Source organism: Rhodoblastus sp. 17X3 (assembly GCF_030056575.1).
Classification (GTDB): Bacteria; Pseudomonadota; Alphaproteobacteria; order Rhizobiales; family Beijerinckiaceae; genus Rhodoblastus.
Genome location: NZ_JASHHX010000006.1, coordinates 1 through 110,208, shown reverse-complemented (window position 1 = coordinate 110,208; position 110,208 = coordinate 1). Strand labels below are relative to the sequence as shown.

Here is a 110,208-nt window from a genome sequence, read left to right as displayed (position 1 = left end):
ACCGCCTGGCCGGCGCGCTTTTCCTCGTGCTGGCGGCGCGGCTGGCGACAAGCTGATTGCGAGACAAGATTGATCGGATGAACGCCCCCCACATTTTCTCCATCCGCGTCTATTTCGAGGACACGGATTTCACCGGCATCGTCTATCACGCCAATTATTTGCGCTTCATCGAGCGCGCCCGCACCGAAATGCTGCGCGATCTGGGCTTCCATCAGGGCGCGATCCATTCCGGCGAGACCGGGGATGCGCTGTTTTTCGTGGTCGCGCGGATGCAAATCGAATTCCTGCGTCCCGCACGCATGGACGACCTTCTGACCGTCGAGACGCGGCCGTCGAAAATCACCGCCGCCGTGATCGAGCTCGAACAGATTGTGCGCCGCGAAGAGGAAATTCTTTTCACCGCCCGCGTGCTCATCGCCGCCCTGGCCGATGGCAAGCCGCGCCGCCTGCCGCGCGAGTTCCGTGAAAAACTTGGAAAAACTTGAGCTGCGCGAGGGTTGCGTCCAATCGTAACCTGCTGTTAACCATGGCGCGGGCTTAACTGGCGAAGCAATGCGCCGGGCCGGTTTTGCCGCGCCGGGCCGCAGAAATGACCGATTTGCACGGCAGATGTTCGCGCGCGCAACAAAGCTTTCGCGCGCCGCAGGGATTTGCGAGGACCACCTTCATGAACGAAATCGCCGCCACGCCGCTCGCCTCAGGGGCCGAGGGCTCTGTCTTCGCCATGTTCTGGAGCGCGTCCATCGTCGTGAAGCTGGTGATGATCGGCTTGCTTTCGGCCTCGGTCTGGTGCTGGGCCATCATCATCAACAAGACCATGCTGATCCGGCGCGCCCGCGCGGCGATCGAGGAATTCGAGACCGTGTTCTGGTCCGGCAATTCGCTCGACGACCTCTATCACTCGCTGGCCGCCCACCCCACCACGGCCACGGCCTCGCTGTTTGTCGCGGCCATGAAGGAATGGAAGCGCTCGTTTCAGAACGCCCACGCTTCTTTCGTTGGCCTGCAATCGCGCATCGAGAAAGTGCTCGACGTCTCCATCGCGCGCGAGGTGGAAAAGCTCGAATCCAACCTTCTGGTGCTCGCCACCGTGGCCTCGGCGGGCCCCTTCGTCGGCCTGTTCGGCACGGTCTGGGGCATCATGACCTCGTTCCGCTCCATCGCGGCGTCGAAGAACACCTCGCTCGCTGTTGTCGCGCCCGGCATCGCCGAGGCTTTGTTCGCCACGGCCATCGGCCTGTTCGCGGCCATTCCGGCGCTGATCGCCTATAACAAGCTCTCGGGCGACGTCGCCAAGACCCAGGCGCGCATGGAAAGCTTCGCCGACGAATTTTCGGCCATCCTCTCGCGCCAGATCGACCAGCACGCCGGCTCGCGCAACAACGCGGCCTGACGGGAGGCGAATATGGGAATGGCGGCCTCATCGGGCGGAAAAGGCGGACGGCGGCGGCGCGGGGTGCCGCGCTATCGCGCCATGGCCGACATCAACATGACGCCCTTCATCGACGTCATGCTGGTGCTGCTCATCATTTTCATGGTCGCGGCGCCGCTGCTCTCCTCGGGCGTGCCGATCGACCTGCCCGCCACCAAGGCCGGCGAGCTGAACATCGACAAGAAGCCGATCGCCGTCGCCATCGACGACCGTGGCGACATCTATCTGATGGACCAGAAGATCGCCGACGCCGATCTCGTCGCCGGCGTCAAGGCGCAGGCAAAGGACGGCGTGGACGAACGCGTCTATGTCCGCGCCTCCAAGGGCGTGACCTATGGGCGCGTCGCTGAAATCATGTCCAACCTCACGGCGGCGGGTTTCAAGAAGGTCGCCCTGGTGACGACCCAGGAGAAGAAATAAGGTCTTGGCCCAAGTGGGACTTTCGCGTTGAGATTCTCGCGCTCCGAACCGGGATTTCTGCTCTCGGCGGCGGTCCATCTTGGGCTGCTGGCGGTTCTGCTCGTCCATTTTTCGCGCGAGCAGAAATTCGACGACGCGCAGGAGGCGATTCCGGTCGAGACGATCTCCGAGAACAAGTTCAGCGAGATCATGAAGGGCGACAAGGCGGCCAAGGAGACGACCAAGCCCCGCGCCGACAAGGTTGCCGACCTCACCGAGACCAAGCCCACCCCGCCGACGCCCGAGGCCAAGCGCGACGCGCCCGCGCCGCCGCCGCCCATGAAGCGCCTGCCCGACCCCGGCGAGGCCGACCAGACCCCGCCGACTCCCCCGACGCCGCCGCAGCGCCCGGCCCCTCCGCCGCCGCCCGCGCCGGCTCCGCCCACGCCCAAGACGCCGCCGCCGCCGCCGGACCCCAAGGAGGAGCCGGAACCGGACGACGCGGAGCCGGTGAAGCCGCCGCCGCGCCCGAAGCCGCCCGAAAAGCCGGTTGAGAAGCCAGCTCCGCAGCCGCCCAAGCCGGTCGAGAAGCCCGTGCCGCAGCCGCCAACCAAGGCTGTCGAGAAGCCTGTCGAAAAGCCTGCGCCGAAGCCGAAGCTCGATGAAGTCGCCAAACTGCTTGCCGAGAGCAAGGACAAGCCCGCGCCCAAGCCGAAATCAGGCGACGACAGCGCGCAGCCGCATCGCTCGCCCGATCTCTCGGAAGTCGCCAAGCTCCTCAACAACCAGGCGCCCGAGGCGAAATTCTCCACCGGCCGCGAGGTGAGCCACACGGCTTCGCTCGGCGCGGCGCGCGGGACCGGGGCGAAAATGTCGCCCTCGCTGTCGGATTCGCTCAACGGCATCTTGCAGGAGCAGTACAAGCAGTGCTGGAATTATCTGCCGCTGACCGGCGGGCAGAAATATATCGCCAGGATTCGCGTCTCCTACCGCCCCGACGGCTCGCTGGCCGCCCAGCCCGTGCTGCTCAACCCGCCGTCCGACCCCGCCCTGCGCGGCCTCGCCGAGAGCGCCCTGCGCGCGGCGCGGCGCTGCAATCCCCTGCGCATTCCCGCCCAGTTCCAGCCCTATTATGAGCAATGGAAGGACTGGGTGGTCGGATTCGACCCCGAAATCTTGAACTAATCCCGTCACGTCACGGAACTAAAAAGCCATAGCGCGAAAGATCAGGACCCCGCCCATGCCCTTCGCACCCAGCCGCCGCGCCGCCGCCGCCCTGTTCGGCGGCCTCGCCCTCGCCCCCCTGTTTGGCCGCGCTTCCTCGGCGGAGCGCTATCTCGACGTGCGCGGCGGCGGCAATTTCACGCCCGTCAATATCGCGATCGTGCCCTTCGCCGGCGACAGCGGCCCGGCGATGACCACCATCATCGTCAATAATTTCAAGCGTTCCGTCTTCATCAATCCGGTGGACGCGGGCGCGGCTGGCGCCGCCATCAATCCGGACGCCGCGCCGGACATGGCGGCCTTCCGCGCGCTCAACGCGCAATATGTCGTCGCGGGGCGCTCCGGACGCGGCCCGGACGGCCGCATGAAGACCGAATTCCGTCTATGGGACGTCGCCGCCGGGACCCAGGCCGCCGGCCAGCAATATGTCACGGACCCCAACAATTCCCGCCGCGTCGCCCATATCGTCTCGGACGCGATCTTCACCAAGGTCACGGGCGAAAAGGGCTTTTTCGACACCCGCGTCGCCTTCGTGGACGAGACCGGCCCGCGCGACAACCGCCGCAAGCGCCTTGCGATCATGGACCAGGACGGCGCCAATCTGCGCTATCTCACGCGCGGCGACGACCTAGTGGTGACGCCGCGCTTCTCGCCCAACGCGCAGGAGCTGACCTATATGTCCTTCGGCGCGGAGGACCCGCGCGTCTTCCTGCTGAACATCGACAATGGGCAGCGCGAGGTGGTCGGCAATTTCCCCGGCATGACTTTCTCGCCGCGCTTCTCGCCCGACGGCCAGCGCGTGGTGATGTCGCTGGAGCAGAATGGCGTCGCCAATCTCTACAGCATGGACCTGCGCTCGCGCACGACCACGCGACTGACCGACTCCTCGGCAATCGACACCTCGCCGTCCTATTCGCCGGACGGCGCGCGCATCTGTTTCGAATCCGACCGCGGCGGCACGCAGCAGGTCTATGTGATGGGCGCGAGCGGCGGCGGCGCGACCCGCATTTCCTTCGGTGAGGGCCGCTATTCGACGCCGGTCTGGTCGCCCAAGGGCGACTATATCGCCTTCACACGGCAGGCTGGCGGCAAATTCGGCATCGGCGTGATGAAGCCGGACGGATCCGGCGAGCGCATCCTGGCCGACGGCTTCCACAATGAGGGTCCGACCTGGGCGCCCAATGGCCTCTATGTGATGTTCTTCCGTGAGGCGGCCGGGGGCTCGAAACTGTTCATGACCGACGTCTTTGGCCGCGCCGAATTCCCCATCCCGACGCCCGGCTCGGCCTCCGACCCGTCATGGAGTCCCTTGCTGGGCTGAGTCCATTGGCGTCAACCTTTGACTTGTCAAAGGTGACGGGCCCGGCGGCTTCAGCCGCCGCCGCGCCGGTGGGCGTGGACGCCAAGGGGCATGTTCACTCCCCTTGGTTTCAAACTTAAAAGTCCCGCAGCGCCCCATTCTGGCCATGAAAGCTTTGTTAACCATGCGGCCAATGGTCACAAAAGCGCCGGATTTTCTAACCTTTCGTCAAGGTTACGAAAACCTTCGCTTAACATTCGGGGGCTAGGACTGAGGGCAAGACCCGCCGAGCCAACCGGCCGCGCGGGAACGCGTTGAAACTGGTCCCCGGGCTTTTGGGGACAAAGCGTAGGGCGCCCGGGCGGCGCAGGCCTTGGCCGCAAGCCCGGTTGTCAGTCAAAGGAGCGCACCGGATGAAAAGTTTCGCCTCGATGGAAGGCCTCAAATATGCCGCCGTTCTCGCCGCGGCCCTGACGCTCGGGGCCTGCGCCAAGAACCCGACCGACATGGCCGCCGTCGATGGCCGCGGCGGAGCGGGCGTCGGCGTCGGCGCCGCCGGTTCGGCGACGCCGGGCTCGCAGCAGGATTTCGTCGTCAATGTCGGCGACCGCGTGTTTTTCGACAGTGATTCCAGCGAATTGAGCGCCACCGCCCAGGCGACGCTCGACAAGCAGGCGACCTGGCTGAACCGCTACGGGACCTATGCCTTCACCGTCGAAGGCCACGCCGACGAGCGCGGCACCCGCGAATATAATTTCGCTCTCGGCGCCCGCCGCGCCGAAGCCGCCAAGAACTACCTCGTCGCGCGCGGCGTCGCCTCCTCGCGCATCAAGACGATCTCCTATGGCAAGGAGCGGCCGGTCGCGGTCTGCGACGACATTTCCTGCTGGTCGCAGAACCGCCGCGCCGTCACCATTCTCAAGGGCGGCCAGAGCTGAGCCGGAGCGACGCGGAAATCTGGAAACTCCGGCGTCCCGCAACGCCGGAGTTTTTTTGCGTCCGTTGCGCGAAAACAACCCGGACGCCACGTTTTCACCTTATCATTACGGCAGGAATGTCAGACTTCGTTTGATTCCCGCCGAGGCTTGGAGAAACCATGGCAATTCTGTCGCCGGGCGTGCTTTCTGTTACCGGATCGTGCTTTAGCGGATTGCGCAAAACCCTTTTCACCGCCGTCGCCGCCACGGCTCTCGTCGCAGGGCCGGGCGCGGCCCGGGCTCAGTTTTTTGATCGTCCCGCCGCCCGCGAGCAACCCGCAGAGAGCGCGCCAGGCGCCGACACGTCGTCGATCCTGCGCATCGACCGTCTGGAAAGCCAGGTCCGGTCGCTGAACGGGCAGGTCGAGCAATTGCAGTTCCAGGTCAAGAGGATGGAAGACCAGCTGCGCAAGTTCCAACTGGATGTCGACGCGCGCTTCCAGGATGGCGCGGGAGGCGGCGCGGCCATCCCCGGCGCCGCAAAGCCGACGACGCCGGCGGCGAGGCCCGCCGCCGCCACGACGCCGCAGCGCCGCTCCGACCTTCCCGACGGCCTCAACGCCGCCGCGCCCGCGCCGTCCGTCGCCGACATTTCCCCGGTGATTGATGCGCAGGAAGCGCCCGCCGCAGTCGCGGCGGCGCCCGTCGCCGAGCCGGTCACGGTTAGCCCGGACGGCCGCAAGCACGACGCCTTCGATCCCTCCGCGCGCCCCGACGCGCCCGGCGCCCCGCTGGCCCTCGGCTCGCCCGAATCCGCCAGCAAGCCGCAGGTCCGCGCCAGCGAGTCCCGCGCCGCCGCCGCGGCGACCGGCCCGCTGGACCTGACCCCGCCAGGCCTTCGCTCCTCAGCGGCGTCCGAGTCGGGCGCCGCGCCCGCCTCGGTCGCAACTCTTGCGCCCAGCGCGCCCGCCCCCAATGGCGCGGCGCTGGCGCCGGGCGCGTCGGCCGATCCGGTCAAGCTGGAATATGAGTCCGCCGCCGAACAGCTCAAATCGCAGCATTACGACGCCGCACAGCGCGCCTTTTCGGCCTTCGTGCAGAAAAATCCGCACAATCGCCTGATCGCGCCGGCGATCTATCACCTCGGCGAGAGCTTTTATTACCAGAATCGCCATCGCGAAGCGGCCGAGCAATTCCTGAAGATCGCAACCGATTTCTCGAAAAGCCCGGTTGCGCCGGACGCCATGGTCAAGCTCGGCGTCTCGCTGAACGCGCTTGGCGCCAAGGAGCAGGCCTGCGCCTTCTTCTCGGAAGTGCCGCGCAAATATCCCAACGCCGCGACCGCCCAGAAACTCGCGGCCGAACGCGAAGCGAAAAAGGCCTCCTGCTGAGCCTCGGCGACGAACTCGACCCCTCCCGGCTGTTCGCCGGTTTCGAAGCCCTGTCCGGCCTGGTTCTGGCGGTCTCCGGCGGGCCGGATTCTCTGGCCCTGATGCATCTCGCCGCGCGCTGGCGCGACGCGGGCGGCTCCTTTCCCCTCCATGTCGCCACCGTCGATCACGGTCTGCGCCCCGATGCCGGCGCGGAGGCCGCGCAGGTCGGGCGATGGGCCAGCGCATTGGGCCTGCCCCATGAAACTCTGGTCTGGCGCGGCGACAAGCCGGCGAGCGGCCTGCAGGAGCGCGCCCGCGAGGCCCGTTACGCCCTGCTTTTCGCTCACGCCCGCGCAATCGGCGCCAAGGCCGTCGTCACGGCGCATCACGCCGACGATCAATGGGAGACCATTCTCATCCGTCTGGCGCGCGGCAGCGGCCTCGCCGGACTCGCGGGCATGGCGCGCGAGCAGGTTTTTCCCCAGGGCCGCCTGCTCCGTCCGTTGCTGGACGCTCCGAAACAGGCGCTGATCGACTTGTGCCGCGCCCGGGGTCAGGATTTTTTCACCGACCCCGCCAACGCCAATCCCGCTTTCGACCGCGCCCGCTGGCGCGCCGCCGCGCCCGCCCTCCATGCGCTTGGCCTGACGCCGGAACGGCTGGGAAAGCTTGCCGAACGGTCGCGCAAGGCGGACCAGGCGCTCGACCACGCGGCGGAAGAATTGTTCCGGCGCACAAAAATGCCGGAAAGTGATGTTTATGATCTCCAGCAGGCCGAGGACGCGCCGCTGGCGGCGCTCGAGCGTTTTCTTGCGCTCGCCATCGAACAGGCGGCCGGCGGGCCGCCGTCGCGGCTGGAGCGGCTGGAGCTTTTCGCGCTGAAACTGCAAGCCGCGTTAAGGAAAGGCTCGGCTTTTCGCGCCACATTGGGCGGATGCGCCGCGAAAGTCGATGAGAGGAAAATTCTGACGTTGCTCCGCGAGGCGCCGCGTCGGCGCGGAACGGCGGCGGCTGAAACACCGTCGCGGCCCGGCGCGTTCGTTGAACTTCCGACTGAATAAGGGCTTGCTTCGCTTCGGGAGGCCTTGCGCTACTTGGCAAGACCAGCCTCTCGGCCTACATATCGAAAAACAGCGACCGGCGCGCGACGCTCGTCCGGAGAGGCTTCGCAGGACAGGATATGAATCCAAATTTCCGCAATTTCGCTTTATGGGTGATCATCGTTCTCCTGGTGGTTGCGCTCGTCGTGCTGTTTCAGAAGCCGAGTGAGCATGCGCCGACCCAGGAAATCAATTTCAGCCAGCTTCTGAGCGAGGCCGATCAGGGCCGCATCCGCGACGTGACGATTTCGGGCGCCGAAATCGCCGGCCATTACACGGACGGCAAGGCTTTCTCGACCTATGCCCCGAGCGACCCCGGCCTCGTGAGCACGCTCTACAAGAAGAACGTGCAGATCACGGCCAAGCCGCCGTCCGACGGCAATAACTGGCTCGTCACCCTGCTGGTCAACGGCCTGCCGCTCATCGCCTTCATCGGCATGTGGATCTTCCTCTCGCGCCAGATGCAGGGCGCGGGCGGCAAGGCCATGGGCTTCGGCAAGAGCAAGGCCAAGCTGCTGACCGAGGCCCACGGCCGCGTCACCTTCGAGGATGTCGCGGGCGTCGACGAAGCCAAGGAAGATCTGCAGGAAATCGTTGAATTTTTGCGCGATCCGCAGAAGTTCCAGCGTCTTGGCGGCCGCATTCCGCGCGGCGTGCTGCTGGTCGGCCCGCCCGGCACCGGCAAGACCCTGCTCGCCCGCGCCATCGCCGGCGAGGCAAATGTGCCCTTCTTCACGATTTCCGGCTCGGATTTCGTAGAAATGTTCGTCGGCGTCGGCGCCAGCCGCGTCCGCGACATGTTCGAGCAGGCCAAGAAGAACGCGCCCTGCATCATCTTCATCGACGAAATCGACGCGGTCGGGCGCCATCGCGGCGCGGGCCTCGGCGGCGGCAATGACGAGCGCGAGCAGACCCTGAACCAGCTGCTGGTCGAGATGGACGGCTTCGAGGCCAATGAGGGCATCATCCTCATCGCCGCGACCAACCGCCCCGACGTGCTCGACCCGGCCCTGCTGCGCCCCGGCCGCTTCGACCGCCAGATCGTGGTGCCGAACCCCGACGTGATCGGCCGCGAAAAGATCCTCAAGGTCCATGCGCGCAAGGTGCCCTTGTCGCCGGACGTCGACCTCAAGGTCATCGCGCGCGGCACGCCGGGCTTTTCCGGCGCCGACCTGATGAATCTCGTCAACGAGGCCGCCCTGCTCGCCGCCCGGCGCGGCAAGCGCGTCGTGACCAAGGACGAGTTCGAGGACGCCAAGGACAAGATCATGATGGGCGCCGAGCGCCGCACCATGGTCATGACCGAACAGGAAAAGCTGCTCACGGCCTATCATGAGGGCGGCCACGCCATTGTTGCGCTGAGCGTTCCGGCGACCGATCCTGTCCACAAGGCCACGATCATCCCGCGCGGCCGTGCGCTGGGCATGGTCATGCAATTGCCCGAGCGCGACAAATTGTCGATGAGCTACGAGCAGATGACCTCGCGTCTCGCCGTGCTGATGGGCGGCCGCGTCTCCGAGGAAATCATCTTCGGCAAGGACAAGGTGACGTCGGGCGCGCAGAGCGACATCGAGCAGGCGACCAAGCTCGCCCGCGCAATGGTGACCCGCTGGGGCTTCTCGGACGAACTCGGCTCGGTCATGTATGGCGAGAACCAGGAAGAGGTCTTCCTCGGCTATTCCATGGGCCGCCAGCAGAATATTTCCGAGGCGACCTCGCAGAAGATCGACAGCGAAGTGCGCCGTCTCGTCGAGGCCGGACAGGCCGAGGCGCGGCGCATCATCACCGAGCGCCGCGAGGATCTCGAAAAGCTCGCCAAGGGCCTGCTGGAATACGAGACCCTCACCGGCGACGAAATCCTCGGCTTGATGCAGGGCGTCGAGCCGATCCGCGAAAACCCGGACGACACGCCGGCCAGCCCGCGCCGCTCGCCCGTGCCCGCCGCCGGGAAGTCGACCTGGACCGGCCAGGACGGCGATCCCGGCCTCGCCCCGGCGCCGCAAGCGTAAACTCAAGCCAAAGGTTAAGGCCCGCGCATTGAAATCTCCCGATTTCGACGCGCGGGCTACCACTTTTGCAGCCCGCTCCCATCCCTGTTAAAGCTAGTCATGTTTTGTGAACGCGCTTAGGCTGAATTCCATTATATACAGCGCGGTATCATGGGATTCCCCCCGCCTTTGACGGAGACTGTTCTGCGATGAGCCGCAAATATTTTGGCACAGACGGCATTCGTGGCCTTGCGAACAAGGTCATCACCCCGGACCTGGCGCTGAGAGTGGGCCAGGCGGCCGGGCTCGTCTTCCAGAACGGGGACTATCGCCACCGCATCGTGATCGGCAAGGACACGCGGCTCTCGGGCTATATGATCGAGAACGCGCTGGTCGCCGGCTTCACCTCGGTCGGCATGGACGTGCTCGTGCTCGGCCCGATGCCGACGCCGGCCGTCGCCATGCTCACCCGCTCCATGCGCGCCGATCTCGGCGTGATGATCTCCGCCTCGCATAATCTCTACGAGGACAACGGCATCAAATTGTTCGGCCCGCAGGGCTACAAGCTGTCGGACGACGTCGAGCGCCAGATCGAGGCGCTGATGGATTCCGACCTCGGCGCGAAACTGGCCAGGCCGTTTGATCTTGGCCGCGCCCGCCGCGTCGACGATGTTCGCGCGCGCTATGTCGAATTCGCCAAGCATACGCTGCCGCGCAACATGTCCTTCGAGGGCATGCGCATCGTCATCGATTGCGCCAATGGCGCCGCCTACAAGGTCGCCCCCGAGGCGCTGTGGGAGCTTGGCGCGGAGGTCTTTTCGCTCGGCGTCGAGCCGGACGGACGCAACATCAATCGCGACGTCGGCTCCACTGCGCCTGAGGCCCTGATGCGGAAGGTGCGCGAATTGCGCGCCGACATCGGCATTGCGCTCGATGGCGACGCCGACCGCGTCCTGATCGTGGACGAGCATGGCCGGCTGGTCGACGGCGACCAACTCATGGCTGTCGTGGCGCAAAGCTGGCACGAGGATGGCCGGCTGTCGCAGCCCGGCATTGTCGCCACCATCATGTCCAATCTCGGACTGGAGCGCTATCTGCAGTCAATCGGACTGTCCCTCGCCCGCACTCCGGTCGGCGACCGCTATGTGCTCGAACATATGCGCGAGCACGGCTACAATATCGGCGGCGAGCAATCCGGCCATTTGATCCTGTCGGATTACTGCACCACCGGCGACGGACTGGTCGCCGCCATGCAGGTGCTGGCGGTGGTCAAGCGGCAGGGCCGGCCGGTCAGCGAAGTCTGCCACACCTTCGACCCGCTGCCGCAAATTCTGAAGAACGTGCGCTTCAAGGGCGGCAGGCCGCTCGAAAAGCAGGAAGTGTCCAAGGCGATCGCGGCGGCCAAGCAGAAGCTCGGCGCCGAAGGCCGCCTGGTGATCCGCCCCTCCGGCACCGAGCCCGTCATCCGGGTCATGGCCGAGGGCGACGACCGCGCCCTGATCGAGCAGGTGGTCGACGACGTCTGCGAGGCGGTCGCGGCGGCGGCCTGAGCGGTCTCCATTTGACTGAGTGATCTGAACAGCGCCATGACGCCAATGTCCTATCCCGTCTTCGGCATTTGCGTTGGCGCCGTTCTGGCCTTCGTCGCTGCGATCGTCATCGCCGAAATGATCGCCAAGGCCGGTTTTCCGCTTCCCTCCGGCGGAAAGCGGATCGGGCGGATCGACGGCCTGCGGGGCTTCATGGCCCTGTCCGTGATGATTTCGCATTTCGTGATCTGGCTCGAGATTACCCGCCTAGGGGGGAGCTGGGCCCCGCCGTCGGCCTATCTCTTCGCGCAGTTGGGCGCCGGAGCCGTCACCCTGTTCTTCATGACGACCGGCCTGCTGTTCTACCCTCGAATTCTCGCTGGCTTTCAAGCAAATTCATGGCCGGCCGTCTTCATTGCGCGCGCATTCCGCCTGATCCCCCTCAGCAGTTTGACTTTTGTCTGCGTGACCGCCGTCGTCATGGTCAAAACGGGCCGTCATCTGGATGCGGACTTCCCCGGCGCGGCGTTGCAATGGATTACCGCCGCAGGCATGCCGCCCCTGCTCGGCTATGCTGACCCGGGCCGGGTGAACGCCTACGTGCTGTGGTCGCTGAAATATGAATGGCAATTCTATCTGGTTGCGCTGCCAGTCTGCGCGCTGCTGGTCGATTTGCTCGCCCGGCGCCTGCCCAGTTGGATGCTGCCTGCTGCAATCATTCTGGTCTCTTCGATCGGCAAGAAATTCGTTCCCGGGGTCAACCTGTGGAAATTTATGCCGCTCTTCGCCACCGGCATGCTGGCCTATGAAGCGCAGAACCGCCCGGTGATCGCCCGCTGGCTGCAATCGCGCGCCGCGACCTGGTGTGCGCTCCTCGCCCTGGTTGTGGCGACCACTCAATTCAAGTCGCCTTACGATCTCGCCTGGCCGCTGTTCGCCATTTTCTTTTTCGCGGTCGCCTGCGGCAATGATTTGGGGGGGCTTCTACGGACCAAGGCCGCGTTGGTGCTCGGCGAATGTTCTTATGGCCTCTATCTGATGCACGGCATCGCGCTTTTCCTGCTTTTCACCCGTGGCGGCGCGCTGACGGACCTGTTCGCCACGCCGTTCCTGCCCCTGCTGATGCCGCTCGTCGCCATCGTCCTCGTCGCTCTGACGTCGGCGACCTATTTGCTGGTCGAACGGCCCGGCATGAACGCCGGGAAAATTCTGGCCGACCGCTGGCGGTCTTTCGCCGGGCGGAAGCTCTCGTTCGCTGCGAAATGAACGCGCGTCAGGCCTGCCGCAGGGCCGCCAGCAGGTCCTGGAAATCCTCCGGCGGCTCGCTCTCGAACAGCAGCTCCTCGCCCGTGACCGGATGCTCGAAGCCGAGCGCGCGGGCGTGCAGCGCCTGACGGCCGAGCGCCGCCAGGGCTTTTTGCGCGGCTTCGCTCAATTGCCTGGCCTTGGTCTTGAAGCCGCCGCCGTAAGTGCTGTCGCCCAGCAGCGGATGGCCGGTATGGGCGAAATGGACGCGGATCTGATGCGTGCGGCCCGTCTCCAGCTGGCAGGCGATGAGGCTCGCAATCGGCTTGTTGTCGCGATCGGCGCCGAATTTTTCGAGCAGCCGCCAATGCGTGACGGCCTCGCGCCCGCGCGCCTCCGGAACCACCGCCATTTTCTCGCGTTGGATGGCATGGCGGCCGAGCGGCGCGTCAATGGTCCCGCTCTGGCGGTCCGGCTCGCCCCAGACGAGGGCGAGATATTCGCGGGTTAGCGACAGGCTGCGGCCATGATCGGCGAAAAGTTTTGAAAGGCCCTGATGAGCGGCGTCGGTCTTGGCGACGACGAGGAGGCCGGAGGTGTCCTTGTCGAGCCGATGCACGATTCCCGGCCTTTTCACCCCGCCAATGCCCGAGAGCGACTCGCCACAATGGGCGATCAGGGCGTTGACAAGGGTTCCCGTCTCATGGCCCGCGCCGGGATGGACGACCAGCCCCGCGGGCTTGTCGAGCACCACCAGAAATTCGTCCTCGAACACGATGTTCAGCGGGATGGCTTCGCCCTGCGGCGCGGCGGGCGCCGGTTCGGGCACCTCGATCTCGACGATCTGGCCCGCGCGCAGTTTCGTCTTGGTCTGCAAGGCCGGCGCTTCGTCGAGCCAAACGAGGCCGCTTTCGATCAGGCCCTGAATGCGTGTGCGCGAAAGGCTTTCAGCCGCGAGTTCGGGCCGGGCGGCGAGATAATGGTCGAGCCTCTGCCCGATGCCGGCCTCGTCCACCACAATCTGGATTTTTGTCGTCATGATGCGCAATAGCATGGCGCGGCGAAGTTTTGTAAAGCAGGACATGAAGAAAACAGCCGCAATCATCGGCGCGGGCCCTGCCGGGCTCAGCGCCGCCGAAGTTCTGGCCGAAGCCGGGATCGACGTCACCCTTTACGAGCGCATGGCCAGCCCTGCCCGCAAATTCCTGATGGCGGGACGCGGCGGCCTCAATCTCACCCATTCCGAGGATTTTTCGCGCGTGTTGACGCGCTATGGCGCGGCGGCGGAGCGCTTGAAACCTTTTCTCGACGCTTTCGGCCCGCAGGACGTGCGCGACTGGTGCGCCGGACTGGGTCAGGAAACCTTTGTCGGCTCCAGCGGCAGGGTTTTTCCGGGCGCGATGAAGGCCTCGCCCTTGTTGCGCGCCTGGCTGCGGCGTCTCGACGCTCTCGGCGTCAAGATCCGGCTGCGCCATGATTTTCGCGGCTTCCAGGAACGCGCGGCTCTGTTCGAGACGCCGGAGGGGCCGCGGCGCGTCGAGACGGACGTCATCGTGCTGGCGCTTGGCGGCGCCTCCTGGCCGCGCCTCGGCGCCGACGGAAGCTGGGTCGCGCCGCTCGCCGAGGCGGGCTTGCCGTCGAGCCCGCTGCATCCGGCCAATTCCGGGCTGCTGATCGGCTGGTCGAAATATTTCGCGGAAAAGTTCGAAGGCCAGCCGCTGAAAAACATTGCTTTGCGCTGCGGCTCAAGGGTTGTACGCGGCGAAGCCATGGTCACCCGGCGCGGGCTTGAGGGCGGGGCTGTCTATGCGCTCTCCGGCGATCTGCGCGATCAATTGGCCCGCGACGGCGAAACGGGGATCAGCATCGATCTGCGCCCCGACGTCCCCACGGAGACGTTGGCGCACAAGCTGGCGTGGCCGCGCGGAAAGCAAAGCCAATCCAATTTTATCCGCAAGGCGGCGGGCCTGAGTCCGCTCGCCATCACGCTCATGCGCGAATGCGGGCCGCTGCCCGAGACGCCCGAAGGCCTCGCGGAGCGGATCAAGGCCCTGCCCCTGCGCGTGACAGGCGTCGCCGGGCTGGAGCGCGCCATTTCCACCGCCGGCGGAGTGATCTGGGACGCGCTGGACGACAAGCTGATGGCGAAAAGTTTTCCCGGACTGTTCGTCGCTGGCGAAATGCTGGACTGGGAGGCGCCGACCGGCGGCTATCTGCTCACCGCCTGTTTCGCCACCGGACGCGCGGCGGGCCGAGCGGCGGCGGCTTTCGCGACTAAAGGCGAGAGCTGAAGTTTCAGCTCTCGCCCGGCGCGGTGGTCTTTTCCAATTGTTCGGCCACCTGCCGGCGCAGCGAGCGGCGCAATTCGGCCGCGCGGTTGCGGCGCGTCTCGATGGGCGTCTCGACAGTCAGCGGCGGCACCCGGGCCGGACGGCCGTCGTCATCCACCGCGACCATGGTGAAATAGCAGGAATTGGTGTGGCGGCGCGTGCCCTTGCGGATGTCCTCCGCCTCGACGCGAATGCCGACCTCCATTGAGGTGCGCCCGGCATGGTTGACGCTGGCGCGGAAAGTCACCAGCTCGCCGACATGGATCGGCTCCTTGAACGTCACCTGATCGACCGACAGCGTGACGGCATAGCGCCCCGAAAAGCGCGAAGCGCAGGAAAAGGCGACGCGGTCGAGCAGGTTGAGCAAGGCGCCGCCATGCACCTTGCCAGAAAAATTGGCCATGTCCGGCGTCATCAGCACTGTCATTTCCAATTGGCGCGGATCGCTCATCGTCTTCCTCGTATCGCCTCGGGCTTTGCCTCGACCTTAGTCGGGAACGACGATTCAGGCATCCGGAAAGAGGCTGGAGCGCGGCGGGAATATCCGGCGGCCTTTCGTCGCGCTTGACCGCGCCAAAACTCAGGCGTATCGCCGGTTCGGGACATCTCGCCCCAATGCGGGACGCCCATCTGGGAGGATGGAATGACAAATAAGCCTGCCGAACTGCCGAAAAGCCCGAATTTTTCGTCCGGACCCTGCGCCAAGCGCCCCGGCTGGTCGCTCGACGCCTTGAAGGACGCGCCGCTCGGCCGCTCGCATCGCGCCAAGATTGGCAAGGCCAAGCTGAAACTCGCGATCGACCTCACCCGCGAGGTTTTGCAGGTTCCCGCCGATTATCGCATCGGCATCGTGCCCGCCTCCGACACCGGCGCCGTGGAAATGGCGATGTGGTCGCTGCTCGGCCCGCGCCCGGTTGACGCGCTGGCCTGGGAAAGTTTTGGCGAGGGCTGGGTCACAGATATCGTCAAGCAGCTGAAATTGAAGGATGCGCGCGTCCTCAAGGCGGCCTATGGCGAAATCCCCGACCTTGGCGCGGTGAATTTCGACCATGACGTGATCTTTACCTGGAACGGCACCACCTCGGGCGTTCGCGTGCCCAATGGCGGCTGGATCCCCGCCGACCGCGCCGGCCTGACCATCGCCGACGCCACCTCCGCCGCCTTCGCCCAGAAGCTCGACTGGCCCAAGCTCGATGTGGTGACCTTCTCCTGGCAGAAGGCGCTTGGCGGCGAGGGCGCACATGGCGTGCTGATCCTTTCTCCGCGCGCGGTGGAGAGGCTCGAAAGCTATTCGCCCGCCTGGCCGCTGCCGAAAATCTTCCGCATGACCAAGGGCGGCAAGCTGATCGAGGGCCTTTTCGAGGGCGAAACCATCAACACCCCGTCCATGCTCTGCGTCGAAGATTATATCGACGCGCTGAACTGGGGAAAAAGCATCGGAGGGCTCGACGCGCTGATCGCCCGCGCCAATGCGAACGCCAAGGTTTTGGCCGATTGGGCCGCAAAGAGCCGCTGGGCGGGTTTCCTCGCCAAGGCCGAGCCGATCCGCTCCAACACCTCCGTCTGCCTGAAGGTGATCGATCCCGCCGTGACGGCCTTGCCCGCCGAGGCCCAGGCGGCCTTCGCCAAGAAGCTCGCCGCGCTCGTCGAGAAGGAAAAGGCGGGCTATGACATCGGCGCCTATCGCGACGCCCCGCCCGGACTGCGCGTCTGGTGCGGCGCGACCGTCGAGGCTTCGGACGTCGCGCTGCTGACGCAATGGCTCGACTGGGCTTACGCGATCGCCAAGGCCGAACTCGCCGCCTGACGCCCGTCATCGAAAGAATCGAGCCGCCCGGACAGCGAAAATCGCGCCGGGCGGAAGGTTCATCGTCTTTTCAAAACATTTCGGGGCGACGGGCGAAAAAACGCCTGCGTCCTTCCTGGGGAGGAAAACATGGCGCCTCGTGTGCTCATTTCGGATGCTTTGTCGCCCGCCGCCATCGCCATTTTCAAGGAGCGCGGCGTCGAGGTCGATTTCCAGCCGGCGCTCGGCAAGGACAAGGACAAGCTCGCCGCAGTCATCGGCGATTATGACGGCCTCGCCATCCGCTCGGCCACCAAGGCCACCGCCAAGATCCTCGAAAACGCCAAAAAGCTGCGGGTGATCGGCCGCGCCGGCATCGGCGTGGACAATGTCGATATTCCCGCCGCCACGGCGCGCGGCGTCATCGTGATGAATACGCCCTTCGGCAATTCCATCACCACCGCCGAGCACGCCATCGCCATGATGTTCGCGCTGGCGCGCGAGATCCCTGCCGCCGACGCCTCGACCCAGGCCGGCAAATGGGAGAAGAACCGCTTCATGGGCGTCGAGATCACCGGCAAGACGCTCGGAATCATCGGATGCGGCAATATTGGCGCGATTGTCGCCGACCGCGCCATGGGCCTGAAAATGCGCGTAATCGCCTTCGATCCTTTCCTGTCGCCGGAACGGGCCGTCAATCTTGGCGTGGAAAAGGTCGATCTGGACGAATTGCTCGCCCGCGCCGATTTCATCACGCTCCACACGCCGATGACCGCCCAGACCAAGAACATCCTCTCGGCGGAAAATCTCGCCAGGACGAAAAAGGGCGTGCGGATCATCAATTGCGCGCGCGGCGGGCTGGTCGACGAGGCGGCGCTGCGCGCGGCGCTGGACTCCGGCCATGTCGCGGGGGCGGCCTTCGATGTCTTCGTGGAAGAGCCCGCCGTTTCAAATCCGCTGTTCGGCCATCCCAATGTCGTCTGCACGCCGCATCTCGGCGCCGCGACCAATGAGGCGCAGGAGAATGTCGCCTTGCAGGTAGCCGAACAGATGTCGGACTATCTGATGCGCGGCGCCATTTCGAACGCCGTCAACTTCCCCTCCATCACCGCCGAAGAAGCGCCGAGGCTCAAACCCTTCATCGCGCTGGCCGAAAAACTCGGCTCATTCGCGGGGCAATTGACCGAGGCGGGCGTGCGCAAGCTCACCATCACCTATGAAGGCCATGTCGGCGAACTCAAGACCAAGGCGCTGACCGCCGCAGCTCTCGCCGGCTTTCTGCGCCCGATGCTGGCGGATGTGAACGTGGTCTCCGCGCCGGTGGTGGCCAAGGAGCGTGGCATCGTCATCGACGAGGTCACGCGGGCGGCGGAAGGCGATTACGACTCGCTGATTTCGCTCAGCGTCGTGACGGAAAGCGGCGCCTTCGCGCTGTCCGGCGCCGTGTTCAACGACGGCAAGCCGCGCATTGTCGAAATCGGCGGCACACGGGCGGAGGCCGAATTCGCGCCGTCGATGATCTATGTCTCCAACGAGGACAAGCCCGGCTTCATCGGGCGTTTCGCCACGCTGCTCGGCGAGGCGGGGGTGAATATCGCCACTTTCGCGCTGGGCCGCGACGCGGAGGGCGGCTCGGCGGTCGCGCTGGTCGGCATTGACGGCGAGGTTCCCGCGCCGGTCTTCGCTCTGACCCGCGCCCTGCCCGGGGTGAAGCGGGTCAAGTCGCTGAAATTCTGAACCTATCCGGCCTATCGTTTCGGACAACTTGACTTCGCAACCGCAAATGTCCAGTTTCCGCCAGCCCCGCCGACCATTCCGGACGGCGGGAGACGCCGGCGCGCGCCCCCAAGGCCGTTACCCCCAAGACCGTAGCCCACAAGAGCCGGACCATGGCCTCCTATCTCGATTTCGAAAAACCCGTCGCCGAACTTGAAGCCAGGGTCGAAGACCTGCGGGCCTTGTCGGAGCGCGAGGATTCGCCCCCGATCGGGGAGGAACTGGCCAAGTTGCAGGCCAAGGCCGCCAAGGCCCTGGCCGATCTCTACGCCAGCCTGACGCCTTGGCAGAAGACCCAGGTCGCGCGGCATCCGCAGCGCCCGCATTGCCTCGACTTCATCCGCGAATTGATCGAGGATTTCACGCCGCTCGCCGGCGATCGCAAATTCGCCGAGGATGAGGCGATGATTGGCGGGCTCGGACGCTTCCGCGGGCAGTCCGTCGCCATTCTCGGCCAGGAGAAGGGCTCCGACACCGAGTCCCGGCTCAAGCATAATTTCGGCATGGTCAAGCCGGAAGGCTATCGCAAGGCCGTGCGCATCATGGAGCTGGCCGGGCGCTTCGGCCTGCCCGTTCTGTCCTTCGTGGACACCGCCGGCGCCTTTCCGGGCGTCGAGGCCGAGGAGCGCGGCCAGGCGGAAGCCATCGCCCGCGCCACCGAGGCCGCCCTGATCCTGCCGACGCCCAATGTCGCCCTGGTGATCGGCGAGGGCGGCTCAGGCGGCGCGCTGGGCATCGCCGCCTGCAACAGCGTGCTGATGATGGAGCACGCCATCTACACGGTCGCCTCGCCGGAGGCCTCGGCCTCGATCCTGTGGCGCGATTCGCAACGCGCGCAGGACGCCGCGACCAACATGAAGATCACCGCCCAAGATTTGCTTAAATTCGGCATTATCGATGGCATTGTCGCCGAACCTGTCGGCGGCGCCCATCGCGATCCTGCCGCCGCCATTCAGGCCGCGGGTGACGCCATGAACAAGGCCTTGAAGCGGTTCAACGGTCTGCCTCCGCAGAACGTGCGCTCGCTTCGCGAGGAAAAGTTTCTGGCGATGGGCCGCAAAGGCTGACGTTTCGCGCTTGATTCGCTTGCGCTTAAAGATTTCTTCACCATGGCGGCGGTTTCCCGCCGCTTGTTAATGGAAGATGAAAGCTTCATGGATTTAATTCCAGCGAAACGGCGCGAAGTCCTTCATGCTTTTTCAAACATGGTTTGGACGCGCCCCGCAGATCGATGGAACATGACCATGAGCGGCCTTTCTTTGTCCGTAGCGGCCCGCGCCCAGCGCAAGGCGCTCGTCGCGGGCGCGGCGATCGGACTCGCGGCGACGCTTTCCGGCTGCAACGAGGCGCATGACAACTCGCGCGCCATGCAGGCTGTGTCCCCGAAAATTCTCGCCGAAATGAACGAAAAGGGCGTGGCGCCGACCGCGCCGATCCTGATCCGCGCCTTCAAGAAGGAATCGGAGCTGGAAGTCTGGAAGATGCGTCCGGACGGAACCTATATCCTGCTCAAGACCTTCCCGATCTGCCGCTGGTCAGGCCAGCTCGGCCCGAAGATCAAGGAAGGCGACCGCCAGTCGCCCGAGGGATTTTATTCGATCACCCCGGCGATGATGAATCCCAATTCGTCCTATTACCTCTCGTTCAACGTCGGCTATCCCAACGCTTATGACCGCGCCCATGGAGCGACCGGCGGTTCGGTGATGGTGCATGGCATCTGTTCCTCGGCCGGCTGCTTCGCCATGACCGACGCCCAGATCGCCGATATTTACGCGCTCTCGCGCGATTCTTTCGCCGGCGGCCAGCGCTCGATCCAGCTGCAGGCCTATCCCTTCCATATGAACGCCCAGAATCTCGCCAAATACCGGCTGGATCCCAACATGGCGTTCTGGAAGGAGCTGAAGAAGGGCAACGACCATTTCGAGGCGAGCAAGCGCGACGTCTCGGTCAATGTCTGCAACAAGCATTATGTCTTCGGCGCTCAGGTGGACCCGAGCCAGCCGATGGACGCCAGCGCGCCCTGCCCGCCGCTGAAATATGATTCCGAGGTTGAGACCAAGGTCGCGGCGATCGAACGAACCGACTCCGCCGCCGTGGCCGAGATCGTCGCGAAGGGCGAGCGCCCCGTCCGCCTGGTCTACAGGGACGGCGCCCAGCATCCGGCATTCGCCAATCGCATCGCCGAGGTGAGCCGGCCGGACGCCCTGGTGCCGCCGCTCGAAATCGCCCTCGACGAGCCGAAGACCCGCGTGACCGCGCCGACCCGCGCCGCCTCGGCGCCGGCGAACGCCTTGCTGCTCGCCGAGGCCCAGGCCAGCCCCAAGTCGAAGTCGGCGCCGGATCTGCGGACGTCCGCGCAGCAGCAATCGTCCCTGCATGCGCCGATCGCCAAGATTTCCACCTTGTTGGGAACGAACTGAGACTTTTCCGGGCGCTCTCGGCGCTTGGCTCCGACTTTTTGGCCCGAGACTTTCAACGCCGGATGGCCCTTGCCGTCCGGCGTTTTTATTTGCGGCCCGCCGTGACTGGCGATCAGTCGTCTTCGGCGACGGGCGCGGCCCAGCCGTTCACGCGGGCCGTCAGCGTCGGCGAAGCCTTGAAGGTGAGGACGCGGCGCGCGTCGATGGTCGCCTCGACGCCATTGCGCGGATTGCGGCCGATGCGCTCGCGCTTGGCGCGGACGTTGAATGCGCCAAAAGAGCGCAGCTTCACGGCTTCGTCGCGCAGCAGCGAACCGACGATCTCCTCCAGGGTCATTTCGAACAGATCGCGCGCCTGAGCCCGCGAAAGCGTTGGGCAGGCGTTATAGACTGCGTCGAGCAGATCGGCCCTTGTGACGGTCTTGCGTCCGAGGCCGGACTCGCTCTCTTCCGCCTGCGCGCGCGGAATCGAAACAGGCGTACCCAAGATTTTCTTGTTGCGCGTTGCGTCCATAAGCCCCTCCGGCCCAGGCGGCGACTATCGCCAGTTCAGCGTGAATTACAAATGAACAATCCGTAGGAGGGTTATGGCGCCCTTGGTTCGCGCGAAAGTGGCTATGGTCATGTCTTGCCTCAGCCGGGGGCTTTCCAGTCGAAAAGAAGCCAAAAAAAGAAGGCCGCCCTGAGGCGGCCTTCCCGTGACTGGATTGCGGAGAGGCGGGATCAGAAATCCATGCCGCCCATGCCGCCGCCCGGGGGCAGCGCCGGGCCGGCGTCCTTCTTCGGGGCTTCGACGATCGTCGCCTCGGTGGTGACGATCAGGCCCGCGATGGAGGCGGCGTCCTGGATGGCGGTGCGCACGACCTTGGTGGGGTCGATGATGCCCGACTTGACCATGTCGACATACTGGCCCGACTGGGCGTCGAAGCCGAAGGCGTAGTCGGAGGACTCGAGCAGCTTGCCGACCACGACCGCGCCATCGGCGCCGGCGTTGTCGACGATCTGGCGAGACGGAGCCTGGATCGCCTTGCGGACGATGTCCACGCCGGTCTTCTGGTCGCCATTGGTGGTGGCCACCGCATCCAGAGCCTTGATCGAGCGCAGCAGGGCGACGCCGCCGCCGGGCGAAACGCCTTCTTCCACCGCAGCGCGGGTGGCGTTCAGGGCGTCTTCGACGCGATCCTTCTTTTCCTTCACTTCGACTTCGGTCGCGCCGCCGACGCGGATGATCGCGACGCCGCCCGCGAGCTTGGCCAGGCGCTCCTGGAGCTTCTCGCGGTCATAGTCCGAGGTGGTTTCCTCGATCTGCGCCTTGATCTGGGCAATGCGGCCCTCGATGTCGGACTTCTCGCCCGAACCGTCGACGATCGTGGTGTGCTCCTTGTCGAGGCGCACCTTCTTGGCGCGGCCCAGCATGGCGAGCGTCACGTTCTCGAGCTTGATGCCGACGTCTTCCGACACGACCGTGCCGGCGGTGAGGATGGCGATATCCTCCAGCATGGCCTTGCGGCGATCGCCGAAGCCCGGCGCCTTGACGGCGGCGATCTTGAGGCCGCCGCGCAGCTTGTTGACGACCAGGGTGGCGAGAGCCTCGCCTTCGACGTCTTCCGCGACGATCAGCAGCGGCTTGCCGGTCTGGACCACGGCCTCGAGGACCGGGAGCAGCGGCTGGAGGGTCGAGAGCTTCTTCTCATGGATGAGGATATAGGGATCCTCGAGCTCGGCGATCATCTTCTCAGCATTGGTGACGAAATAGGGCGAGAGATAGCCGCGATCGAACTGCATGCCTTCGACGATGTCGGTCTCGGTCTCGAGGCTCTTGGCCTCTTCCACCGTGATGACGCCTTCATTGCCGACCTTCTGCATCGCCTTGGCGATTTCCGAGCCGATGAAGTTGTCGCCATTAGCCGAAATCGTGCCGACCTGGGCGATCTCGTCGTTGGAGGTGACCTTCTTGGAGTTCTTCTTGAGATCGGCGACGATGGCCTCGACGGCCAGATCGATGCCGCGCTTCAGATCCATCGGGTTGAGGCCGGCGGCGACCGCCTTGGCGCCTTCGCGCACGATCGAGGCGGCGAGAACCGTCGCGGTGGTGGTGCCGTCGCCGGCGATGTCGTTCTGCTTGGAGGCGACTTCGCGGACGAGCTGGGCGCCGAGGTTCTCGAACTTGTCAGCGAGTTCGATTTCCTTGGCGACGGTGACGCCGTCCTTGGTGATGCGCGGCGCGCCGAAAGACTTTTCGATCACGACGTTGCGGCCCTTGGGGCCGAGAGTGACCTTCACCGCATTGGCGAGGATTTCGACGCCGCGCAGCAGACGGTCGCGCGCGTCGGTGGAGAAACGAACTTCTTTAGCAGCCATGAATCAAGCTCCTACGGGGATGATGAGGGGAAGAAGGATCAGCCGACGATGCCGAGAATGTCGGATTCCTTCATGATCAGGAGGTCCTGACCGTCGATCTTGACTTCGGTGCCCGACCACTTGCCAAACAGCACGCGGTCGCCCGCCTTGACGTCGAGCGGGACGAGCTTGCCGGCTTCATCGCGCGCGCCGGGGCCGACGGCGACGATTTCGCCTTCCTGGGGCTTTTCCTTGGCGGTATCGGGAATGATGATGCCGCCCTTGGTCTTTTCTTCGCTATCGAGACGCTTGACGACGACGCGGTCATGCAGGGGACGGAAGGCCATGGGTATGTCCTGTAGTTGGAGCCGGCGCGGCCCGAACGGCCGTGGGCTGGGAAAAGTGGGCCTGTTAGCACTCACGCCTGACGAGTGCCAACAGGCTGATCGGTAAATAGGGAAGGCCCCCTCGACTGTCAAGGCGCGGACGGCCTGCGGCAGAGCGTTGGTTAAGGGCCGCCACAAGACTTTCTTATCGACAAGCGCCTAGATTGGACGCATGTCATCCGGCGCCCACAACATCGATCCGCGGACAGGACCTTCGGCATGAGCGTCGTTCTGACGTTTCTCGTCAATACGATCTTCAATCTGATCGTCGGCCTGATCGTCGCCAGATTTCTCGGCCCGGCGGAATATGGCAAATTCGCCCTCGCCATCGCCGTCATGGCCTTCGGCCAGATCCTGGCGTTCGAATGGATCCGCCTGTGCGCGGTCCGCTTCTATTCCGAGCGGGCGCGGACCGAGACCCCGAAAATCAGGTCCACGCTCGACGCCGCCTTTCTGGCCGCCGCGCTGCTGTTCGTTCCCTTCGCGCTGGCGCTCGCCTTCCTGGGGCCGGAGTTTTCTTTGCCGCGCAAGCTGGTCGCCCTGGCCTTCGCGGCCTCGATCGCCAATGGCCTGTTCGACTTTCACACCGCCCTGGTGCGCGCCCGCTTCGACGACCGGCTCTATGTGCGGCTGATCGTGAGCAAGAACATATTCGCTCTTGTCATGACCGCCGGCGGCGCCTGGGCCACCGGATCGGCCACCGTGGCGCTCGTCGCCGGCATGGCCAGCCTGATCGGCTCCATGCTGCTCTGGCGCCCGGGCCTGAAGGACCGCGATGCGGCGCTGGCGCAGGCCGAGCCGCAGCTCGCCCGGCATTTCGCCGGCTACGCCGCGCCGATCGTCGCCGCCGTGGTGCTTTATCAGCTGATCCCGCTGGCCAATCGCGACCTCGTCGCGCGCTGGTTCGGATTCGCCGAAACCGGCCGTTTCGCGCTCGCCTATGATCTCGGCCTGCGCGCGGTGCAGGCGGTGGGCTCGGCGCTCGACGTCCTGCTGTTCCAGATCGCGGTTCGCGCGCATGATTCCCATGGCGAGGAAACAGCCAAAGCGCAGGTGGCGCAGAATATCGCCATCGTCTTCGCCATTCTCGCGCCGGCGAGCGTCGGGCTCTGGATCGTCTTGCCTTCGGTCGAGGCCCTGATCGTGCCGCAGGCCTTTCGCGGCCCCTTCGCCCATTTCCTCAGCCTGATGCTGCCGGGCCTGTTCTGTTACGGCATGACCCAATTCGCGATTCACCCGATTTTCCAGATCAAGCAGAAAACCCTGCCGCTGGTGACGGCGGCGCTCGCCGCCTGCATCGCCGATCCCTTATTCATTCTTGCCCTGCCGCGCGGCGACGACGCCTCCAGCCTCGCCATTTCGCAAAGCCTCGCGCTCGCGGTCGGAATGGTCGTGCTGATCGGCTTCGCCCAGGCAAACGCGCCGCAATGGCCGCGGGTCCGCGACCTCGCCCTGACAATTCTTGGCTGCGCCGGCATGGCGGGGATTGGCGTCCCCTTACGCGCGCTGCCCCCCGGCTTCGTGGTCATGCTGGCCCAGATCGCGCTCTGCGGCAGCCTTTACGCCGTGATCGTCGCCATTTTCGACGTCGCCGGTCTGCGCAGCGCATTCGTCAAGAAAATCACTCCGACACTGGAGCGCCTCAGGCGAAAAGGCGGAATATTAAACCTTTTTTTACCATTATGACTTGAATAACCAAAATATCATACAACTCTTTCCGCTACAATTTTAGTAATTATACTTACCTCCCAGATCGAGCATGGGAGAGTCCGGCCGTGATGTCACGTTATTATCTGAGCGCCGCGTGCGGCCTCACCCTTTGTCTTGCGCCCCTCGCCCCGGCCCAAGCCCAAAATCTGGGCGGCGGCTTCATCGAGTTTCTCGCCACCGGCGGCCAGATGGCGCCGCGCGGCCCCCAACAGCAACAGGCGGCCTATACGCGACCCAACGCCTACGCGCCCGCCGGCGTGCTGGTGAACCAGCCCCCCGCCAACGCCATGCAGGCCTCGCTCGCGCCGGCGCAGCCCAGCCGGGAAATCCCGCAGGAGCTGCTGCGCCGCGAAGTCGATTACCCGATGGGGCGCAGGGTCGGCTCGATCGTCATCGACACGCCCGGGCACTACCTCTATCTCGTCACCGCGCCGGGCCGCGCCATGCGCTATGGCATCGGCGTGGGCCGCCCCGGCTTCACCTGGTCCGGCCACAAGTCCATCAGCCGCAAGGCCGAATGGCCGGGCTGGACGCCGCCGCCCGAAATGCTGAAGCGCCGCCCGGATCTGCCGCGCCATATGGAGGGCGGGCCGGGAAACCCGCTCGGCGCCCGCGCGCTTTACCTTGGCTCGTCCGTCTATCGCATCCACGGCACCAATGAGCCCTGGACCATTGGCCAGAACGTGTCCTCCGGCTGCATCCGAATGATGAACGACGACGTCATCGACCTTTACGAGCGCGTTCCGGTCGGCGCGCCGGTGGACGTTCTCTGATAGAGAATGCCGAACAAAAAGAAAACGGCGGGCCAAAAGCCCGCCGTTTTCTTGATCCGTCAGTGAGACGCTCAGGCGTCAATCGTTCAGGCCTGGGCCTGAACCTCGGCGGCCTTCTTGGCGATCTCGCGCTTCAGGCGGAGAGCGTCGACCGACAGTTCGGCGTCGCGGGCCTTGAGCAGGAAAGCGTCGAGACCGCCGCGATGCTCGACCGAGCGCAGGGCGGCGGCGGCGATGCGCAGGCGCACCGAACGCTTCAGCGAATCCGAGATCAACGAGACATTGACCAGATTCGGCAGGAACCGCGTGCGGGTCTTGTGATTGGAATGGCTGACCAGATTGCCGGTCTGAACGGCCTTGCCGGTCAATTCGCAACGGCGGGACATGTGAACTTCCTTTCGATTCCTGAACGCGCCGGCCTTGAGCTGCGCCGGCTTGCGCCGGAAAACCTGGGACTGCGCCGGCATGCGCCGGAAAAAACAAGGCCTTTCGGCCGAAATTCGTGAAACCGCCGTTTCGCTTGCCGCCCCGGTCGGGATTTTGGCCCACCTGATAACAGCCGAACGCCGCAGGAACTCGCATTCCGCGTCAAACGGTTCATGGAGGCGCGTCTATAAGCGAGCCTCCGGAAAAGGTCAAGGGCGCCCGAACGAAACGACGGCGAAAGAGCTGTGTCGCGGCTATTCGCGACCGACCCTGACGCCAAGACTCACAGGTCGGAATCTGTGGGTCGTGGACAGGCGCGACGGCGCCCAATAGCCTGTCGCAAGACGGGCGTCTTCCGACGCCCTATTGGCCTAAGCGAGGGATTCGCCGACAGCGATGAGTCGCCGTCGGCGAGGAAAGGTATGACGCGCCGCTCTGGACGACCGGGGCGCCGCTCGTTAACTTGACCCCGAAGCGAGACCGCCGCGTAGCTTCCAGCAGTCGCCATCCCATCGACCAGGAATGACAGATGAAACGCAAAGGCCTGAAACGCGTCGCCGCCTTCATTCTTTTCTCCGCCGCGCTTACGGGCGCCTCCAGCGCGCTTCTCTCTCAGGGCACATCCGCACAGCGCCGCGACTGCCATGACGACGCCATGCGCCTGTGCGGGCGGCATGTTCCAAACGTCGCGGAGATCACCGCCTGCATGACGCGGCACCGGCCACAGCTGAGCCCTGCCTGCCGCACCCATTTCCGCCGCTGATCCGGGATCCGGCCGTCCGGGCTAGCCGCCGCAATATTTTTCGAGCGCGCGGACGAAAACCGCCTCGCCGGGCGCCGCCCGCTCAAACAAGGTCATGCTGGAACAGAATTTGAGCCGGTCGGGGTCGCCGAAGATTTCCAGCAGCGTGCGACCCTCGACGCGATTGACCAGCTCCGCGCATTCCCGCAGGCGCGGACCAAGCACGGGATGGGCAAGAAAAGCGCGCGCCTCGTCCAGCGAGCCGATGGCGTAGAGCTGCGCCATTACCGACGCGCCGAGGCCGGCGCCCTGCGGAAAGACGTACCACATCCAGTGGCTGCGCTTGCGCCCCGCGCGCAATTCCTCGCGCACGGTCTCGTAAACGCCGTCCTGAGCGGCGACGAAGCGCTGGAGGTCGAAGGGATCGTCCTGGGCCATGGTCAAATGCAAAACCCCGGCGAAGCGCCGGGGTTTCAAACTTTCCGCAACAAAGGCGCGAACATTCAGCCTTTTGGGCGATCAGCCCTGGCGGGCCTTGTAGCGCTTCTGCGTCTTGTTGATGATGTAGACGCGGCCCTTGCGGCGAACCAGCTGGTTGTCGCGATGACGCGTGCGCAGGGACTTGAGGGAATTGCGGACTTTCATGACTAACCCCGGGACAATTGGCCGGGGTTCTCCCTCAGCCGAGAAATTGGAGCCGGTGCTATGCCAAATTTACGCGCATCAATCAACCCCCGCGCGGAATTTTAGCTCAGCCGGCGCCCGGATCGGTCTCCGCGCCCATCGCGCGCTCGGACGGCAAAGCGCCCGCGCCCGGACAGGCGTCGTAATTGGTGAGCTCCGGCCGGGCGTGCGGACCCGCGGGTGGCATTTTCTCCGCCCTGCGTCCGGTTTCGGCCTGATTTTTCGTGGCAAGCTGGTTTTTTTCGCGAAGGAGCGGCATGTTCGCCTCCTGCTGTTCGGCCAAGGGCCAAGGCGCCTTGAATATAGGCGCAGCTCTTTCTTGAGCAGATTGCAATGAAGCAGATTCCCGGCCTCCGCGCAGCGCGGCCTATTGTCGCGCCGCTGGCCCCGACGGCCCGCGCGGGCTAAAAGCCGTCCATGACTATGGCCGCAAGCGATTCGGTCTTCCGCGCGCCGCGCGTCCGGCGTGTGGCGCTGGCGGATTTCCGCTCCTATCCCGCGCTCGATCTGCGCCTCTCGTCCAATGTCGCGGCGCTGGCCGGCGACAATGGCGCGGGCAAGACCAACCTGCTCGAGGCGCTCTCGCTGTTCACGCCGGGGCGCGGCTTGCGCCGCGCCGATCTGGCGGACCTCGCGCGCGAGGGCGGCGGCGGCGGCTTCGCCGTGTCGCTGGAGCTTACTGGCCAAAAGGGCGATCCGCTGGGCGGGCCGCTTCAACTCGGGACCGGCGCCGAAATCGGCGACACGGGACTACAGAAAAAATTCCGCGTCGACCGCGAGCCCGTTTCCTCCTCGCGCGCCTTCGCCGATCACGTCCGCATCGTCTGGCTCACCCCGTCCATGGACGGGCTGTTCACCGGCGCGGCCGGCGACCGCCGCCGCTTCCTCGACCGGCTGGTGCTGGCGGTGGACAGCGAGCACGGCGCGCGGGTCAATGCGCTGGAGCGGGCGCTGCGCAATCGCAACCGCCTGCTGGAGGAGCGGCGCGGCGAGAAAATCTGGCTCGACGCCGCCGAGCGCGAGATCGCCGAACTCGCAATCGCCGTCGCCGCCGCGCGGCGCGAGACGGTGGAGCGCCTCGCCGCCCTGATCGCCGCCGGACGCGACGACGATTCGCCTTTTCCCTGGGCCGAGATCGCGCTGGAAGGCGAAATCGACCGGCTGGTCGGCGAGCGACCGGCGCTCGAGGCTGAGGACTGTTTCCGCGCCCTGCTGCGCGACAATCGCGCACGCGACGCTGCCGCGGGCCGCACGCTGGCCGGCCCGCAGGCGAGCGACCTCGTGGTGCGCCATGGCCCCAAGCAATGCGAGGCCCGCCGCGCCTCCACCGGCGAGCAGAAGGCCCTGCTGGTGGGGCTGGTGCTGGCTCATGCGCGCCTGGTGGCGGCGATGAGCGGCATCGCCCCCCTCGTGCTGCTGGATGAAATCGCCGCCCATTTCGATCCCTTGCGCCGCCGCGCCTTGTTCGACGCCCTGACGGCGCTGGGCGGCCAGATCTGGATGACCGGCGCGGACCTGAGCCTGTTCGAGGACCTGTGCGGCCGCGCCGATATTTTTGCGGTGTCCGGCAGCCAGGTCGCGCCCGTTTCGCAAGTCGCGCCGGTTTCGCAGGACGAGAGCGGCGCATGACCGAACTTCCGTCCGCCCGCCGCCTGCTCAAATCCGTGTTTGGCTTCGACGATTTCCGGCCCGGACAGGCCGAAATCGTCGAAGCCGTGCTGTCGGGCGATCCCGTGCTCGCGGTCATGCCGACCGGCAGCGGCAAGAGCCTGTGCTATCAGCTTCCGGCGTTGCTGGGAGAGGGGCTGACCCTCGTCATCTCGCCGCTGATCGCCCTGATGCGCGATCAGGTCGGCCAGATGCGGGAGCTGGGCCTCGCCGCCGCCAGCCTCAATTCCCAGACCGGCGAGGACGAGGCGCGCGACATCTGGACGCAAATCCGCTCCGGCGAACTGCGATTGCTGTTCCTGTCGCCGGAACGGCTCGCCATGGATGGGTTGGTCGAGGCGCTTTCACGGGCGAATGTCCGGCGCGTGGCGGTGGACGAGGCGCATTGCATTTGCGCCTGGGGCCATGATTTCCGGCCCGAATATCGGATGATCCGCGAGGGGGTGGAAAAGCTCGGCCAGCCGCAGGTGATCGCCTTTACCGCCACCGCCGATCAGGCCATGCGGGCGGAAATCACCGAGCGCCTGTTCGACACGACGCCGCAGATTTTCGTCCATTCCTTCGACCGGCCCAATATTTCGCTCTCCTTCGCGGCCAAGGACCAGCCGCGCAAGCAATTGCAGAATTTTCTGGCGTCGCGGCGCGGGCAGAGCGGCATCGTCTATTGCGCCTCGCGCGCGGGGACGGAAAAGCTCGCCGAATTTTTCGCCACTCAGGGTTTCGAGACGGTCGCCTATCACGCCGGCCTCGACCAGACGCGGCGCAACGCCAATCAGGACCGCTTCTTGCGCGAGGATGGGGTTGTCGCCTTCGCCACCGTCGCTTTCGGCATGGGCGTGAACAAGCCCGACGTGCGCTTCGTCGCTCACGCCGACATGCCGTCTTCCATTGAAGCCTATTATCAGGAAATCGGCCGCGCCGGGCGCGACGGCCTGCCCGCCGACGCCTATGCGCTTTACGGGCTCGACGACATGGCCCTGCGGCGCCGCCAGATCGACGAGAAGCCCCTGCCGGACGAAAGGCGGAGGTTCGAGCATCAAAGGTTCAACGCCCTCGCCGCTCTGTGCGAGGCCGCCTCCTGCCGCCGCCAGACCTTGCTGGCCTATTTCAACGAAGAGGCCCCGCCCTGCGGGCGCTGCGACGTCTGTCTCGGGCAGGTCGCGCTGCGCGACGGAACGGTCGAAGCCCAAAAGGCGCTTTCCGCCGTCTATCGCACCGGCCAGCGCTTCGGCTCGGGCTATTTATGCGACCTGCTGACCGGCGCCGAAAACGAGGCTTTGCGCCGCAACGGCCATGACGCCCTGAAAACTTTTGGCGTCGGCGCCGATGTGTCGAAGCAGCAATGGGCCTCGACCTTTCGCCAGCTTTTCGCCGCCGGAGCGCTCTGCTCGGCCAGCGCCGAACATGGCGGCTTCGCGCTGACTGAAAAGGGCGAGGCGATCCTGCTCGGCCGCGAGACGATGACCCTGCGCGCCGACCCCCCGCGCGAAAAAGCCGCGAAGACTTTTTCGCGCTCGGCGCAGCGCGGACAGGCGGCGGAACATTCGGCGGATTCGACCGAGGCGAAAATCTTCGAGGCCTTGCGGAAATTGCGGCGCGACCTCGCCAAGGAGCAGGGCCTCGCCGCCTATATGATTTTCGCCGACAGGACGCTGCTGGAAATGGCCGAACGCCACCCGGCGCGCCTTGAGGACCTGCGCGCCATCCACGGCGTCGGCGAGCGCAAGATCGCGCTTTATGGAGAGGTTTTTTTGGACGCCATCGCGCAAGCCGGGGTTTGAGCGCCTCGCCGGCTCTCACCGAGAGCCGGCGGGAAACGAACGCGTGAAACGCGCGTCAGCTCAGACCCTTCAGTGCACGCTCACGGTCGCGAGCTTGTGCTCCCAGGCATTGGCGACGGCGGCGTCCTTGCTGTCGGCCAGCACGATCGGATCGCCATTGGCGCCAAGCAGGGCGAACAGCTGCATGCCGGGCTCCAGGCCCTCGATCTGCGGGAACAAAGCCTGCGCCTCTTCCGACTTCATCGGTCGGACATAAGCGATGGCGCCTTCGCCGAGATGGGCGAACTGGTCGGCGGTCAACGGGCCGAGGCCGGGATTTTCAAAACCATTGTTCATTGTCTTCACCCTTTCCGCGCTCTCCCATGAGACGCGCACAGCGTGCGGACCAAAAGTTCAGCTCCGCACAGTGATCTCAATATTCTTAACGATCCGCTCCGGTTCGGGGCGAACAAGGTCCACCGACAGCAAGCCGTCGGCGAGATCGGCGCCAAGCACCTGCATCCCCTCCGCGAGGAGGAAGCTGCGCTGGAACTGGCGCGCGGCGATGCCGCGATGCAGGAACTGCCGCTCGCGATCGTCCTGCTGGCGTCCCCGGATCACCAACTGCCCCTCTTCCAGAGTGATGGCCAATTGATCCCGGCTGAAGCCCGCCACCGCCAGGGTGATCCTCAGCCGCTCCGGCAGATTGTCCTCGCGCGGCATCCGCTCAATGTTATAGGGGGGGTAGCCGTCCGAAGCGGTTCGAGTCACGCGCTCCAGGGCTTTTTCAATATCGTCGAAGCCCAGCAGGAAGGGCGAATTCATCAAGGTCGGTCGCGACATATCGAAGCCCTTTCAGGCGCCTCGTTGGTGTCGAGGGCCCGAAGCGCCCCCACGGCTCTCGCCGCAGGATCGATATGGCGTCGCGGTTTTTTCTTTTCAAGGGCCTGTCCGCGCGCGGGCAGGCGCCCGTCACAACATGCTGGGCAGCACGCGGTCCGGCGGACGATGGCCGTCCATGAAAGTCTTCACATTGATGATGACCTTCTCGCCCATGTCGATGCGGCCTTCGAGCGTCGCCGAGCCCATGTGCGGCAGCAGCGTCACCTTGCCGGCTTCGGCCAGCTTCAGCAGGCGCGGCGCCACCGCCGGCTCGTGCTCGAACACGTCGAGGCCGGCGCCGGACAGTTCGCCCGCTTCGAGCATGCGGATCAGCGCGTTCTGGTCGATGATCTCGCCGCGCGCCGTGTTCACGATAATCGCGCTGGAATGAAGATTTTTCAGCCGCCGGGCCGACAGCAGGTGAAAGGTCGCCGGGGTCTGCGGACAATTCACCGAAACGATATCCACGCGCGACAGCATCTGGTCGAGCGATTCGTGGAAGGTCGCGCCGAGCTCCTGCTCGATCGCGGGAGCGACCGGGCGGCGGTTGTGATAGTGGATCGAAAGGCCGAAGGCCTTGGCGCGGCGGGCGACGGCCTGGCCGATGCGCCCCATGCCGATAATGCCCAGCCTCTTGCCGGTGATGCGATGGCCAAGCATCCAGGTCGGAGACCAGCCGTTCCAGCCGCCGCCGACCAGCGCGCCCGCGCCCTCGACGATGCGGCGCGACACGGCGACGATCAGGCCCATGGTCATGTCGGCGGTGTCTTCCGTCAGCACGCCCGGCGTGTTGGTGACGGTGATGCCGCGCCGCAGGGCGGAGGTGACGTCGACATTGTCGACGCCATTGCCGAAATTGGCGATCAGCTTCAGCTTTTCGCCGGACTGGGCGATCAGATGAGCGTCGATTCGGTCGGTGATGGTCGGGACCAGAACGTCCGCGGCGCGCATCGCTTCGGCGAGCTCGGCCTGCGTCATAGGCGTGTCGGTTTCGTTGAACCGGGCGTCGAACAATTCTCGCATGCGCGCTTCGACCTGTTCGGGAAGCTTGCGGGTGACGATGACGATCGGCTTGGTTTTGCCCATGGAAACCCCGTACCTCCCTCGGCAGGCCGACTGAATGCGCGCCCGCCGCGCCGGCCTATACCAGTCGTTAACAATGATCGGGCCACAAAGGATTGACCATAATCAAACCCGGCGCCCGACGCTCCTGCTTCCTAGCAGATGCCTTGGCAAAAACAAGGACGGCGATCCGCCAGCGGCCACACCGGCCGGGAGGCGCGGGACAAAGGAATACGGCGACATGGCGAATGGACCGCGCTCGATTTTTTCGCTTCCCATCCCCCGGACGCGCTGCGTCCGCGCGCTCGCGGCCGGTTTTTTGGGCGCATTCCTGATTTTCGGCGGGCAAACGGCCCAGGCGCAGCAGGCGGTCGGCCCCGCGACCGGCCTCCCTGTGCCGCGATATGTGAGCCTAAAGTCCGATCACGTGAACTTGCGCGAGGGCCCTTCCAAGGACCACGCCACCAAATGGATTTACCAGCGCGCCGGCCTGCCCGTTGAAATCACCGCCGAATATGAGACCTGGCGCCGGATTCGCGATTCGGAAGGGGCCGAGGGCTGGGTGCTGCATTCTCTGCTCTCGGGCAAGAGGAGCGCCCTGATCGCGCCGTGGAAAAAGGACGCTCCGCCCTTCCCCTTGCGCGCGGAGCCGCAGGAGAATTCCAACGTCGTCGCCAAACTCGCGCCCGGCGTCATCGCCAGCGTCAAGAAATGCGACGGAAGCTGGTGCCGCCTGAAGGGCGACCGCTATGACGGCTATATGGCCCAGGCCCTGCTCTGGGGCGTCTATCCGGGCGAAAAGGTCGAATAAGGCGCCGATCAGCGCGCGTCGAGCCGGAACTCCAGCCTTTGCGTCACCGAAGCGTCGCCCTCCCAGGCCCGCCAGTTCTTGGCGCGAATCGCGAAGGGCCCGGACCGCTTGATGGCGATTGTCAGGTCGCGCGTTCCGGGAGAGCCGGGCATCGGCTGCGCGGAGGACCCGCCCGCCGGCGTCCGGCGATCGGCGACGACCGCCGCCGCCGCAGGCGGATCGAGCGTGACCGACCATGTGTAGCCGGTAGAGGGATTTTCGATCAGACGCAACTCGATGGTCTCGCCGACGGCGACGAGGCGCGGCGAACTTGCGTCCGCCTCGGTCAGCACGGTCGCGGCGAAGCCCGGCGCTGCGCAAGCGCAGAGGCAGAGCAACGCCGCCAAAAACCTTTTCGCTTGTTTCATCGCGGCCTCGCCCCCGAGAGAACATGCGCGGCGGTCAATAATCCACGCCGATCAGATAAAGCCCCGCGGCGGGCGCGACCTGGCCACAGCGGGCGCGGTCGCAGGCCTCCAGCGCCGCCTGCAAATCCTCGGCCCGCCATTTGCCGGAGCCGACATGCTCAAGAGAGCCGACCATGGAGCGCACCTGCCGGTGCAGAAAGGCGCGGGCGCTGGCGTAAACGTGAATCTCGTCGCCCTGCCGACGAACGTCGAGCCGGTCCAACGTGCGCACGGGGTTTTCCGCCTGGCAATCGGAATCGCGAAAGGTCGAGAAATCATGGCGGCCGAGCAGAAGCTGCGCCGCCTCGTGCATGGTCTGCGAATCGAGCCGGCGCTTGACCAGCCATGCGTTGCCGGAATCGAAGGTCAGCGGCGCGCGGCGATTGACGATGCGATAGAGATAATGCCGGGCCTTGGCCGAGAAACGGGCGTCGAAATCGTCTGACACCGCTTCGGCCAGCAGGATCGCCACCTTTTCCGGCCGCATCTGCGCGTTCAACGCCTCGCGCAGCTTGTCCGGCCGCCATTCGCGCGAGAGATCGACATGGCCGACCTGGGCCGTCGCGTGGACGCCCGCATCGGTGCGCCCCGCGCCGCGCAGGCCGCCGGGAGCCGGATCGAGCCGGGCCAGCGCGCGCTCGATCACTTCCTGAACCGACAGCCCGTTCGCCTGCCGTTGCCAACCGACATAATCGGTCCCGTCATATTCGATGACGAGCTTATATCTGGGCATCTAGTTCGGCGTTCTGCGGTTTCGCCAAAATCGCCCCGGGCGCGAGCCGGGCGCCGCGCAGAAATTCCTCGCCCGAAACCGGGCCGCGCCCGGCCCGCTGGACTTCGACCAGCCGCAGCGCGCCCTCGCCGCAGGCGACGCGCGCCGTCTCGTCGAGAATTTCACCCGGCTTTCCCGCGCCTTCCATGAGGGCGGAACGCAGGATCTTCACGCGCTCAAGACCCTTGCCGAAATCCATTTCGAAAAAGGCGCCGGGGAAGGGCGAAAGCCCGCGAATGACATTGTGCAGCACCGAAGACGGCTGCGCGAAATCGACGCGGGCCTCGGCCTTGTCGATCTTCTTGGCGTAAACCACGCCGTCTTCGGATTGCGGCTGGAATTGCAGGCCGCCGCGTTCGAGCGCGGCGAGCGCGCGCCCGATCAGATCGGCGCCAAGCACCGACAGCCTGTCATGGGCCTCGCCGGCGGTCATGTCGGGCGTGATCGTCAGTTTTTCGGCCATGGCGATGGGGCCGGTGTCCAGCCCCTCCTCCATTTTCATGACCTCAACGCCGGTCTCCCGGTCGCCGGCCATGATCGCGCGCTGGATCGGCGCGGCGCCACGCCAGCGCGGCAGCAGCGAGCCGTGAAGGTTGAGACAGCCGAACGCCGGAGCGTCGAGCGCCGGTTTGGGCAGGATGAGGCCGTAGGCGACCACCACCGCGACATCGGCCTCGAAGGCGCGGAACTGCTCGACCGTCTCGGGATCGCGGAAGCTTTTCGGCGTCAGGACCTTTAGGCCATAGCGTTCCGCCGCCGCGTGAACCGGCGAGGGTGTCAACTCCAGCCCGCGCCGCCCGGCGGCTTTGGGCGCACGCGTGTAGACGGCCACAACCTCATGGCCGCGCCCAAAGATTTCGGCCAGCGGAGCCAGCGCGAAATCCGGCGTGCCCATGAAAATGACGCGCATGGATCAACCCTGCTTTTCGCGGATTTCCGGGCCGCGAGCCGCGGCAGGCTCGCTGTTGCGCGCGGCCTTGGCGTATTTCTTGATCGCCCGCTCGCGCTTCAGCCGCGACAGATGGTCGATGAACAATTTGCCGTCGAGATGGTCGATCTCGTGCTGGAGGCAGGTCGCGAGCAGGCCCTCGGCCTCGATTTCGCGCCGCTCGTTGTTGCGGTCGAGGAAGCGCAGGCGGATCTTCGCCGGGCGGTTCACTTCCTCATAATAATCCGGCACCGAGAGGCAGCCCTCCTCATAGACGGAGGTTTCTTCGGAACGGGTGAGGATTTCCGGATCGGCGAAGAACTGGGGCGCTGGAGTCTCGTCCTGCTTGGCGAGATCGATGACGAGGACGCGCCTGGCGACGCCGATCTGGATGGCGGCGAGGCCGATGCCCGGCGCGTCATACATCGTCTCCAGCATGTCATCCATCAAGGCGCGCACCGAATCGTCCACGACGCCGACATTTTCGCTGACGGCGCGCAGTTTGGGATCGGGCAGGCACAGGATCGGACGAATAGCCATGGATTTGCGGACTCTCGCAGTTGTCGGCCCATGAGATAAGGGCAGCCGCCGCCAGCGTCAAATGGCCTTTGCAAAGAATCGCGCGATATGTTCTATTTTTGTTCATTGATTCCGGTTTTAGATATGGTCATGACGGATCGCCTGCTGTTCGAGATTTTCTCCTATCCGGTCACGGCCTATGAGCTTGCGGCGTCGCTCGCGTTCTTCGCGTTGTTCGCCCTCGCCTTGGTCGCGCGCGGCGGGCGGCGCGCCCATACCGAAGCGCAAATGGCCGAACTCGTCCGCGCCCATGCCGAAATGGCCGGACGATTGCAGACCTTTGCCGAAATCCTCGGCGGACGGCAGGCGGATTTCGCCCGCGCGGTGGGCGAAAAGCTGGATTCCTCGGCTCATCGCGTCAATGAAAGGCTGGAGACCTCCGCCCGCGCCACATTCGTCAACCTGAGCGCGCTGAACGAGCGGCTGGCCTTGATCGATTCCGCGCAGGCGCGGCTTGCGGGCCTGACCCAGGAAGTCGTCGGCCTCAAGGACATTCTCGCCAACAAGCAGACGCGCGGCGCCTTCGGCCAGGGACGGATGGAGGCGATCATCCGCGACGCCCTGCCCGCCAACGCCTTCGCCTTCCAGCACACGCTCTCCACCGGGGCGCGGCCCGATTGCGCGCTGAAACTGCCGGGCGACGACAAGATTCTCGCGCTCGACGCCAAATTCCCGCTCGAAGCCTTCACCGCCCTGAAGGACGCCGGCGACGACGCGGCGCGAAAATCCGCCCAGGCGCGCGTGCGCGCGGATCTCGGCAAGCATATCAAGGATATATCCGAGCGTTACCTCCTGCCCGGCGAGACGCAGGATGTGGCGATCCTGTTCGTGCCCTCGGAATCGCTGTTCGCCGAATTGCACGAAACTTTCGACGACGTGATCCAGAAGGCGCATCGCGCCCGGGTGCTGATCGTCTCGCCGTCGCTGCTGCTTATGGCCATTCAGGTGCTGCAGGCGCTGGTCCGCGACGCGCTGGTGCGCGATCAGGCCCATGTGATTCAGGCCCAGACTCGCAAGCTGGTCGAGGACGTCGCGCGCCTGCGCCAGCGGGTGCTGAAACTCGACGGCCATTTCCGCCAGACGCAGGAAGACGTCGCTGCGATCCTGACCTCATCGGAAAAAATCGCGAGGACCGGCGAACGCATCGACCGGATCGATTTCGCCAATGACAAACCGGATATCCTGACCGCAGCGCAATGACGCGGCAGGCTCAGCTCGGCTCGTCGCCATCCAGCAGTCCTTGCCGCAACGCCAGACGCACGAGTTCGATGTCGGAATGGACGCCAAGCTTGTCCCTGATTTGATAACGCGTATTGGCCACGGTCTTGGGGCTGACATGGAGCGTTTCGGCGACCTGTTCGGTCGATTTGCCCATCAGTAGCAAGCGCAGGATTTCGAACTCCCGCGAGGTCAGGCGATCGAACGGGCTGGCGCCTCCATTGGCCCATTCCTGCGCCCAGTCCTGCGCAAGCTCGTGGTCGATGTCGGGGCTGAAGGCGATGCGGCCTTGCAGAATGTCGGACACTGCCGCGAGAAGAACCTCCGGCGGGCTGCTCTTGGTGACATAGCCTCGCGCCCCGGCCCGGATCGCCTGCCGCGCGTGGACGGCGCTGAAATGCATTGTGAAGACGAGAATGCGGGCGTCCGGGTCCCATTGCCGGATCCGTTTGATCGCCTCGATCCCGCCGATTCCCGACATGGAAAGATCCATGATCACGAGATCGGGCCGCGCGCTCTTGTAAAGCCGATAGGACTCCGCGCCGTCCGCGGCCTCGGCCACGACGGTCAGGCCGCGCTGCTTCTGCAGCAAGGAGCGATAGCCCTCGCGGACAACCGCATGATCATCCACCAGCATGATCTTGAAGCCTTCCGCGCTCATGGGACGCTCCCGTCGCGCGGGGCCGTTGGGTCCGGCGCTGGCGCCGGTATCGAAACGCGGAGAATCAGTCCGGCCGGTGCGCGCGGCTCGAATTCCAGTTTGCCGTCCAGCGCCGCGACCCTTTCCCTCATGCCGAGAAGCCCCAGCCCCGGACCCGCTGAAAGACTGTCCAGATCGACCCCGCCGTCATCCATCACGCTCATTTCCAGCGCGGTCGCGGCGCCCTCCGTTTTCCGCCAGGCGAGGCGCAGCTCCACGTTCCGGGCTCCGGCATGTTTTGCGGCGTTGGTGACTGCTTCCTGTGCGACGCGATAGAGATTGGCGCACAGGAATGGCGGCAGTTCGTCCAGACCCTCAGTCGCCGCGAAGGCGAATCGCGTGACGCCGCCGCGTCGATTCCAGCCGGCTACGAGACGGTCGAGACTCGCCGTGAGGCCAATTTCGTCAAGCTCGGGCGGGCGCAGCCGCGTCAGCGCGCTCCGCAACGATTCCATCATATGCGCGGTCGTTCTGGCGATGCTCTCGGATTCCGTGATAAACGCCGGACATTCGGCGCGCGCCGTTTGCCCGATCGAGGCGGCGACCGCGCCGATCGCGGCGAGGCATTGGCCGAATTCATCATGCAGGTCGCGGGCGAGGCGACGCCGCTCGTCGTCCTGCACGGCGATAAGCCTTCTGGTCAGCTCGCGCCGCTCCGCCAGCGTCGTCTCCAGCTTCTCCGCCAGCCCATTGAACACTGCCCGAATCGCCGACAATTCCGCGAGATCGAAGCTCGGGAGCCGGGTCGAGAGGTCGCCGGCCGCGAGCCGCTCCAGCCCGGTCTGGATCAGGCGAGTCGGACGCAGCGCGCGCGCGAGCGCGGCGTAAACCAGAAGACAGAGCGCTGACAGGGTCACCGACATCAAGGCCAGAAACCGGCTCGTCTCGCGCCAAACCTCGGCGACGTGGCTCGACGCCTCGAAAGCCGCCCCGGCCGCGCCCATCGGCCGGCCCTCGAATGAAATCGGCTGCAGGATCTCGGCGCCGGGATCGAACAGCCGGCGATATTACCAATCGAAGGGCGCGGGCGCCTCTTGTGACGCCGATCCGCCGCAAAATATTTGCCGAACCTCGTCCGCTTCGTCGCGATAGGAAATGCACAGGCCGGGCGACATCACCGACGCGGCGATCCGCTGCAGATCGGGCAAGGCGTCGCGCGCCGGCTTGACCCAATGCGCTTGCGCCAGCTGCAAGGTCAAATCCTTGGCCACGACTTCGGCGACCGCCCGCAGCCGCGCGCGCGCGGACCGGTCGCTGTCGAAGAGCAGAAAAGCGAAAGCCACGACGAGGCAGAAGGCCGATAGCGCCGCCACGCGCAAGGCCAGCCGCAACTTGAGGTCGAGTTTCGTCAGCAAGGGCATTGGCGGCGCGTGAGAGAAAGCGGCGCCTTTGCGCCGAAGGATCGGCATTAAGCGGCAGAAGCGACGCCTTGGGAAGCGGCCGGGGAAAGATCGGGAAATCTGCCCGGCCCTGCTCGGGGCGATTTGCCGTTTCGCGGGCGGGACGAGCGTGGGAATCTGACCCGGCTTTCGCAATCATCGCCGCAAAGGAAACACCGGATGCGCTCCGCCCCGCTTTTCATCACCGCACTCGCGCTCTGCTTGTCGGCCGTTCCGCTTCGCGCGGCGTCGCTGGAGCCCATCGCGACGGCGATTCTCGATCTCGATTATGTCGACACCTCGGGCGAGAGCAAGGACCAGACGGCGGAGCACGCCCGACGCGTGCGCGATTTCTCGCAGGCGCTGGGTCGCGATCTCGCGGCGAGCGGCAAATTTCGCGTCGTCCCGATCGCCTGCGAAGGCCGGCCCTGTTCCCCGCGCGACGCCATGGACGAGTTGCAGAGCGCGGCGCGCGCGGCGGGCGTCCGGCTCGTGGTGTTCGGCGGCGTCCACAAGATGAGCACTCTGGTGCAATGGGCCAAGATCAAGATCGCCGACATGGCGCGCGACCGCATCATTTTCGATCGCCTGCTCAGCTTTCGCGGCGACAATGACGACGCCTGGCGCAGGGCGGAAAAATTCGTCGCCGCCGACATCGCCGCCCTTTCGCCCGACGCGAAAGGCTCCGGAGCGCAGGCCAAAAAGATCGCCGTTTTCGATTTCGAATTACAGGATTTCAGCGGCGGGGCCGGAATCATCGCCGAAAGCGCGGAAGACGCGGAGCAGCTACGACGCGCGACGCAGGCCGCCCGAAAACTGATCGCCGAATCCGGACGCTATGCGCTGGTGGACGTCGCGAGCGCGGCGGACCAACCCGCGAAAGCGCATGAATTGCGCCAGTGCGACGGCTGCGACGCTCCGATCGCGCTTAAGCTCGGGGCGGACCAATCCCTCGTCGGGATCGTGACCCGCATCACAAGGACCGATTATGCGGTGACCTTTCGCCTGCGCGACGCGCATACGGGCGAACTGATCTCCGTCGGCCAGACCGATCTGCGCATCGGCGCGAATTATTCCTGGGATCGCGGCGCGGCCTGGCTGATCGAAAAGCGGCTGCTGGCGAAGCAAGACCCGTGATCGCGCCCGGATCGCCGTGTCAAAGGTCCGTCCGGCTCCTGAGCGCCGCCGCGAGGGTGCCTTCGTCGAGATAATCCAGTTCGCCGCCGACCGGCACGCCATGGGCGAGGCGGGTGCATTTCACGTGGAAGGGGCTGAGCAGTTCGGTGATGTAATGGGCGGTGGTCTGGCCATCGACGGTGGCGTTGACGGCCAGAATGACTTCCCTGACTCCGCCTCCCGCGACCCGGCCAACCAGCTTGCCGATGTTCAGATCGTCCGGCCCGACGCCATCGAGCGGCGAGAGCGCGCCGCCGAGGACGTGATATTGCGCGCTCAGAACCCCCGCGCGCTCCAGAGCCCAGAGATCGCCCACCGTCTCAACCACCACGATCACGCCCGCGTCGCGGCGCGCGTCGGCGCAGATGCAGCAGGGGTCGGTGGTGTCGACATTGCCGCAGACCGAGCAGGTGACGATTTTTTCCTTGGCCACACGCATGGCTTCCGCCAGCGGGCCTAACAACTCCTCGCGCTTGCGGATCAAATGCAAGGCGGCGCGGCGCGCCGAACGCGGCCCCAGCCCCGGCAGTCGCGCGAGCAATTGAATCAGCCGCTCGATTTCCGGCCCGGCGATGCGCTCAGCCATAAAATAATCCCGAGACGCCCGCGTCCCAAAGTCATCCGCGCCCGAAGGGCGCTAGGAGCGACCGCGACGCCGAGCTGATGCGAGGGGCGCCTTCCGCGCAGAGCGCGGAAGGCAACGATCAGAAAGGCAGCTTCATGCCGGGCGGCAGGCCGAGACCGGCGGTCATGCCCTTCATCTTTTCTTCGAGCAGTCCTTCCGCCTTGCGGCGAGCGTCGGCATGGGCGGCGACGATCAGGTCTTCAAGAATTTCCTTCTCGTCTTCCTTCAGCAGCGACGGATCGATGGCGAGGGTCTGCAACGCGCCCTTGGCGGTCAGCGTGACCTTCACCAGACCGCCGCCCGCCAGCCCTTCGACGGTGATATTGTCGAGTTCGGCCTGCATCTCGGCCATTTTGGCCTGCATGGCGCCGGCCTTTTTCATCAAGCCCATGATGTCCATTCAGAAATCCTCTTCTTCGGATTCGTCGTTATAGGCCACTTCCTCGGCCGGCGCCGCCGCGCCCGCGAAAAGCTCCGGCTCGGCCTCGCCGCCGCGCACCGCGACGACCACCGCGCCGGGAAAAAGATCGAGCGCCGCGCGCACCAGCGGATGCGCCTGCACGCCGATTCGCTTCTCGTCTTCTTTGGCTGCGGCCTGTTCCAGCAGGCTCGGCGCGCCGGGCGCGGAGGACAGGGCCACCATCCAGCGCTGCCCGGTCCAATCCTGCAATTTGCGGGTCAGATTGGCGGCAAGGCCAGGTGATCCGCCCGGCGCCAGCGAAAATTCCAATACGCCGGGCTCGAACCGCACCAGACGCACGTCGCGCTCCAACGCGGTCTTGATCTGAATGTCGCGCTTCTCGGCGGCCAGCGCCAGAAGCTCGGCGAAGGATTTGATCGCCAGCACGGGCGCGCCCGTCGCGGGCGCCGGGGCCGGAGCAAGCGACGCCGTGGGCGCGGCTTGTGCGGCGGCAAGACGCGGCGCGGCGCGCATGGCGGCGCCCGGACCCGGCCCGGACGGCGATGGCGCCCCTCGCGCCCCCCCGGAGGAAGGCCCGCCGGACGAAGACCCGCCAGACGGCGCCGCGCTAAAATTCCTCAACGCCTCTTCGGGCGTGGGCAGGTCGGCGGCATAGGCGAGACGCACGAGAACCATATCGGCGGCGGGCAGCGGACGCGGAGAGTCCTTCACCTCCTCGACGCCCTTGAGCAGGATCTGCCAGGCGCGGGAAAGCACGGCCATGGAGAGGTTCTGCGCGAAATAGCCGCCGCGCTCGCGCTCGACCTGGGTGGCGGACGGGTCCATCACCCCCGGCGCGACCTTGGTCTTGGTCACGAAATGCACAAAGGCGGCGAGATCGATCAGGACCTGGCCCGGATCGGCGCCGGCATCATACTGGTCCTTGAGATTGGCCAGAGCGGCGGCGACGTCGCCCCGCATCAGCGCCTCGAACAGATCGATGACGCGGGCGCGATCAGCGAGGCCGAGCATCAGGCGCAGGTTTTCCACCCCGATCGGCGCGCCCGCGCCATGGGCGATGGCCTGATCGAGCAGCGAAAGCGAATCGCGCACCGAACCCTCCGAGGCGCGGGCGATCAGCGCGAGGGAATCATGGTCGATCTCGACCCTTTCCTTGTCGCAGATATTGGCGAGATGGCGCACGAGAGCCTCGGACTCGACGCGGCGAAGGTCGAAGCGCAGGCAACGCGAGCGCACCGTGACCGGGACTTTTTCGATTTCCGTGGTCGCGAACAGGAATTTGACATGCTCCGGCGGCTCTTCCAGCGTCTTCAACAGGCCGTTGAAGGCCGACTTTGACAGCATGTGCACTTCGTCGATGATATAGACTTTGGTCCGCGCCATCACCGGCTTGTAGCGCGCGCTTTCGACGATCTCGCGTATGTCGTCGATGCTGGTGTGAGAAGCGGCGTCCATTTCGATCACGTCGATATGGCGCGATTCCATGATCGCCTGGCAATGCACGCCCAGTTCGTCCATGTGGATGGTCGGGCGGTCGATGGCGGGCCGCCCGTCGCGCGCCGGCAACTGGTAATTGAAGGCGCGGGCGAGAATGCGCGCCGTGGTAGTCTTGCCGACGCCGCGCACGCCTGTGAGCATATAGGCCTGATGGATGCGGCCGAGATCGAAGGCGTTGGAAAGGGTGCGGACCATCGGCTCCTGGCCGATCAGGTCCTCGAACCGCGAGGGGCGATATTTGCGCGCCAGCACGCGATAGACGTTTGGCGCGCCGGATTGCGGCTGCAGCGCGTCGGGAAACAGGCCCTCGGGCGCGCTTTCGCTGTGATTTGGCGCGGAATCGTCGATCATCGAACCGCCGAATGCAGGCGCCAGCGGTCGTCGGGCGCGCAAATCTGATAAGTGGGAGGCTGGACGAAGACCCGCCCGATCTCGTTAGGGCTGCTTCCTTCCGGACCTGACCCGGTTGGCGAGTGGAACGTCCACCGCCAACCTCCCGGCGCTTATTTGGACCATGACGCGCGTTTGCGCAAGAGGGGGGCGCCTTGTCTCGATGCGGCGAAGGCGCTACCCACGATCAGGAAAGGGAGGCCGGATGAAATTTGCCCTTGATCCCCGCCTCGCCGCCGACAGTTTTCTCGTCGGCGAGCTTGAGTTATGCCGTGTCTTGTTGATGAACGACAGCCGCTTTCCCTGGCTGATCCTCGTTCCGCGCCGCGCCGGCCTGTCCGAAATCCACGATCTTTCGCCACGGGAGCGCGCGCTCCTTATCGAGGAAGCGGCCTTCGCCGGCGCGCGCCTGAAGACGCTGAGCGGGGCGAAAAAGATCAACACCGGCGCTCTCGGCAATATGGTCGCGCAATTGCACATGCATGTGGTGGCGCGTTTCGAGGGCGATTTCGCCTGGCCCGGCCCGGTCTGGGGCGCCGGCAAGGTCGAAGCCTATGCGCCCGAGGCGGCGGAAGAACGCATCGACGCCTTGCGCGCCGCCCTTGAACTGGACCGCCCGGCATGAGCGCCTATGATATCGCGGTCGGCTTTGCTGGCAATCCGCTCGACCGGCTGTCGCTGGGACGGGAGGACCGGCAGCTTTTCGCCGAACTGACCGCCGCGCCGCGCGCCCGCGCCGTGGTGTTCGTGCAAGCAATGCCTGTGTTGCGGCAGGAGGACGAGACGCTCTCCGCGCTGCATTCGCTGGAGGCTGCGCGGTCTTTCGGCCCGGCGCAGGAGGAAGTTCTGCTGGGGCGCGACGAATCGGGGCCGGTCTTCGCGCTGATGCTGCCCGACGACGCCGCCAGCGCCGAGACCCCGCGCGACGATGCAGCCTTTACAGATCAGCGCCGGCTGATCCTGCCCGCGCGCCCCAACCTGCAAATCCGCGACCTGCGCCCTCTGGCCAATAAACAGGCCCTTTCGCGCGGCGAAATCGCCATTCTGGCCCAGGCCAAGGCGATTCTGCATTATCACGCCGCGCATCGCTTCTGCGCGCGCTGCGGCGCGCCGACCCATGCGGCCCAAGGCGGCTGGCGGCGCGATTGCGAGGCCTGCGCCACCCAGCATTTTCCGCGCACCGATCCCGTGGCGATCATGATGGTCGAGCACGACGATTCTTGCCTGCTCGGGCGCCAGACCCGCTTTCCGGAAGGAATGTATTCCTGCCTCGCGGGCTTTGTCGAAGCCGGCGAGTCGCTGGAGGAAGCCGTGCGCCGCGAGGTGATGGAAGAGGCCGGAATTGCGGTCGGCGCGGTGCGTTATGTCGCGTCGCAGCCTTGGCCATTCCCGGCGTCGCTGATGATCGGCTGCCGGGCGCAGGCGCTTTCCCGCGAGATCGTCATCGACCGGGACGAGCTGGAAGATTGCCGCTGGTTCAGCCGCGCCGAAGCCCGCGCCATGATCGAACAGCGCCATGAACGCGGACTATTCGCGCCCAATCCCTTCGCCATCGCCCACACCTTGCTCGAGCACTGGCTGAACGAGGGCTAAACCAGCCGCCCGCGCAAAATTCCGCGCAGGGAATTTCCCAGAAAAAAGCCATCGCTCAGATCGCCGAGGCCCAGCAACGCCTCCCGCGCGCGGCCTTCGGCCAGAAGGCTCTCGCGGAGAACGCCGGGCAGCAGGCCGCTGGCGAGAGGCGGCGTCAGCAAGAGGCCGTCGCGCTCCACGAAAAGATTCGTGCGCGCGCCTTCGCAAATCTCGTTGCGCTCGTTGAGAAAGATCACTTCATCGGCCCCCGAGGCGGCCAGCGCGCCCTCGTAAAGCGCGCGTCGCGTGGTCTTATGCCGCAGCAGAGTGTCGCGTGAATCGAAGCGCGCAGGCGCGACAGCGACGCGCCAGATTTTTTCCGGCGGATCAGCCTGAAAGGGCGCGACCGACGCTTCGATGGCGCCATCGCGGCGCAGCGCCAGCCGAACGCGCAGGGTTTCGGCTCCTGCCCCCGCGCAGGCTCGCGCCAGCGCCGCATCGAAAGCTCCGGGCGCGAAAGCAAAGCCCAAAGCCGCCGCCGACGCGGCCATGCGCGCGCGATGGCCCTCGACGAGCCAATAGCCGCCGTCGCGGGTCCAGCGCAGCGTCTCGATCAGCCCGAAATCGTCTCGCCCGTCAGGAAGCGCGCCTTGAGCAGACATTCGTCATATTCCTCCCGCGCCCGCGAATCCGCCACCACCGCCGAGCCGACCGGGCAGGTCAGGCGCCGATCCCTGCCGAGCGTCAGCGTGCGGATGGCGACATTGAAGCGCATGTCGCCGCCCGGCGCGACATAACCGATCGCGCCGCAATAATTTTCGCGCGGCGCCGTCTCCAGCTCGGCGATGATTTCCATGGCGCGGATCTTTGGCGCGCCGGTGACCGAGCCGCAGGGAAACAGCCCAGCGAAAATTTCCGAGAAGGACAGTCCCGGCCGCAGCCGCGCCTCCACGCCGGAGGTCATCTGGTGCAGCGTCGGGAAGGTCGCGACGGAGAAAAGATCCGTCACCTGAACCGAACCGATCTCTGACAGGCGACTGATATCGCTGCGCAGCAGATCGACGATCATCAGATTTTCCGCGCGGTTCTTTTCGTCGCTGGCCAGGGCTTCGGCCAAGGCGCGGTCCGCCTCGGGCGTCGCGCCGCGCCGTGCGGTGCCTTTCATGGGCCGCGCGAAAATCCTTTCGCCGCGCGTGGAAAAAAAGATTTCGGGCGAGACCGACAGGATCGTCTCTGCCCCCAAAGCCACGATTCCGCCGAGTTCGACGGGCTGGCGCGCCCGCAAAATCCGATAGAGATCGAGCGGCGTTCCGCGCCATGCGCCCGCGAGCGGGAAGGTCAGGTTGATCTGATAGACATCGCCCGCGGCGATATAGTCGCGGCAGGCGGCGAAGCGCTTTTCATATTCGGCGAAGGTCCAGACCGGAGCGAGCGCCTCGATCGCGGCGGCGCCCGCCGGGGCGAGCGACGGCGCCGGGCGCGGCGCATCAAACACGCCAAACAGCAGCAGCGGTTTTCCCGAACAGGAGCGCAGCAGCGGCGCGAGACGCGGCTCCAACGCGTAGCCGCATTCATAGGCGACGGAGCCGGCGACGAAAAATCCCTCGCCCACCGCCCGCTGCAAGGCGGCGAAGGCGCCCGCGACCTCCTCGGCCCGATGCGCAGCAACGATAGCGCGCGGTTCGGCGAACAGCAGGGTTTCGCCGGCTTCGCGGTCTTCGATCAGGCAATAGGGCGGCTCAAGAGGCAAGGCGCGATCCCGGAGACGCGCCAGTCTGGCGGCGCCCCCGCGAGATAATGCAGATGGCGGCGCTTGGCAAAGGCGGCCGCGAAAAAGTCCGCCCGCGCAAGCGGTTGGCGGAGGCCAGAGCGAGCGCCAACATGACGCAAGCGGCTGGCGGAGGCCAGAGCGCACGGCGACATGGACGCGCGCGCCGCTCCGGTGTAGGCAGACTTTTCGGGAGGGCGGCGCATGGCCTTGGTTCTGTTTTCCGGCGGGCAGGATTCCACCACCTGCCTCGCCTGGGCGCTGGAGCGCTACGAGCGCGTCGAGACGCTCGGCTTCGATTACGGCCAGCGCCATCGCATCGAACTCGACCAGCGCGGCGTTTTGCGCGACGCGCTCGCCAAACTCAAGCCGGAATGGGCCAGGAAACTCGGCCCGGACCATGTGCTCGACCTCGCGGCGCTGGGCGCCGTCTCGGACACGGCCCTGACGCGGGCGAAATCCATCGAGATGGGCGCGAAGAACCTGCCCAACACATTTGTGCCCGGCCGCAACCTGATCTTCCTGACCTTCGCCGCCGCGCTGGCCTATCGGCGCGGACTGACCCGCATCGTCGGCGGCATGTGCGAGACCGATTTTTCCGGCTATCCCGATTGCCGCGACGACGCCATCAAGGCCATGCAGGTGGCGCTGAATATCGGGATGGAAAGCCGTTTCGTGCTGGAGACGCCGCTGATGTGGCTCGACAAGGCGCAAAGCTGGGAGCTGGCGCAGGACCTCGGCGGCCCGGCCCTGGTCGAGGCCATCGTCGAGCACAGCCACACCTGTTATCTCGGCGAGCGCGGCGCCCGCCACGATTGGGGTTATGGCTGCGGCGAATGTCCGGCCTGCCGGTTGCGCGCGGATGGTTTTGCGAAATGGCGGGCGGGGCTATAGCGAACGAGCGCCTGAAAGGCGAATAAAGTTGAAGCCAAGATGCAACTTTTTTTGTCCGAACTCGTCAATTGAATGACGATCGCGGAGACATCTCCAACCAGCTCAAGCTGAAGTCTCCCGCAATATTCAGGACAAGGCGATGTTACGCTTAACCACGCCACGATATGTCTCGACATATCCCCCCATGAGCAAGCGCAAGGCTTACGCAATGCTGCTTGCGATCGCGCTATCCGCAACAGATGCAAGCGCCTATGCCGGCGATCACGCCGCGAAAGCGAGGAGGCCGACATCCGGCGAGGGAGTGCCAGCCTGGGTCGTCCAGGAATGCCGCCCTGCGACGGGGGCCGAAATCATGGGCAGATTCGCGGGCGCCGGATACTGGTTCTATCGGGTGACGGGCGATTTCTGTTATTCCGACCTCCGACCGAACGTGCTGTGACGCAAAATTTTACACCTGCGGCACTTAATGCGGCTTCCGGCGCGCCGATCGGAAGAGCGGCGTGAGCTTCTGATTTCTGGCCTAGCTCCCGCTCCCGAACTCCTGGCGGAACGGATGGGCCGGATAGGCGCCCAGAATCCGGACCTCCTCGCTGAAGAACTGCAATTCCTCCAGCGCCAGCGCGAGATTGGGGTCTTCAGGATGCCCCTCGACATCGACCAGGAATTGCGTTGCCGCGAATTCGCCATTGACCATGTAGCTTTCCAGCTTGGTCATGTTGACGCCATTGGTGGCGAAGCCGCCGAGCGCCTTGTAGAGCGCGGAGGGCACGTTGCGCACGCGGAAGATGAAGGTTGTCAGCATCGGCCCTTCGGGGCGCGGGCCGGAGCGCGGCTCGCGCGACAGCACGACGAAACGCGTGGTGTTGTGGTCCTCGTCCTCGACGAAGCGGGCGAGCACGTCGAGGCCGTAGATTTCGGCGGCGAGCAGTGGCGCGAGCGAGGCGCGGCTCTTGTCGCCCCATTCCGCCACCTCGCGCGCCGAACCGGCGGTGTCGCCAGTCGTCACGGCCTTCAGATTATATTTCTTGATGATCTTGCGGCATTGTCCCAGCGCGTGGACATGGCTGTAGACGCTGCGCAAATCCTCGATCTTCGCGCCCTTGACGCCGAGCAGATGAAAATGAATCGGCAGGAAATATTCGCCGACGATATAGAGCCCTGAGCCGGGCAGGAAATGATGGATGTCGGCGACGCGGCCCGCGAGCGAATTCTCGATCGGAATCATGCCGAGATCGGCGCGGCCTTCTCCAATGGCCGAAAGCGCCTCCTCGAAGCTGGCGCAGGGCAAGGTGTCCCAACCGGGATAGACGTCGGAACAGGCGATATGGGAATTCGCGCCCGGCTCGCCCTGATAGGCAATGATCTTGTTCATTTCTGGCTGCTTCCGTCGAGGATCTTGCGCGCGCGCTCCAGATCGGCAGGGGTGTCGACGCCGAGCGGCACGGCGTCGACGATTTCCACATCGATGCGCATGCCCGCCTCCAGCGCGCGCAATTGCTCCAGCTTCTCGCGCTTTTCCAGCGCCGAGGGCGGCAAGGCCACGAAACGCTCCAAGGCCGCGCGGCGATAGGCATAGAGGCCGATGTGGTGGAACAGGTCGCCCTCGCCCCAGGGCGCGGTGGCGCGGGTGAAATAGAGCGCGCGCAGGCGAGATAGCCCGATCGGCGAGCCCACCGCCTTGACCACATTAGAGTCGGTACGCTCCTCGGCGCGGGCGATTCGTGCGGCCAGCGTGGCGATATCGACCGCCGGGTCGGCGAGAGGCGCGAGCGAGGCGCGCACGCTGGCCGGGTCGATGGTCGGCAGGTCGCCCTGCAAGTTGACGATCACGCCATAGCGCTCTTCCGGGTCGTAACTTTGCAGCGCCGCGTAGATGCGGTCCGAGCCCGAGGGCAGGTCCGGATCGGTCACGACGGCCTCGCCGCCAGCGTGGCGTATCGCCGCCGCGATCTCCGGCCCGTCCGCCGCGACCAGCACCGGCCCGATCCCCGCCTCGACCGCTCGTCGGTAAACCTGGACAATCATCGGCGCGCCGCAAAGCTCGGCGAGCGGCTTGTCGGGGAGCCGCGTCGAGGCGAGGCGGGCGGGTATGATGATGAGGACGTTTTCGGACATGAGGACTGAGCTGGGCGACTAGGCTTAATTTATGAGGATTTTCGCCGCTTATACGTGTTGCCAAGCATGAGGCAAAGCGTTTATCAGAGGCCGTCCCAGCGGAGATTGCGGCATGTTTCTTCTCGACTACCGTGTTTACGGGGCGCTTTTCGGCGCCATCCTGTTCGCCCTTTTCCTCGGCCTTTTCAGCAATGCGCTCGTCGTGGCCCAGCCCGCGAACCCGCCGGGCTTCGATCTCCCCAGCGGCGCCGAGCCCGCGAAGAAGGCCGCTCCGGTCGCCGCGGTCCCGCTGCCCAACCTGCTGGCCAAGGCCGACGCCGACAAGGGCAAGGCCCTCACCAAGGTTTGCGCGACCTGCCACAGCTTCGACAAGGGCGCCCCCGCCAAGGTCGGCCCCAACCTTTATGGCGTGGTGGAGCGCGCCAAGGCCAGCGAAGCCGGCTTTGGCTATTCCGACGCGCTGAAGGCCAAGGGCGGCAAATGGACCTTTGAAGATCTCGACGCCTTCATCACCAGCCCGAAGACCTTTGTCGCCGGCACCAAGATGGGCTTTGGCGGCGAGCCTGACGCCGGCAAGCGCGCCGACATCATCGTTTACCTGCGCTCGCTCTCCGACGCCCCGGTTCCGCTGCCGGCCGCGAAGTAAAATCTGCGCTAATATGAATTTCCAAGCCGGGGGCGGGAGCCTCCGGCTTTTTTCTTTGCGCCCGCAGTCGTCCTTTACGCGCATCAAATCGGCGCCTTTACTTGACATTCGCCCCGATCTGGCGGCATTCGCGCGTCCAATGCGCGGTGAGGGCGCGCCAGCGTGACGCAAGCGAGGCCGCCCGGATCTCTTCGTCGCCATTAAGGGGTAGCCGCCATATGCCCACCGGCGTACTCACAAAAGTTGCGCCACGTCCGCCTCGACGCGATGTGAAAAATCACGCACCTTAGCCAAGTGTTGTAATGCGGTTGCCTGGCCATCAGGTTTCGCTTCGGCCAGACTCGAGCACGCGTCGAGAATCCGAGAACTCGGAGACAGCGATGGCGACCTATGATCTGGACCAATGTCGCCTGGACGCGCTGCTCGATCGCACGGTGTCGCGAGCGACAGAAAACGCAATATTGGGAGCGCTGAAAGACGCCGGCCTGCTTCCGCACAAGCCGGACGCCATCGGCGGTGAAGTCCAGTTGCTTGGCGGCGCCTACACAATTCCCACATTCGATCATTTTTTCCTCGACGCCGGCAAGTCGAGTTCGATGACATTGACGTCGCACGGCGGCGTCGTCATCGCATCCGGAGACGGCGCGAATTTCATCCTCGATCAGGGACCCGGCGGCGACACGCTCATTGGCGGCGCCGGCGCTGAAAAGCTTCAGGTCACGCAGGGCGATAACGAGCTCATAGCCGGGAATGGCCTCAATACGTTGATCGGCGGGACCGGCCACGACCGTTTGGTCGGCGGCGGGGCGAGCCTGCTGGAAGCCGGATCCGGAGGCTCGACACTCATCGGCGGCGCGAATTTCGATTATTATTCCGGCGGCGATCCGGACGATCACGGCCATCAGGGGGACCGCAACGATTGGGGACAGGGGAACGAGAGCGGCCTTGGCCACGACCACACATATCAGACCATCCCGATGGACACGTTGATCGGCGGCCCCGGCGACGATCTGTTGAAGGTCCTCCACGGGGATAATGCGATTTATGCCGGCGCCGGCCGCGACACGATCTACGCCGGCGATGGCCACGACACGATCTATGGCTCGACCATGCCGAGCGCGACCGGGGCTATGGACACAATTTATCTTGGGACAGGAAACACTTCGATCCAGGGGGGCGCGGCGGGCGCCGCGACGATATATGCCGGGATGCACGGCAACGACACGATTATCGGAACTGCGGCGGGGCAAGAACTGACGGTCTATTCGGAGCAGTCGTCGCACGCGATCAAATCCACGACCGTCCAGGGCGGCGTAACGACCATCACCTTCAAGGACCATCAGAGCCTGGCGCTCGAGAATTTGACGATCCACTTCTCGAACGGGGACATATTCAAGGCCTAGCTGGCGACCCGTCCCACGCCGGTCACCTGACGGATGCGCTCGCTCCGCTGACGGCCGCGAAATGAACCAATCGTTCAGGCGAAATCCGAAGCCGGGGTTTGTCCCCGGCATTTTGTTTGCGCGAGCCGAGTTCGGCCTTATCTGTGGTCCGGGGGAGCCAGAATGCCGAGGAATATATGAAAGCCCTGCGCCATATTCTCGCCGTCGCTGCGCTGGCCCTGACCGTCGCGCCCGCCGCAGCCGAAACGTCCGCCTACGGTCCGCAGCTGGAAGGCTTCGCCTATCCTTATGCCGTGCAGCGTTTCGATTTCGAGTCGCAGGGCGAGAAATTGTCCATGGCCTATATGGACGTTGCGCCAACGGGGCCGGCCAATGGCCGCACCGCGGTGCTGCTGCATGGCAAGAATTTTTGCGCCGCGAGCTGGGAGCAGACGATAGCGGCGCTTTCAAAGGCCGGCTATCGGGTCGTCGCGCCGGACCAGATCGGCTTTTGCGCCTCGACCAAGCCCGTGCATTACCAATATTCGTTCCAGCAGCTCGCGACCAACACCCATGCGCTGCTGGCGCAGCTCGGCGTCCAGAAGCCGGCCCTGATCGCCCATTCGACGGGCGGCATGCTGGCGACGCGCTATGCGCTGATGTTTCCGGACGAGGTTTCGGGGCTGGTTCTGGTCAATCCCATCGGGCTGGAGGACTGGAAGGCCAGGGGCGTTCCCTATCGCACCGTCGATCAATGGTTTCAGCGCGAGCTGAAGCTCTCGGCCGAAAGCGTCCGGGCCTATGAACAGGCGACCTATTATGGCGGCCGCTGGAAGCCGGACTATGACAAATGGGTCGACATGCTGGCCGGCCTCAACAAGGGTCCGGGCCATGAGATCGTCGCCTGGAATTCGGCCCTGATCTACGACATGATCTTCACCCAGCCGGTCTATTACGAATTCCGCGACCTCAAGGTCCCCACGACGCTCATGATCGGCACGGCGGACACGACCGCGATTGGCGGCGACATCGCCCCGGCGGAAGTCAAAAAGCGCCTCGGCCATTACGACGTCCTGGGCAAGGAAGCCGCCGCCATGATCCCGAACGGGCGGCTGGTCGAATTTCCCGGCCTCGGCCACGCGCCCCAGATGGAGGAGCCTGAGCGCTTCCATGCGGAATTGCTGAAGGCGCTGGCGCCGTAAGATTCCCCGCCCTAGCGGAGGAAATGCGCGAGAGCCGGGGCCGCCAGCACGTTGAGCAGGCCGACCAGCACCATGACGAGGCCGGAAACGGCGCCCTCGACCTGTCCGATCTGATGGGCCTTGGCCGTGCCTGCCCCATGGGCGCCGACGCCGAACAGGGCGCCGCGCGCCAGAGCCGAGCGCAAATTCATGCGCGCCAGCAGGAACTCGCCGATGACCGCGCCGAACACGCCCGTCATGACCACGAAAATCGCCGTCAGATCGGGAATGCCGCCGATTTCGCCGGAGACCTGCATGGCGAAGGGCGTGCTCATCGAACGCGGCGTCAGGCTCAGCTGGAGGGCGCCGCTCAACCCAAGCGCGGCGGCCAGCCCCCAGCTCGTCGCCATGGCGACGAGGCTCCCGACCACCATGCCCGCGAGCAGAACCGGCCAATGGCGACGGATCAGCGCGCGCTGCTCATAGATCGGCACGGCGAAAGCGACCGTCGCGGGCCCGAGCAGCGCCAGCAGCCAGCCGGCGCTGTGGAAGTAATCGCGATAATCTTCCTTGAGGACAAGCGCCGCCACGATCAGCGCCGCCGGCGCGGCGGCCAGCGGGGTGAGCCACCATTTGGGCCATTTGCGGTAGATGCGCTTGGCCAGCAGGTAGCACGCCACCGTGGCGGCGGACCAGAACAGCATATGGACCGCCGGGTCGAGCCGACTAAGTGGCCAGTCGCTCATGTTTCTCGCTCCAACGGAAGATCAGATCGACGGTCAGGGCAGTGGCCGCCATCACCGCAATGGTGCTGAGCAGGATGACCGCCAGAATCTTGAGGCCCAGCAGGCCAAGAAATTCGCGATGGTCCAGCACGCCGAGCACAGCGGGAACGAAGAACAGCAGCATTTCGGCCAGGAACCAGTCCGCGCCGCGCTTCATGCTGAAGAGGCTGACGCCACCTGTCATCAGCAGAATGAGGGCCAGACTCATGCCGATGACGCCGCCCGGAACAGGCAGCTGAAACGCCTTCGCGATTTGCCCGCCAATGAACCACAGCGCGACAATCATCCCGATCTGCGCCAGCCGGCTGTGATGGATGAAATGACGAAAGGTGACGCGGATGCGGCGTGCGGTCATGGCTTTGTCCCTTGCGCGGCGCCTGCCTGCAAGCCCGGCTAAGACATTAGTCTATACCGCATTGCAGCATTCTGAAAATGAATTGATTGAATGAATATCATTCCATATTGGAATGTAGATGGAATTCAAGAATCTCCGCATTTTCGTCGAGGTTGTCCGCCGCCACGGCTTTACCGCCGCCGCCAACGCCCTCGGCAGCACGCAATCCGCCGTCAGCAAATCCATCCGGCAACTGGAGGATGAGGTCGGCTCGACCCTGCTCGACCGCCTCGCCCAGGGCCCGACCCTGACCGCTGTCGGAGAAGTCGTCTATCGTCGCGCGCAAAGGCTGCTGGCCGAGCGCGACGACCTTGGGGCGGAGCTCGACGCGCTGCGGGGGCTCAAGCGCGGAGTCCTGCGGCTCGGCCTGCCGCCGTTGGGCAGCGGCGTGCTGTTCGCGCCACTGTTCGCGAAGTTCCGGCAGCTTTACCCCGGCGTCGAGATCAGGCTGGCGGAACATGGCAGCGACCGGCTCGAAGAAATCCTGCGGCGCGGGGAGATCGATTTCGCCGCCTCCCTGATGCCGATCGAGGAAGATCTCGAATGGCTCGAGTTGCGGCGCGAGCCGCTGATGGCGCTGTTGCCGGCCGGCCATCCGCTGGCGGCGCGCGCCAGCCTGACCATCAAGGACCTTCACGACAGTCCGCTGCTGCTGTTCGAACGCGGCTTCGCGCTGAACAGGGTCATCGTCGCCAGCTGCCGCAGGGCCGGCTTCGAACCGAAGATCGCAGCCCTTTCCAGCCAGATCGACTTCATCGTCGAGCTGGCGGGCGCGGGCCTCGGCGTCGCCTTCCTGCCGCGCCTGCTGGACCAGCGCCGCCCGCCCGGCGGCCCGGTCGGCATCCTCCTCGACGAACCGGAAATGGACTGGCGGCTGGCTCTGGTCTGGCGCGGCGGCGCCTATCTTTCGGACGCCGCCCAGGCCTGGCTGTCCTTGTCGCGAGAGGCGTTCCACTCCGGGGACCGCCTCCCCTGACCCCTCTCGCCGCCCGCGCGCGTCCCCGGGCCGCTTGCCGCTGGCGTCCCGGCGCAAAAACGACATAATGGCCGGCGAATCTCCGCCCTCTTGTCGAGGCTTCCTTGCATCCACTCGCCCAACTTACGCTCACGAGGCGCGCCGCGCTGCTGTCCGCCGCCGCCCTGCCCCTGTTCGGCCTTCCCGTGCGCGCGGGCCAGGACCTTCCGTCGGCGGAAAACAAGGGCTGGCGCAAGACCTATGGACTGTCCTCCTTCGGCGAGCTGAACCTGCCGGAAAACTTCACGCAGTTCCCCTACGCAAAGGCGGGCGCGCCCCGAGGCGGGCAGCTGAGCATGGAGGCGGTAGCGACCTCCTATGACTCCCTCAACGGCCTGATCCTTCAGGGCAATCCCGCCACCGGCCTCTCGCTCGTCAACGACAGCCTGATGGCTGGCAGCCTCGACGAGGACAACGCGCTTTACGGCCTCGTCGCCCGCGCGGTCGAGATTTCGCCCGACAGGCGCCAATATCGCTTCCACCTCCGGCCCGAGGCGCGCTTCCATGACCAGTCGCCGCTGACGGCCAAGGATGTCGCTTTTTCGCTGCTGATCCTGCGGGAAAAAGGCCATCCGCTGATCCGGCAATTGCTGCGCGATCTGGAAAACGCCGTCGCCGAGGCCGACGACGTCGTGCTCGTGAGTCTGCGCGAGGGTTTTGGGCGCGATTCGATCCTGAACATCGCCGGCCAGCCGATCCTCTCCGCGGCCTATTACAAGGCGCATAATTTCGAACGGTCCGGCATGGAGCCGCCGCTCGGCTCCGGCGCCTACAAGATCGGGGCCTTCGAACAGGGCCGCTATATCGCCTATGACCGCGTGCCGGATTATTGGGCCAAGGACTTGGCCGTCAATGTCGGCCAGAACAATTTCGACCGCATCCGCTATGATTATTTCGGCGAGCGCGCGGTCGGCTTCGAGGCTTTCAAATCGGGGACCGTGAACCTGCATGAATCCGCGACCGCCTCGGAATGGGCGACGGGCTATGACTTCCCCGCCATGCGCGACGGCCGCGTCGTCAAGATGGAGATCCCGGACCGGCGCAGCCCCGGCTTCCAGGGCTTTTTCTTCAATCTGCGGCGGCCGGTCTTCAAGGATTCGCGGGTGCGCGAGGCGCTCGGATGCTGCCTCGATTTCGAATGGGACAACCGCAACCTGTTCTATGGCGCCTACAAGCGCACCGTGAGCTATTTCGAAAATACCGACATGATGGCGGTGGGCCTGCCCTCGCCGGAAGAACTCGCCATTCTGGAGCCCTTGCGCGCAAAAGTGCCGGCCGACGTGTTCGGCCCGCCCTTCATTCCGCCCGTCTCCGACGGTTCGGGCCAGGACCGCGCCCTGCTGCAACGCGCCAACAATCTGCTTAAGGAAGCAGGCTGCCGGCGCGAGGGCTCGCAATTGCTGCTGCCCGACGGGACGCCGCTCGCCTTCGAAGTGCTGGAATTTTCCAACGCCTTCGACAAGGTCGTCCAACCCATGTTCAAGAACATGAAGCTTCTCGGCATCGATCCGCGCCTGCGCGCGGTGGATTCCGCCCAGTACAAGCAGCGCATCGACAATTTCGATTTCGACGTGGTCATCGACCGCAAGATGATCGGCGGCGTGCCGGGCGACGAATTGCTCGCCTATTTCGGCTCGCAGTCCGGCAAGACGCCGGGCGGCCTGAATCTGGCGGGCATCGACGATTCCGCCGTGGACATCCTGATCGACAAGGCGCTCAAGGCGCAGTCGCGCGCCGAACTGGTGGTGGTCTGCCGCGTGCTCGACCGCGTGCTGCGCGCGGGTCATTACTGGATTCCGAACTGGTTCTCGCCCAACCGGCGCATCGCCGCCTGGGATGTGTTCGGCCGGCCCGAGGCGGTTCCCAAGCTCGACCTCGGCATTTCATCCCTATGGTGGTGGGACGCCGAAAAAGCCGCGGCGGTGAAGGCCAAGTCATGAAATCCAAATCATGAAACCCAAATCATGAAACCTAAGTCATGATGGCCAGGTCCTGATGGCCTTTTACATCGCTCGCCGCATCTTGCTGATGATCCCGACCCTGTTCGGGATTCTCGCTCTGTCCTTTCTCATCGTGCAATTCGCTCCCGGCGGGCCGGTGGAGCGCGTGCTGGCGCAGATGCAGGGCCAGGATTCCGGCGCCACCTCGCGCTTCGGCGGCGGCAACAGCGCCATCGCCGCCGGGCGGGGCGGCGCGGCGTCGGAATTCTCCGGCAAATATCGCGGCGCGCAGGGCCTAGATCCCAAATTCATCGCCGAGCTGGAAAAGCAGTTCGGCTTCGACAAGCCGCCGCTCGAACGCTTCTGGCTGATGATCCGCAATTATGCGGTGTTCGACTTCGGCCGCTCCTATTTCCGCGACGCGCCGGTGTTGCAACTGATCAACGAAAAGCTGCCGGTCTCCATGTCGCTCGGCCTTTGGATGACCTTCCTCTCCTACATCATCTCGATTCCGCTCGGCATCGCCAAGGCGCAGCGCGAGGGCGAGCCCTTCGACACCTGGACGTCCGCCGTCATCATCATTGGCTACGCCATCCCGAGCTTTCTGTTCGCCATCCTGCTGATCGTGCTGTTTGCGGGCGGCTCGTTCTGGCAGTTCTTCCCGCTGCGCGGCCTGACCTCGGACGGCTTCGCAGACCTCAGCCTGTTCGGGAAGATCAAGGATTATCTCTGGCACATCGTGCTGCCGGTCTCGGCCCTGACGCTCGGCGCCTTCGCCACCACGACCTTTCTGACCAAGAACGCCTTCATCGACGAAATCCGCAAACAATATGTCGTCACGGCGCGGATGAAGGGCCTGACCGAGCGGCGCGTGCTCTATGGCCATGTTTTCCGCAACGCCATGCTGATCGTGATTTCCGGCTTTCCCGGCGCCTTCATCTCGGCCTTTTTCACCGGCTCGCTTCTGATAGAGACGATCTTCTCGCTCGACGGCTTGGGTCTGCTGTCTTTCGAGTCCACCCTCAACCGCGACTATCCGGTGGTGTTCGCCAATCTCTACATTTTCGCCTTGCTGGGTCTCGCCATCAATCTGCTCTCCGACCTGACCTATGCATGGATCGATCCGCGCATCGATTTCGAGACGCGGGAGACGTGATGTTTTCGCTCACGCCGCTCAGCCGCCGCCGCCTCGAAGTCTTCAAGCGCAACAGGCGCGGCTTCTTCGCATTCTGGATCTTCATCATCGCTTTCGTCGCCTCGCTCGGCGCCGAATTCATCGCCAATGACAAGCCGATCCTCGTCTCCTACAACGGCGAACTGCTGTTCCCGGCGCTGTTCGATTATCCGGAAGACAAATTCGGCGGCTTCCTCGCCGAGACCGATTACCGCGACCCGGTTATCTTCAAGGAAATCGAGGCCCATGGCTGGATGCTGTGGCCGCCGATCCGCTATTCCTACAACACACATAACCTCGCTTTGCCCACGCCCGCGCCGTCGCCGCCAACCTGGTCGCTGACCAATGAGCAGTGTTCTCACGGCAAGACTTTCAGCGGCGAGCCTGCGCAGAATTGCAGCCAGATCGAGTGGAACTGGCTCGGCACCGACGACCAGGGCCGCGACGTCGTGGCGCGGCTGATCTACGGCTTCCGAATTTCCGTGCTGTTCGGCCTGCTGCTCGCCGGCATTTCCTCTTTCGTCGGCGTCGCCGCCGGGGCGATCCAGGGCTATTTCGGCGGCTGGACCGACCTGATCTTCCAGCGATTCATCGAAATCTGGTCGTCGCTGCCGAGCCTCTATCTGCTCATCATATTGTCGGCCATCGTGACGCCGAGCTTCTTCGTGCTGCTGTTCATCCTGCTCGCCTTTTCCTGGGTCAATCTGGTCCATGTCGTGCGCGCGGAATTCTTGCGAGCGCGGAATTTCGATTATGTGCGCGCGGCGCGGGCGCTCGGCCTGTCCAATCGCAAGATCATGGTCAAGCATGTGCTGCCCAACGCCATGGTGGCGACGCTGACCTTCCTGCCCTTCATCCTCAATTCCTCGATCACCACGCTGACCTCGCTGGACTTTCTTGGCTTCGGCCTGCCGCCCGGCTCGCCTTCGCTGGGCGAGCTGCTGTTGCAGGGCAAGAGCAATCTGCAAGCGCCCTGGCTTGGCCTGTCGGGCTTCGCGGTGATCGCCGTCACGCTGTCGCTGCTGGTCTTCACCGGCGAAGCCCTGCGCGACGCCTTCGATCCGAGAAAGGGCTTTTGATGGCCCTGAACGAAAGCGACGCGCCGCTGCTTGAAATTGAAAACCTGAGCGTCGGCTTCGGGCCCACGGGCGGGGAATCGCGCGCGGTCGAGAACGCCTCGCTGCGGCTCGAACGCGGAAAAACTCTGGGGCTGGTCGGGGAATCCGGCTCCGGCAAATCGGTCACCGCGCTCGCCATCGTGCGCCTGCTGGCGCCGGGCGCGAAAATCCTCGGCGGCTCGATCCGCTTTCAGGGCCGCGAGCTCATCGGCGCCGACGAATCCGTGCTGCGGGAAATCCGCGGCGCGCGGATCGGCATGGTGTTCCAGGAACCGATGACCTCGCTCAATCCGCTGCACCGGATCGAGAAGCAGATCGGCGAAATTCTCGAAATCCACGGCATGTTTTCGCGCGACAAGCGCCGAGCCCGGACGCTGGAGCTGCTGCGCGAGGTCGGGCTGCAAAACGCCGAGCAACGGCTCGACGCCTTTCCCCATGAATTGTCCGGCGGCCAGCGCCAGCGCGTGATGATCGCCATGGCGCTCGCCAACTGCCCCGACCTGCTGATCGCCGACGAGCCGACCACCGCGCTGGACGTGACGGTGCAGGCCCAGATCCTGACCCTGCTGCGCGATCTTCAGGCGCGCTATGGCATGGCGATCCTGTTCATCACCCATGATCTCGGCATTGTCCGGCGCATGGCCGACAACGTCGCGGTGATGAAACAGGGCGCCATTGTCGAGACCGGCGCGACAGCGGAACTGTTCCGCGCGCCCCGGCATGAGTACACCAAAATGCTGCTCGCCGCCGAACCCAAGGGCGCCGCGCCCCCGGCCAATCCCAACGCCCCAGAAGTGCTGGCGACGCAGGATCTGCGGGTCTGGTTTCCGATCAAGAAAGGTTTCTTTCGCCGCGCCAGCGCCTATGTCAAAGCGGTGGACGGCGTGTCGCTGGCCCTGCGCAAGGGCCAGACGCTGGCTCTGGTCGGCGAGTCCGGCTCCGGCAAGACCACGCTCGGGCTGGCGCTGCTGCGCCTGATCCGCTCGGAAGGGCCGATCCTCTATCTCGGCCAGGGCATCGACGGCTTTTCCGCGCGCCAGATGCGGCCCCTGCGCAAGGCCTTGCAGGTCGTGTTTCAGGACCCCTATGGCTCGCTGTCGCCGCGCATGTCGGTGGGCGAAATCGTCGAGGAAGGCCTGCTGATTCAGGACAAGGGGCTTTCGGCGGCGGAGCGCCGGGCCGTCGTCGCCCGCGCCCTGACGGACACAGGCATCGATCCGGCGACCATGGACCGCTATCCGCATGAATTTTCCGGCGGCCAGCGCCAGCGCATCGCCATCGCCCGCGCCCTTGCGCTCGATCCCGAAATCATCGTGCTCGACGAGCCGACCTCGGCGCTCGACCGCTCCGTGCAGGCGCAGATCGTCGATCTGCTGCGCGACCTGCAAGTCCGTCGCAACCTGTCCTATCTGTTCATCAGCCACGATCTGAAAGTGGTGAAGGCGCTGGCCTCGCAGATCGCTGTAATGCGCGACGGCAAGATCGTCGAACAGGGCTCGGCAGCGGAGATTTTCGCCAATCCGCGGGAAAAATATACGCAGGAACTGTTCGCCGCGGCGTTCGACCTCGACGAGGCCGGAATGAGCGCCACCGCTCGGGCACAGACCTAAAGCTGGGTCTTGAGCTTACGTCCGCCTGAAATGACGAAATCTTCCCGTTCGTAAAACGCCAGTGTTTGATCGAACGTAGGGAGCGGCGGCGTGGTTACCTCCAGACGGCTCCAACCGTGTTCCCGGCCATGGGTTTTAGCCTGCGCCAATAAAATTCGGCCTAAGGAATGCGAGCGATAGAGCGGACGAACATAGAATTCCGCAATGGTCCCGAAACGGCCATTTGCATAAAGAGCGCGGGATTCGTTCAGAGAGATGAATCCCGCCAAATCCCCGTTTCTTGTTTCGGCAACAAAAACGGTGAAACTGTCTTCACGCAGAAAATCGGCCAATAACGCCTCGGTTTGCTCAAGATCAAAATCGAAGGCGGGCGGAGCCGAGCGCTCGACGATTTCGGAAAGCAGCGCTCCGACCATGCTAGCGATGTCACGCACGTCGGCCAAATCGGCCTTCCTGACCAGAAAATTCCGCGTCACACTTTTTTCCTTGCGTTCCACGTCAGTCACGCACATCCGTTTGCTGTCGGATTTTTTTGTTCTGCCATAGCTGCGCTATGAAAACGATTTTTCTTCCCGGCGCAGGAGGAAGCGCCGCTTTCTGGCGCCCTGTCTCGGAACGGCTTCCAGGCGGAAGCAAAGTCCATCTGGCATGGCCGGGTCTCGGGAACGAGCCGCCCTCGCCAAAGGTGCGCGGCTTCGACGACCTCGTCGCAATGGCTTTGGCTGAACTCGATCAACCCTCAAATCTCGTCGCACAATCCATGGGCGGGCTTGTCGCCGTTCATTGCGCTTTGCAGGCGCCGGAGAGAATCCGCCGCCTCGTTCTTGTAGCGACATCTGCCGGCGTAAGCCTCAACAATCTCGGCGCGTCGGATTGGCGACCGGAATATTTCGAGGCATTCCCAGCCGCCGCCAAGTGGATCGCCGAGGTCAGCGAGGACCTGTCGTCGGAACTTCCGCTGATCGAAATCCCGACGCTCTTGATCTGGGGCGACAGAGATCCGATCAGTCCGCTCGCCATAGGCCAAAAGCTGCGCAAGCTGCTGCCTCACGCCAGATTGCATGTCGTCGAAGGCGGCGACCATGATCTTGCGATCCAACACGCCGATGACGTCGCGCGGGCCATCCGCACCCATCTCGACGCGACGTAAAAGTTCCGATTACGCGACGCCGGCGCGCAGAAGATCGTGAATGTGCAGGATGCCGGCAGGCTTGCCTTCATCGAGGATGAACAGCACCGTGATCTTCCTGCGGTTCATCACTTCCAGCGCCGAGGAGGCGAGCGAGCCGAGCGGCGCGGTGAGCGGCGCGCGGGTCATGATCCTGGCCGGCGGCTGGTCCTGCATCCGGTCGGTCCAGTGACGGCGCAGGTCGCCATCGGTGATAATGCCCGCGAGGCGCCCCTCGCCGTCCACCAGCCCGACGCAGCCGAACCTCTTGCCGGTCATGGTGAGGATGACGTCGCTCATGGAGGCCTGTTCCGGCAGCAGCGGCATGTCCGCGCCTGCGTGCATCAGGTCGTCCACCTTGTGAAGGCGCGAGCCGAGCTTGCCGCCGGGATGAAACTGGCGGAAATCCTGCGCCGAAAAGCCGCGATCCTCGATTAGCGCCACTGCGAGCGCATCGCCGAGCACGAGCTGGATGGTGGTGGAGGTCGTCGGCGCCAGGCCATTGGGGCAGGCTTCCTCGACCAGCGGGAGCTCCAGCAGGATATCGGCGGCGCGGCCGAGCGCGCTGTCGCGTCGGGAGGCGGCGGCGATCAGGGGGATGGCGAATCGCTTGGAATATTCGATCAGATCGGCGAGCTCCGCCGTCTCGCCCGACCAGGAAAAGGCCAGCACGACATCATCCGCCGTCACCATGCCGAGATCGCCATGGCTCGCCTCGGCGGGATGCAGGAAAAAGGCGGGCGTGCCGGTGGAGGCCAGAGTCGCGGCGACCTTGCGTCCGATATGGCCGCTCTTGCCCATGCCGCTGACGATGACTTTTCCACGCGCCGCCTTGATCGTTGCGATCGCTTTTTCCAGCGCCTCGCCCAATTCGCCGTCGAGCGCCGCACGCAATTTCGCGACGCCGGCCTCTTCGATTTCGACGCTTCTCCGGGCGGCTTCGAGCGCGACGCGATTCATGTCATCCCCTATTGTGCGGGCGAAATCCCTATAACATCGCCGCCAAGACGGCAATGTCGGGAGAATATACGCCCTCGCTCGGACCGCCGGTCCGAGCGAGGGCGTCAGGAACGAAGTGACGCCGAGCTCATGCGAGGGGTTGTCGGCTGCGCCAATTCGTGGTCGACAAAAAGGAAAATGACCTACGAAGAATATAACGCCTTCTGCGCCAGCCTGCCCGCGACGACCTATGTCATGCAATGGGGCGGCTCGCATGTCTGGAAAGTCGGCGGCAGGGTGTTCTGCATCGGCGGCGGGACCGACGACGCTCCGGCTTATTCCTTCAAGGTCAGCGACATCGCCTTCATGATCCTGCCGGAGCAGGACGGTTTTCGTCCCGCGCCCTATCTCGCCTCGCGCGGGCTGAAATGGATCGAGGCGGCGGACGAGGTTGACGGCGACGAATTGCGCGAACTGATCCAGGCGTCCTATCGTCTGGTCATCGGCGGCCTGAGCCGCAGGAAACGGCGGGAACTGGGACTCGAAGACATTTAGGAACGACAAATGGCCAAGAGGCATGACGAGATCGACGCGAATCTGAAAGATTTCATCGACGCCCAAAAGATTTTTTTCGTCGCCACAGCCGGGCCGGGGGGCCGGGTCAATCTCAGCCCCAAGGGGCTCGACGGAACCTTCGCGGTGATCGGCCCGCGCCGCGTCGCCTTTCTCAACCTGACCGGCAGCGGCAACGAGACCGCCGCGCATCTGCGTCTCAACGACCGCATCACCTTGATGTTCTGCGCCTTTACCGGCGCGCCGAATCTTCTGCGGCTTTACGGAAAAGGCAGGACCGTCGGCGCCGGCCGCCCCGGCTTTGACGAATTGGCAGGCCATTTCGCCGATCTGCCGGGCGCGAGGCAGATCGTCGATGTCGCCGTCGAGGACATCATCACATCTTGCGGCTTCGGCGTGCCCTTGATGGAGTTCGCCGGCCAGCGCGACACCCTGGTCAAATGGGCGGAAAAGAAGGGCGAGGACGGCATAAGCGCCTATTGGCGGGAGAAGAACGCGCTGAGCTTCGACGGCTTGCCCACAGGCCTGCTCGACGATTGAGGTTCTCGCGCGGCCTTGCGCCAAGGCGGCCTTTGGACTATATAGCGATCAGTCAGCATCTTCGTCATGGCCTGTGAGGGCCGCGCGGGAGTGGGGCCCAGGCGGGACCCGCTCTTTTTTGTTTTATCCGGCTTGTTTGTTATTTCCGACTTGCCGGACCCATTCGGAAGAACCATTTGAACCGAACGCAGGACTCAGGCGCCCAAATCGCGCAGGAACCCGACGCGCCGCTCCAGACCGTGGATGCGCCGCTTGATGAGCCGCGCTTCGTCGAAGAGACCGGCGTCGCCGCGCGGATCGCCGCGCTGAGCGAGCGAGTGCTGAATTCGATGGGCTACCGCCTGGTGCGCGTGAAGGTCATGTCGGGACAGGGAACCACCGTCCAGATCATGGCGGAGCGGCCCGACGGCACGCTGACCATTGACGATTGCGAAGAGATCCACGACGCCTTGTCGCCGGTCATCGACGTCGAAGATCCGATCAAGCAGGCCTATCGGCTGGAAATTTCCTCGCCGGGCCTCGACCGCCCGCTGGTGCGCGCCTCGGATTTCCGCCGCGCGCTCGGCAAGGAAGCCCGCATCGAGCTGGCCCACGCCCATGCGAGCGGCCGCAAGCGTTTTCGCGGGCCGATCCGCGCCGTCGAGGGCGAGGGGTGGGATTGCGTCCTGACCATCGAGAGGCCCGACGCCGGCCCCGACGAGGAAAAGCTGCCGAAACTGGCCCTGCGCGACCTCGACGAGGCCAAGCTGGTGCTCACCGAGGCGCTGATCCGTGAATCCCTGCGCGCCGCCAAGGCCTTGGCCCAGGGCGATCGCGGATCCGAGGGCGAGGACGGCCTGGAGGGCGCCGCGCCGCAGGAAACCGCAGCGGCGCCGCGCAAAAAAGGCTTCGGCGCGAGCACGAAATCGAAACCCGTCCTGCCTGCTGGCGTACGGGCGCAATTCAAAAAAGGCGGCGGCGGCAAGAACCCTTCAGTCCGCCGTCCGCAAGGAAAATAAAGGCCGGCGGCGCCCTGCGCCGCCCGTCAGGCAAATAACGACTTATCAGGAGAGCACCCATGGCCGTCAGCGCCAACCGGCTTGAACTTTTGCAGATCGCCGACGCCGTCGCGCGCGACAAGTCGATCGACCGTTCGATCGTGCTCGCGTCCATGGAAGACGCGATGCAGAAGGCGGCGCGCTCCCGCTATGGCCAGGAAACCGAGGTCCGCGCGGAGATCAATCCGCGCACCGGCGAAGTGCGCTATTCGCGCCTGATGCTGGTCGTCGACCAGATCGAGAACGAGGCCACCCAGATCCTGCTCGCCGACGCCCGCAAGCGCAATCCGGCCGCGCAGGTCGGCGACTGGATCGCCGAAACCCTGCCGCCGATCGAATTCGGCCGCATCGCCGCGCAGTCGGCCAAGCAGGTCATCGTGCAGAAGGTGCGCGAGGCCGAGCGCGACCGCCAGTATGAGGAATTCAAGGACCGCATCGGCGACATCATCAATGGCGTGGTCAAGCGCGTCGAATATGGCAATGTCATCGTCGATCTCGGCCGCTCCGAGGCGATCATCCGCCGCGACGAAATGATCCCGCGCGAATTGTTCCGCCCCGGCGACCGCGTGCGCGCCTATGTCTATGACGTGCGCCGCGAGCAGCGCGGGCCGCAGATCTTCCTGTCGCGCACCCATCCGCAGTTCATGGCCAAGCTGTTCCAGCAGGAAGTGCCGGAAATCTACGACGGCGTGATCGAGGTGCGCTCGGTCGCCCGCGATCCCGGCTCGCGCGCCAAGATCGCCGTGACCTCGCGCGATTCCTCGATCGATCCGGTCGGCGCCTGCGTCGGCATGCGCGGCTCGCGCGTCCAGGCGGTCGTCAATGAATTGCAGGGCGAGAAGATCGACATCATCCCCTGGTCGGCCGACGCCGCGACCTTCATCGTCAATGCGCTGCAGCCGGCGGAAGTCGTCAAGGTGGTGCTGGACGAGGACAGCTCGCGCATCGAGGTCGTCGTGCCGGACGACCAGCTGTCGCTGGCCATCGGCCGCCGCGGCCAGAACGTGCGCCTCGCCTCGCAGCTCACCGGCTGGGATATCGACATCCTGACCGAGGCCGAGGAATCGGAGCGCCGCCAGAAGGAATTCGTCGAGCGCACCCAGTCCTTCATGCAGGCGCTCGACGTCGACGAAGTCGTCGGCCAGCTGCTGGCCTCCGAGGGCTTCCGCAGCGTCGACGAACTCGCTTATGTCGATTCCTCGGAAGTCGCGGCGATCGAAGGCTTTGACGCCGACACCGCCGAGGAAATCCAGAACCGCGCCCGCGACTATCTCGCCCGCGTCGAGGCGGAGCAGGACGCCCGCCGCATCGAACTCGGCGTGTCCGACGAATTGCGCGAGATCGAAGGCGTCACCACCGCCATGCTGGTGAAGTTCGGCGAGAATGACGTCAAGACGATCGAGGATCTCGCCGGCTGCGCCACCGACGACCTGGTGGGCTGGACCGAGAAGCGCAATGGCGAAAACGTGCGAACCGAGGGCTTTCTCGACGGTCTCGACGTGAGCCGCGACGAGGCCGAGGCCATCGTCATGCGCGCCCGCGTCAAGATGGGCTGGGTCGACGAGGCCGATCTCGCCGCCCCGGCGGAAGAAGAGGCCGCTGAAACGGAACAGGACGGCGAGTCCGCGTGATGCGCGGCCGCGAGAAAGGGCATGCTGGTTTTGACGCTGGAGACGAAACAGGATCTGGTCGCGCCCGCCGCCGCTCCCCGCAAGGGAGAGGCGCCGGAAGAGCGCACCTGCATCGTCACGCGCCAGACCGGCGCGCCTGACGAACTGATCCGCTTCGTCCTCGGTCCCGATCAGGCTGTCGTCCCCGATCTCAAACGCAAATTGCCCGGACGGGGCGTCTGGGTCGGCCTGTCGAAGGCGCTCGTCGCCCAGGCCGTCAAGAAACAGCTCTTTTCGCGCGGCTTGCGCGAAAAGGCGTATGCTTCGCCCGATCTGCCGGAGCTGATCGAGACCCTGATGCGGCGCGACGCCGCGCAAGGCCTCGCGCTGGCCAACAAGGCGGGCCTCGTGACCACCGGCTTCGCCAAGGTCGAAGGGGCCATCGCCTCGGGCAAGATCGCCGCTCTGATTCACGCTGTCGACGGCGCTCCGGACGGCAAGCGCAAGCTGCGCCAGGCCCTGCGCCGCCGCTTCGGCGAGCACATGCCGCCGGACATCGATCTCCTTGCCACGGACGAGCTCGATTCCGCGCTCGGCCGCGGCAATGTGGTTCACGCCGCGTTGGGGCTTGGCTCCGCGGCGAAGGTTTTTCTCGCTTCTGCACGGCGACTTGCGTTATATCGCGGCGACGGCGAAGCGGCGGCCCCTGTCGGGGGCGAAGATTTGACAGCGGCCGAGGCTTTGGAGCAGGACTTCGAAGCCGACGGCGCGAACGGTCAAGACAGCAACGGGCGAGATTCCGGGGACGCATGAGCGATATGAACGATTCGAACAATTCCGGCGACAAAACCCTGACTGTGCCTCCGACCAAGACGTTGTCGTTGAAGCGCCCGGTCGAGCAGGGAGTCGTACGCCAGAGCTTCTCGCACGGCCGCACCAAGGCGGTCGTGGTGGAGAAGGTTAAGCGTCGCGCCCATGAAGCGCCCAAGGCCCCCGTCGCCCCGGCCGCATCCGCGCCGAAGCCGGCCGCCGCGGCGCCGACGCCCCCTGCCGCGCCCATCCAGCAGGGCGCGCCCGCCCAGGCGCGCCCGCCGGTCAAGCCGATCCCCCCGCGCCCGCAGACCGGGGTCGTCCTTCGCACGCTGACCGATGACGAACGCGACGCCCGCGCCCGCGCCCTGAACGACTCCCGCGTTCGCGAGGAAGAAGACCGCAAGCGCCAGGAGGCGGAAGCCCGCGCCCGCTCCGAGCGTGAAAACCGCGAACGCGCCGAGCGCGAAGCTGCGGAATCGCGCAAGAAGGAAGAAGAGACGCGCCTGCAGCGCGATCTGGAAGCCAAGCGCCGCGCTGAGGACGAGGCGCGCCGCCGTCTCACCCCGGGCGCCGCGCCCGCCGCTCCCGCCTCGACCGAGGGCGATCATGGCCTGTCCCTGACCCCGTCGGGCAATTCGCGCCGTCCGCAGCAGATCGTCTTCAGCGCGCCCCGTCCCGCCGCCCCGGCCCCGTCGGCCACGCCGACCCCGGCCGCCGCCGAAGGCAGGACGACGCCCGCTTCGACGGCTCCCGGCGGCGCCGCGCCGCTCGGCCTCCGCCGCACCCCGATCCAGCCCAAGCTCGCCGTGCCGGCCGTCAAGCCGGCGCGCGGGGCCGAGGCCAAGTCGCGCGGCCGCCTCACCGTCACCACCGCCCTCGCCAGCGACGGCGAGGAGCGCACGCGCTCCGTCGCCGCCTTCCGCCGCCGCACCCAGCGCCTCAAGGGCGTCGTGGAGCAGAAGGAGCGCCTGTCGCGCGAAGTCGTCCTGCCCGAGACCATCACGATCCAGGAACTCGCCAACCGCATGTCGGAACGCGGCGTGGACGTCATCAAGCTGCTGATGCGCCAGGGCCAGATGCACAAGATCACCGACGTGATCGACGCCGACACCGCCGAGCTGATCGCCTCCGAACTCGGCCATACCGTCAAGCGCGTGGCTGAATCCGACGTCGAGGAAGGCCTGTTCGACACGCCGGACGCCGAGGAGAATCTCGTTTCGCGTCCCCCGGTCGTCACGATCATGGGCCATGTCGACCACGGCAAGACCTCGCTGCTCGACGCCATCCGCCAGGCCAATGTGGTCTCGGGCGAAGCGGGCGGCATCACCCAGCACATCGGCGCCTATCAGGTACAGTCGCCGCTCGGCGGCAAGATCACATTCATCGACACCCCCGGCCACGCCGCCTTCACCGCCATGCGCGCCCGCGGCGCCAAGGTCACCGACATCGTCGTGCTGGTCGTGGCCGCCGACGACGGTGTGATGCCGCAGACGATCGAGGCCATCAGCCACGCCAAGGCGGCGGGCGTGCCGCTCATCGTCGCCATCAACAAGATCGACAAGCCCGACGCCAAGCCGGAGCGCGTGCGCGCTGAACTGCTGCAATATGAGGTGCAGGTCGAATCGCTGGGCGGCGACACGCTGGAAGTCGAGGTTTCCGCCAAGCAGAAGACCAATCTCGACAAGTTGCTCGAAGCCATTTCGCTACAGGCGGAAGTGCTCAACCTCATGGCCGATCCCGATCGTCCGGCCGAAGGCACGGTCATCGAGGCGCGCCTCGACCGTGGCCGCGGCCCGGTCGCGACCGTTCTGGTCCAGCGCGGCACGCTGGCGGTCGGCAATATCGTCGTCGCCGGCTCGCAATGGGGCCGCGTGCGCGCCCTGATCGACGACAAGGGCGTCAACTGCGTCCACGCCGGTCCGTCCTTCCCGACGGAAATCCTCGGCTTCAGCGGCGCGCCGGAAGCCGGCGACCGCGTCGCTGTGGTCGAGTCCGAAGCCCGCGCCCGCGAGATCACCGAATATCGCGAACGCCAGAAGCGCGATCAGGCCGCCGCCCGCGGCGGTTCGGCGCGCTCTTCGCTCGCCGACATGATGAGCCAGCTCAAGACCGCCGGCCGCAAGGAATTCCCGCTGGTCATCAAGGGCGACGTGCAGGGCTCGGTCGAAGCGATCTGCGCGGCGCTGGAAAAGCTCGGCACCGACGAAGTCGCGGCGCGCGTGGTCCACGCCGGCGTCGGCGGCATCACCGAATCCGATATCGCGCTCGGCGAAGCGTCCAAGGCGGCGGTCATCGGCTTCAATGTCCGCGCCCACAAGGAAGCGCGCGAGGCCTCGGAAAAGCTCGGCATCGAAATCCGCTATTACAACATCATCTACAATCTCGTGGACGATGTGAAAGCGGCGATGTCCGGCCTGCTCGCGCCGACCCTGCGCGAGACCATGCTCGGCAACGCCGAGATTCGCGAGGTCTTCACCATCACCAAGGTCGGCAAGGTCGCTGGTTGTCTCGTCACCGACGGCGTCGTCGAGCGCGGGCAGCACGTCCGCCTCATCCGCGACAATGTCGTGGTGCACGAGGGCAAGCTCTCGACCCTCAAGCGCTTCAAGGACGAGGTCAAGGAAGTCGCCTCCGGCCAGGAATGCGGCATGGCCTTCGAGAATTACCAGGACATGCGGCAGGGCGACGTCATCGAGTGCTACCGCGTCGAAGAGATCAAACGGAGTCTCTGATTTGTTGCCGAACCGCATGGCGGTTCGGCGCCCGTCGCGTCAGCTCGGCGTCGCGTTCGCTCCTAGCCCAGCCCTGCGCGCCGGGCGGAATCGCGTTGACCGGCCCGCGCGAATTTCCGCCGCGACAAGGGCGGCGGCGCTCTCACGAGGCAAAAATGTCCAGAATTCATCAAAAGGGCGGCGAGCCGAGCCAGCGCATGTTGCGCGTCGCCGAACTGATCCGCCACGCCGTGGCGCAATTGCTGTCGCGCGGCGAAATCAACGATCCCGAACTCGCCGGGCTGGTCGTCACCGTGCCCACGGTCAAGATGAGCCCCGATCTCAAGCTCGCCACCATCTATGTCATGCCGCTCGGCGGCAAGGCGCAGGACCAGATCGTGACGATCCTCGATCGCCACAAGAAATTCCTGCGCACCGAGGTCGCCCATCAGGTCAATCTGAAATATGCGCCGGAAATCCGCTTCAGGGTGGACGAGTCCTTCGCCAACGCCGCCAAGATTGACGCCTTGCTGCAAACGGCCAAGGTGGCGCAGGATCTCGCCGCCCCCGCGCAGGACGGCTCGGAAGACGATCAAGACGAGGACGCAAAAAAAGAGGACGACGCGCCGTGAACGCGCCGCGCTCCACCCGCGTCGAAGTCAATGGCTGGGTCGTGCTCGACAAGCCCGTCGGGCTGACCTCGACCCAGGCCGTCTCCCGGCTGAAGCGCCTGTTCAACGCCAAGAAGGCCGGCCACGCCGGCACTCTGGACCCGCTCGCCTCAGGCGTGCTGCCCATCGCCTTCGGCGAGGCGACCAAGACCGTGCCCTTCGTGCAGGACGGCGAAAAGGCCTATCGCTTCACCGTGCAATGGGGCGTGGAGACCGACACCGACGACACCGAAGGCCATGCGGTCCAGACCAGCGACGCGCGCCCCGACCCCGCCGCCATCGCCGCCCTGCTGCCAAGCTTCACCGGCGAAATCATGCAGCGCCCGCCGGCCTTTTCGGCGATCAAGATCAATGGCGAGCGCGCCTATGACCTCGCCCGCGACGGCGAGACGGTCGATCTCGCGCCCCGCCCCATCACCATCCACGCCCTGCGGCTCGTCGCCGCCGACCGCGACCAGGCGGTGCTGGAGGCCGAATGCGGCAAGGGCACCTATGTCCGCGCCATCGCTCGCGATCTCGGCCGCGCGCTGGGCTGCTACGGCCATGTGACCGCGCTGCGCCGCACCCGCGTCGGCCCCTTCAGCGAGGAAGCCTCCGCGCCGCTGGCCGAATTGCTGGAGGCGCCGGAACTGGCCCATGAAGACCTGCTCGGCGTCGAGGCCGGCCTGACGGAATTGCCCTGCCTCGTGCTCGACCGCACCGCGGCGGCCCGCGCCCGGCGCGGCCAATCCGTCATTCTGCGCGGCCGCGACGCCCCGGCGGAAGGCGCGGCCTATGCCGTCTGCGGCGGCGTCGTCATCGCTTCCGGCCTGGTCGAGGGCGGCGAGTTCGTGCCGAACCGCGTGTTCAACCTGCCGTTTTGAGCGAACCCGCCGCCATTCCAAGCCGCCTGCGCCAAGGTTCCACGCCTTCGGGCTGGCCCCGCCATAATTTTCGTGTATAAGGCGCACTTCGCCGCCGGCTCGCGCTTGCGGCGGCGCTCGCGTTTGACCTCCCTGGACGACATCCCGGAGCGGCCCGGCGCGCAGCGGATCTTCAACAACGAAAGGACATTCGATGTCGATCACTGCCGAGCGCAAAGCCGCGCTCATCACGGAATACGCCACCAAGCCGGGCGATACCGGTTCGCCGGAAGTGCAGGTCGCCATTCTGACCGAGCGCATCACGAACCTGACCGAGCATTTCAAGTCGCATGTGAAGGACAACCATTCGCGTCGCGGCCTGCTCAAGCTGGTCTCGCTGCGTCGTCAGCTCCTCGACTACGTCAAGAAGGGCGACGAAGCCCGCTACAAGACGCTCATCGGGCGTCTCGGCATCCGCCGCTAAACTTTTCCGCGCGGCCGGTTCGTCCGGCCGCGTTTTTTCCGAGTTACGTTTCCATGTCGCGCGGAAAGAGCCGCGCGAAAAAAGGGGCCGGCGGCAGGGGCCGCCCGTCCAACCGGACGAAGCGTTCGGGCCCGGGGCAGGATTGTCAGACGCCGCAAAAGGCGACGTCTCGCCGTCTTGCTCATGGTGTGGCGCTTCTCCCATCCACGAAAGACGAAAAAAATGTTCGAGATTCATCGCGAGGAAATCGACTGGTGCGGGCGCAAGCTGACGCTGGAGACCGGCCGCATCGCGCGCCAGGCCGATGGCGCGGTCTTCGCCTCCTATGGCGAAACCACCCTGCTGGCCACCGTCGTTTCGGCCAAGGCGCCCAAGCCCGGCCAGGACTTCTTCCCCCTCACCGTGAACTATCAGGAAAAGGCCTTCGCGGCCGGCCGCATTCCCGGCGGCTATTTCAAGCGCGAGGGCCGTCCCTCCGAACGTGAAACGCTGATTTCGCGCCTGATCGACCGTCCGATCCGCCCGCTCTTCCCGGACGGCTATCGCAACGACACCCAGGTCGTCGTCACCGTGCTGAGCCATGACCTCGAGAACGACCCGGACATTCTGGCGCTCGTCGCCACTTCCGCCGCCCTGACCCTGTCCGGCGTGCCCTTCATGGGCCCGATCGGCGCCGCCCGCGTCGGCTATATCAATGGCGAGATCAAGGTGAACCCGACGATCGACGAGGCCAAGACCTCCGATCTCGACCTCGTGGTCGCCGGCACCGCCGACGCCGTGCTGATGGTGGAATCGGAAGCCAAGGAGCTTTCCGAAGAAACCATGCTGGCCGCCGTCATGGCCGGCCACGCCGCCTTCCAGCCGGTGATCGACGCCATTATCCGCCTCGCCGAACGCGCCGCCAAGGAGCCGCGCGACCTCGTCCTCGTCGACAAGAGCGAAATTGAAAAGGCCGTCGCCGAGATCGCCGAAGCCGAACTGCGCGAAGCCTACAAGATCACCGCCAAGCAGCAGCGCTACGCCGCCGTCGACGCCGTGAAGGCCAAGGTCACCGCCGCCCTGTTCCCGGCGGACGGCGAGGCGAAATTCGACAAGCAGAAGGTCGCGGAAGTGTTCCACGACCTGCAGGCCAAGGTCGTGCGCTGGAACATTCTGGACACCCATATCCGCATCGACGGCCGCGATCTGAGCACCGTGCGCCCGATCGTCGCCCAGGTTGGCGTCCTGCCCCGCACCCATGGCTCGGCCATCTTCACCCGCGGCGAAACGCAGGCCCTGGTGGTGGCGACGCTGGGCACCGGAGAAGACGAGCAGTACATCGACTCGCTGGAAGGGACCTATAAGGAAAACTTCCTGCTGCACTACAACTTCCCGCCCTATTCCGTCGGCGAGACCGGCCGCATGGGTTCGCCCGGCCGTCGCGAAATCGGCCATGGCAAGCTCGCCTGGCGCGCGGTCCATCCGATGCTGCCGACGGCGGCCGAGTTCCCCTACACGATCCGCGTCGTGTCGGAGATCACGGAATCCAACGGCTCGTCCTCGATGGCGACTGTCTGCGGCGCCTCTCTGGCGCTGATGGACGCGGGCGTTCCGCTGAAGCGTCCGACCGCCGGCATCGCCATGGGCCTGATCCTGGAAGGCGAGCGCTTCGCGGTGCTCTCCGACATTCTGGGTGACGAGGATCATCTCGGCGACATGGACTTCAAGGTCGCCGGCACCGAGCACGGCGTCACCTCGCTGCAGATGGACATCAAGATCGCCGGCATCACCGAGGAGATCATGAAGGTCGCTCTCGGCCAGGCCAAGGGCGGTCGTCTGCACATCCTGCACGAAATGGCCAAGGCGCTCACCAGCGCCCGCGCCGAGCTGGGCGAATTCGCGCCGCGCATCGAGACGATGAAGATCCCGACCGACAAGATCCGCGAAGTGATCGGCTCGGGCGGCAAGGTCATCCGCGAGATCGTGGAAAAGACCGGCGCCAAGATCAATATCGACGACGACGGCACGGTGAAGATCGCCTCCGCCGACGGCAATTCGATCAAGGCGGCGATCGCCTGGATCAAGTCCATCGCTTCCGATCCGGAAGTCGGCCAGATTTACGAAGGCACGGTCGTCAAGACCACCGATTTCGGCGCCTTCGTGAATTTCTTCGGCGCCAAGGACGGCCTCGTCCACATCTCGCAGCTGTCCAGCCAGCGCGTCGCCAAGACCACCGACGTTGTCAAGGAGGGCGACAAGGTGAAGGTCAAGCTGCTCGGCTTCGACGATCGCGGCAAGGTCCGTCTCTCGATGCGCGTCGTCGACCAGACCACCGGCGAGGATCTCGAAGCCAAGGCCAAGGCCGAAGCCAAGGCGGAAGCGGCCGAAGAGCAGGCCTGAGCCTCCAACATTCCAAGGAAAAGGCGGCCGTCGCGAGACGGCCGCCTTTTTCGTTTCCGCGCGGCGGGAAGCCGACGCACGGTCAATCGCTTGGCGGCGACACGGCGAAGACGTGGAACGGCGTTCCCGCGAGGGGAAGAGGCCGCAGCCAGCGCGGGGCCTTCCCCGCGGCGATTTGCGCGGCGAGGCTGTCCGAGCCCATGGCCCGGTAATAGGCGAGGTCCGCAGGCGTCTCCCAGCACAGCAGCACGTAATTGGCGCCCGCCTTGCGCGCCAGGCTTTCCGCCAGCGCCGGGGGCTGCCGCAAGATGTCGAGTGCGGCGCGATTGCCGTGATTATTGCGGTGATAGGGCGCCGCCAGCACGCTTAGATTCGTATGCGCCAGCAAATAGGAGCCCGCCGAAACCGGGGCGACGGCGAGACCCGGCGCGAGATCGGCGAGAGACGTATAACTGGCCGAATCGAGGCAGGCGTTGGGACGCCGCCAGAACATATCCGGCGAATTTTCCACGCCTTCGGCTGGCGGCAACTCCGGGAGCGCCAACGCGACGCCGAAGGAGGAAGTCACGAGGAGAACGGCGAAGCCCGTGGCCGCTGAGAGGAGGCCGCCGCGCGCCGACAGGCCTTGCCGCACCAGAACGGCTGGGGCCAGCAGGCCCAGCGCCGCCAGCGGCATGGTCGAGGCAAACACCCGCAAGCTGAGGCAGGCCGTGGCGAAGCCCATGCCGATGATGGCGGCGAGGAACAGCCAGCGCCCGCGCGCGACCCCGTGCGACGTGCAAGCCCCGACAAGGGCGCCAAACAGGCCGATCAGGACGGGGACCGCCATCAGCAAGGCGGCGTTGGGCAGGACGGCGAAATCGGCGCGAAGGGTCAGGTTTTCGCCAACATGATCGAGCCATAGGCTCCGCACCACCGGATCGACCGCCGCATAGGGCGACTGGAGGCATTCCGGCCACAACAGGACGACGGGCGCCAATGCTGCGGCGCCCAGAAACGCCAGGGCGGCGAAACGCGCCGGGGCCGGCCAGCGCCCACACAGCGCGAGCAGTCCATAGGCCGCCGCGCCCCCGAGCGCGCCGGCAAGATAGGGCGCTGACAGCGCATCGCAGGCGGGAACGAGCCAGTGGCGCGGCCCCACCGTCAGCAGGAAAACGCCCGCCAGCGTGAGCGCCAGTCCCGCGGCGAAAAAGACGAGCAGCTTGCGCGCCTCAACGCCCCGCCATGCGAACAGAAGGCCGGGAACCGCCGCGATCAACGCGAAAAAGGGCAGGTTTTCCAGTCCGATGCCGAGTGAGGCCGCGATGCAGGCGCCGGCGAACGCGGCCCAGCGTCCTTGCGCCGGATCGAAGGCGCGGGCGAGCGCCGCGACAGCGAAGAACAGCAGCGTGATCTGCGGCGCGTGATGATCGATGCGGCCGGGCGGGAACTGCCAGAAGAACACGCCGCAGAACAGGATGGCGAAAACGCCATAGACCCGCGCGGAGGCCCCCGCGAAAATCCGCGCCGCCCAGGCGCCGCCCGAAAGCAGAAGCGCGAAAAACAGCGTGGGAAAGGCGATCCGCGCCGCGCGCTCGGCCTGTTCCGGCGCGAGGAAGAGGCCAAAGAATTTCAGCAGCGGGATGAGCAGGAGATCGACGAGCCGCGACCAGTGCATGAAGACCCCGCCCGGCGCGTCGAGCCGCCATTGCGTCATGTCGTACCAGCCCTGGCCGGCGAGGAGGTCGCGGACCTGAACCATGCGCATGGCGTCGTCGGTATCGAAGAAGCCGCCGCCGCGCCAGACTGTCAGCAAGCGGGTCTGTTGCAGGACGAGCGATAAAGCGAGCGCGCAGGCCACGGCCAGCCAGGGCCCGACATTCCCGCGCGCCGGGAGATCCCGCGTCGGATTTCTGGCGGCCGCGTCCAGGGAAACAATGCTCTGCGCCTGATGCAAATGAAGAACTCCCGCGTCACAGCCGCGACGCAGGAATATGGCGGCAAAGGCTTAAGAAGCCGCTATTCCAGATCGGCCTTGAGGCTGCCCGGCTGGGGCATGGAGATGGCGTTATAGCCGGCGTCGACGAAATGGATCTCGCCCGTCACGCCCGCCGAAAGGCCCGACAGAAGGTAGAGCGCCGATCCGCCAACGTCCTCGATGGTCACCGTGCGCCGCAGCGGCGCATGGGCTTTCTGGAAATTGAACATGAAGCGCGCATCGGCGATGCCGGCGCCCGCGAGCGTGCGGATCGGCCCGGCGGAAATGGCGTTGACGCGGATGTTCTGCGCGCCGAGATCGGCGGCGAGATAGCGCACGCTGGACTCCAGCGCCGCCTTGGCCACGCCCATCACATTGTAATTGGGCATGACGCGGGTCGAGCCGCCATAGGTCAGCGTCAGCAGGGAGCCGCCGTTCGGCATCAGCTTCATGGCGCGCTGCGCGATTTCGGTGAAGGAAAAGGCCGAGATCACCATGGTGCGCGAGAAATTCTCGCGCGTGGTGGCGTCGACATAGCGGCCCTTCAATTCGTTCTTGTCGGAGAAGCCGATGGCGTGGACGACGAAGTCCAGCGTCCCCCAGCACTTTTCGAGCTCCGCGAACAGCGCGTCCACGCTGGCGAGGTCCTCGACGTCGCAGGGCAAGGTGAGCGCGGAGCCAAGGCTCTCGGCGAGCGGCTTCACGCGCTTGCCCAGCGCCTCCCCCTGAAAAGTGAAGGCGAGTTCGGCGCCTTCGGCGGCGACGGCCTGGGCGATGCCCCAGGCGATGGAATGGTTGTTGGCCACGCCCATGATGAGGCCGCGTTTGCCCGTCATCAAGCCCTTGGCGGAAACTGTCATGCGCACACTCTCGGTCAAGCGTCGATATTTTTGAAGATCAGCGTCGCATTGGTGCCGCCAAATCCGAAGGAATTGGACAGCACCGCCCCGAGCTGCTGGTTATCCCGACGCTGACGCAGGATATTCATATCGGCGAAGGCCGGATCGAGATTGGCGATATTGGCGCTTTCACAGATAAAATTGTTTTGCTGCATCAGCAGCGAATAGATCGCCTCCTGCACGCCCGCGGCGCCAAGCGAATGGCCCGTCAGCGATTTGGTGGCCGAAATCGGCGGGCATTTGTCGGCGCCGAAGACATTGCGGATCGCCTCGATCTCCTTGAGATCGCCAACCGGCGTCGAGGTCGCGTGCGGATTGATGTAGTCGATCGGAATCTTGCAGGTTTCCAGCGCCATGCGCATGCAGCGCTCGGCGCCCTCGCCCGAGGGCGCGACCATGTCGTGGCCGTCCGAAGTCAGGCCATAGCCTGCAAGTTCGGCGTAGATTTTCGCGCCGCGCGCCTTGGCGTGCTCATATTCCTCCAGCACCAGGACGCCGGCGCCGCCGGCGATGACGAAACCGTCGCGGCTGGCGTCATAGGCGCGCGAGGCCGTCGCGGGCGTGTCGTTATAGGAGGAGGACATCGCGCCCATGGCGTCGAACAGAACGGAAAGCGTCCAGTCCAGATCCTCGCAGCCGCCGGCGAACATCACGTCCTGCTTGCCATACTGGATCATCTCGGCCGCGTTGCCGATGCAATGCGCGGAGGTCGAGCAGGCCGAGGAGATCGAATAATTGACGCCCTTGATCTTGAACCAGGTGGCGAGAGTCGCCGAAGCGGTCGAGGACATCGCCTTGGGCACGGCGAAGGGGCCGACGCGCTTGGGCCCCTTGGTCCGGGTGATGTCGGCGGATTCGACAATGACGCGAGTCGAGGGGCCGCCGGAGCCCATGATGATGCCGGTGCGCGGATTGACGACATCGGCCGTCTCCAGGCCGGAATCGGCGATGGCCTGATCCATGGCGACATGGTTCCAGGCCGTCCCCGTGGCGTGAAAGCGCATGGCGCGGCGATCGACGAGCTTTTCGGGATCAAGCGTCGGCGCGCCGTGAACCTGGCAGCGGAAACCCAGCTCCGCATATTTTTCAGCCCGCACAATGCCGGACCGCGCCTCGCGCAGCGAAGCCGTGACTTCCTCGACGTTGTTGCCGATCGAAGAGACAATGCCGATGCCGGTGACGACGACGCGCCTCATGCTTTCACTCCTTCTGGGCGGGCGGCTCTTTCAAAGGGGCCGCTTTGGGCGCGGGCCTCAGCCCGCGACAGGCTGGAACAGGCCGACGCGCATGTCCTTGACTTCATAGATGCGGACGCCGTCGGCCTCAAGCCAGCCGTCGGCGATGCCCAGGACCAGCTTGCCCTTGAACACGCGCTTCACATCGACGCCATAAACGACCTTCTTGACGCTCGGCAACACCTGATTGGCGAATTTCACCTCGCCGACGCCCAGCGCGCGGCCACGGCCGGGCAGGCCGAGCCAGCCGAGGAAAAAGCCGGTGAGTTGCCACAGGGCGTCGAGGCCGAGACAGCCGGGCATGACGGGATCGCCCTGGAAATGGCAGCCGAAGAACCAGAGGTCCGGCCTGATGTCGAATTCGGCGCGGACCAGGCCTTTCCCATGGGCGCCGCCCTCCTCGCCGATCTCCACGATGCGGTCGAACATCAGCATCGGCGGCAAGGGCAATTGCGCATTGCCCGGGCCGAAAAGTTCGCCACGACCGCAAGCCAGAAGATCTTCATAAGCGAAACTGGAGCGTTTCTCGCCCATATGGGACATTTCCCCTGTAGTGACGCCGCGCGGCGCTTGGGCGCGGCGGCGCAAGATGATGAACCGCGCCTTCTAACACAGCAATCGAGGGGCTGAAAGCCGCGCCAAAAGAAGTAGAAGCCTTGAACGATTCTCAGAATGATTCTCGGAATGATTCTCGGAATGATTCTCGGGCGCAAGCGCTCCGCCGCGGCGCGCCGATATTGCCGCCCTCGATGCAAAAGTCTATATCTGGCGATGGCGCGCAGCGATTTGAACCAAGAAAAACCTGCCGTTTCGCCGAAGGTGAAAGGTCGTCGTGATGGAGAAAAGAGAGAGCGCGTCTCGCTCGCGTCGGGCCGCCGACGGCGCGACGAAAGGCCGCAACGCGATTTTCGCCACCACCAAGGCCGGCGCCGAACTCAACGGCTGCCCGCTGCATGATCTGCGGCGCAAGCTGAGCGATGCGGGCCTGCGCCCGACCCGGCAGCGCCTGCGCCTCGGCTGGCTGCTGTTTGGCGGCGGCGACCGGCATGTGACGGCGGAACGGCTCTATGAAGAAGCGCTGAAGGCGCGCACGCCAATCTCGCTCGCCACGGTCTACAACACCTTGAACCAGTTCACTTCGGCGGGGCTGCTGAAGGAAGTGACGGTTGACGGCGCCAAGACCTATTTCGACACCAATCTCGCCGCCCACCAGCATTTCCTGACCGAGGACGAAACGCATCTGCTGGTCGATCTGCCGCAGGAGCTGATCGACTTCAGCCGGCTGCCGGAGCCGCCGGAGGGCATGGAGATCGCCCGCGTCGACGTGGTGATCCGCCTGCGCCGCAAAACGGACTCCTGAAACGGCGAACCCGCCCGACCTTGCGGCGGGCGGGTTCAGGCGTTGCATTGGCAGGCTCAGACGTCCGAGCTGTAATCGTCGTCGCCGCCGAAGAAATCGTCGTCACCCGAATAATCGGCGTCGGAGAGATTCTGATCCTTGTCATGCGACGAGTCGAACAGGGACTGATCCTGATCCTTTTTCGGCGTGTCGAAGAAATTGTTTACGACCGTCTCGCCGCCGCCAAACCCGGCTCCACCGCCAAGGCCAGTTCCGCCAAGCCCCGAGCCGAGACCGGCGCCGAGGCCGCCGCCGCCATGCCCGCCGCCAAACAGGCCGCGAAGCGAATCAGCCAGCAGCACGCCGCCCGCGACGCCCGCGGCCGCGCCCATCGCGTTCTTCAGGAAGCCGCCGCCCTGAGGCTGCTGGGGCGGGGCGCCCCACGGAGAGGGGCCCGGCTGCTGCGGAGGCGGCGCATAAGACGGCTGCTGGGCCTGCGGCTGCTGCGGCGGGGCGCCCCATGGATTTGGCGCCTGCTGCGGCTGGGCCGGGCGCGGGGCGCCGCCGCCGAACAGGCCGCCGAGGAAGCCGCCCGAACTCTGCGGCGCGGACTGGGCCTGCGACTGCAACTGGCCGACTTCCGCCTCAAGCTGGTTCGCATGAGCCTCCAGTTCGCGGATCTTTTGGTCGGCCGCGCGCAGGGTCTGCTCCTGCACCAGCACCGCCTGAGCCAGCAGATAGGGCGCATAGGGCTGGGCGCGCACGCTGTCGGCGATCAAGGCTTCGGCGTCGCGGTCGCGCGGAGCGTTCGCCTGGCTGCGGACGCGTTCGAACAGTTCGGAGAGCAACTGGCGTTCTTCGGGCGACATGGCGCATTTCCTCTATGGCGAACGGCGCATCGTGCGACGGCCGGACGCCCGGAATATGGGCGGCCCGCGCGACGATGAAAAGGCGGCGCAAGATGAAATTTCCGTCATGTTGCGGCCAGACGGAACGCTCGCGCGCCATAGCCGTAAAAAGGCCACAGAAACAGAGAATTTGCGCCAGAACCGGCAAAAACCTTGGCAAGCGCCGCCGCATGGTCCTTAAAGGGCAAGCGACAGGCGAGGGAAATTTCGCATCATGAGGCGCAAGACAAGAATTTTGGCCCTGCTTTCGGCGACCGCGCTCTGCGCCGCGCCGCTGGCCTCCTTTGCCCAAAGCGCGCTTTCTCCGACGCCGCTCGCCAACCAGCCGGTCCAGGCTGCGCCAACGACGCCCGCGACGCCCGCACCGGCTGCGCCAGCCGCAGCCGCCCCGGCGGCGGCGACTCCCGCTCCCGCCGCGCCTGCTCCCGCCGCCGCTGCGCCCGAGGCCCCGGCTACGCCAGCCGCGCCGGCCGCTGGAGCAGCGCCCGCCCAAACTCCCGCAGCGCCCGCGGCCGCCCAGGTTGCGCCCGCCCAGGCCGCTCCCGCGCCGGTCAAGCCGAAGCCAAAGCCGCCGGCGCCGCCGCCGCGCGAAATGGCGCTATCCGACGACCCGACTCCCGTGCTCCAGCCGGAGACGTTCTTCACCACCGCCAAGGCTTCGGAACGCTACGCCGCGATTGTCGACGCCGGCGGCTGGCCGGTCGTGCCGGGCGCGCTCTCGCCCGGCGCCAAGGGCCCGGCGGTCGCGACGCTGCGCCGCCGTCTGGCGGTCGAGGGCGACATCGTCGGCGCCGAGGCCAATGGAGCGGCGTGGACGCCCGCCCTCACCGCCGCGGTCAAGCGCTTTCAGTTCCGCAACGGCCTGAAGCAGACCGGAATCGTCTCCGGCGCGACCCTGCGCGCCATGAACGTGCCCGCCAATGTCCGCTTCAAGCAGCTGGCCTCCAGCGCGCAGCGGCTCGCCGGGCTGAACTTCCCCTTCGGCGACAAATATGTCGCGGTCAATATTCCCTCGACCGCCGTGGACGCGGTGGAGAACAACCATGTCGCGCGGCGCTACGCCGCCATTGTCGGCGGGCCGGAGCATCATTCGCCCGAGATCGCGGCCAAAATCGTCGCGATCAACCTCAATCCGACCTGGACGGTCCCGGTCTCGATCATCAAGAACGAGATCATCCCGAAAATGCGCAAGCAGCCGAACTATCTGGCGCGCGCGCGCATCCGCATCCTCGACGGCAAAGGGCAGGAGATCAATCCGGGCTCGATCAACTGGAACTCGGACAAGGCGACGAATTACACGTTGCGCCAGGACTCCGGCGCGGGCAATTCGCTGGGCCTGATCCGCATCGCCATGCCCAACCCGGACGCCGTCTATATGCACGACACGCCGTCGCGCAATCTGTTCGCCAATGACTACCGCTTCCTGTCGCATGGCTGCGTGCGCGTGCAGGGCGTCTATGACCTCGCCGCCTGGCTGCTGCAGGGGGTTCCGGTGAATGGCGCCCCGGCGGCGCCGGTCTCGTCCGATCCGCTGCTCGCCAGCGCCGCCGCGACGATCGGGACGGCGCCGGGAGGCTCTCCTGGCGCCGCTTCGGGCGGCGGCTGGACCGGCCAGATGATCCAGCAGCGCATTGCCTCCGGCGCGCGCGAGGACATCAAGCTGCCCAAGCCGGTGCCGGTGGTCTGGGTCTACATGACCGGCTGGGCCTCCGCCGACGGCACGGTCCACTTCCGCGACGACGTTTATAACGTCGACACCGTGGGGGGCTGACGCCTTTTACCTCGCCTCTGGACTGACCCGCGTCTCGGCCTCGGTCGGCGGCTGGGTCAGGTCGAGCACGACCTTCTTGACGCCATGTTCGCCCGGATCGTCCTGGATGGTGAAGCCGAGCGCCTGATTCATCGACAGCATGGGCTGGTTCTCGCTGAGGACCTGGCCCTCGACCGATTTGATGCCCTCGGCGCGGGCGAATTCGATCATATATTTCATGAGCTTCCAGCCGAGGCCCTGCCCTTTCAGGTCCGAGCGCAGCAGGACCGCATATTCGCCATGCTCGTGGTCGGCGTCGAGCATCAGGCGCACCACGCCCAGCATCAGCCCCGTGTTCTCGTCCACCGCAACGCAGACGAAGGAGCGCGCATAGTCGATCTGGATGAGGCGCGCGATGAAGGCGTGCGAAAACTCCTTCACGGGCGCGAAGAAGCGCAGGCGAATGTCCTCCGGCGAGACATGGGTGAAGAAGACCTTGTACATCTCCTCGTCTTCCGGCCGCACCGGACGCAATTGCACTGGCGTGCCGTTTTTCAGCGTGGTGCGCCGCTCCTGCGCCTTGGGATAGGGCGAGACCGCGAAACGCGGATTGCAGCCCGAGAGCACGCGGCCCTCCGAGGGCGCGACCAGGGCGCGGGCGTCAACCACGACGACGCCGTCGGAATCGGCCAGAACCGGATTCAGCTCCAGTTCGCGCACTTCGGGAATGTCGGCGGAGAGCTGGGAAAGCTTGACCAGCAGCAGCGCGACGGCGTCGATGTCGGCTGCGGGAACGTCGCGGTAGTCGCGCAGGGCGCGCACCACGCGCGTCTGTTCGATCAGGCCGCGCGCCAGCGACAGGTCGAGCGGCGGCAGGGCCAGAGCCTTGTCGTTGATGACCTCCACCGCCTTGCCGCCGCGCCCGAAAACGATGATGGGGCCGAACGTCGGGTCGTCGGTGACGCCCATCACCAGTTCGCGCGCATTGGGACGCCGCACCATCGGGTGAATGGTGACGCCGTCCACTCGCGCATGCGGCGCCTCGATGGCGACGCGCTCCAGCATTTTCCGCGTGGCCTCGACCACCTGCTCGACCGTGCGGAGGTTGAGAACCACGCCGCCGAGGTCCGATTTGTGGATGATGTCGCGCGACATGATCTTGACGACGCAGCCGCCATAGCGGCCAAGCACCAGGCGCGCCACTTCCGCCGCCTCTTCCGGCGAGCGCGCGAGCCGCGCCGGAGCGATCGGAATGTCATAGGCCTCCAGCAGGGCGCTGATCTCGACGGGCGCCAGCCAGCTGTTGCCGCGTGCAATCGCCTGCTGCACCACGGCGCGCGCCTTGGACGTGTCCGGCGCGAAATCCACCGGCATCGAGGGCGGCGCCGCCATCAGCGCCTCGCGGGCCTGGCGCCAGTTGACCATATGCATGAAGCCGGCGACGGCGCCCCGCTCGTAATGCGGAATGCGCGCTTCCTCGAACACATGGTTGATCGTCTCGTCCGCGCCGTACCAGACGGCAAAGACGGGCTTGGCGTTGATCGAGGCGCGGCGGTGTTTCTTGACCGCCTCCACCGCCGCCCGGGCCGTCGCCTCGCTATCGGATAGAACATTGGGCGAATGCATCGCCAGAACCGCGTCATTTGCCTTGTCCTGCAGCACGAGCGACAGGGCTTGGCCGTAATCGTCGGAGCCGCAGTCGCCGGCCAGCTCCACCGGCGCCGAGCCGGCCCAGCTTTCCGGCAGGATCGCCTTGAGCGCTTCGCGGGTCGCCGGGGAAATATCGGCGAGCTTGCCGCCGAGATCGAGCAACTGGTCGATGGCCAGATAGCCGACCCCGCGCCCGTTCGTGACGATGGCCAGCCGGTCGCCGTTGAAGGGCTTGACGCGGCCGAGCGCCTCGGCGGCGTCGAACAGGGCGTCGATGTCCGGCACGCGGAGAAGGCCCGCGCGGCGGAAGGCGGCGTCATAGACGTCATCGGTGGTGGCGAGATTGCCGGCATGGGTGCCGGCGCGCCGCGAGGCCTCGTGGCGGCCCGAGCGCACGACGATGACCGGCTTGACTCGGGAGGCCGCGCGCGCGGCGGACATGAAGCCCTTGGAGTCCTCCAGCGTTTCCACATAGAGCAGGATCGCGCGCGTCATCGGATCGAGCGCGTAGAAATCGAGCATGTCGTCGATCGAGACGTCGGCCATGTGGCCGAGCGAGGCCATGCCGGAAAAGCCGACCTGTCGCGTATGGCCCCAGGCCACGATGGCGCCCATCACCGCCGCCGATTGCGAAATCACCGCAAGGTCGCCCGGCAGCACGGGCTGGGCCGAGAGGCTCGCGTTCAGCTTGACGCGCGGCGCGATCAGGCCGTGGCAATTGGGGCCGAAAATGCGGATGTCGCGCCGGCGCGCGATGGCGCGCAACTGCTCGAACAGGGAATCGGCGCCGGGCGTGGGGTCGTCGGTCATGACGATGACGGCGGGGACCGAAATATCCGCCGCTTCGTTGACGATGTCGGCGACCATGTCCTTCGGCGCGACGATGATCACGAGGTCGGGGCGCTCGGGAATGTCGCGCAGCGCCTTGAATGATTTGCGGCCCGCGATCTCTTCATAGCGCGGGTTGACGACATGGAGCAGGCCGGGAAAGCCGGCGGAGACGATATTGTCGAGCACCGCGCGCCCGGTCGAGCCGGGACGATCGCTCGCGCCGAACAGCGCCAGGGATCGCGGATTGAGGGCGCGGTCCAGATGACGGGTGCTCATACCTGATCTCCAACTTCGCAGGCGCGAACATAAACGCTTTCGAGCGACAATTCACCCGCAAAGCCCCGTCCGCGCCCGGTTCCAGCCGATTGTCCTTGCGCGGAAAGCCCGCGACGGGTTTAAGTTACATGTGAACGAACCGGCGGGACATGATTCGCCCATTTGCCTCGCGCAAGCTTTGCGATGGATCATTCTTCAATCAGCCAACGTCACGCCGCCAGCCGGGAAACGGCGGCTTCGCGGGGAGGAATCATGCTTAAACTGGATTGTCGCTCGCTTTTTCGCGCCGCCTTTCCCGCAGCCGCTCTTGCCGCCGCTCTTGTCATCGCCCTTGGCCTTTCGGCTGGCGCCGCGCGCGCGCAGGAGGCCGACGGAGTCTGGATGCGCGAAGACGGCGCCTCGAAGGTGCAATTCTCGCCCTGCGGGGCGGCCCTGTGCGGGACGATCGTTTGGCTGAAAAACCCCAATTCCAAGGCCCATGTCGGCCAGAAGGTGTTTTTCGACATGGCGCGCGCCGACCAGAACAGCTGGACCGGCCAGGCTTTCAACCCGGAAGACGGCAAGACCTATAGCGGCAAGATGGTCGTCAATGGCAAGAAGCTGCGCACCAGCGGCTGCGTGTTCGGCGGGCTGATCTGCAAGTCCATGACCTGGGCCCGCGCGAACTGAGTTACGCGAACGCGCCTTTTTGGCGCGTAACGCACGCAAATCCGGTCAATTGCCGATCTTCTTGCGCAGCAGCGCCCGCGCCTCGGCGTCGGGAGCGCCAAACCAGCGATCGCCTACACCCAGCGACTGGGAGGCCAGCAGGCCCGCGGCTTCGGAGCCGTCGACGGCGATCAGGAAGGCCACGAAGTTGCCGCCGCAATCGTGCGGCATGCAGACGGAGCCATAACAAAACGGCCTTCGGCGCATGGTGACGCGCTCCATCGGGGTGGAAACGCCGTTCAGCTGACCGATCCAGGCCTTGTTGCGATATTCGAGGGGCGTGACCCCGCGCCAGGCGGCGAAAGCCGCGGGCGTCGTTTTGGCGAGATCGTGCGGATAATCCTGCGCCCGAGCGCTGCCGAAGGAAATCGCGGCGAGGAGCAGGGCAAGACAGGCGTTCCGCCAATAGCCAGCTGTGCGCATGAAAAACTCCCGATGCGACGCCGCCCAGATTACGCCGCTCCGGCCAGCCCCGCCATAGTTTTCGAGCGCATGCCTGCGAGGCGTCAGACGGCGGCGAGGCCGCGTTTCAGATCGTCGATCAGATCCTCGACATCCTCCAGCCCGACGGACAGGCGCAACATGCCCTGTCCGATGCCGGCGGCCTGGCGCGCTTCTTCGGTCAGGCGTTGATGGGTCGTGGTCGCCGGATGGGTGACGAGGCTCTTGGCGTCGCCGAGATTGTTGGAAATCTTGATGATCTCGAAGGCGTTGGCCATGCGGAACGCCTCGGCCTTGCCGCCCGCGACATCGAAGGCCACCATGGTCGAGCCGCCCTTCATCTGGCGTTTCGCCAGCTCATATTGCGGATGGTCCGGGCGGCCCGGGTAATAGACGCGGGCGATTTTCGTATCGCCGGCGAGGAAATCCGCCAGCTTGCCCGCGCTGTCCTGCTGCTGGGCGACGCGCAGCGGCAGGGTCTCCAGACCTTTCAGCAGCACCCAGGCGTTGAAGGGCGACAGCGACGGCCCGGTCTGGCGCAGATAATTATGGATATGGGTCTCGATGAAATCCTTCGAGCCCAGGATGACGCCGCCGAGGCAGCGGCCCTGGCCGTCGATATGCTTGGTCGCGGAATAGACCACGCAATCCGCGCCCAGCTCCAGCGGCTTCTGCATCAGGGGCGTGGCGAAGACATTGTCCACCACCAGCGTGGCGCCGACGGAATGGACGATTTCGGCGATGGCCGGAATGTCGAGCACGCCGAGCGCGGGATTGGTCGGGCTCTCCAGAAAGGCGGTCCTGGTATTGGGCCGCAACGCCGCCTTCCACGCGGCGAGGTCGTCGCCGTCGACCAGAGTGGTCTCGACCCCGAAACGGGGCAGCAGATCCGTCACGACATAAAGGCAGGAGCCGAACAGCTGGCGCGAGGCGACGACGTGATCGCCTGCCCGCACCTGACCCATCAGCGCATTGGTCACCGCCGCCATGCCGGTCGCGGTGGCGCGCGCGGCCTCGGCGCCTTCGAGCAAGGCCATGCGCTGCTCGAACATCGCCACGGTCGGATTGCCGAAACGGCTGTATTGGAAGCCCTCGTCCTCTCCGGTGAAGCGGCCTTCCGCGACTTCCGCGCTGTTGTAGACGAAGCCCTGCGTCAGGAACAAAGCCTCGGAGGTTTCGCCAAAACCTGAGCGCATCGTGCCGCCATGGACCATTTTCGTGCGCGGGCGCAGGGTCTTGGCGTCGATGGCGGGACGGTCATAGGCGGACATGGCGGAAACTCCTCACGGCGCAAGGCGCCCTGGCTCCTCGGGAGCGTAGCGGCCGGCTGCTCGATGTTGGGCAGACCCGGCCTGTTTAGCTGCTTTGTTTAACGTGGCGGCAAGCCGGCCGGCTCAAATGACCACGGTCCCGCTTTTACCGCCGCAGCGGCGGCGGGTCAACGCTGCAACTTCGCCTTTGCCAAGCCAACCGGCTATGCAAGCGCGAAAAACTTTGCTTAGGTTTCGCGCCCCCGCAACAATCGTGGGCGCGAGTAAAGCGTTGGGAGAGGCCCGTGGCTGCGTCGGCGGCGAAACAAGAAGAACAAGGCATTTTCGCCGCCCATCAGATCGCCGCGCTGGCCCAAAGCGGCGCGATCCGCCCGACCGCGCCGCTGGCGCCGGGCCAGATCCAGCCCGCCAGCCTCGATCTGCGGCTGGGGCGGCGCGCCTGGCGCATGCGGGCCAGCTTCCTGCCCGGCGCGCGCAGCGTTGGCGAGGCCATCGCCCGCCACGCCTTGCACGAAATCGACCTCGGCCCCGGCGCGGTGCTTGAGACCAATTGCGTCTATGTCGCGGAAGTGATGGAGAGCCTCGCGCTCGCCCCCGACGTCGCCGCCAGCGCCAATCCGAAAAGCTCGACCGGCCGCATCGACGTCTTCACCCGCGTCATCGCGGACCAGGCCCGCGCCTTCGACACCATCGAGGCGGGCTATTGCGGTCCCCTGTTCGCGGAAATCTCGCCGCGCACCTTTCCGATTCTCGCGCGCAGCGGCTCCCGCCTGTCGCAGATCCGCTTCCGCCGCGGCGCCGCCCGTCTCGACGACGCCGCTCACGCGGAGCTGCATGCGCGCAAAAGGCTGGTCTCGATCGAAAATCCGTCCTTTTCCGGCGGCGTCGCCATTTCCATCGATCTCTCGGGCTTCGGCGACGGGCTGATCGGCTATCGCGCCAAGCGCCACACCGGCCTCATCGATGTGGACAAGCCGGGATCTTACGAAATCGCCGAATATTGGGAGCCGATCTTCGCCAGCGGCGGCGGCGAGCTGGTGCTCGATCCCGGCGAATTCTACATCCTCGCCTCGAAGGAAGAAGTTCAGGTGCCGGCGGACCACGCCGCCGAAATGACGCCGTTCGATCCGCTGGTCGGCGAGTTCCGCGTCCATTACGCAGGCTTCTTCGACCCCGGCTTTGGCGCGACCGAAGCCGGCAAGGGCGCGCGGGCGGTGCTGGAAGTGCGCTCGCATGACGTGCCCTTCATTCTCGAAGACGGGCAGCCGGTCGGGCGGCTGGTCTATGAGCGCATGGCGGAGGTTCCGGAGGATCTCTATGGCGCGGGGCTCGGCTCGAATTATCAGGCGCAGGGTCTGAAACTGTCGAAACATTTTCGCGCGGCCCGTTGAAGGCCGGTTGATGCCGACTGGCGATCCGGCTATGAGAGTCGGGAGCGCGGGCGTAGTTCAGTGGCAGAACGACAGCTTCCCAAGCTGTATGTCGTGAGTTCGATTCTCATCGCCCGCTCCACTCCCCCGCATGGCGCCGCCCGAAAATAATGCTAAGGGAGCGGCCCCGACGCCGGATGACCCGCCCTTGCATCGCGCCTTTCCAGCTTTTAGCTCGTTACTGATTCTGCTGACTTTCGCGACGCGCCCCGCCGCCGCCTTCGAGGGCCGCTCATTCGGGCGCGACGGGCTATGGCGCATCGTGCACGGAATCTGCGCTCCGGTCAGCCGCGTCACCGGGGTCGCGCTGCCCTGCCTCGCCGTGGATCACGACAAGGGCTCCGCGACCCTGCGCGCCCCCGACGACGACACCCATATCATCGTGACGCCGCTGGAGAAGGTTTCGGGCGTCGAAAGCCCGTCTCTGCTGCGGACGGACGCGCCGAATTATTGGGCCGACGCCTGGAGCCAGCGCGACTGGGTGGTTCAGGGCGCCGGCCAGCAGCTGCGCTGGAACGATCTCGGCATGGCGGTCAATTCGCGTCCGGGCCGCAGCCAGGACCAGCTCCATATCCATGTCGATTGCGTGCAGCCGACAGTCCGCAAGGCGCTGGCCCACGCGGTCAATGGCCAGAAAAGCTGGTTCGATCTCGACCTGCGCCCCTCGGCCGGGCTTTATCGCGCCCGGCGCCTCAAGGAAGGCGATCTCGACCAGAACATCTTTCGCATGGTGGCGACGGAAGTTCCCCACGCCAGGGACGACATGGCGCGCCAGACCATCGCCATGATCGGCGTCGAGGACGCGAAATACGGGCGCGGCTTCATCCTGCTCGTCGCCGGGAACGGCGGCCACGCCGAAGAATTGCTCGACCATCAATGCCACGTCGCGCGGGGCTGAACCCGCCCATTTGAGACGTTTGCTTTTGGCGCCCCGGTTGCTCTTTTGGCGCCCGGGTTGCTAATGAGACGGCGAAGGGCGATCTTGGCCCAAAGCTTCTTTTCAGATCGTTCGAGGTTTCCGATGCCGATCTACGGCTATCAATGCAAGAAATGCGGTTCGTCCTTCCAGACCCTGGTGCGCGGCGGCGAAGAGCCGGCCTGCCCGTCCTGCGGCGCTGTCGAACTGGAGCAGCAATTGTCCCTCATCGCCACGCCGGCGCGCGGCGGCGACAGCGACGCCCCGACGGCCTGCTCCAGCGCGGGCGCGGGCCCGTCCTGCGCCGCATGCCCCGGCGCCGCGATGTTCGGCTGAGGGGGCCAAGCTCATGGCGGAGCGCGGCAGCCTCAGCGCCATGAGCCGCGTCGGCTGGGTGATTGGCGGCGCCTTCGCCTATTACGCCCTGCCGATCTGGGGCTGGGGCGGCTTCGAACCCTTCCTGCTCCATCCCGCCTTCTGGGCGCTGACCATCGTCTATTTCGGCCTCTCCGCCATCGCTTTGTTCTGCGGCGGAAATCTCTCGCCGGGAATCCGCGAGGATCGCGATAATCGTTGGGTGCTTCCCGCTTTCGCCATTCTCGGCCTCGTCAACGGCTATTTGCCTGCCTGGGGCGACCGGCATGACATTCTTTCGGTCGGCGGCGAAGGACTGCGCTGGAGCGGCGTGGCCCTGTTCGCGATCGGCGGCTGGCTGCGGCTCTGGCCGGTGGTCGCGCTCGACGACCGCTTTTCCGGCCTCGTCGCGATCCAGCCCGGCCACCGGCTGGTGACGGACGGCGTTTACCGATTCATCCGCCACCCGTCCTATCTTGGCCTGATGCTCGGCTCGCTGGGATGGGCTTTCGTCTTCCGCTCCGGCCTCGGACTCATCGTCACGGCCCTGACGCTGCCGCCGCTGCTCGCGCGCATCGACGCCGAGGAACGGTTGCTGCAATCGCATTTCGGCGCGGAATACGCCGCATATCGCGCCCGCAGCTGGCGGATGATTCCCGGGATCTGGTAAGCGCCGATGCAAGCGGGCGCGGGGACTTTCGCCTATCGGCGCCGGGACAATAGCGGCTATAATTGACGCCAATGCGCGCCCGCGCAAAAGATTCAGGACCTTTCCATGAAGACCATTCTCGTCACTGGCGCCACCGCCGGCTTTGGCGCGGCTTTCGCCCGCCGCTTCGTCAAGGACGGCCATCGCGTCATCGCGACCGGCCGGCGCGTCGAGCGCCTGCAGGAACTGGCGCAGGAACTCGGCCCCGCCGCGCTGCCGCTGGCGCTGGACATGACCGACGCCAAGGCAGTGGACGGTTTCGTGGCCTCGCTTCCGGAGGGCTGGCGGCAGATCGACGTTTTGATCAATAACGCCGGCCTCGCGCTCGGCCTCGGGCCGGCCTGGGAGTCCGACCTCTCCGACTGGGACCGGATGATCGCCACCAATGTCTCGGGCCTCGTCCATCTCACCCGCGCGGTGCTGCCGCAGATGGTGGCGCGCAATGACGGGCTGATCATCAATCTCGGCTCGGTCGCGGGCGACTATCCCTATCCCGGCGGCCATGTCTATGGCGCGACAAAAGCCTTCGTGTTGCAGTTTTCGCTGAATTTGCGCGCCGATCTCGCCGGGCTGAACGTCCGCGTGACCAATATCGAGCCGGGCATGGTCACGGGTTCGGAATTTTCGAAGGTGCGCTTTGCCGGCGACGAATCCAAGGCCGAGGCCGTCTATGCCGGGACCAAATCGCTGACGCCGGAAGACATCGCCGAGACCGCTGGCTGGCTGGTCGGGCTGCCCCCGCACGTCAATATCAACCGGATCGAAATGATGCCGACCTGTCAGGCCAGCGGCCCCTTCACGGTCAAACGGGGCTGATCTGCTGTTCGGGCGATCGCGACGATGCGCGATCGCCAACCCCTCGCATCAGCTCGGCCTCGCCTTCGCTCCTGGTCGGTTCTCGCCAGCGAGAACCGACCTTTTTTCTTGATTTAGATGGCGCCGTTGATCCATTTAGCGAGTTCGCCCTTGGGCGCGGCGCCCACTTTCTGCGCAGCGACCTTGCCATCCTTGAACAGCATGAGGGTCGGGATCGAGCGGATGCCGAGCTTGCCGGCGACGGCCGGGTTCTCATCGACATTGAGCTTCACGATCTTGACCTTGCCGGCGTAATCCTTCGCCAACTCTTCCAGCGACGGGCCGATCATCTTGCACGGGCCGCACCATTCCGCCCAGAAATCCACGACAACCGGCTCCGCGGACTTGATGACATCGGCTTCGAACGTGGCGTCGGTGACTTTTACGGTGGACATGAAAACCTCGCGTGCGGCGGGATGCGAATCCCTGGGCCAGTGGGAAAGTTGAAGCCGAAAGTAGGTAGGCCGGCGCTGAGCGTCAAGCGCGCCAGCGCCGCACCTTCCTTGCGTCCAAGCAAATGCCTGGCGCCCGAGCAAGAGTCACGCCGGAAAGACGCCCTTGGTGAGAAATTTCCGCGCCTTGTTGTTGCGCTGGCCTTTCTCCGCTCCCTTCAAAGCCCCTTGCAAGCCTCCCTGACGGCGGCCCTCGCCGCCTCCGCCCGTGCCCGCCGGCTGCCATGGCGGCACGAGATGGTGCTTGCCAGGGCCAATGAGATCGGCGCGCCCCATGCTTTTCAGCGCCTCGCGCAGCATCGGCCAGTTTTCGGCGTCGTGATAGCGCAGGAACGCCTTGTGCAGCCGGCGCTGGCGCAGACCCTTGATGGCAGAGACCTGCTCCGACGCGCCATGCCGCACGGGCTTGAGCGGGTTGAAGCCGGAATGATACATCGCAGTCGCCAAGGCCATGGGCGACGGCAGGAAGGTCTGCACCTGATCGGCGCGATATTTGTTGCGCTTCAGCCAGAGCGCGAGATTCATCATGTCCTCGTCGCTGGTGCCCGGATGGGCGGCGATGAAATAGGGGATGAGGAAATATTCCTTCCTGGCCTCGCGCGCGGCTTTGTCGAACATTTCCTTGAACGTGTCGTAAGCCCCGATGCCCGGCTTCATCATCTTGGACAGCGGGCCGCCCTCGGTATGTTCGGGCGCGATCTTGAGATAGCCGCCGACATGATGCGCGACCAGTTCGCGCACATAGGTCGGGCTTTTCACGGCAAGGTCGTAGCGCACGCCGGAGGCCACCATCACCTTTTTCACGCCCTTGATCTCGCGGGCTTTCCTGTAAAGCTCGATCAGGGCGTCGTGGCTGGTGTTCAGATTTTTGCAGATGTCCGGATAGACGCAGGAGAGGCGGCGGCAGACGCTTTCGGTCTGCTTGTCCTTGCAGGCCATGCGATACATGTTGGCGGTCGGCCCGCCGATGTCGGAAATGATTCCGGTAAAGCCTTCGCTCTTGTCGCGGATCTCCTCGATTTCCTTGAGGATCGAGTCCTGCGAGCGGCTCTGGATGACGCGTCCCTCGTGCTCGGTGATCGAGCAGAACGAGCAGCCGCCAAAGCAGCCGCGCATGATCGTCACGGAATGGCGGATCATCTCCCAGGCGGGGATTTTCGCCCCCTCATAGGACGGATGCGGCGCGCGGGCGTAGGGCAGGCCATAGACCGCATCCATTTCGGGCGTCGTCAACGGAATGGGCGGGGCGGTCAGCCAGACTTCCCGGCCGCCGTGCTTCTGCACCAGCGGGCGGGCGTTGCCGGGATTGCTCTCGCGATGCAGCACGCGCGAGGCGCGGGCGTAGCTTTCCGGCTCCCCCACGACCTGCTCGAAGCCCGGCAGGCGCACGACGACATTCTCGCCCTTGACGTGGACGCCCTCGTCGCCGTCGAGATCTTCCGCATGGGCTTCGGTCCAGCCTTCCGGCGTGGCGTCGCGCATGAAGGCAAGGCCGCGAATGTCGGAAAAATCCTGCGCTACGCCCTTTTTGGCGATGCGATGGGCGACATCGACCAGCGCCCGCTCGGCATTGCCGTAGAGCAGCAGGTCGGCCTTGGAATCCATCAGGATCGAACGGCGGATCTTGTCCGACCAGTAATCGTAATGGGCGATGCGGCGCAGCGAGGCCTCGATGCCGCCAATAACGATCGGCGCATCCGAAAAGGCCTCGCGGCAACGCTGGGCATAGACGATGACCGCGCGATCCGGGCGCTTGCCGCCCTCGCCATGGGGCGTGTAGCTGTCATTGTGGCGCAGGCGGCGGTCAGATGTGTAGCGGTTGACCATCGAGTCCATATTGCCAGAGGTCACGCCGAAGAAAAGATTGGGCTTGCCCAGCTGTTTGAAGGCTTCCGCATCCTTCCAGTCCGGCTGGGCGATGATGCCGACGCGAAAACCTTGAGCTTCCAGCAGACGGCCGATGATCGCCATGCCGAAACTCGGATGGTCGATATAGGCATCGCCCGTGACCAGCACGATGTCACAACTATCCCAGCCAAGCGCCTCCATCTCTGCGCGCGACATGGGCAGAAAAGGCGCGGTCCCGAAACGGTGCGCCCAATATTTGCGGTAGGAAAACAGCGGCTTGGCCGCGTGCGCGGCGGTTTTTGGCTCGGACATGGACTCTTTGCTGGATAGGCGGCGCGACGCGGCGCGCTAAAATCTCGTTTCGCGGCGAGGCTCGTCCGCGGACGGGTCCCATAACGCGATTTTTTCAAGAATAGCAATTTTGGAGGGAAAAATGGCGAAATTCTTTGTCACCGTCCGTTCCGTCGATGGCGACGCGTTCGGAACCGCGCTTGGCGCGATCCGCTACCTCATCGTTCCGGACGGCGAACAGCCCCGCCCCTCGCACCGCGTCGGCCTGCGCGACTGGATCGCGCGGATCATGGCGAGCTTTCAGCGTGACGCAAAGGGAAGCGCCTTTGGCGACGCGCTGTTTTTCGTCCACGGCTACAACACTGGCGCAGCCGACGTCGATGTGGCGCATCGCGCCATCGTCTCCGGGCTGGCGGGCCGCATGACGGTCACTGTGATCAGTTTCGACTGGCCTTCAGCCGACGAGACCTTCGCCTATCTGCCCGATCTGGACATCGCCAAAAGAACAGCGATCGATCTGGTCAACGCCGCGATCAAGCCGCTGCTCGCGGCGCAAACGCAGGATTGCCGGGTCGCCATCCACGCGCTGTGCCATTCCATGGGCGCTTATGTACTGCGCGAGGCGCTCGACCACGCCGACGATGGGATCAAGACGGGAAGCGGCTGGACGCTGAACCAGCTGGCGCTCATCGGCGGCGACGTCGACGCCAATGATTTCGTCTCTGGCAACAAGGACACCGAGAGCATGTTGGATCATGCCTATCGGCTGACCAATTATTTCAACCGCCACGACGAAGTGCTGCAGATTTCCAACGCCAAATGGATCGGCGTCGCGCCGCGCCTCGGCCGCGTCGGCCTGCCGCCGGATGCGCCGTCAAAGACGGTCAACGTGAATTGCAGCGCCCATTTCGAGACCCTGACGCCGCCCGCGTCCGATCCGCTCTCGGTCGCGCGCTTTTCCCACAGCTGGTATTTCACCGATCCGCAGTTTTATGCCGACCTCGCGCAAACCCTGATCGGCGCGCAGGACCGGCTGGTCGTCGCCGGACGCGGCCGCGACGACGAAGGCAATCTCACCCTCGGAGCGTGAGAATCACCGGCCCTCGCCTAGCGCGGCCAAAGCGGCGATCCCCTCGCGGAAGGTCGGGAAGGCCAGTTCGACGCCGAGATCGCGCTTCATCCGCATATTGGAGACGCGCTTGTTCTCGCCATAGAAGCTGCGCGCCATGGGCGTGAGTTCAGCGGCGACGAAATCCTTTTCCGGCGGCGGCGGGACGCCAAGCAGGATCGCCGCGTAAAGCACGACGTCCTGCGGCGGCGCGGGCTCATCGTCGGTGACATTGTAAATCCCGGCCGGCGTATCGGAGAGCAGACAGGCGTCGATGGCGCTGGCGATATCGGCGACATGGATGCGGTTGAAGACCTGGTCTGGCTTGATCAGCCGCTTCGCGGTCCCTTCGCGCAATTTCACCAGCACATTGCGGCCGGGACCGTAAATGCCCGACAGCCGCAGCACATAGACCGGCTTTCCGGAGCGCGCGCCGAGAGCAAGCCATTGCGCTTCGGCTTCCAGCCGCGTCCGGCTGCGCGCATTGCTCGGCCGCGCCTCGGCACTCTCGTCGATCCACTGGCCGCCATGGTCGCCATAGACGCCGATGGTCGAAAGATAGACGATCTTCTTCAGGCGCGGCGCCGCCGCGATCTCGGCCTCAAGCCGCCGCAGCACAGGATCGCCCAGCGCGTCGGGTCCGGCGCTGACGAGCAGCGCGTCGGCCTCCCGCAGGGCGGCGCGCAGGCGTGAATCGACCGCCTCCGCCGCCCCGTCAAAGGGCAGGATCGTGACCCGGCCGACGGCGTCGCCCTGCGGCGCGCGCTTCGTGCCGGTCACCTGGTCGAAATGCGTCACTGCGTGGGCGGCGTAGAAGCCGGCGGTGAAGCCAAGTCCGAAAACAAGAAGATTCACAGGGACAGCCCCCATTGCCATTCGGCGCGAACATCCGGGTCGCTCTCCCGCCCGCCGCGCGTCTCGGCGAGGGTGATGAATTTTTCGCGCGAAAGCAAACGCGCCAGCGCCCAGACCGCCATGCCGCGCACCAACGGCGAGTCATGCGCCAGCCGCGCCTCCGCCAGAGGGGCCAGCGACAGGTCGCCCGAATTGCCCACAGCCAGCAGGACATTGCGCAGGAATCGCGCAAAGCCGATGCGCTTGACCGGCCCGCCCGCGAATTTCGCGCGAAACGCCGTATCGTCAAACGCCGCCAGTTCGGCCAGCGGCGGCGCGGCCAGATCGGCGCGGGCCTGCAATTTGGCTTCGCGCGCGGCTTTGGCGAATTTATTCCACGGGCAGACGGCGAGGCAATCGTCGCAGCCATAGATGCGATTGCCGATCTTTTCGCGCAAGGGGCCCGGGACCTGGCCCTTGGCCTCGATGGTCAGATAGGAGATGCAGAGGCGGGCGTCGATTTTATGGGGCGCGTCGAGCGCGGCGGTCGGGCAGGCGTCGAGACAGGCGCGGCAATGCCCGCAATGATCGCCCTCGGGAGCGTCGCGCGGCAGATCGAGCGTGGTGAAAATGCTGGCGAGGAATAGCCAGGAGCCAAATTCGCGCGAGACCAGATTGGTGTGCTTGCCCTGCCAGCCAAGGCCGGCGGCGGCGGCGAGCGGCTTTTCCATCACCGGCGCGGTGTCGACGAAAACCTTGACCTCGCCCGCCTCGCCCAGCGCCTTGGCGCGCGCCAGAAGCGCGCCGGCGAGCAGCTTGAGCTTGCCCTTGATGACGTCGTGATAATCGCGATGGCGGGCGTAGACGGAAATATTTCCCGCCGATCGATCAGCGAGAACCGCGCTTTCGTCGCCCTGCGGGCCGTAATTCATGCCGAGCAGGATGATCGAGCGGACCTCAGGCCAGAGCTTTTGCGGATCAGCGCGCCAGTCGCGCCGCTCGCTCAGCCAATCCATGTCGCCATGGCGGCCCTCTGCGAGAAAGGCTTCCAGTCGCGCGGGCGCTTCGGGAATAGCGTCCGGCCCCGCGACCCGGCAGACGTCGAAACCCAGACGGGCGGCCTCCGCGTGCAGAAAGGTCAGAAGTCGACTTCGGCATAGATCGGATTGATCGCCACGCCCGGAACGCGATCCGCCAGCAAGGGGCGGAAGCTCGGACGGCTTTTCAGGCGCTGGTACCATAATTTCGCCGGCTCTTCCTCGTCCCACGGCGCGTCTCCGAGGAAATCGACACAGGACAGATGGGCCGCGGCGGCGAGATCGGCATAGGTCATCCTGTCGCCCGCCAGCCACCTGCGCGTGGATTCCAGATAGGAAATATAGCGCAGATGATAGCGCACATTGGTTCGGGCCGCGCGCAAAACGTCCATGTCGGGCGCCCCGCCGCCGATTTCCGTGGCGGTGAAGCGCTTGTATACCTTTTCGGTCACCAGCCAGTTGGTGACTTCGGCGAAGAATTTCTCATTGAACCACGCCGTCAGCCGGCGCACTTCCACCCGCGCGACCGGCGAAGGCGGCAGCAGGCGATGGTCGCCGAGGCGGTCGCCGAGCGTTTCGTCGAGCCATTCGGCGATCGCCGACGCGCCGGGCACGACAAGGCCGCTGTCCTCGACAAGGACCGGCGTTTGGCCCGCCGGATCGAGCATCAGGAATTCCTGGCGCCGCTCGTGGACCCGCTCCTCGATCAGTTCGGCCTCGACGCCATATTCACCGAGGGCGAGGCGGACGAAGCGCGAATGCGGGCAGAGCGGATGGTGATAAAGCTGGGGCATGCCTGATCTGATTCAACCCGTGCGACCTTGCGGTCGGGCCAGAACCTATAGAAGCGACGGCGCGCGCTCACAAGAACTGTTACAAGGGGTAAGGTTAACAAATTCTGACGCGAACCATGAGCTGAGCCGCCGAAACGCCCGTCCGGACGCCTCTACAAGCCCAGCCGGTCGGCCAGTTTGTGCAATTCGTGGGTGTCGAGATAATTGGTCTCGCAAAAGCGGCGGGCGAGCGAGAAATCGAAAGCGCTCCAGCCGGGGAAGCAGGCGACCGAGGCGTCGCGGTCGAGCATCTGGATTTGCGGCGTCTGGCGCAGACGGGCGCACAGATCCTCATCCTCGTTGCCGTCGAGCCACCCTTCCAAATCCATCGGACCCAGCATGACAGTCCCTTCCAGGGGAACGAGCTGTCTTTCTGCAGCTTTGATCGGATCGTTCATATGACAACCCGATGACAAGGGCAAGCCGTCGCCCCGCTCAAGCCCGCGCGGCGCCGGGCGCAGGAGTCTTCTCGAGCGTCTTCTCCGGGAAATCGCAGAGATCGGCGATGGGGCAGGCGGAGCAATCGGGTTTGCGCGCCTTGCAGATGTAACGGCCGTGCAGGATCAGCCAATGATGGGCGTGAAGCAGATAATCATCGGGCACGATAGCCAGCAAACCCTTTTCGACGGCCTCGGGCGTCGCGCCACGGGCCAGCGGAATGCGGTTGGAGACGCGGAACAGATGGGTGTCGACCGCAATGGTCTTCTCGCCGAAACCGATGTTCAGCACGACATTGGCGGTCTTGCGGCCCACGCCCGGCAGGCTTTCCAGCGCCTCGCGGTTGTGGGGAACCTCGCCGCCGAATTCGGCGATCAGTTTTTGCGACAGCGCGATCACATTCTTCGCCTTGGCGCGGAACAGGCCGATGGTCTTGATCTTTTCGCGCACGCCGTCCTCGCCCAGATCCAGCATGGCCTGCGGCGTCGAGGCGGCGGCGAACAGGCCTTTCGTGGCGCGGTTGACGCCGGAATCCGTCGCCTGCGCCGAGAGCACCACCGCGACCAGTAATGTATAGAGGTTGACGTAATCCAGTTCGCCCTTGGGGTGAGGGTCGAGCGCGGCGAAGCGGGCGAAAATTTCGCGCACCCGCGCCGGATCGACGGCGCCTTTTTGCCTGCTGGCGGGTTTCGTCGCTACCGGCTTTGATTTGGCCGGCTTTGTCGAAGCGGCCTTGGCGGCCGGTTTTTTCGGCGGGGCGGCGCGCGGTTTGCTCTTTGCTTCGGTCATGGGCGAACTTAAGCGCATCGGACGCGGCGCGACAAGCGAGAGAGGGGAGCGCATGGGGGACGACGACGCCATAGACGGCCCTGCGGAGGCGCTGCTGTTCGTGACTCGCCTGCGTCCGCATCGCGCCTTGACCCAGCGTGGACGGCGGAGGCTGCTCGCCCTGTTCGCCGCGTTTCAGGCGCCGCTCGGCGTGGCGCTCACCCTGCAAGGGGCATGGCCCGCCGCCGTTTTTGTCGCCGCGACCTGGGCCGGACTGGCGCTCGCCTTCTCACGCAACGCCCGGGCGGCGCTGGCCTATGAGGATCTCGAACTCAGCGCGCTGGAGCTTCACTACGCCCGCGTCTCGCCCGAGGGCTGGCGGCGCGACTGGCGCTTCAACCCGCTCTGGGTGCGGCTCGCCATTGAAAGGCATGAGGAATTCGGCGTCGAGAAGCTCGATCTGCTGTCGCGGCGCACGCGCGTGGAAATTGGCGCCTGTCTCGGCCGCCACGAAAAAACGCGACTGGCCAGGGACCTTTCCGCCGCCCTCTCGCGCGCGAAAAAAGGGCCGCGCTTCAACTGATCTGCGCCGTTGACGAAAAAAAAGACCGCTTTGAAAAAGCGGTCCAAGTCTCAGGGAGGAAGCGCCTGCTCTCGCCGACGCATGTGACGCAGGACGTCACAAAGGCAAGATAGCGCTTCATTGCGGCGGGAAGATTGATTTGCCTCAAATATGCAGATTTTCTGGGCGCCGCATTTTGTCGCAGGGGCGTTCAACGCCGTTGTTCGCGCTCCAGCAGCCTGCGCTTGCGCTCCATGCCCCAGCGATAGCCCGACAAGGTGCCGTTGCTGCGCAGAATCCGGTGGCAGGGAATGGCGATCGCCAGCACATTGGCCGCACAGGCCCCGGCGACCGCGCGCAAGGCCGAGGGGGCGCCAATGCGGCGGGCGATCTCCGCATAGCTCACGGTCGTCCCCGGCGCCACCGCCCGCACGGCGGTCCAGACGCGGCGCTGGAATTCCGTGCCGCCAATGGCGAGCGAAGGCGCGAAAGGCGCCCAGGGGCGTTCGGCAAGATCAATCGCCGCAGCCAGTTCTGGCGCGAGCGCATCGTCCGTGGGGGCGCGGGCGCTGTGGGGGAAAATCTCGGCGAGGTCGCGTTCGAGCCGATCGGGATCGTCCCCCAGCAGGATCGCGCAGACGCCCTGAGGCTTGCGCGCGACAAGAACCGTCCCGAGCGACGAAGCCCCGAGCGCATAAAAAATTTCGGATCGGCTTGGATCGCCGGAAAAGCTGGGCAGTTCAGCGCCAGACATGCAGTCGGCCTGTGAAGGAGCGCGAAGATTACCGAATTACGCCGTAAATACGGCGCTCAATTTATCGCGCCCGCCTTGCGCCAGATCAAGTCACTTTTTGCGCCGCGCGCCAGGAGCCGAGCCGCGCCACCGCGCTCTCCAGCACAGCTTGCGTTTTGGCGAAGCAGAACCGGATGTGGAAGCGCAAGTCCTTCGCGCCATAAAAGGCCGAAAGCGGCACCGCCGTGACTCCCGCCTCGGCGGTCAGGCGGCGGCAGAAGGCCAGGTCGTCGCCGTCGCGATCGAAGGGCGCGAAGGAGGAGATGGCGAAATAGGAGCCCGCCGCGGTCTGGGTGGCGAAGCCGAGCCGGTTCAGGGCCGCGGTGAGGAAATCGCGTCGCGCCTCGAGCAGGCTTTTCAGATCGGCAAAATAATCGTCCGGCAAGGCGAGGCCGAAGGCGACCGCCGCCTGAAGCGCCGGCGGCGTGGTGAAGGTGACATATTGATGCGCGCGGACGATCGGCGTCAGCAATCTGGCGTCGGCCATGACATAGCCGACCTTCCAGCCGGTGAGCGAGAAGGTCTTGCCCGCCGAGCCGATCCGCACGACGCGATCGCGCACCTCCGGCAGGCCAAAAAGGCTGAGGTGGCGGCGCCCGTCAAAGATAAGATGCTCATAGACCTCGTCGGCGATGGCGACGAGGTCATGGCGCAGCAGGAGGTCGGCGAGGAAGCGCAATTCCTCGGCGTCGAACACTTTGCCGGCAGGATTCATCGGCGTGTTCACGACAATCGCCCGCGTGCGCGGAGTCATCGCCGCAAGCAGGCGCTCCCGCGGCATGCGCCAGTCCGGCGGCTCCAGCCTTACGGGGACGGGAATCGCGCCGCCGCGCCGGATGATCGGGCCATAGGAATCATAGACCGGCTCGAACACGATGACCTCGTCGCCCGGCTCCAGAAGGGCGAGAAAGGCGTCGCACAGCGCCTCCGTGCCGCCCGAGGTGATGAGAATCTCGCGCTCCCAATCCGCTTCAAGCCCGTGAAAGCGGAGCGCGTTCGCGGCCACAGCCTGACGCAGCGCGGGCAGACCGAGCATGGAGGGATATTGATGCGGCCCCTTGCGCAGGGCCTCGGCGGCGGCCTCGATCACTTCCGCCGGCTCAAGCCCGTCGGGAAAGCCCTGACCGAGATTGACGGCGCCATGTTGCTCGGCGAGGCGCGACATCACCTCGAAAATCGTGGCTTCGCAGGAGCCGAAGACGGAATTGACCATGGGAGGGCTTTCTTTCTCTTTTCTTAGGAATGGCGCGGGACCGCCCCGCCGCGCATAATCGCCGTTGCCTTTTTGGCGCAGGCTCTTAGGCTGATCAATCAGCAGCGCCGCCACGACAGGGATTTTGCATGGGCCGCATCTCGCTCGAACAGGCCAATGTCCTCATCGACGCCGCATTCGCGAAGGGCGGCGAGTTGGGCCTCAAGCCGCTGACCATCGCCGTGCTTGACGCCGGCGGCCATCTTATCGCCCTGCAAAGACAGGACGGCGCCTCCACGCATCGCGCGCAAATCGCCATTGGCAAGGGCGCCGGCGCGCTGGCGCTGGGCGTTTCGTCGCGAAAGATCGGCGAAATGGCGCTCGAGCGCCCGACCTTCATCGCTTCGCTGGGGCCGATCTTCCCGCAGGGAATCGTTCCGGCGGCGGGCGGGATCATTCTCGTCGGTCCAGACGGGGCGCCCCTTGGCGCCGTCGGCGTGACCGGCGACACCTCGGACAATGACGAGGCCTGCGCCTTGGCGGGCGCCGCCGCCGCGGGCCTGAAATCGCAATGAAAACCGCATAAGGCAGCGGGCAACGACAAGAATTCCGGCGCAAAGCCGGCATCATCGAGAGACGGCGGGGAAACGCACATGATCGTGATGCCGCCGCCCGACGCGGCAGTTCTGGCGCGGCGCGGCGAAATCGTCGCCGCCTTGCGCGGAATCGTTCCCGGCGAGGGGGTCGTCGACGCGGAAATCGGGCGTCGCGCCTTCGAATGCGACGCGCTTACCGCCTATCGGCAATTGCCGATGGTCGTCGTCCTGCCAGAGACGAAAGCGCAGGTCGTCGAGGTGTTGCGCTATTGCTCGGCCAACAGGATCAAGGTTGTGCCGCGCGGGGCCGGCACGTCCCTGTCCGGCGGCGCTTTGCCGCTCGCCGACGCCGTTCTGCTCGGCATGAGCAAGTTCAACCGCATTGTCGCAATCGACGCCGCCAATCGCTGCGCCGTGGTCCAGCCCGGCGTGACCAATCTCGCCGTGACCCAGGCCGCGCAGCCGCTCGGGCTCTATTACGCGCCCGACCCCTCCAGCCAGATCGCCTGCACCATCGGCGGCAATGTCGCGGAAAATTCCGGCGGCGTGCATTGCCTGAAATATGGCCTGACCACCAATAATGTGATCGGCGTCGAACTCGTCACAATGGAGGGAGAGATCGTTCAGCTCGGCGGCAAGCATTTCGACGCCGCGGGCTATGACCTCCTCGGCGTCGTCGTCGGCTCGGAAGGCATGCTCGGCGTGGTCACTGAAGTCGTGGTGCGGCTGCTGCCGACGCCGCCCGGCGCGCGCGCCCTGCTGGTCGGCTTTCCCGGCATCGAAGGCGCCGCCGATTGCGTCGCCGCGATCATCGCCGCCGGAATCATCCCCGGCGGCATGGAAATGATGGACAGGCTGGCGATTCAGGCGGCGGAGGATTTCGTCCACGCCGGCTATCCGCTCGACGTCGACGCCCTGCTGATCGTCGAACTCGACGGCTGCGAGGCTGAGGTCGATCATCTCGTCGCCGCCGTGGAGGGAATCGCGCGCACGAATGGCGCGACCACCTGCCGCGTCAGCCGGACCGAGGCCGAACGGCTGCTGTTCTGGGCCGGGCGCAAGGCGGCCTTTCCCGCCGTCGGCCGGATTTCGCCAGACTATCTTTGCATGGACGGGACCATTCCGCGCAAGAGGATCGGCGAGGTCCTGCTGCGCATGAAGGAGATGGAGAAGAAGTTCGGCCTGCGCTGCGCCAATGTCTTCCATGCCGGCGACGGCAATCTCCACCCGCTGATCCTTTATGACGCCAACCAGCCCGGCGAACTCGACCGTGCGGAAGGCTTCGGCCAGGACATTCTTCGGCTCTGCGTCGAGGTCGGCGGCGTGCTGACCGGCGAACATGGCGTCGGCGTGGAAAAGCGCGACCTCATGGGCGCGATGTTCAATGAAAGCGACCTCAATCAGCAGCAAAGGCTGAAATGCGCTTTCGACGAAGACAGCCTGCTCAATCCCGGCAAGGTCTTTCCGCAATTGTGCCGCTGCGCCGAACTCGGCCGGGTGCATGTGCATGGCGGAAAGCTGCGCTTTCCCGACCTGCCGCGCTTCTGAGCGGGGAGCCAATGACGCAGTTTCAGCCCAAAGACGCAGGCGAGGCCGCCGAGACGATTCTCTGGGCGGGTTCGGAGCGCAAGAGCCTGGAAATCCGGGCGGGAGGCAGCAAAGGCGGGCTCGGGCGCCCGATGCGGGCGGATCATGTCCTCGACGTCTCCCGCCTTGCAGGCGTGGTCGATTATGAGCCCGCGGAACTCGTCCTGACCGCCCGCCCCGGAACGCCTTTGAAGGACATTGCGGCGCTTCTGGCCGAACGGGGCCAGATGTTGTCCTTCGAGCCGCCGGACTGGCGCGACCTGCTGCAAGGCGGGGGCGAGCCGACCCTCGGCGGAACGCTCGCCTGCAATCTTTCCGGTCCCCGGCGCCTGCGCGCGGGCGCGGCGCGCGATTTCTTCCTGGGCTTTGCCGGAGTCAATGGACGCGGCGAGATCTTCAAGGCGGGTGGCAAGGTGGTGAAGAACGTCACCGGCTATGACCTGTGCAAGCTGATGGCCGGTTCCTTCGGCACGCTGGCCCTGCTGACCGAAGTGACGATCAAGGTCATGCCCCGGCCGGAAACCGCCTGCACCCTGCTCCTTCCCGGACTCGCCGACGAAGCCGCCGTCGCCTTGATGGCCGGGGCGCTGAACTCGCCGCATGAGGTCTCCGCCGCCGCGCATCTTCCCGCCATTCCGGCGCGGCGCCTCGGCTTCGCCGACAGCGCCCTGACCGCCCTGCGGCTCGAAGGACCAGCGCCGTCCATCGCCTTTCGCGCTGCGGCGCTGCAACTTCTTTTCGGCTCCGGCCCAAGGCTTGACGCGCCGGCGAGCGAAGCCTTCTGGCGCAAGATCGGCGAAGTCGCGACGCTGCTGTCCTTGACGGGACGCGTGGTCTGGCGGCTCTGCCCGACTCCGGCCGCCGCTCCGGCGCTTGTCGCCGCGATTCTCGAACGATCACCCTCGGCGGAACATTTCTACGATTGGGCGGGAGGTCTGGTCTGGCTGAGTCTCGACGCCGCCGAAGCGGGACCTGACGCCGGCGCGGCCCTTGTTCGCACGGCGCTGAAGCCGCTCGGCGGCCACGCGACGCTTGTCGTCGCCAGCGAGGAGATACGCGAAAAGGTCGAGCCGTTCGAGCCGGAGGCTCCCGCGCTTTCGGCTTTGACGCGAAAGGTCAAGCAGGGCTTCGACCCATACGGGGCGCTCAATCCGGGCCGAATGCGCGAGGGGGCGTGAGATGCAGACCCATTTCAGCCTGGCCCAGCTCGCCGATTCCGACATAAGCGAAGCCGACAAGATCCTGCGCGCCTGCGTCCATTGCGGCTTCTGCACCGCCACCTGCCCGACCTATGTCCTGCTGGGCGACGAACGCGACAGCCCGCGCGGGCGCATCTATCTCATCAAGGAGATGCTGGAAAACGACCGCCCGGCCGACGCCGAGACGGTCACCCATATCGACCGCTGCCTGACCTGCCTGTCCTGCATGACGACCTGCCCCTCCGGCGTGCATTACCTGCATCTGGTCGATCACGCCCGGCACAGGATCGAACAGACTTTCGCGCGGCCGCTGCCCGACCGCCTGTTCCGCCGGCTGCTCGGATATGTCCTGCCGCGGCCCGAATTGTTCCGGCTGGCCCTGCTCGCATCCCGCCTGGGCCAGCCGTTCGGCTTCCTCCTGCCTTCCAGGCTGAAAGCCGCGCTGGCGCTGGCCCCGGCGCGGCTGCCTGCGCGCTCGCCCTCCGAGGGGCCAGCGGTCTTTCCCGCCGAAGGCGGCCGCCGCCGGCGCGTGGCTTTGCTCGAAGGCTGCGCGCAAAAAGTGCTGGCGCCACAGATAAATGAAGCCACGATCAGGCTTCTGACACGGCACGGCTGCGACGTCGTCGTGGCGCCGGGATCGGGCTGCTGCGGCGCTCTGACCCATCACCTCGGCCAGGACGCCGACGGCTTTGCGCGCGCCAATATCGAGGCCTGGTCGCAGGAAATGAAGGCTGTCGGGCTCGACGCAATCATCGTCAACACCTCCGGCTGCGGCACCACGGTCAAGGATTACGGCTTCATGTTCCGCGACGATCCCGCTCTGGCGGAGAAGGCGAAGGCCGTCTCGGCGTTGGCGCGCGACGTCAGCGAATTCCTCGTCGAAATCGGCTTGCAGGCGCCGCAGATTCCGGCAGGCCTGCGCGTCGCCTATCACTCCGCCTGTTCGCTGCAACATGGCCAGAAAGTCCGGGAGCAGCCGAAAAGGCTACTGGCGGAGGCCGGCTTTAGCGTGCTGGAGCCCGCCGAGGGCCATCTGTGCTGCGGCTCTGCCGGGACTTACAACATCTTGCAGCCGGAGATCGCGCTGCAATTGCGCGACCGCAAGGTCGCCAATATCGAGAGCCTCGCGCCGGACGTCATCGCAGCGGGCAATGTCGGCTGTCTGACCCAGATCGCCACGGGAACCCGGCGCCCCGTGGTCCACACGGTCGAGCTGCTGGATTGGGCGACCGGCGGGCCGAAGCCCGCCAGCCTGCCTTAACTCCGCGCCTTGGCCTCGCGCCGACGCGCGTGCAGCACCGGCTCCGTATAGCCGTTGGGCTGCTCGGCGCCCCTGAACACCAGATCGCAGGCGGCCTGAAAGGCGACGCTCTTGTCAAATTCCGGCGCCATGGGGCGATAGTTCGGGTCGCCGGCATTCTGCTTGTCGACAACCGCCGCCATGCGCCGCATCACCTCGCGCACCTGATCCTCGACGCAGACGCCATGCCGGAGCCAATTCGCGATGTGCTGACTGGAAATGCGCAAGGTGGCGCGATCTTCCATCAGCCCCACGCCATGAATGTCCGGCACCTTCGAACAGCCGACGCCCTGATCGATCCAGCGCACGACATAGCCAAGGATCCCCTGTGCGTTGTTTTCCAATTCCTCATTGATCTCTTCCGGCGACCAGTTCGGCCGATCGGCGAGCGGAATCGTGAGAATGTCGTCCAGCTTGGCGGGCGGCCGGTTGGCGATCTCCTTCTGCCGCGCCGCGACATCGACGTCGTGATAATGCGTGGCGTGCAGGATGGCCGCGGTCGGCGAAGGCACCCATGCGGTGTTGGCGCCGGCGCGCGGATGGGCGACCTTGGCCTTCAGCATGGCCGACATGAGGTCCGGCATCGCCCACATGCCCTTGCCGATCTGCGCATGCCCGGGCAGGCCGGCGCTCAGGCCGACGTCGACGTTATTGTCCTCATAGGCCGCAATCCAGACCGAATTCTTCATGTCATTCTTGCGCACAACGGGGCCGGCTTCCATCGAGGTATGGATTTCGTCGCCCGTGCGGTCGAGGAAGCCGGTATTGATAAAGAAGACGCGATCCTTCGCGGCCCGGATGCATTCGGCGAGATTGACCGTGGTCCGGCGCTCCTCGTCCATGATGCCCATCTTGATGGTAAAACGCGGCAGGCCGAGCGCGTCTTCGACGCTGGCGAAAATCTCGTCGGCGAAGGCGACTTCCTCGGGCCCATGCATCTTCGGCTTGACGATATAGATCGAGCCCGCGCGGCTGTTGCGCAGACGGCCCAGGCCCTTCAGATCGTAAAGCGCGATCAGGCAGGTGAACATCGCGTCGAGCAGGCCTTCCGGAGCCGGCTCGCCATCGACCAGAACGGCGTCATTCGTCATCAGATGGCCGACATTGCGTACAAGCAGCAAGGCGCGCCCAGGCAGGCTGATGCGCTCGCCCTGCGGCGTCTTGAACACGCGGTCAGGCGCCATATGCCGCTCGAATTCATGCCCCGCCTTCTCGAAAGTCGCGGACAGGTCGCCTTTCATCAGCCCGAGCCAGTTGCGATAGACGACCACCTTATCCTCAGCGTCGACCGCCGCGACCGAATCCTCGCAATCCTGTATCGCTGTGAGCGCCGCCTCCAGGATGAGGTCCGACACGCCGGCCGGATCGGTCTTGCCGATCGGGTGATCCCGATCGATCTGGATTTCAACATGCAATCCGTTGTGCACAAGCAAGACGCTGCGCGGATGCAGGGGATCGCCGGCATAGCCGGCCAGCAGCCCGGGATTTCTGAGCGCGACGACTCCGCCCCCGATCAGCTGGCCGCGCAAACCGCCATATTCCAGATAATAATGGCTGAGATCCTTGTGCGAGCCGTCCGTCAATGGCGCGATCCGGTCGAGGAACTGCCGCCCCCAGCCGATCACTTTCGCCCCGCGCGCGGCATCAAAGCCTTTCTTGCCCGGATCGGGAGGAAGCAGCGCATCGGTCCCATAGAGCGCGTCGTAAAGTGAACCCCAGCGCGCATTGGCCGCGTTGAGCGCATAGCGGGCGTTCATGATCGGTACGACGAGCTGCGGACCAGCCTGAGCGGAAATCTCCGGATCGACATTGGCTGTGCCGACCTGGAACGCTGGCCCGCGCGCAACGAGATAGCCAATGTCGATCAGAAACTGGCGATAGGCGCCCGCGTCGAAGACCTTCCCGCGGCGTTCATCGTGCCAATGATCGATTTCCGCCTGCAAACTGTCGCGCTTCGCCAGAAGCGCGCGATTGCGCGGCGCAAGCTCGGAGAGGTAGCGCTCGAACCGCTCCCAGAAAACCTCCGGCTGTATGCCGAGTCCCGGGAGCACTTCATGTTCGATGAACGCATGGAGCACGGCGGCGACCGCTATTCGCCCATGACGGAAACGTTCGGACATTTAGGCCCTCGTGTCGGTGCCGCTTCACGGCTTGTTGGCGTTTCGCGCAGCGTCCGGCGCGCTAGGCTCGAGATCTTTGGAGCAGGGCAGTATGCCGAGACCGGCGCCCGGCGAAAAGCGAAAAGGGCGCTCCGTTTCGGGGAGCGCCCTTATTTTTTCGTAGGAT

At 65.4% G+C, this 110,208-nt stretch carries 110 protein-coding genes, 1 tRNA gene, 1 other RNA gene and 1 riboswitch (1 of these 113 only partly in view); of the genes, 63 read left to right on the top strand and 49 right to left on the bottom strand.

The window, feature by feature from the left end:
- The 12 genes from QM467_RS08150 to QM467_RS08095 form a co-directional block, all read left to right on the top strand.
- Positions 1-56, top strand: the 3' portion of a protein-coding gene (locus QM467_RS08150) for a LysE family translocator (protein WP_283365808.1). It extends 559 nt beyond the left edge of the window; the window shows 56 of its 615 coding nt (coding positions 560-615); its start codon lies off the left edge, out of view; it ends in the stop codon at positions 54-56.
- Between the two features lie 21 nt (positions 57-77).
- Positions 78-485: a tol-pal system-associated acyl-CoA thioesterase gene (ybgC, locus tag QM467_RS08145; protein ID WP_283365807.1), complete on the top strand. Its 408-nt coding sequence runs from the start codon at positions 78-80 to the stop codon at positions 483-485.
- A 182-nt stretch (positions 486-667) separates the two neighbouring features.
- Positions 668-1,393, top strand: coding sequence for a protein TolQ (gene tolQ / locus QM467_RS08140; protein WP_283365806.1), 726 nt, complete (start codon positions 668-670; stop codon positions 1,391-1,393).
- Between the two features lie 12 nt (positions 1,394-1,405).
- Complete coding sequence (locus QM467_RS08135; RefSeq protein ID WP_283365805.1) at positions 1,406-1,852, top strand: ExbD/TolR family protein; 447 nt, start codon at positions 1,406-1,408, stop codon at positions 1,850-1,852.
- Positions 1,853-1,879: 27 nt separating this feature from the next.
- Complete coding sequence (locus QM467_RS08130; RefSeq protein WP_283365804.1) at positions 1,880-3,016, top strand: cell envelope biogenesis protein TolA; 1,137 nt, start codon at positions 1,880-1,882, stop codon at positions 3,014-3,016.
- 55 nt (positions 3,017-3,071) lie between these two features.
- Positions 3,072-4,376 carry a Tol-Pal system beta propeller repeat protein TolB gene (tolB, locus tag QM467_RS08125; protein ID WP_283365803.1) on the top strand — a complete coding sequence of 435 codons (1,305 nt, stop codon included), beginning with the start codon at positions 3,072-3,074 and terminating at the stop codon, positions 4,374-4,376.
- Between the two features lie 392 nt (positions 4,377-4,768).
- Positions 4,769-5,293 (top strand): peptidoglycan-associated lipoprotein Pal, encoded by a 525-nt coding sequence (gene pal / locus QM467_RS08120; protein WP_283365802.1) that lies wholly within the window; start codon positions 4,769-4,771, stop codon positions 5,291-5,293.
- 158 nt (positions 5,294-5,451) lie between these two features.
- On the top strand, positions 5,452-6,663 hold the full coding sequence (gene ybgF / locus QM467_RS08115) for a tol-pal system protein YbgF (RefSeq protein ID WP_283365801.1): 1,212 nt from the start codon (positions 5,452-5,454) through the stop codon (positions 6,661-6,663).
- A 29-nt stretch (positions 6,664-6,692) separates the two neighbouring features.
- Positions 6,693-7,706 (top strand): tRNA lysidine(34) synthetase TilS, encoded by a 1,014-nt coding sequence (gene tilS / locus QM467_RS08110; protein WP_446737750.1) that lies wholly within the window; start codon positions 6,693-6,695, stop codon positions 7,704-7,706.
- Between the two features lie 119 nt (positions 7,707-7,825).
- On the top strand, positions 7,826-9,754 hold the full coding sequence (gene ftsH / locus QM467_RS08105; protein WP_283365800.1) for an ATP-dependent zinc metalloprotease FtsH: 1,929 nt from the start codon (positions 7,826-7,828) through the stop codon (positions 9,752-9,754).
- 188 nt (positions 9,755-9,942) lie between these two features.
- Positions 9,943-11,283, top strand: a complete 1,341-nt coding sequence (gene glmM, locus QM467_RS08100) for a phosphoglucosamine mutase (RefSeq protein ID WP_283365799.1) — start codon at positions 9,943-9,945, stop codon at positions 11,281-11,283.
- Positions 11,284-11,319: 36 nt separating this feature from the next.
- Positions 11,320-12,528, top strand: a complete 1,209-nt coding sequence (locus QM467_RS08095) for an acyltransferase family protein (protein ID WP_283365798.1) — start codon at positions 11,320-11,322, stop codon at positions 12,526-12,528.
- Positions 12,529-12,535: 7 nt separating this feature from the next.
- Here the strand turns inward: QM467_RS08095 and QM467_RS08090 are convergent, their stop codons facing one another.
- Positions 12,536-13,546: an RluA family pseudouridine synthase gene (locus QM467_RS08090; protein ID WP_283365797.1), complete on the bottom strand. Its 1,011-nt coding sequence runs from the start codon at positions 13,544-13,546 to the stop codon at positions 12,536-12,538.
- 43 nt (positions 13,547-13,589) lie between these two features.
- On the opposite strand from QM467_RS08090, the gene QM467_RS08085 reads away from it, so the two are divergent.
- Positions 13,590-14,798, top strand: coding sequence for a TIGR03862 family flavoprotein (locus QM467_RS08085; protein WP_283365796.1), 1,209 nt, complete (start codon positions 13,590-13,592; stop codon positions 14,796-14,798).
- 4 nt (positions 14,799-14,802) lie between these two features.
- On the opposite strand, the gene QM467_RS08080 is transcribed toward QM467_RS08085, so the two are convergent.
- On the bottom strand, positions 14,803-15,288 hold the full coding sequence (locus tag QM467_RS08080) for an acyl-CoA thioesterase (RefSeq protein ID WP_283365795.1): 486 nt from the start codon (positions 15,286-15,288) through the stop codon (positions 14,803-14,805).
- Between the two features lie 192 nt (positions 15,289-15,480).
- Here QM467_RS08080 and QM467_RS08075 point away from each other — a divergent pair, with 192 nt between their 5' ends.
- The 4 genes from QM467_RS08075 (at position 15,481) to QM467_RS08060 (ending at position 20,819) form a co-directional block, all read left to right on the top strand.
- Positions 15,481-16,644 (top strand): phosphoserine transaminase, encoded by a 1,164-nt coding sequence (locus QM467_RS08075; RefSeq protein ID WP_283365794.1) that lies wholly within the window; start codon positions 15,481-15,483, stop codon positions 16,642-16,644.
- 129 nt (positions 16,645-16,773) lie between these two features.
- The gene (serA, locus tag QM467_RS08070) at positions 16,774-18,360 is read left to right on the top strand and encodes a phosphoglycerate dehydrogenase (protein WP_283365793.1); all 1,587 of its coding nucleotides are present in this window, start codon (positions 16,774-16,776) and stop codon (positions 18,358-18,360) included.
- A 152-nt stretch (positions 18,361-18,512) separates the two neighbouring features.
- Positions 18,513-19,466, top strand: a complete 954-nt coding sequence (locus tag QM467_RS08065; protein ID WP_283365792.1) for an acetyl-CoA carboxylase carboxyltransferase subunit alpha — start codon at positions 18,513-18,515, stop codon at positions 19,464-19,466.
- 177 nt (positions 19,467-19,643) lie between these two features.
- Positions 19,644-20,819, top strand: a complete 1,176-nt coding sequence (locus QM467_RS08060; protein ID WP_283365791.1) for a L,D-transpeptidase family protein — start codon at positions 19,644-19,646, stop codon at positions 20,817-20,819.
- A gap of 112 nt (positions 20,820-20,931) precedes the next feature.
- Here QM467_RS08060 and QM467_RS08055 read toward each other — a convergent pair whose 3' ends face one another.
- The 3 genes from QM467_RS08055 to groES all read right to left on the bottom strand — a co-directional run bounded on the left by QM467_RS08055 (position 20,932) and on the right by groES (position 23,506).
- The gene (locus QM467_RS08055) at positions 20,932-21,333 is read right to left on the bottom strand and encodes an integration host factor subunit alpha (RefSeq protein WP_283365790.1); all 402 of its coding nucleotides are present in this window, start codon (positions 21,331-21,333) and stop codon (positions 20,932-20,934) included.
- A 209-nt stretch (positions 21,334-21,542) separates the two neighbouring features.
- Complete coding sequence (groL, locus tag QM467_RS08050; RefSeq protein WP_283365789.1) at positions 21,543-23,180, bottom strand: chaperonin GroEL; 1,638 nt, start codon at positions 23,178-23,180, stop codon at positions 21,543-21,545.
- Between the two features lie 38 nt (positions 23,181-23,218).
- Complete coding sequence (groES, locus tag QM467_RS08045) at positions 23,219-23,506, bottom strand: co-chaperone GroES (RefSeq protein WP_283365788.1); 288 nt, start codon at positions 23,504-23,506, stop codon at positions 23,219-23,221.
- A 258-nt stretch (positions 23,507-23,764) separates the two neighbouring features.
- Here groES and QM467_RS08040 point away from each other — a divergent pair, with 258 nt between their 5' ends.
- A complete protein-coding gene (locus tag QM467_RS08040; protein ID WP_283365787.1) occupies positions 23,765-25,231 on the top strand; it encodes a lipopolysaccharide biosynthesis protein in 1,467 nt (488 codons plus the stop codon).
- Between the two features lie 92 nt (positions 25,232-25,323).
- Positions 25,324-26,028, top strand: a complete 705-nt coding sequence (locus QM467_RS08035; protein WP_283365786.1) for a L,D-transpeptidase — start codon at positions 25,324-25,326, stop codon at positions 26,026-26,028.
- 86 nt (positions 26,029-26,114) lie between these two features.
- On the opposite strand, the gene rpmB is transcribed toward QM467_RS08035, so the two are convergent.
- Entirely contained in the window at positions 26,115-26,414 is a 300-nt protein-coding gene (gene rpmB / locus QM467_RS08030; protein WP_283365785.1) for a 50S ribosomal protein L28, read from the bottom strand.
- A gap of 569 nt (positions 26,415-26,983) precedes the next feature.
- Between rpmB and QM467_RS08025 the strand changes: the two genes are divergently transcribed.
- The gene (locus QM467_RS08025; RefSeq protein WP_283365784.1) at positions 26,984-27,217 is read left to right on the top strand and encodes a hypothetical protein; all 234 of its coding nucleotides are present in this window, start codon (positions 26,984-26,986) and stop codon (positions 27,215-27,217) included.
- 21 nt (positions 27,218-27,238) lie between these two features.
- On the opposite strand, the gene QM467_RS08020 is transcribed toward QM467_RS08025, so the two are convergent.
- From QM467_RS08020 to QM467_RS08010, 3 genes are all read right to left on the bottom strand, one after another.
- Positions 27,239-27,634 (bottom strand): DUF1810 domain-containing protein, encoded by a 396-nt coding sequence (locus QM467_RS08020; RefSeq protein WP_283365882.1) that lies wholly within the window; start codon positions 27,632-27,634, stop codon positions 27,239-27,241.
- Positions 27,635-27,715: 81 nt separating this feature from the next.
- Positions 27,716-27,841, bottom strand: coding sequence for a type B 50S ribosomal protein L36 (ykgO, locus tag QM467_RS08015; RefSeq protein ID WP_088521155.1), 126 nt, complete (start codon positions 27,839-27,841; stop codon positions 27,716-27,718).
- A 106-nt stretch (positions 27,842-27,947) separates the two neighbouring features.
- Entirely contained in the window at positions 27,948-28,139 is a 192-nt protein-coding gene (locus QM467_RS08010; protein WP_283365783.1) for a hypothetical protein, read from the bottom strand.
- 158 nt (positions 28,140-28,297) lie between these two features.
- Between QM467_RS08010 and recF the strand changes: the two genes are divergently transcribed.
- Together recF and recQ are read left to right on the top strand one after the other, a co-directional pair.
- A complete protein-coding gene (recF, locus tag QM467_RS08005) occupies positions 28,298-29,509 on the top strand; it encodes a DNA replication/repair protein RecF (RefSeq protein ID WP_283365782.1) in 1,212 nt (403 codons plus the stop codon).
- A complete protein-coding gene (recQ, locus tag QM467_RS08000; RefSeq protein WP_283365781.1) occupies positions 29,506-31,329 on the top strand; it encodes a DNA helicase RecQ in 1,824 nt (607 codons plus the stop codon). Before recF ends, recQ begins: the two co-directional genes overlap by 4 nt.
- A gap of 69 nt (positions 31,330-31,398) precedes the next feature.
- On the opposite strand, the gene QM467_RS07995 is transcribed toward recQ, so the two are convergent.
- The 3 genes from QM467_RS07995 to QM467_RS07985 form a co-directional block, all read right to left on the bottom strand.
- Complete coding sequence (locus QM467_RS07995) at positions 31,399-31,665, bottom strand: BQ00720 family protein (protein WP_283365780.1); 267 nt, start codon at positions 31,663-31,665, stop codon at positions 31,399-31,401.
- 57 nt (positions 31,666-31,722) lie between these two features.
- Positions 31,723-32,151, bottom strand: a complete 429-nt coding sequence (locus QM467_RS07990) for an Hsp20 family protein (RefSeq protein ID WP_283365779.1) — start codon at positions 32,149-32,151, stop codon at positions 31,723-31,725.
- A 129-nt stretch (positions 32,152-32,280) separates the two neighbouring features.
- A complete protein-coding gene (locus tag QM467_RS07985; RefSeq protein WP_283365778.1) occupies positions 32,281-33,276 on the bottom strand; it encodes a 2-hydroxyacid dehydrogenase in 996 nt (331 codons plus the stop codon).
- A 217-nt stretch (positions 33,277-33,493) separates the two neighbouring features.
- Here QM467_RS07985 and QM467_RS07980 point away from each other — a divergent pair, with 217 nt between their 5' ends.
- Positions 33,494-34,063, top strand: coding sequence for an SH3 domain-containing protein (locus tag QM467_RS07980; protein ID WP_283365777.1), 570 nt, complete (start codon positions 33,494-33,496; stop codon positions 34,061-34,063).
- A gap of 8 nt (positions 34,064-34,071) precedes the next feature.
- Here the strand turns inward: QM467_RS07980 and QM467_RS07975 are convergent, their stop codons facing one another.
- From QM467_RS07975 to def, 4 genes are read right to left on the bottom strand one after another with little or no spacing between them, the layout of a single operon-like run.
- Positions 34,072-34,470 carry a protease inhibitor I42 family protein gene (locus QM467_RS07975; protein WP_283365776.1) on the bottom strand — a complete coding sequence of 133 codons (399 nt, stop codon included), beginning with the start codon at positions 34,468-34,470 and terminating at the stop codon, positions 34,072-34,074.
- A 34-nt stretch (positions 34,471-34,504) separates the two neighbouring features.
- Entirely contained in the window at positions 34,505-35,242 is a 738-nt protein-coding gene (truA, locus tag QM467_RS07970) for a tRNA pseudouridine(38-40) synthase TruA (RefSeq protein ID WP_283365775.1), read from the bottom strand.
- Entirely contained in the window at positions 35,229-36,191 is a 963-nt protein-coding gene (gene fmt / locus QM467_RS07965; protein WP_283365774.1) for a methionyl-tRNA formyltransferase, read from the bottom strand. Before fmt ends, truA begins: the two co-directional genes overlap by 14 nt.
- A gap of 3 nt (positions 36,192-36,194) precedes the next feature.
- Complete coding sequence (gene def / locus QM467_RS07960) at positions 36,195-36,749, bottom strand: peptide deformylase (RefSeq protein ID WP_283365773.1); 555 nt, start codon at positions 36,747-36,749, stop codon at positions 36,195-36,197.
- Positions 36,750-36,878: 129 nt separating this feature from the next.
- Between def and QM467_RS07955 the strand changes: the two genes are divergently transcribed.
- Entirely contained in the window at positions 36,879-37,988 is a 1,110-nt protein-coding gene (locus QM467_RS07955) for a DNA recombination protein RmuC (protein WP_283365772.1), read from the top strand.
- A 10-nt stretch (positions 37,989-37,998) separates the two neighbouring features.
- On the opposite strand, the gene QM467_RS07950 is transcribed toward QM467_RS07955, so the two are convergent.
- The 3 genes from QM467_RS07950 to QM467_RS19825 all read right to left on the bottom strand — a co-directional run bounded on the left by QM467_RS07950 (position 37,999) and on the right by QM467_RS19825 (position 40,067).
- Positions 37,999-38,667, bottom strand: a complete 669-nt coding sequence (locus tag QM467_RS07950; protein WP_283365771.1) for a response regulator — start codon at positions 38,665-38,667, stop codon at positions 37,999-38,001.
- Complete coding sequence (locus QM467_RS07945; protein ID WP_342395112.1) at positions 38,664-39,650, bottom strand: sensor histidine kinase; 987 nt, start codon at positions 39,648-39,650, stop codon at positions 38,664-38,666. The genes QM467_RS07950 and QM467_RS07945 overlap by 4 nt, the downstream gene beginning before the upstream one ends.
- 63 nt (positions 39,651-39,713) lie before the next feature.
- Positions 39,714-40,067, bottom strand: a complete 354-nt coding sequence (locus QM467_RS19825; RefSeq protein ID WP_342395111.1) for a hypothetical protein — start codon at positions 40,065-40,067, stop codon at positions 39,714-39,716.
- Between the two features lie 198 nt (positions 40,068-40,265).
- Here QM467_RS19825 and QM467_RS07940 point away from each other — a divergent pair, with 198 nt between their 5' ends.
- Positions 40,266-41,222, top strand: a complete 957-nt coding sequence (locus QM467_RS07940; RefSeq protein ID WP_283365770.1) for a DUF3280 domain-containing protein — start codon at positions 40,266-40,268, stop codon at positions 41,220-41,222.
- A 19-nt stretch (positions 41,223-41,241) separates the two neighbouring features.
- On the opposite strand, the gene recR is transcribed toward QM467_RS07940, so the two are convergent.
- The 4 genes from recR to ffs all read right to left on the bottom strand — a co-directional run bounded on the left by recR (position 41,242) and on the right by ffs (position 44,302).
- Positions 41,242-41,847, bottom strand: coding sequence for a recombination mediator RecR (gene recR / locus QM467_RS07935; protein WP_283365769.1), 606 nt, complete (start codon positions 41,845-41,847; stop codon positions 41,242-41,244).
- A gap of 118 nt (positions 41,848-41,965) precedes the next feature.
- Positions 41,966-42,286, bottom strand: a complete 321-nt coding sequence (locus QM467_RS07930) for a YbaB/EbfC family nucleoid-associated protein (RefSeq protein ID WP_283365768.1) — start codon at positions 42,284-42,286, stop codon at positions 41,966-41,968.
- Positions 42,287-44,155: a DNA polymerase III subunit gamma/tau gene (locus QM467_RS07925; RefSeq protein WP_283365767.1), complete on the bottom strand. Its 1,869-nt coding sequence runs from the start codon at positions 44,153-44,155 to the stop codon at positions 42,287-42,289.
- A 50-nt stretch (positions 44,156-44,205) separates the two neighbouring features.
- An RNA gene (gene ffs, locus QM467_RS07920) (signal recognition particle sRNA small type) lies at positions 44,206-44,302 on the bottom strand.
- A 97-nt stretch (positions 44,303-44,399) separates the two neighbouring features.
- On the opposite strand from ffs, the gene QM467_RS07915 reads away from it, so the two are divergent.
- Together QM467_RS07915 and nudC are read left to right on the top strand one after the other, a co-directional pair.
- Positions 44,400-44,819, top strand: coding sequence for an HIT domain-containing protein (locus tag QM467_RS07915; protein ID WP_283365766.1), 420 nt, complete (start codon positions 44,400-44,402; stop codon positions 44,817-44,819).
- Positions 44,816-45,787, top strand: coding sequence for an NAD(+) diphosphatase (gene nudC / locus QM467_RS07910; protein ID WP_283365765.1), 972 nt, complete (start codon positions 44,816-44,818; stop codon positions 45,785-45,787). Before QM467_RS07915 ends, nudC begins: the two co-directional genes overlap by 4 nt.
- Here nudC and QM467_RS07905 read toward each other — a convergent pair.
- Complete coding sequence (locus QM467_RS07905; protein ID WP_283365764.1) at positions 45,784-46,428, bottom strand: aminotransferase class IV; 645 nt, start codon at positions 46,426-46,428, stop codon at positions 45,784-45,786. The genes nudC and QM467_RS07905 overlap by 4 nt on opposite strands.
- On the bottom strand, positions 46,380-47,516 hold the full coding sequence (locus QM467_RS07900; protein ID WP_283365763.1) for an aminodeoxychorismate synthase component I: 1,137 nt from the start codon (positions 47,514-47,516) through the stop codon (positions 46,380-46,382). Before QM467_RS07900 ends, QM467_RS07905 begins: the two co-directional genes overlap by 49 nt.
- Before the next feature lie 222 nt (positions 47,517-47,738).
- Between QM467_RS07900 and queC the strand changes: the two genes are divergently transcribed.
- Both queC and QM467_RS07890 read left to right on the top strand, forming a co-directional pair.
- A complete protein-coding gene (queC, locus tag QM467_RS07895; protein WP_283365762.1) occupies positions 47,739-48,428 on the top strand; it encodes a 7-cyano-7-deazaguanine synthase QueC in 690 nt (229 codons plus the stop codon).
- 184 nt (positions 48,429-48,612) lie between these two features.
- On the top strand, positions 48,613-48,867 hold the full coding sequence (locus QM467_RS07890; RefSeq protein WP_283365761.1) for a hypothetical protein: 255 nt from the start codon (positions 48,613-48,615) through the stop codon (positions 48,865-48,867).
- An 81-nt stretch (positions 48,868-48,948) separates the two neighbouring features.
- Here the strand turns inward: QM467_RS07890 and QM467_RS07885 are convergent, their stop codons facing one another.
- Together QM467_RS07885 and QM467_RS07880 are read right to left on the bottom strand one after the other, a co-directional pair.
- Complete coding sequence (locus QM467_RS07885) at positions 48,949-49,800, bottom strand: prephenate dehydratase (RefSeq protein WP_283365760.1); 852 nt, start codon at positions 49,798-49,800, stop codon at positions 48,949-48,951.
- Positions 49,797-50,543: a 3-deoxy-manno-octulosonate cytidylyltransferase gene (locus QM467_RS07880; protein ID WP_283365759.1), complete on the bottom strand. Its 747-nt coding sequence runs from the start codon at positions 50,541-50,543 to the stop codon at positions 49,797-49,799. Before QM467_RS07880 ends, QM467_RS07885 begins: the two co-directional genes overlap by 4 nt.
- 112 nt (positions 50,544-50,655) lie before the next feature.
- On the opposite strand from QM467_RS07880, the gene QM467_RS07875 reads away from it, so the two are divergent.
- From QM467_RS07875 to QM467_RS07865, 3 genes are all read left to right on the top strand, one after another.
- Positions 50,656-51,189, top strand: coding sequence for a c-type cytochrome (locus tag QM467_RS07875; protein ID WP_283365758.1), 534 nt, complete (start codon positions 50,656-50,658; stop codon positions 51,187-51,189).
- 380 nt (positions 51,190-51,569) lie between these two features.
- The gene (locus QM467_RS07870; protein WP_283365757.1) at positions 51,570-52,592 is read left to right on the top strand and encodes a calcium-binding protein; all 1,023 of its coding nucleotides are present in this window, start codon (positions 51,570-51,572) and stop codon (positions 52,590-52,592) included.
- Positions 52,593-52,768: 176 nt separating this feature from the next.
- Positions 52,769-53,773, top strand: coding sequence for an alpha/beta fold hydrolase (locus tag QM467_RS07865; protein WP_283365756.1), 1,005 nt, complete (start codon positions 52,769-52,771; stop codon positions 53,771-53,773).
- An 11-nt stretch (positions 53,774-53,784) separates the two neighbouring features.
- Here QM467_RS07865 and QM467_RS07860 read toward each other — a convergent pair whose 3' ends face one another.
- Positions 53,785-54,498, bottom strand: a complete 714-nt coding sequence (locus QM467_RS07860; RefSeq protein WP_283365755.1) for an LrgB family protein — start codon at positions 54,496-54,498, stop codon at positions 53,785-53,787.
- Positions 54,479-54,892: a CidA/LrgA family protein gene (locus QM467_RS07855; protein ID WP_283365754.1), complete on the bottom strand. Its 414-nt coding sequence runs from the start codon at positions 54,890-54,892 to the stop codon at positions 54,479-54,481. The genes QM467_RS07860 and QM467_RS07855 overlap by 20 nt, the downstream gene beginning before the upstream one ends.
- Before the next feature lie 118 nt (positions 54,893-55,010).
- On the opposite strand from QM467_RS07855, the gene QM467_RS07850 reads away from it, so the two are divergent.
- The 5 genes from QM467_RS07850 (at position 55,011) to QM467_RS07830 (ending at position 61,788) form a co-directional block, all read left to right on the top strand.
- Positions 55,011-55,907 carry a LysR substrate-binding domain-containing protein gene (locus QM467_RS07850; protein ID WP_283365753.1) on the top strand — a complete coding sequence of 299 codons (897 nt, stop codon included), beginning with the start codon at positions 55,011-55,013 and terminating at the stop codon, positions 55,905-55,907.
- 104 nt (positions 55,908-56,011) lie between these two features.
- Positions 56,012-57,886: an extracellular solute-binding protein gene (locus tag QM467_RS07845; protein WP_283365752.1), complete on the top strand. Its 1,875-nt coding sequence runs from the start codon at positions 56,012-56,014 to the stop codon at positions 57,884-57,886.
- Positions 57,887-57,941: 55 nt separating this feature from the next.
- Positions 57,942-59,042, top strand: coding sequence for a microcin C ABC transporter permease YejB (locus QM467_RS07840; RefSeq protein ID WP_283365751.1), 1,101 nt, complete (start codon positions 57,942-57,944; stop codon positions 59,040-59,042).
- On the top strand, positions 59,042-60,139 hold the full coding sequence (locus tag QM467_RS07835) for an ABC transporter permease (RefSeq protein WP_283365750.1): 1,098 nt from the start codon (positions 59,042-59,044) through the stop codon (positions 60,137-60,139). Before QM467_RS07840 ends, QM467_RS07835 begins: the two co-directional genes overlap by 1 nt.
- Positions 60,139-61,788, top strand: coding sequence for an ABC transporter ATP-binding protein (locus tag QM467_RS07830; protein ID WP_283365749.1), 1,650 nt, complete (start codon positions 60,139-60,141; stop codon positions 61,786-61,788). Before QM467_RS07835 ends, QM467_RS07830 begins: the two co-directional genes overlap by 1 nt.
- Here QM467_RS07830 and QM467_RS07825 read toward each other — a convergent pair.
- Positions 61,785-62,294, bottom strand: a complete 510-nt coding sequence (locus QM467_RS07825) for a GNAT family N-acetyltransferase (protein ID WP_283365748.1) — start codon at positions 62,292-62,294, stop codon at positions 61,785-61,787. The genes QM467_RS07830 and QM467_RS07825 overlap by 4 nt on opposite strands.
- A gap of 47 nt (positions 62,295-62,341) precedes the next feature.
- On the opposite strand from QM467_RS07825, the gene QM467_RS07820 reads away from it, so the two are divergent.
- Positions 62,342-62,938 carry an alpha/beta fold hydrolase gene (locus QM467_RS07820; RefSeq protein WP_283365747.1) on the top strand — a complete coding sequence of 199 codons (597 nt, stop codon included), beginning with the start codon at positions 62,342-62,344 and terminating at the stop codon, positions 62,936-62,938.
- 9 nt (positions 62,939-62,947) lie between these two features.
- Here the strand turns inward: QM467_RS07820 and QM467_RS07815 are convergent, their stop codons facing one another.
- On the bottom strand, positions 62,948-63,916 hold the full coding sequence (locus tag QM467_RS07815) for a KpsF/GutQ family sugar-phosphate isomerase (RefSeq protein ID WP_283365746.1): 969 nt from the start codon (positions 63,914-63,916) through the stop codon (positions 62,948-62,950).
- A gap of 177 nt (positions 63,917-64,093) precedes the next feature.
- Here QM467_RS07815 and QM467_RS07810 point away from each other — a divergent pair, with 177 nt between their 5' ends.
- The 10 genes from QM467_RS07810 to pnp all read left to right on the top strand — a co-directional run bounded on the left by QM467_RS07810 (position 64,094) and on the right by pnp (position 75,555).
- Positions 64,094-64,450, top strand: a complete 357-nt coding sequence (locus tag QM467_RS07810) for an MmcQ/YjbR family DNA-binding protein (RefSeq protein ID WP_283365745.1) — start codon at positions 64,094-64,096, stop codon at positions 64,448-64,450.
- Between the two features lie 9 nt (positions 64,451-64,459).
- Positions 64,460-65,008, top strand: a complete 549-nt coding sequence (locus QM467_RS07805) for a pyridoxamine 5'-phosphate oxidase family protein (RefSeq protein WP_283365744.1) — start codon at positions 64,460-64,462, stop codon at positions 65,006-65,008.
- Between the two features lie 176 nt (positions 65,009-65,184).
- Positions 65,185-66,006 (top strand): ribosome maturation factor RimP, encoded by an 822-nt coding sequence (gene rimP / locus QM467_RS07800; protein WP_342395109.1) that lies wholly within the window; start codon positions 65,185-65,187, stop codon positions 66,004-66,006.
- 59 nt (positions 66,007-66,065) lie between these two features.
- Positions 66,066-67,676, top strand: a complete 1,611-nt coding sequence (gene nusA, locus QM467_RS07795) for a transcription termination factor NusA (RefSeq protein ID WP_283365743.1) — start codon at positions 66,066-66,068, stop codon at positions 67,674-67,676.
- A 21-nt stretch (positions 67,677-67,697) separates the two neighbouring features.
- Positions 67,698-68,468: an RNA-binding protein gene (locus QM467_RS07790; protein WP_283365742.1), complete on the top strand. Its 771-nt coding sequence runs from the start codon at positions 67,698-67,700 to the stop codon at positions 68,466-68,468.
- Positions 68,469-68,473: 5 nt separating this feature from the next.
- Positions 68,474-71,200: a translation initiation factor IF-2 gene (gene infB, locus QM467_RS07785; protein ID WP_283365880.1), complete on the top strand. Its 2,727-nt coding sequence runs from the start codon at positions 68,474-68,476 to the stop codon at positions 71,198-71,200.
- Positions 71,201-71,355: 155 nt separating this feature from the next.
- On the top strand, positions 71,356-71,811 hold the full coding sequence (rbfA, locus tag QM467_RS07780) for a 30S ribosome-binding factor RbfA (RefSeq protein ID WP_283365741.1): 456 nt from the start codon (positions 71,356-71,358) through the stop codon (positions 71,809-71,811).
- Positions 71,808-72,713 carry a tRNA pseudouridine(55) synthase TruB gene (gene truB, locus QM467_RS07775; RefSeq protein ID WP_283365740.1) on the top strand — a complete coding sequence of 302 codons (906 nt, stop codon included), beginning with the start codon at positions 71,808-71,810 and terminating at the stop codon, positions 72,711-72,713. Before rbfA ends, truB begins: the two co-directional genes overlap by 4 nt.
- 193 nt (positions 72,714-72,906) lie before the next feature.
- Positions 72,907-73,176: a 30S ribosomal protein S15 gene (gene rpsO, locus QM467_RS07770; protein WP_283365739.1), complete on the top strand. Its 270-nt coding sequence runs from the start codon at positions 72,907-72,909 to the stop codon at positions 73,174-73,176.
- Between the two features lie 222 nt (positions 73,177-73,398).
- Positions 73,399-75,555, top strand: a complete 2,157-nt coding sequence (gene pnp, locus QM467_RS07765; RefSeq protein WP_283365738.1) for a polyribonucleotide nucleotidyltransferase — start codon at positions 73,399-73,401, stop codon at positions 75,553-75,555.
- 82 nt (positions 75,556-75,637) lie between these two features.
- Here the strand turns inward: pnp and QM467_RS07760 are convergent, their stop codons facing one another.
- The 4 genes from QM467_RS07760 to fabA all read right to left on the bottom strand — a co-directional run bounded on the left by QM467_RS07760 (position 75,638) and on the right by fabA (position 80,180).
- Complete coding sequence (locus QM467_RS07760) at positions 75,638-77,491, bottom strand: hypothetical protein (protein ID WP_283365737.1); 1,854 nt, start codon at positions 77,489-77,491, stop codon at positions 75,638-75,640.
- Between the two features lie 62 nt (positions 77,492-77,553).
- Positions 77,554-78,372, bottom strand: coding sequence for an enoyl-ACP reductase FabI (gene fabI, locus QM467_RS07755; RefSeq protein ID WP_283365736.1), 819 nt, complete (start codon positions 78,370-78,372; stop codon positions 77,554-77,556).
- Between the two features lie 14 nt (positions 78,373-78,386).
- Positions 78,387-79,607: a beta-ketoacyl-ACP synthase I gene (gene fabB, locus QM467_RS07750; protein ID WP_283365735.1), complete on the bottom strand. Its 1,221-nt coding sequence runs from the start codon at positions 79,605-79,607 to the stop codon at positions 78,387-78,389.
- Positions 79,608-79,664: 57 nt separating this feature from the next.
- Positions 79,665-80,180, bottom strand: coding sequence for a 3-hydroxyacyl-[acyl-carrier-protein] dehydratase FabA (gene fabA / locus QM467_RS07745; RefSeq protein WP_283365734.1), 516 nt, complete (start codon positions 80,178-80,180; stop codon positions 79,665-79,667).
- A gap of 301 nt (positions 80,181-80,481) precedes the next feature.
- Here fabA and irrA point away from each other — a divergent pair, with 301 nt between their 5' ends.
- Complete coding sequence (gene irrA / locus QM467_RS07740) at positions 80,482-81,006, top strand: iron response transcriptional regulator IrrA (RefSeq protein WP_446737749.1); 525 nt, start codon at positions 80,482-80,484, stop codon at positions 81,004-81,006.
- A 56-nt stretch (positions 81,007-81,062) separates the two neighbouring features.
- On the opposite strand, the gene QM467_RS07735 is transcribed toward irrA, so the two are convergent.
- Positions 81,063-81,854, bottom strand: a complete 792-nt coding sequence (locus QM467_RS07735) for a DUF2076 domain-containing protein (RefSeq protein ID WP_283365732.1) — start codon at positions 81,852-81,854, stop codon at positions 81,063-81,065.
- Positions 81,855-82,107: 253 nt separating this feature from the next.
- On the opposite strand from QM467_RS07735, the gene QM467_RS07730 reads away from it, so the two are divergent.
- A complete protein-coding gene (locus QM467_RS07730; RefSeq protein WP_283365731.1) occupies positions 82,108-83,664 on the top strand; it encodes a L,D-transpeptidase family protein in 1,557 nt (518 codons plus the stop codon).
- A gap of 6 nt (positions 83,665-83,670) precedes the next feature.
- On the opposite strand, the gene QM467_RS07725 is transcribed toward QM467_RS07730, so the two are convergent.
- A complete protein-coding gene (locus QM467_RS07725; protein ID WP_283365730.1) occupies positions 83,671-86,400 on the bottom strand; it encodes a bifunctional acetate--CoA ligase family protein/GNAT family N-acetyltransferase in 2,730 nt (909 codons plus the stop codon).
- A gap of 252 nt (positions 86,401-86,652) precedes the next feature.
- Here QM467_RS07725 and QM467_RS07720 point away from each other — a divergent pair, with 252 nt between their 5' ends.
- Positions 86,653-87,069, top strand: coding sequence for a DUF2147 domain-containing protein (locus QM467_RS07720; RefSeq protein ID WP_283365729.1), 417 nt, complete (start codon positions 86,653-86,655; stop codon positions 87,067-87,069).
- A 45-nt stretch (positions 87,070-87,114) separates the two neighbouring features.
- On the opposite strand, the gene QM467_RS07715 is transcribed toward QM467_RS07720, so the two are convergent.
- Together QM467_RS07715 and QM467_RS07710 are read right to left on the bottom strand one after the other, a co-directional pair.
- A complete protein-coding gene (locus QM467_RS07715; protein WP_283365728.1) occupies positions 87,115-87,531 on the bottom strand; it encodes an Ivy family c-type lysozyme inhibitor in 417 nt (138 codons plus the stop codon).
- An 83-nt stretch (positions 87,532-87,614) separates the two neighbouring features.
- Positions 87,615-88,820, bottom strand: coding sequence for an O-succinylhomoserine sulfhydrylase (locus tag QM467_RS07710; RefSeq protein ID WP_283365727.1), 1,206 nt, complete (start codon positions 88,818-88,820; stop codon positions 87,615-87,617).
- A gap of 64 nt (positions 88,821-88,884) precedes the next feature.
- Positions 88,885-88,965, bottom strand: a riboswitch (SAM riboswitch).
- A gap of 139 nt (positions 88,966-89,104) precedes the next feature.
- Between QM467_RS07710 and QM467_RS07705 the strand changes: the two genes are divergently transcribed.
- From QM467_RS07705 to QM467_RS07680, 6 genes are all read left to right on the top strand, one after another.
- On the top strand, positions 89,105-90,211 hold the full coding sequence (locus QM467_RS07705) for a 2'-deoxycytidine 5'-triphosphate deaminase (RefSeq protein WP_283365726.1): 1,107 nt from the start codon (positions 89,105-89,107) through the stop codon (positions 90,209-90,211).
- A gap of 46 nt (positions 90,212-90,257) precedes the next feature.
- Positions 90,258-90,332 (top strand) — tRNA-Gly (locus QM467_RS07700).
- A 66-nt stretch (positions 90,333-90,398) separates the two neighbouring features.
- Entirely contained in the window at positions 90,399-91,148 is a 750-nt protein-coding gene (locus tag QM467_RS07695; protein ID WP_283365725.1) for a CDP-diacylglycerol diphosphatase, read from the top strand.
- A 123-nt stretch (positions 91,149-91,271) separates the two neighbouring features.
- Positions 91,272-91,502 carry an FmdB family zinc ribbon protein gene (locus tag QM467_RS07690; protein WP_283365724.1) on the top strand — a complete coding sequence of 77 codons (231 nt, stop codon included), beginning with the start codon at positions 91,272-91,274 and terminating at the stop codon, positions 91,500-91,502.
- A gap of 13 nt (positions 91,503-91,515) precedes the next feature.
- The gene (locus QM467_RS07685; RefSeq protein ID WP_283365723.1) at positions 91,516-92,190 is read left to right on the top strand and encodes a methyltransferase family protein; all 675 of its coding nucleotides are present in this window, start codon (positions 91,516-91,518) and stop codon (positions 92,188-92,190) included.
- 105 nt (positions 92,191-92,295) lie between these two features.
- Positions 92,296-93,045 (top strand): SDR family NAD(P)-dependent oxidoreductase, encoded by a 750-nt coding sequence (locus QM467_RS07680; RefSeq protein WP_283365722.1) that lies wholly within the window; start codon positions 92,296-92,298, stop codon positions 93,043-93,045.
- Between the two features lie 113 nt (positions 93,046-93,158).
- On the opposite strand, the gene trxA is transcribed toward QM467_RS07680, so the two are convergent.
- Together trxA and QM467_RS07670 are read right to left on the bottom strand one after the other, a co-directional pair.
- On the bottom strand, positions 93,159-93,479 hold the full coding sequence (gene trxA / locus QM467_RS07675) for a thioredoxin (RefSeq protein ID WP_283365721.1): 321 nt from the start codon (positions 93,477-93,479) through the stop codon (positions 93,159-93,161).
- 144 nt (positions 93,480-93,623) lie between these two features.
- The gene (locus QM467_RS07670) at positions 93,624-95,600 is read right to left on the bottom strand and encodes a YgiQ family radical SAM protein (protein ID WP_283365879.1); all 1,977 of its coding nucleotides are present in this window, start codon (positions 95,598-95,600) and stop codon (positions 93,624-93,626) included.
- A 217-nt stretch (positions 95,601-95,817) separates the two neighbouring features.
- On the opposite strand from QM467_RS07670, the gene QM467_RS07665 reads away from it, so the two are divergent.
- Positions 95,818-96,765 carry an alpha/beta fold hydrolase gene (locus tag QM467_RS07665; RefSeq protein WP_283365720.1) on the top strand — a complete coding sequence of 316 codons (948 nt, stop codon included), beginning with the start codon at positions 95,818-95,820 and terminating at the stop codon, positions 96,763-96,765.
- 3 nt (positions 96,766-96,768) lie between these two features.
- Here the strand turns inward: QM467_RS07665 and QM467_RS07660 are convergent, their stop codons facing one another.
- The 5 genes from QM467_RS07660 to nth form a co-directional block, all read right to left on the bottom strand.
- Positions 96,769-97,638: an SDR family oxidoreductase gene (locus QM467_RS07660; RefSeq protein WP_283365719.1), complete on the bottom strand. Its 870-nt coding sequence runs from the start codon at positions 97,636-97,638 to the stop codon at positions 96,769-96,771.
- Complete coding sequence (gene queG / locus QM467_RS07655) at positions 97,635-98,858, bottom strand: tRNA epoxyqueuosine(34) reductase QueG (protein ID WP_283365718.1); 1,224 nt, start codon at positions 98,856-98,858, stop codon at positions 97,635-97,637. Before queG ends, QM467_RS07660 begins: the two co-directional genes overlap by 4 nt.
- The gene (locus tag QM467_RS07650; RefSeq protein ID WP_283365717.1) at positions 98,756-99,448 is read right to left on the bottom strand and encodes a glutathione S-transferase family protein; all 693 of its coding nucleotides are present in this window, start codon (positions 99,446-99,448) and stop codon (positions 98,756-98,758) included. Before QM467_RS07650 ends, queG begins: the two co-directional genes overlap by 103 nt.
- 152 nt (positions 99,449-99,600) lie before the next feature.
- The gene (locus tag QM467_RS07645) at positions 99,601-99,828 is read right to left on the bottom strand and encodes a hypothetical protein (protein ID WP_283365716.1); all 228 of its coding nucleotides are present in this window, start codon (positions 99,826-99,828) and stop codon (positions 99,601-99,603) included.
- Positions 99,829-99,922: 94 nt separating this feature from the next.
- A complete protein-coding gene (gene nth, locus QM467_RS07640; protein ID WP_283365715.1) occupies positions 99,923-100,714 on the bottom strand; it encodes an endonuclease III in 792 nt (263 codons plus the stop codon).
- A gap of 52 nt (positions 100,715-100,766) precedes the next feature.
- Between nth and QM467_RS07635 the strand changes: the two genes are divergently transcribed.
- A complete protein-coding gene (locus QM467_RS07635; RefSeq protein ID WP_283365714.1) occupies positions 100,767-101,276 on the top strand; it encodes a DUF2244 domain-containing protein in 510 nt (169 codons plus the stop codon).
- A 190-nt stretch (positions 101,277-101,466) separates the two neighbouring features.
- Here the strand turns inward: QM467_RS07635 and QM467_RS07630 are convergent, their stop codons facing one another.
- Both QM467_RS07630 and QM467_RS07625 read right to left on the bottom strand, forming a co-directional pair.
- Positions 101,467-102,009 (bottom strand): methylated-DNA--[protein]-cysteine S-methyltransferase, encoded by a 543-nt coding sequence (locus QM467_RS07630; protein WP_283365713.1) that lies wholly within the window; start codon positions 102,007-102,009, stop codon positions 101,467-101,469.
- Positions 102,010-102,094: 85 nt separating this feature from the next.
- Complete coding sequence (locus QM467_RS07625) at positions 102,095-103,261, bottom strand: aminotransferase (RefSeq protein WP_283365712.1); 1,167 nt, start codon at positions 103,259-103,261, stop codon at positions 102,095-102,097.
- 128 nt (positions 103,262-103,389) lie between these two features.
- On the opposite strand from QM467_RS07625, the gene QM467_RS07620 reads away from it, so the two are divergent.
- The 4 genes from QM467_RS07620 to glcF all read left to right on the top strand — a co-directional run bounded on the left by QM467_RS07620 (position 103,390) and on the right by glcF (position 107,883).
- Positions 103,390-103,815, top strand: coding sequence for a GlcG/HbpS family heme-binding protein (locus tag QM467_RS07620; protein WP_283365711.1), 426 nt, complete (start codon positions 103,390-103,392; stop codon positions 103,813-103,815).
- A gap of 78 nt (positions 103,816-103,893) precedes the next feature.
- The gene (locus QM467_RS07615; protein ID WP_283365710.1) at positions 103,894-105,384 is read left to right on the top strand and encodes an FAD-linked oxidase C-terminal domain-containing protein; all 1,491 of its coding nucleotides are present in this window, start codon (positions 103,894-103,896) and stop codon (positions 105,382-105,384) included.
- Positions 105,385-105,395: 11 nt separating this feature from the next.
- The gene (gene glcE, locus QM467_RS07610) at positions 105,396-106,601 is read left to right on the top strand and encodes a glycolate oxidase subunit GlcE (protein WP_283365709.1); all 1,206 of its coding nucleotides are present in this window, start codon (positions 105,396-105,398) and stop codon (positions 106,599-106,601) included.
- Position 106,602: 1 nt separating this feature from the next.
- Entirely contained in the window at positions 106,603-107,883 is a 1,281-nt protein-coding gene (gene glcF / locus QM467_RS07605) for a glycolate oxidase subunit GlcF (RefSeq protein WP_283365708.1), read from the top strand.
- On the opposite strand, the gene QM467_RS07600 is transcribed toward glcF, so the two are convergent.
- Complete coding sequence (locus QM467_RS07600; protein WP_283365707.1) at positions 107,880-110,042, bottom strand: malate synthase G; 2,163 nt, start codon at positions 110,040-110,042, stop codon at positions 107,880-107,882. The two genes, glcF and QM467_RS07600, sit on opposite strands and share 4 nt — an antisense overlap.
- Positions 110,043-110,208: the final 166 nt, after the last annotated feature.

Excerpts from the sequence above, each read along its gene's own strand:
- rbfA (WP_283365741.1), top strand. The coding sequence starts at position 71,356 with ATGTCCAGAATTCATCAAAAGGGCGGCGAGCCGAGCCAGCGCATGTTG.
- glmM (WP_283365799.1), top strand. The coding sequence starts at position 9,943 with ATGAGCCGCAAATATTTTGGCACAGACGGCATTCGTGGCCTTGCGAAC.
- QM467_RS07865 (WP_283365756.1), top strand. The coding sequence starts at position 52,769 with ATGAAAGCCCTGCGCCATATTCTCGCCGTCGCTGCGCTGGCCCTGACC.
- serA (WP_283365793.1), top strand. The coding sequence starts at position 16,774 with ATGGCGCCTCGTGTGCTCATTTCGGATGCTTTGTCGCCCGCCGCCATC.
- pal (WP_283365802.1), top strand. The coding sequence starts at position 4,769 with ATGAAAAGTTTCGCCTCGATGGAAGGCCTCAAATATGCCGCCGTTCTC.
- QM467_RS07635 (WP_283365714.1), top strand. The coding sequence starts at position 100,767 with ATGGGGGACGACGACGCCATAGACGGCCCTGCGGAGGCGCTGCTGTTC.
- recF (WP_283365782.1), top strand. The coding sequence starts at position 28,298 with ATGACTATGGCCGCAAGCGATTCGGTCTTCCGCGCGCCGCGCGTCCGG.
- ybgF (WP_283365801.1), top strand. The coding sequence starts at position 5,452 with ATGGCAATTCTGTCGCCGGGCGTGCTTTCTGTTACCGGATCGTGCTTT.
- glcF (WP_283365708.1), top strand. The coding sequence starts at position 106,603 with ATGCAGACCCATTTCAGCCTGGCCCAGCTCGCCGATTCCGACATAAGC.
- QM467_RS08075 (WP_283365794.1), top strand. The coding sequence starts at position 15,481 with ATGACAAATAAGCCTGCCGAACTGCCGAAAAGCCCGAATTTTTCGTCC.
- nusA (WP_283365743.1), top strand. The coding sequence starts at position 66,066 with ATGGCCGTCAGCGCCAACCGGCTTGAACTTTTGCAGATCGCCGACGCC.
- queC (WP_283365762.1), top strand. The coding sequence starts at position 47,739 with ATGGCCTTGGTTCTGTTTTCCGGCGGGCAGGATTCCACCACCTGCCTC.
- QM467_RS07685 (WP_283365723.1), top strand. The coding sequence starts at position 91,516 with ATGGCGGAGCGCGGCAGCCTCAGCGCCATGAGCCGCGTCGGCTGGGTG.
- groL (WP_283365789.1), bottom strand. The coding sequence starts at position 23,180 with ATGGCTGCTAAAGAAGTTCGTTTCTCCACCGACGCGCGCGACCGTCTG.
- QM467_RS08065 (WP_283365792.1), top strand. The coding sequence starts at position 18,513 with ATGGCCTCCTATCTCGATTTCGAAAAACCCGTCGCCGAACTTGAAGCC.
- QM467_RS07820 (WP_283365747.1), top strand. The coding sequence starts at position 62,342 with ATGAAAACGATTTTTCTTCCCGGCGCAGGAGGAAGCGCCGCTTTCTGG.
- QM467_RS07925 (WP_283365767.1), bottom strand. The coding sequence starts at position 44,155 with ATGATCGACGATTCCGCGCCAAATCACAGCGAAAGCGCGCCCGAGGGC.
- QM467_RS19825 (WP_342395111.1), bottom strand. The coding sequence starts at position 40,067 with ATGCCCTTGCTGACGAAACTCGACCTCAAGTTGCGGCTGGCCTTGCGC.
- QM467_RS07980 (WP_283365777.1), top strand. The coding sequence starts at position 33,494 with ATGGCGAATGGACCGCGCTCGATTTTTTCGCTTCCCATCCCCCGGACG.
- irrA (WP_446737749.1), top strand. The coding sequence starts at position 80,482 with ATGGAGAAAAGAGAGAGCGCGTCTCGCTCGCGTCGGGCCGCCGACGGC.
- QM467_RS07650 (WP_283365717.1), bottom strand. The coding sequence starts at position 99,448 with ATGCCCCAGCTTTATCACCATCCGCTCTGCCCGCATTCGCGCTTCGTC.
- QM467_RS07790 (WP_283365742.1), top strand. The coding sequence starts at position 67,698 with ATGCTGGTTTTGACGCTGGAGACGAAACAGGATCTGGTCGCGCCCGCC.
- QM467_RS07855 (WP_283365754.1), bottom strand. The coding sequence starts at position 54,892 with ATGACCGCACGCCGCATCCGCGTCACCTTTCGTCATTTCATCCATCAC.
- QM467_RS07805 (WP_283365744.1), top strand. The coding sequence starts at position 64,460 with ATGGCCAAGAGGCATGACGAGATCGACGCGAATCTGAAAGATTTCATC.
- nth (WP_283365715.1), bottom strand. The coding sequence starts at position 100,714 with ATGACCGAAGCAAAGAGCAAACCGCGCGCCGCCCCGCCGAAAAAACCG.
- QM467_RS07860 (WP_283365755.1), bottom strand. The coding sequence starts at position 54,498 with ATGAGCGACTGGCCACTTAGTCGGCTCGACCCGGCGGTCCATATGCTG.
- rpsO (WP_283365739.1), top strand. The coding sequence starts at position 72,907 with ATGTCGATCACTGCCGAGCGCAAAGCCGCGCTCATCACGGAATACGCC.
- fabB (WP_283365735.1), bottom strand. The coding sequence starts at position 79,607 with ATGAGGCGCGTCGTCGTCACCGGCATCGGCATTGTCTCTTCGATCGGC.
- tolB (WP_283365803.1), top strand. The coding sequence starts at position 3,072 with ATGCCCTTCGCACCCAGCCGCCGCGCCGCCGCCGCCCTGTTCGGCGGC.
- QM467_RS07990 (WP_283365779.1), bottom strand. The coding sequence starts at position 32,151 with ATGTCGCGACCGACCTTGATGAATTCGCCCTTCCTGCTGGGCTTCGAC.
- QM467_RS07725 (WP_283365730.1), bottom strand. The coding sequence starts at position 86,400 with ATGAGCACCCGTCATCTGGACCGCGCCCTCAATCCGCGATCCCTGGCG.
- QM467_RS08020 (WP_283365882.1), bottom strand. The coding sequence starts at position 27,634 with ATGGCCCAGGACGATCCCTTCGACCTCCAGCGCTTCGTCGCCGCTCAG.
- QM467_RS07945 (WP_342395112.1), bottom strand. The coding sequence starts at position 39,650 with ATGGGCGCGGCCGGGGCGGCTTTCGAGGCGTCGAGCCACGTCGCCGAG.
- QM467_RS07710 (WP_283365727.1), bottom strand. The coding sequence starts at position 88,820 with ATGTCCGCCTATGACCGTCCCGCCATCGACGCCAAGACCCTGCGCCCG.
- QM467_RS07985 (WP_283365778.1), bottom strand. The coding sequence starts at position 33,276 with ATGGGCAAAACCAAGCCGATCGTCATCGTCACCCGCAAGCTTCCCGAA.
- QM467_RS08135 (WP_283365805.1), top strand. The coding sequence starts at position 1,406 with ATGGGAATGGCGGCCTCATCGGGCGGAAAAGGCGGACGGCGGCGGCGC.
- QM467_RS07995 (WP_283365780.1), bottom strand. The coding sequence starts at position 31,665 with ATGAACAATGGTTTTGAAAATCCCGGCCTCGGCCCGTTGACCGCCGAC.
- QM467_RS08090 (WP_283365797.1), bottom strand. The coding sequence starts at position 13,546 with ATGACGACAAAAATCCAGATTGTGGTGGACGAGGCCGGCATCGGGCAG.
- QM467_RS07620 (WP_283365711.1), top strand. The coding sequence starts at position 103,390 with ATGGGCCGCATCTCGCTCGAACAGGCCAATGTCCTCATCGACGCCGCA.
- QM467_RS08060 (WP_283365791.1), top strand. The coding sequence starts at position 19,644 with ATGAGCGGCCTTTCTTTGTCCGTAGCGGCCCGCGCCCAGCGCAAGGCG.
- fabA (WP_283365734.1), bottom strand. The coding sequence starts at position 80,180 with ATGGGCGAGAAACGCTCCAGTTTCGCTTATGAAGATCTTCTGGCTTGC.
- QM467_RS07930 (WP_283365768.1), bottom strand. The coding sequence starts at position 42,286 with ATGGACATCATGGGCTTGATGAAAAAGGCCGGCGCCATGCAGGCCAAA.
- QM467_RS07905 (WP_283365764.1), bottom strand. The coding sequence starts at position 46,428 with ATGTCTGCTCAAGGCGCGCTTCCTGACGGGCGAGACGATTTCGGGCTG.
- QM467_RS07810 (WP_283365745.1), top strand. The coding sequence starts at position 64,094 with ATGACCTACGAAGAATATAACGCCTTCTGCGCCAGCCTGCCCGCGACG.
- infB (WP_283365880.1), top strand. The coding sequence starts at position 68,474 with ATGAACGATTCGAACAATTCCGGCGACAAAACCCTGACTGTGCCTCCG.
- QM467_RS07670 (WP_283365879.1), bottom strand. The coding sequence starts at position 95,600 with ATGTCGCGCGCAGAGATGGAGGCGCTTGGCTGGGATAGTTGTGACATC.
- queG (WP_283365718.1), bottom strand. The coding sequence starts at position 98,858 with ATGGTACCAGCGCCTGAAAAGCCGTCCGAGCTTCCGCCCCTTGCTGGC.
- QM467_RS07830 (WP_283365749.1), top strand. The coding sequence starts at position 60,139 with ATGGCCCTGAACGAAAGCGACGCGCCGCTGCTTGAAATTGAAAACCTG.
- glcE (WP_283365709.1), top strand. The coding sequence starts at position 105,396 with ATGACGCAGTTTCAGCCCAAAGACGCAGGCGAGGCCGCCGAGACGATT.
- QM467_RS07630 (WP_283365713.1), bottom strand. The coding sequence starts at position 102,009 with ATGTCTGGCGCTGAACTGCCCAGCTTTTCCGGCGATCCAAGCCGATCC.
- QM467_RS07975 (WP_283365776.1), bottom strand. The coding sequence starts at position 34,470 with ATGAAACAAGCGAAAAGGTTTTTGGCGGCGTTGCTCTGCCTCTGCGCT.
- fmt (WP_283365774.1), bottom strand. The coding sequence starts at position 36,191 with ATGCGCGTCATTTTCATGGGCACGCCGGATTTCGCGCTGGCTCCGCTG.
- QM467_RS07645 (WP_283365716.1), bottom strand. The coding sequence starts at position 99,828 with ATGCTGGGTCCGATGGATTTGGAAGGGTGGCTCGACGGCAACGAGGAT.
- QM467_RS07600 (WP_283365707.1), bottom strand. The coding sequence starts at position 110,042 with ATGTCCGAACGTTTCCGTCATGGGCGAATAGCGGTCGCCGCCGTGCTC.
- ybgC (WP_283365807.1), top strand. The coding sequence starts at position 78 with ATGAACGCCCCCCACATTTTCTCCATCCGCGTCTATTTCGAGGACACG.
- QM467_RS07720 (WP_283365729.1), top strand. The coding sequence starts at position 86,653 with ATGCTTAAACTGGATTGTCGCTCGCTTTTTCGCGCCGCCTTTCCCGCA.
- QM467_RS08040 (WP_283365787.1), top strand. The coding sequence starts at position 23,765 with ATGAGCGTCGTTCTGACGTTTCTCGTCAATACGATCTTCAATCTGATC.
- ftsH (WP_283365800.1), top strand. The coding sequence starts at position 7,826 with ATGAATCCAAATTTCCGCAATTTCGCTTTATGGGTGATCATCGTTCTC.
- QM467_RS08025 (WP_283365784.1), top strand. The coding sequence starts at position 26,984 with ATGAAACGCAAAGGCCTGAAACGCGTCGCCGCCTTCATTCTTTTCTCC.
- QM467_RS08095 (WP_283365798.1), top strand. The coding sequence starts at position 11,320 with ATGACGCCAATGTCCTATCCCGTCTTCGGCATTTGCGTTGGCGCCGTT.
- pnp (WP_283365738.1), top strand. The coding sequence starts at position 73,399 with ATGTTCGAGATTCATCGCGAGGAAATCGACTGGTGCGGGCGCAAGCTG.
- def (WP_283365773.1), bottom strand. The coding sequence starts at position 36,749 with ATGGCTATTCGTCCGATCCTGTGCCTGCCCGATCCCAAACTGCGCGCC.
- groES (WP_283365788.1), bottom strand. The coding sequence starts at position 23,506 with ATGGCCTTCCGTCCCCTGCATGACCGCGTCGTCGTCAAGCGTCTCGAT.
- QM467_RS07840 (WP_283365751.1), top strand. The coding sequence starts at position 57,942 with ATGGCCTTTTACATCGCTCGCCGCATCTTGCTGATGATCCCGACCCTG.
- QM467_RS07850 (WP_283365753.1), top strand. The coding sequence starts at position 55,011 with ATGGAATTCAAGAATCTCCGCATTTTCGTCGAGGTTGTCCGCCGCCAC.
- QM467_RS07890 (WP_283365761.1), top strand. The coding sequence starts at position 48,613 with ATGAGCAAGCGCAAGGCTTACGCAATGCTGCTTGCGATCGCGCTATCC.
- QM467_RS07950 (WP_283365771.1), bottom strand. The coding sequence starts at position 38,667 with ATGAGCGCGGAAGGCTTCAAGATCATGCTGGTGGATGATCATGCGGTT.
- QM467_RS07625 (WP_283365712.1), bottom strand. The coding sequence starts at position 103,261 with ATGGTCAATTCCGTCTTCGGCTCCTGCGAAGCCACGATTTTCGAGGTG.
- QM467_RS07940 (WP_283365770.1), top strand. The coding sequence starts at position 40,266 with ATGCGCTCCGCCCCGCTTTTCATCACCGCACTCGCGCTCTGCTTGTCG.
- fabI (WP_283365736.1), bottom strand. The coding sequence starts at position 78,372 with ATGACAGTTTCCGCCAAGGGCTTGATGACGGGCAAACGCGGCCTCATC.
- nudC (WP_283365765.1), top strand. The coding sequence starts at position 44,816 with ATGAGCGCCTATGATATCGCGGTCGGCTTTGCTGGCAATCCGCTCGAC.
- QM467_RS07880 (WP_283365759.1), bottom strand. The coding sequence starts at position 50,543 with ATGTCCGAAAACGTCCTCATCATCATACCCGCCCGCCTCGCCTCGACG.
- QM467_RS07835 (WP_283365750.1), top strand. The coding sequence starts at position 59,042 with ATGTTTTCGCTCACGCCGCTCAGCCGCCGCCGCCTCGAAGTCTTCAAG.
- QM467_RS08080 (WP_283365795.1), bottom strand. The coding sequence starts at position 15,288 with ATGAGCGATCCGCGCCAATTGGAAATGACAGTGCTGATGACGCCGGAC.
- tolQ (WP_283365806.1), top strand. The coding sequence starts at position 668 with ATGAACGAAATCGCCGCCACGCCGCTCGCCTCAGGGGCCGAGGGCTCT.
- QM467_RS07680 (WP_283365722.1), top strand. The coding sequence starts at position 92,296 with ATGAAGACCATTCTCGTCACTGGCGCCACCGCCGGCTTTGGCGCGGCT.
- QM467_RS07665 (WP_283365720.1), top strand. The coding sequence starts at position 95,818 with ATGGCGAAATTCTTTGTCACCGTCCGTTCCGTCGATGGCGACGCGTTC.
- recQ (WP_283365781.1), top strand. The coding sequence starts at position 29,506 with ATGACCGAACTTCCGTCCGCCCGCCGCCTGCTCAAATCCGTGTTTGGC.
- QM467_RS07955 (WP_283365772.1), top strand. The coding sequence starts at position 36,879 with ATGACGGATCGCCTGCTGTTCGAGATTTTCTCCTATCCGGTCACGGCC.
- QM467_RS07915 (WP_283365766.1), top strand. The coding sequence starts at position 44,400 with ATGAAATTTGCCCTTGATCCCCGCCTCGCCGCCGACAGTTTTCTCGTC.
- QM467_RS08010 (WP_283365783.1), bottom strand. The coding sequence starts at position 28,139 with ATGCCGCTCCTTCGCGAAAAAAACCAGCTTGCCACGAAAAATCAGGCC.
- QM467_RS07870 (WP_283365757.1), top strand. The coding sequence starts at position 51,570 with ATGGCGACCTATGATCTGGACCAATGTCGCCTGGACGCGCTGCTCGAT.
- QM467_RS08035 (WP_283365786.1), top strand. The coding sequence starts at position 25,324 with ATGTCACGTTATTATCTGAGCGCCGCGTGCGGCCTCACCCTTTGTCTT.
- QM467_RS07875 (WP_283365758.1), top strand. The coding sequence starts at position 50,656 with ATGTTTCTTCTCGACTACCGTGTTTACGGGGCGCTTTTCGGCGCCATC.
- QM467_RS07730 (WP_283365731.1), top strand. The coding sequence starts at position 82,108 with ATGAGGCGCAAGACAAGAATTTTGGCCCTGCTTTCGGCGACCGCGCTC.
- truA (WP_283365775.1), bottom strand. The coding sequence starts at position 35,242 with ATGCCCAGATATAAGCTCGTCATCGAATATGACGGGACCGATTATGTC.
- QM467_RS07690 (WP_283365724.1), top strand. The coding sequence starts at position 91,272 with ATGCCGATCTACGGCTATCAATGCAAGAAATGCGGTTCGTCCTTCCAG.
- trxA (WP_283365721.1), bottom strand. The coding sequence starts at position 93,479 with ATGTCCACCGTAAAAGTCACCGACGCCACGTTCGAAGCCGATGTCATC.
- ykgO (WP_088521155.1), bottom strand. The coding sequence starts at position 27,841 with ATGAAAGTCCGCAATTCCCTCAAGTCCCTGCGCACGCGTCATCGCGAC.
- QM467_RS08085 (WP_283365796.1), top strand. The coding sequence starts at position 13,590 with ATGAAGAAAACAGCCGCAATCATCGGCGCGGGCCCTGCCGGGCTCAGC.
- recR (WP_283365769.1), bottom strand. The coding sequence starts at position 41,847 with ATGGCTGAGCGCATCGCCGGGCCGGAAATCGAGCGGCTGATTCAATTG.
- QM467_RS07615 (WP_283365710.1), top strand. The coding sequence starts at position 103,894 with ATGATCGTGATGCCGCCGCCCGACGCGGCAGTTCTGGCGCGGCGCGGC.
- QM467_RS07885 (WP_283365760.1), bottom strand. The coding sequence starts at position 49,800 with ATGAACAAGATCATTGCCTATCAGGGCGAGCCGGGCGCGAATTCCCAT.
- QM467_RS08055 (WP_283365790.1), bottom strand. The coding sequence starts at position 21,333 with ATGGACGCAACGCGCAACAAGAAAATCTTGGGTACGCCTGTTTCGATT.
- QM467_RS07815 (WP_283365746.1), bottom strand. The coding sequence starts at position 63,916 with ATGAATCGCGTCGCGCTCGAAGCCGCCCGGAGAAGCGTCGAAATCGAA.
- rpmB (WP_283365785.1), bottom strand. The coding sequence starts at position 26,414 with ATGTCCCGCCGTTGCGAATTGACCGGCAAGGCCGTTCAGACCGGCAAT.
- QM467_RS07735 (WP_283365732.1), bottom strand. The coding sequence starts at position 81,854 with ATGTCGCCCGAAGAACGCCAGTTGCTCTCCGAACTGTTCGAACGCGTC.
- QM467_RS07715 (WP_283365728.1), bottom strand. The coding sequence starts at position 87,531 with ATGCGCACAGCTGGCTATTGGCGGAACGCCTGTCTTGCCCTGCTCCTC.